This window comes from Mycobacterium sp. 852002-30065_SCH5024008 (assembly GCF_001665645.1).
Lineage (GTDB): Bacteria > Actinomycetota > Actinomycetes > Mycobacteriales > Mycobacteriaceae > Mycobacterium > Mycobacterium paraffinicum.
In genome coordinates this window covers 56,720-172,062 of record NZ_LZSZ01000015.1, presented here as the reverse complement: position 1 = coordinate 172,062, position 115,343 = coordinate 56,720, and the positions used below count along the sequence as shown (strand labels likewise).

Sequence of the window (115,343 nt, the reverse complement as noted above, 5' to 3'; positions counted from 1 at the left end):
TTCCCATCTTGCCCACGAACTGTCGCGCAACCCACTGGACGGCTACGTCGTGGTCGGTGTCTGCATTCCCGGCTACGGGAGACCGCGGGGCAATACCCTCACCCTCAGCGGCCGCGCGGCACCGATTCTCGGTGACGTCACCGACGCGGTGGCCGCGATTCAGCGCTGCGGCGCGGACACCGTGGCGGTCACCCAGACGGATCACTTTGGGATGCACGGGATCCGAGAGCTGATGTGGCAGTTGGAGACGATGGACGTCGACGTCGTGGTGTCGCCCGGGGTGATGGACGTGGCGGAGACGCGGTTGACCCTTCGGCCCACCGCCGGTATGCCGTTGCTGCACGTCAAGAAGCCGCAATACGAAGGTACGCAACGCTTTCAGAAGCAGGCCTTCGACTTCGTGTTCTCGTTGGCGGCCCTCATCGCGGCGGCGCCCATTCTCACCGCGGCCGCCGTCGCCATCAAGCTCACCAGCAAGGGGCCGGTGTTCTACCCGTCCGAACGGATCGGCATCGATGGAAAGCCGTTCACGATGCTCAAGTTCCGGACGATGACCGTCGGTGCCGACACCCAGATCGAGCACATGCTGACGCTGAACGAAAGCGCCGGCGGCGTGCTCTTCAAGATGCGCGAAGACCCACGAGTGACGCCGGTCGGCAGGATATTGCGCAGGTTCAGCATCGACGAGCTGCCGCAGTTCATCAACGTGCTCACGGGGGACATGAGCGTCGTCGGGCCGCGACCACCGTTGCGGCGAGAGGTCGAGAACTACGACGGCGATGTCCGGCGCAGGCTGCTGGTGAAGCCGGGCGTCAGCGGACTGTGGCAGGTGAGCGGCCGGTCTGAGCTTTCGTGGGAAGAGTCGGTGCGGTTGGACCTGTCGTATGTCGACAACTGGTCGATGTCGGGCGATCTCATGATCATCGCCAAGACGATCAAGGCCGTTCTCACCAGTCACGGCGCATACTAGGGAGTCATGACTGAGCCGACGACGCCTGGTGCGGTCGTCCCGTCGGTGCCGCTCTCGCGGATGGCTCACGCGTTCTCGATTCAACTGATCTGCCGGGCACTGGGAATGGTGGCCTCGGTGGCCTCGGTCGCGATGACCGCGCGCTACCTGGGTCCGGGGCGCTACGGCCAGCTGTCCATCGCGGTCGCGTTCGTAGGGATGTGGAACAGCTTTGCCGATCTCGGTGTCGCCACCGTGATCGTCCGGCGCGTGACCTCCGGCCGCGGCGACCTGGAACGCCTGGTGCGCGTCAACAGTGGGCTGGCCCTGATCTACTGCGTCCCGCTCGCGGCGTTGGCGGCCGGGTCGGGATTGCTCGTCTATCACGACTTCGACGTGCGGGTCATGCTTGTGGTGCTGTCCGGGGGCCTGCTGCTGCAGACCATGACCACCCGCTTCGAGCCGGTGTTTCTGGCCACCGTCCGGTTCTCCGCGGTGGCCATCTCCGACGTCACGGCCCGCGCGGCCACCCTGGCCATGGTCGCCGTCCTGGTGTCCACGCGCTCGAGCGTCATCTGGTTCGCGGTGGCGCAGCTGATCCCGCCGGCGGTGCAGCTGGTGATCCAGGGCGCCGCGGCGATGCGGCACATCTCGGTACGCCCCGTGTTCGCGCTCCGCGAGGCCGCCGACCTGTTGCGGGAAACCCTGCCCCTGATCGGATTCCTGGTCGTCGGGATCCTGTACACCCGCGCCGACGGTGTGATCCTGTCGTTGCTGAGCACCCACTCCGAGGTGGGCGTGTACGGGTTGGCCTTGACGGTCGCGTTCAACACCATCGTGGTGTCGCTGGTCTTCCTCAAGGCGACGCTGTCGACGGGCACCGAACTGTACGCGCGTGACGTGGCGGCGTTCGCCCGCTTTCTGCGCCGCAGCGTCGAGCTCATGTATTTCGTGGCGGTCCCCGTCGCCGTGGTCGGCGCGCTGTTGGCCGGGCCGTTGATCGCGTTCTTCGGCGACAAGGCGTTCGTCGCACGCGGAACGCCGACGCTGGCGCTGTTGTTCGTCGCGGCGGCGCTGCGGTTCGTCGGCGGCACCCTCGGCCAGGGTTTGGTCGCCAGCCATCACCAAAAAGTCCTGCTGTGGTTGACGGTCGCCACGCTCGCGGTCAACGTCGCGTTGAATCTGGCCCTCGACGGCCGGCTCGGCGCCATCGGTCCCGGTATCGCGCTGGTGTGTACCGAATTTTTCAACATGCTGTTCAGCAGCTGGTGGCTGCGCCGCCGGTGCGGTTACCGTACGCCGGTGATGTTCTTGGCGCGGGTCCTGTTACCCACGGGCGCGAGCGTCGCGGCGACACTGCTGCTTTCGGGCCAACATGTGGTCCTGACGCTGCTGGCCGCCGTTGCCGTCTACCTGGCAACCAGCGCGGCGGTCGGCCCGCTCACCTGGTCGAACCTGAGGTCGTTGCGCCAAGAAAGCCTGGCGTGAGCGGTTGGCGCGAATGAAATCGCCTCGGGTCCTTTGGCTTTCGCCTTGGACGCGACCGGCGGTGCGCGTGCAGTCCGAGGCGCTGATGCGGCACGGGGCGGACGTGCTGCTGGTGACCTCCGACCGGCACCCGGAGTCAGACGCCGCCCGCGACTACGAGTTGGTGCTCGAGCCGCGATTCCTTTCGGCGGCGACATGGCCCCCGGCCCTCAGGGCCTGGCGACGAGTGCGCGAATTCCGGCCGGACGTCGTTATCGCCGAGCAGGTCCGCGATCCACGCTGGATCGCGCTGGCCGGGCGGACGCCCCGCATCCAGGTGATCCACGACGATCGCCCCCACGACCCCGTGGAGGCGCTGCCGTCCTACGAACGTGCGGTGCTGGACCGCTGGGGCGCCCGCTCGGCGGCCACCGTCGCCTATTGCGACTATGTCGCCCGCGCGGTCGCGACGCGCCGCGACGTGGCGGGCACGCCGGTGCACGTGGTGCCGCTTGCCAGCGATCTCGACCTGGACCGGGTCCCGCCGTTCGTGGACGCCGGTGGGCGCCACGACTTTGTCATGTTCGGCCGGCTCAATCCGTACAAGAACGTCGACGTGGTGCTGCAGGCGTGGCGACGCCACGTCGAAGGCGGCGGCTGGCGCGGTGACGACCTGATATTGATCGGCGACGGTGCGCTGGACGCGGATACGCTGCCCGCACACACGCAGTGGCGTCGCGGCGGCTACCGCTACTGCGATGTCGTCACGACATTGGCCACCGCCAAGGGCTCGATCGCCCACTACCGGCGCGCCACGCAAAGCGGCGTGCAGGTGCTCTCGATGCAGTTGGGAGTCATGCCGATCGTGTCCACCGAGGGCGGGCCGCCCGAATACCAACCGCCGGACTGTCCCCCGATCGGCGTCGACGACGTTGCCGGCCTGGCCGCCGCTTTCGACACCCTGGCCGACCCGGCCACGGCGGCACGGCACGGGGCCACCGCGGCGCGCCACTACGAGCGCCAATGCGCCGTCGACCTTGTCGCGGATCGCTTCCTGGAGGTCATCGACGAGGTGATGGGGCATCGACGTTGACTGGACACCGGGCGGCGCGCGTATCGGACTGTACGGGCGCGAAAGGATAGAAACGTGAGCACGTATCTGGTCACCGGCGGTTGCGGATTCATCGGGTCATCGGTCGTCAACTCCTTGCTCGAACGAGGCGCAGAAGTCTTCGTCATGGACGACCTTTCACTCGGAAAAGACCGATGGCAGGGCGCGGTCCGCAAGCCGACGCTGATCGTGCAGGACATCCGCGACGCCGATGCCTGCGATCGGGTGTTCCGCGACATCAAGCCGCAGAACGTCATTCATCTGGCAGCGCAACACTTCGTCCCCTGGTGCGAGGAGCACATCTACGAGGCGTACGCCCTGAACGTCAACGGCACATTGAACGTGCTGGAGTCGTCGCGCCGGCACGGCGTCCAAGCATTCTTCTTCGCATCCACCGGCGACGTCTATCATCCGAACTTCTTGCCCCACAGGGAAGTTGATCCGACCGGGCCGGTGTATGTCTATGGCCACACCAAGTTCGTCGCCGAGCAGCTGTGCGTGCGCTATTTCGAATCCACGGGCTGCTTTCGCACGCTGGTGATCGGGCGGCTGTTCAACGCCGCGGGACCGCGCGAAACCAATCCGCACATGCTCGCCGACGTCACCCGCCAGATCGCGCAGGAGGGCAAGCGTGAAGTGGAAGTCGGAAACCTCTGGCCGCTGCGCGACTACGTGGATGTCGACTCGATGGGCACCGCGATCGTCGACACCGTCGCGCAGGTAGAAGGACTGGAGATACTCAACATCGGATCCGGCAAGGCGATCGAGGTTCGGGAGGCGCTGAGTATCCTCGCATCCGTCCTGCCCTTCCCCGTTGACTTCACGTCGGTGCCCGAGCGTCAGCGCCCCAACGATCGGCCGTTCCTGTGTCCCGATACGCAGCGGTTGCGCCGCACCATCGGCCGCGCGGCGGAGCCGTTCAGCGAGGACACGGCCCGCAAAATCTTCGCCGAGTACCCGGATATCGAGCTTCGGGACAGCCGCGGTGCCTGCTGATTCCGCGCGCCCGCTGCGGGTCGCCCTGGTGGGCGACTACCCCATCGACGAGGGCGCGGCCGTGCAAAACGGGGTGCAGTCGGTGACATACACGTTGGCGCATGCGCTGGCGGCCCGTTCCGACGTCGAGTGCCACGTCGTCAGTGCGATGAACGACGTGACCACGACCTACCGGCAGACCGGCGCACTGCACGTCCATTACGTCAAGCGCCTGAACCTGCCGCGATTGGTGACGCTGCGCAGCAACGACGTGCCGCGCCTGGCGGCGGTGATTCGTTCCATCAATCCCGATGTTGTGCACGGCCAGGGCCAGGATCGCCACGCGCTCGGCGCGTTGGCCAGCCGGGCGCCGACGATCATCACACCGCACGGCGTGCTCTTCATCGAAAGCCGCTTGCTGCAAAAGAACCGGTGGGACGTCCTGGGGGCGCTGAAGAAACGCGCTGTCGCCAACATGGAGCGGGAGGTGTTCCGGCGCGCCCGGGACATGATCGTCATCTCGCCGTATCTGGCGCAGGTTTACGGGCCGATGCTGACGGCGCGCTGCCGGTTCATCGAGAACCCGATCCAAGACGACTTCTTTCGCATACAGCGCGCACCAGAATCCGGCCGAGCGCTCTTCGTCGGGTCCCTCGTGCCGCGCAAGAGCGTGCACCATCTCGTGCGCGCGATCGGCGAGGTCGTCAATGATCGTGGCCGCGTTCATGACGAGCCGTGGTGGCCGCACCTGGAATTCAGGGTCGCCGGCCCCATCGCGGATCCGGGCAGCGAGCTCGAAGTCCGGCGGGCGATAGAAGAATGCGGCCTGAAAGGGCGGGTACGACTCCTTGGACCCATCAGTCACGAAGAACTGCTCGATGAATATGCGCGCGCGCAAGTCCTGTTGATGGGCTCGCGCGAAGAGACCACTCCGCAAGTTGTCGCACAAGCCATGGCGTGTGGGCTGCCGGTGATCGCGTCTCGCGTCGGCGGCATTCCGGACATGGTCGAGGACGGCCGCACCGCGCTCCTGTTTCCGTACGGCGACGTCGCGGCCTGCGCCGACCACATCCGCCGAATGCTTGACGACGACGCTTTCAGAGCACGGATCGAACACAGCGTACGCATCGAGGCGCAACAGCGATTCGACCCGAAATCCGTTGCCGACCGCACTGTTTGCGCCTACCGCGAAGTCATCGCCCAAGCCCGCCGGATCTGAAGTATTCGATCGTCAACTCGGCGCCCCGTCCGAACGGGATTAGCGGGCGCCAGTCGAGTCTCGACTCGGCGAGGGTGAGATCCGGCTTGCGTTTCTTCGGGTCGTCCTCGGGCAGGGCCTGGAAAACGATAGGAGACGACGAGCCCGTCATCTCCTTGATGGTGCGCGCGACCTCCAGGGCGGTCAGTTCATCCTGGCTACCGAGGTTGACCGGACCGGTGAACGACGGATCGCCGGTCGCCATTTTCACCAGCCCGTCGATCAAATCGTCGACATAGCAGAAGCACCGGGTTTGGCTGCCGTCGCCGAAGACGGTGATTGGTTCGCCGCGCAGGGCCTGGACGATGAACTGCGAGACGATCCGCCCGTCCTCGGGATCCATCCTGGGACCGTAGGTATTGAAGATGCGGACGACCTTGATCCGAGCGTCGAAGCGGCGCGCATATTCGAGCATCAGCGTTTCGGCGACCCGCTTGCCCTCGTCGTAACAGGCGCGCGGGCCGAAGCAGTTCACGTTGCCCCAATAGCTCTCGGTCTGCGGATGGAGGGTGGGATCGCCATAGACCTCGCTGGTGGAGGCCTGCAGCATGATCGCCCCCTTCTCGAGCGCCAGCTCGAGAAGAACTTTCGTACCGAGGTAGTTGGTGTCGAGGGTGAACACGGGGTCGCGCTGGAATGCGAACGGCGAACCCGGGCAGGCCATGTTGAAGACGAGGTCCAGCGGTCCCGCCACCGCAGCGGCGTCCAGCGGCCGCGTGACATCGTGTTCGAAGAAGCTGAACCCCGGGTCACCCTCGAGGTGGGTGAGGTTTTGGCGCCTGCCGGTGTAGAAGTTGTCCAGACCGACCACCTCGACGCCGTCGCGCCGAAGGCGATCGCAGAGGTGGGATCCGAGAAATCCGGCGGCGCCGGTGACGACGGCTCTCATCCACCCAGCCTAGTGGCGGCCCATGCCGTAGTACTCGAAACCCTCGGCGCGCAACCGCCTGGGGTCATAGATGTTTCGACCGTCGAAGACGACGTGGCCCCGCATGACCGACCTGACGCGCTGCCACGACGGCCGCTGGAACTGCTTCCACTCGGTAACCAGGACGAGCGCGTCGGCGCCCTCAACCGCCTCGTACATGTTCCCGGCGTATTCGATCGAGTCGCCCAGCGCCTCTTTGGCTCGCGCGCTGGCCTCCGGGTCGAATGCCCGCACCGTCGCGCCGAGCTCGAGCAGCCGCCGCACGATCACCAGCGAGGCCGCCTCGCGCATGTCGTCGGTCTGCGGCTTGAAGCTCAGGCCCCACACGCCAACCCGCAGGCCGGTCAGGTCGCCCGCGGGCCGTCCGTCCCCGAAGTGGGCGACGATTTTGGCGACCAGCGTTGCCTTCTGCTCCGTGTTGACCTGGTCGACGGCGCGCAGCACCCGCATGTCCACGCCCAGCCCGGCGGCGGTATGGATCAGGGCCTGAACGTCTTTCGGCAGACAGGACCCGCCGTAGCCGACTCCCGGGAACAGGAATTCGTAGCCGATCCGCCGGTCTGCCCCGATGGCCTCCCGCACCGCCCCGATATCGGCCCCGGCCTTCTCACAGAGGTTGGAGATCTCGTTGATGAACGAAATCTTGTTGGCCAGAAAGCAATTGGCCGCGTACTTGGCCATCTCGGCGCTCTTGATGTCCATGACGATCAGCGGGTGGAAGGTGCGCAGGTACGGCTCGTAGAGCTCCCGCATGATCTCCACCGCGCGTTTGGAGTCGCTGCCGAGTATCACCCGGTCCGGCTTCATGAAGTCGGTGACCGCGGTGCCCTCCTTGAGGAACTCGGGATTGGACACCACGTCGAACTCCTGCGAGGTCTTGGCGGCGATGATCTCGCGGACCTGGTCGGCGGTGCCCACGGGGACGGTCGACTTGTCGACGATGACCTTGTAGCGATCCAGGTATGTCCCGATGTCGCCGGCCGCCGCGTGCACGTGGGACAGGTCGGCCTCGCCGCCTTCGCTCGTCGGCGTCGCGACGGCGATGAAGACGACGTCGGCGTGTTCGATCGCCCGCCGCCGGTCGGTCGTGAAATCGATGGAGCCGTTCTCCCGGTTCCGGGCGATCAGCTCGGCGAGGCCGGGTTCGTAAATCGGAACCCCGCCGGCCAGAAGCTCGTCCACCTTCGCCTGGTCGATGTCGACACACACCACGTCGTTGCCGCTGTCGGCCAGGCAAGCGCCCGTGACGAGCCCGACGTACCCGCATCCGATGATCGAAATCTTCAAGACGACACCTTCGCTTCCCGACGATCGCCCAATAGTCCCGCAAGCGAGCGGTGCACGCGCACTTTTCATCTAGCTTCGTAGCCGATCCCGGTGTTTTATTTCCCCGATTCTCTAACCTCGACATCAACCCGAATCGGCAGCCGACCCAGGGCACGCCACCGGCTCGGGACAGCGGGAATCTTTGTCCAAATGGGTTTTTGGCGACAGCCCAGGTCCGATAGGGTGTTGTGCGTGCCTAAAGCGGATGCCGAGCGCGACCGGATGCCATTTGCGCCAACCCGCGGGCTCCTCCAAAACCTGGGTCATCGAGTCGGCGGCACGGCAAAAGCCAAAGTCCGCCTATCGCTGATGAAGGCCGGCCGTCGAGTGACGTCCAGCCGGCTGGCGAATCTGCGTTCCGTGCTCAGTTACCTCGAGCTCGGCCATTGGCTGGCGCACGATTTTTCCAATCCAACGGTAGACGTCGTCGCCGACCATTTTGCCTTGTTCGAGCGAGCGCTGGCCAAGGTCTGCGGGCGAAAGCCCCTGTACCTCGAATTCGGTGTGTTCGAGGGCCGCTCGATGCGGTGGTGGTCGCAGCACCTCCCGCATCCTGAAGCGAGGCTGATCGGTTTCGACAGCTTCGAAGGCCTGCCGCAGGACTGGCGGCCCGGCCTGGGAGCCGGCCACTTCGACGTCGGTGGCGAGCCGCCGAAGATCGACGATGCCCGCGTCTCGTTCGTCGTCGGCTGGTTCGACGACAGCCTCCCGAAGTTCGACGTCCCCGAACACGACCAGTTGATTATCAACGTCGACTGCGACGTGTACTCCAGCGCTGCCACGGTGCTGAGTTGGGCGGAGCCGTTTCTCAAGCCGGGTACGCTGATCTACTTCGATGAGTTCCCCGACCGCGATCATGAGATGCGGGCATTCAAGGAACTCATGGCCCGCTCGCCACGGGAGTTCCGCCCGCTGGCCACGGCGCGCGGTCATCACTGGCTGTTCGAGGTAGTCAAGTGACTCCACCCCGCGACGGCTCCCGTTTCGCTGTCCGCAAACACGATGGGCGATAAGCGAATTCAGCCCGTGAACGATCATCCGTCGGAAGCGCGAGGCCACACGCCTCGGCCGCCGGGAATCCCGGGCCGCGCCAATCGAGCACCGATGAGCCGCTCCGCGAGCCGCACACCGAGCGCTATCCCGAGCAGCGTCGGGTTGGCCTGGCTCGACGTCGGCAGGACCGAGGTGCTCGCGACGTACAGCCCGCGCACCCCGTGCACCTGAAGATCCGGGTTCACGACGCCGCCGTCGGCGGTCGCCGACATCCGAGTTGTGCCGGCCTGATGAAAGCCGGCGTAGCCCTGCATAAAATCGTGTACCAAGGCCTCGACGTCGTCGGCGAGCCACTCCACGTGTCCGACGCGGTGGCGGCGCAGGTGCTCGTCGATGAGATCGATTGCCTTGCGCACACTTTCGTAGTCGGCGTCGGAGAAATACATGTGGGTGCGTATCCTGCGCATGCCGAGGGCGTCGCGTTCGTCGGTCAGCTCGATGCGGCTGTCCCAGTGCGGAAGATGCTCGCCGTGGTAGTGCAGCACGTACCGATTGCCCGACCCCTCGACGAAGAAGCCCGGCGCCTTGCGGCCCCGGCGCAGGAATCGCGCGTAGGAGAACCGGACCGCGAATCGGATGGAACCGAACAGGTCTCGGATGATGTTACGCAGGTGCGCGGCGACGCGCGGCGGACCCGTGGTTTTGGTATGGGCCTCGCGGATGGCCGCCGCGAGCAGGAAGCGCCCCAGCGGGGAGATCAACGTCAGGTAGACACCTGACAGGATTCCGCTGCCATGTGCCGGATCGCTGATCGGCGGATTCACCATCCAGACAGCGGCATTCGGCATCCCGAGTTCGCGCTGCAGCTGTGGAGTGAACGTGAAACGGCGGCGGATGTAGACGCCCTCGCGGTCCCTCTCGTGTTCGTAGATGACGTCGTCGCTGGTGAAGTGCACACGGGCGACCCGGGCCTCGACGTGGGACATGTACCAACGCCCGAGGTGGCCGCCCGCGTTGCCCAGCCCGGCCGGATGATGACGATCCGACGCGAGCAGCAGGCGGGTGGCCTCCAGGCCGCCGGTGGCAAGGATGTAGTCCGCCGCAACGACTCTGCCCTCCAGTCCACTAAGCGTCTTGACGACGAGATGGTCGACGGCGTCACCGGCTTCGGTGGTCACCACCTCGGTGCACGTCAGGCCGGTCCACACCGTCAGGCCGGGGGTGTTGCGCAACTCGGCGCGGTATTCGCGCCCGAAACGCGTTGGCAACGACCAGCGTTCGAGATCGGTGGTGCGCACCTGTTCATCGGGCAGCCCCACGACCAAGTCCCGCTGCGCCAACTCCGGGATGTCCCGCGCATTGAATACCGCCTGCCCGCATCCCGCCCAGTCGCAGGCCCGCTGCAGGTAGGGCTCGACATCGTCGAACCCAATCGGCCAGGGCGAATGCGCGGTGATGGGCCGATTCTCGAAGTCGATGGCGTCGAACTTGACACATCGTCCGCCCCACAACGCCGAGGTTCCGCCCACCTGCCGGCGAACGGCCACCTCACTGCGTGAATGAAAGTAGTCGTCCTGGCGCGAGTCGAACATCGCCAGCTCCTGTGCCGCGCGGTCCGCACGCTCCAAACCACTTTCGATCAACGCCACCTCGACGCCCGCGGCCGCGAGTTCCAGCGCAATCGCGATGCCAATCGGGCCGGCCCCGACCACCACGACATCGGTTCGGATCGTCGTGTTGGGGGCGAACTGCGCCGGACCGCGGATCACACGGCGGGGCCCCGTCGAAACTGCTGGGCGAGAGCGAGAAAACGCGTCAGGAGCCCCGCGTCCGGCGGCGACGAGACGGATTCCGCCGCGTCGGCGACCCGCCGCGGGTCGGTGCTGCTGTAGAGAATCGCGCGACAACCAATGGCCGTGGCCGCCGACGCGAGGATCAGCCTCGGCAACACACCGGGGGCCAGCGGGTCCACCTGGAGGGATTCGCGCCACTGTTCTGACATCCGGGCGTCTGCCAGCAACGCCGCGGACAGCGTCGCGTAGGACCGGTTGAGTACCCCGAACGCGATGTCGGCGGGACGGGGCGGCGGATCAACCAGGTCGCCGCGGACCTGGCTGACGCCCTTGGGTGCGAATGCCGCGGCGAAGTCGGCCTCGAGACCCTCGTCTTGAGAGACGCCCCATGCGCGAATCTTGCCCTGCCGGTGCGCCCGTTCGAAGAACTCCCCGAGTTCATCGCTGGCGACGGTATCGAAAGGCCTTGGGCCGTGGACGAACAAGATGTCGACGTAGTCGACGCCCAGCGCCGCCAGGCTCTGGTCCAGGCTGCGGGTCGCGACCGCCGCGTCGTAGCGCCGGGGGGTCAGGTCCGGTTCCTGTTGTCGCTTGACCGCGCGCCGCAGCGCCGGGGCTTTGCGCAGCACCGCCCGCGCAGGCGCCTGGAAGCGGCCGAGACGCCGGGCCGCCCCGCCGACGTCGATGCCGAACTTGGTGGCCACCGTCACCGCGTCGCGATTCACGGTGCGCAGGAACACCCCCAGCTCGGACTCCGCCATGCCGAGGCCATACATCCGCGCGGTGTCGAAGTGCGTGATGCCGTGCTCAACCGCGCTGCCCAGCACGGCCATCCGCTCCTTGCGGAACGGCGCCTGCATCAAACCCCCGCACCCGAAACCGACCGCGCTGACCTTCAGCGCCGGCCCGCTGAGCTCAATCCGCTCCAACGCCGAGGCTCTCGTAGATCCGGCGGAGCTCGGCGCCGATGACTTCGGGGCTGCGCGTCGCAGCGATGTGCGCCTGCCCCTTGAGCCCGTCGCGCTCCGCCAGCTCCGGATCGCGAAGGTACCGCCCGATCGCCGCTGCCAATGCGGGCGGATCATCAACAGGGACAAGCATTTTCGGGTCGGGCACAATGCCCGGCGTGCCGGAGACGGGCGTCGATACGGCCGGGCGCGCGCCGGCCAGGGCCTCGGTCACGATCAGCGGCATCGCCTCGGCGCGCGACGGCAGCACCACCACCCGCGCGGACCGGATCAACTCGGGGATCGCGTCCGGATGTACCGCGGGTTCCACCGAGAAGCGCTCCAGCTGCGGAGGCGTGTAGTCGTCGATGGGCCCGACCACCCGGCACTGGCCTTCGATGCCCTCGTCGAGCAGCAGCTGCCATGCCGCGGCGAGCGTGTCGACCCCCTTGCGCAGGCCGATGGTCCCGGCGAAGAGCGCCACCGGCGGTGTCGTGCTAGCCCCGGGCGCGTCCCAGTCGATCGGCGCCGGGTTCACCGAGATGGTGCTCGGCACCCGCGGAGCCAGCTGCGCAACGGTGGCCCGCGCGTCCTCCGAGAACACGATCAGGTGGTCGGCGCGGCGCAGGGTGGCACCGATAAAGCGGCGGTGCCGAAGGGCTTCCCTGGCGACGTCGGCGCCCTGCAGCGTCGCGACAATCCGCAGGCCCCGCGCCTTGGCCAGCCGAATCAACGCCCCCTCGCGCAGCCACGCTCCGCCGTCCGCGATGTGGAAGTGCACGATGGTCGTGCGGGGTGCGCGGGCCAGCACGGCCGCCGCGCGCGCGGTCAGCACCAAGTTCTTCGCGTGGTGCCGGCCCTCCCACGTCGACAGGACGCGGATGTCGTCCGCGCCCATCTTGTGGTCACGGATGACTCGAATCACGGTCTGCGTTCCGCCGAAGCTGTAGACGCCCGGCCCGACGTGGATGACCGAGATCATCGCTGCCCGAAAGAGCGATCGCACATCGGTGCGTGGCGGGGGTGGTCGAAAAAACGGACAATCGGCATTCGGTCAGCTCCCACGGTGATTGGCCTCGGCGTCAAAGTACACGGGTCGGCCGCTCGGCGTGCCCACTTCAGTTGGCTCCCGCCGTCGTCAACGCGGGCGTGTCGCCGACGACCGCGCGGCTCGCGTCTCGCTCTCGGTCACGCAGGCCGGCGAACCCCATCGCCGCGCCCAGGGCGAGGCCCAAGGCGAGGGAATCCGACGGCATCTCCGGCAACGGCCACACCACGGATATCGCGAGGAGGCCGGCGGTGACCGCCACGCTGACCTTCGCCGGCGCGGTCCGGCACCGCACCGCCTTGACCAACGGTGTCAGCGCGAACAGGGCGAACACCGCCATGCCCACCGCCCCCGCTTTGGCCAGCCACCACAGGTAGAAGTTGTGGGAGTAGGCGGGGTAGAACTTCGCGGAAAACTCATCGTCGCCTTTCGGCGGCTGATAGGCGTAGCCCAGGCCGTGGCCGAATACGGGAGCCTGGCTGATCGAGCGGTTCAGCAAGGAGATTTCTCGCAGCCGCTCCAGCGCCGATTCGTCTACGGCGAGAGCGCTTGACGAAACCCCGCCGAGCACTCGCTCATTGAAGGCCGCGAGCTGGTCGGCGAGCCACGCACCGGCGTCCGAGCCCTGCAGCAGGAACAGCGATCCCGGCACTGTCACCGCAATGACCGTCGCGCAGATCACGCCAATGAAGGCGGTCCGGCGCACCGTCGACGCACTCAAGCTGATCAGGAAAGCGACACCCGCCGCCACGCCCATCGAGATGAGCGTGTTGCGGGAGAACGAGAGCAGCGAGATGACCAGCGCGGGCGGACCCAACGTCAGGAGGGTGGCGAGCCTGAGACGGCCCACGATCGCGGCGGCCACCAACGCACTGAGCGTGGCGGTGGCCGGCGATTGGGTGGTGAGGATGATGCGGACAGCCTGGTCGGCGCCGGTCGCCGCCCCCAGGCTTTCGGCCCTGCCCGCGAGCCGGATGGCATGCAGCGAACTCACGATTGCCATGCCCGCGGAAAACCACAGGATGACGGCCATCACGCGGATCGACCACTTGATGTAGTCGCCGTACACGACCAACATCGCCAGCACGAACCCCACCGCCATTTCGAGCATGCTCAGCGATTCCCGCAGCACGATCGTGGCGTCATGCCCATTCTCGAATCCGGCCACCGTGGAAATGACGACGACGAGCGTGAACAGGCCGGGCAACCAATAGTCGGAGAATCGCGGTTTCACGATCGGGATCAGATAACCGATCGCCAATATCGCCGCCACCAGGTACAGGTAGACGACCGCTGGACCGATGACCTTGCCGACGTGCAGACCCTGGGGCAGCGCCGCGAACGCACCGACCAAAGCGACCCAGACCATTGCCTCCGGCCTCACCCAGTAGACGACGAGGCAGAATGTGGCGCCGATCAGCATGATGCCCTCGGTCGTGAGTCGTACCGAGAGCACGCCGTAGACGAAACATCCAAACAGGAACAGCGCCAGCGAAGCTCCGCTCATGGCCAGGCGGTGGCGACTGCGCACGTAGAGCATCACGTCGACGGGCTGGCCTTCGCGCGGTAGGCCTGGGAGGCGGCCCGGCGGTGTAACGACAGCCGGGCGTCGGTCAGCACCGTACCGACGATCTGCGCGTTGGCCGAGCGCAGAGTCGCCACCGCGTCGTGGAGTTCGTCCACGGTGGTGCGGCCCGCCCGCACGACCAGGACCGTTGCCTGAACGGCGCCGGCGAGCAGACTGGCGTCGGCCGTCGCGAGCACCGGCGGCCCATCGACCACTATCCGGTCGAATCGTGACGAGAAGCTTTCCAGCACATCGTCGATCACTTCCGGCGGATATGCGCTGCAGGGCAGGGTCTCGCGGCGGGCGGCGCGCGACGCGAGGACGAACAGCCTCGGAAAGGGTGTCGGTTTCACCGCTTCCGCTGCGATCGCGGGGTTCGCCAGGGCGTTGCCCAGACCCTCTCCCGATTCCACCTTCAGGGAACCGGCGATCACGGGCCGGCGAGTGTCGCCCTCGACGACGAGTACATCCTCGCCGACTTCGGCGAATGCCCGCGCCAGGTTGAGGACGGTCGTGGTGGTTCCCTCGCCGCCGAAAGGTGCCGCCACCAGGACCCGCCGACCGTCGGGCCCCATCGCCCTGCGCAACCGGGTACGCAGATCGCGCACGGCGTCGTCGAATGTGACGTCGGTGCCGAAGCGCGGGGTGCCGCCGCGCCGCCGCGGCAATTCGCCCAGCGTCGGCAATCCCGATAGCTGTTCCAGCTTTTCGCGCGTGCGCACGGTGCGGTCGCTCGCCTCGCGGGTTAGCGCCACGGCTATGCCCAGAAGTAGGCCGGCGATGAGGCCCATGGCCATGTTGCGTACCGGGGCCGGGGTAACCGGTCGATCGGGTACCCGGGGCGGCTCCACCACCCGCGCCCTCGCCACCGGCACCTGCTTCCCCGTCGGCTCTTGCCCGCCGGGGGTTTCCCTGGGCTGGCCCGGGGGCGACGGGGCATCCGTGGCTTCGGGTCGGTTCCCGGAATTCGGAACGTCCGGACGCGAACCGACGCCCAGCGTGGGGATGATCGCAGCGAATTGGTCAGCCATCGCGCCCGCCAGCGCCGCCGCCCGCCGCGGGTCCGTGTCTTTGACCGTGATGGTGAACAGCTGCGATTTCGCGGTGTATTTCACCTGGCTTTGGCTCAGCAGGTCGTCGGCGCTCATCTGCAGTTGCAGCTGTTTGATCGCGCGATCCGCCACCGTCCGGCCGCCGGCGATCTGGGCGTACGACGAGAGCCGTTCCTGCGCCGTGAGCGTGCCGTTATACAGCTCGGTCAGGTCGGTGGCCCCGGAGAACGAGATGAGGACCGTGGTGGACGACTGGTAGTGCTTGGTCTGCAATGCGGTGATGGCCGCGGCACCGACCGTGCACGCCAGCACCGCGGCCAGTGCCAGCTTCCAGTGTGCGACGAGAATCCGGACAAAGGTACGGAAATCCATCGACCAACGGCCTTTCTGAAAGCTCTGGCACCGCGAAAGCATCCATCCGGTCGGCTATCCGGATGGGCAAAAATCATTGAACATTATTCCAGCATCGTCACGCAGCGTTTGCCCGAAAAGCGATGTTGAGACCTCTGCGCAGTCGAAGACCTCGCCGGACCGCCTCCGGTGTTCTTCACGGTCGGGGTCCGGCGGTCAACACATCGCGCGAGATGTTGACCGTGGCCAGTGGATAGCCGCCGGAACCGTCGCGCCCGTTGCGCGCCAACTGCATGGGCGGGTAGTCGACCACGTGCGATGCGTCTGGCTTGTGCTGTTGCCACTCCACCGACGCCCGCAGCGTGTAGTTGCCCGGCGCCAGGCCGGCCAGGTCGAGCCTCACGGACTCGGTTGACGACGCCGGCGCGGGTTCGTTGCCGGACTTGCCGCCGGTTTCAGCCTGGACCAGGGTCTTCAGGTTGACGGTGGTCGGCAGTGTGCGCACCACCGCTCCCTCGAAATTCACCAGTTGATAGCGCGGAGCCCATTTCTCGATTGCGGCGGCAGAACCGTAGTTGGTCCACGTCACGGCAATCGTCGTCACACCGTCGCGCACCGATTGCGGACCCGGCCGCGCTTCGACCGAATACCGATACCCCGCGGACACGTTGGCCTGTGCCCACAACAGGTACAGGGCAGGGTCCATCGCGGTCGCCGACTCCGCGTCCGCGAAGTCGCAACTCGATGTCATCGCGACGTGATACTTGATGACGTCGTGCAGGGCCTTCTGGTAGTAGGACTGCGGCGAGGTGCCGTCCGGCAACAGGCACCATTCGCTGATGACCGGCGCCGTGATCAGCCTCGCCTTCAATTCGGCGATGACCGGATCCTTCAACTGCACATAGTGCGAGCCTTCTAATTCGACCCAGCCGGGCAACGGCGCGATCACGCCAAGGCAATCGGCTCGCACACCCACCGGCGCGGACAGTTTCTTTGTGACGTCATCGGAGAGCAGTTCGCGCACGATTTCCGGATTCAGCAGCGTCGTCACCAATTGCGTCCGGCGAAATGCGTTGACATTCGCCGCCACCAGCTGCCTGATCGATGCGATGGTGATGCTCTGATCACGAAACTGGCTGTAGTAGCCCAGCTTCGCCATACTCTCCTCAGCCGACGGGCCGGGAGCGCCCAGCTTGTCGCGCAGGTACGCGATGTGGTTCTCGCTCCAATCCCCGTAGCCGGAGAACTCGAAAACGCTGAGCCGCTCGTCGCCGTCATACCGTCGTCCGAGCGCGGCGAGTAGCTGTCCGAAGGCGTCAAGGTACCGCGGGTCGTTCCACTTGGGCACCACCTGCGTCACGCCGGGGGTCCACCAATAGCGTTGCGGGCCCGCGTGGTCGGTGGCGGCCGACCGGATCCAGTCGGGAATCGCGATGTTCGTGTTGTTCGGAAACACGGTGTCACAACAGGAGTGGTAGGCGACCACGCGAAGAGTCATCCGCATGTTTCTGGCGGCCAACTTCGTCAGCGCGTCATCGATCACGCTGAAGTCGTACTTCTGGTCGTCAGAAGCATCCGTAGGCAGCGTACCGGGGTCCGTGGGCTGCAACTGCCGCCACGTGACGCGTAAGCTGGCGTCATCCGACGCGGGCCAGGCCGGGTACCGCCGCTGCGCCGAATTCGCTTGCGGGAACAAGGGTATCAAGAGGTCTTCGTACTGACCGCGGAGCGGATTCTGTACGTCCTGGACGGACAGCGGTATCGCGGGACTGGTGATCGCGGTCACCAGCTCGGGATCGCCACGGCCGGCACACCCGTTCAGTAAGAGAGCCACACAGACGGCGACGGGCAGTGCGGCCTTCTTCAACGTCCGCGCCGTGCCGACCAACACCTGCAAAGGCAACGTCGGCATTCTGCGCACCGACCTCACGCCCTCCCTCAGATCCAAGGACTGACACCTCTCCGGTCGCCGGCGCTCCCTACGTGAAGCGCACCAACGGGTGTTGGTAACGATGCAGCGCTGCCCCACATCATCCGTCAATCATGTACATCTTCCGACATATTCCGGCCAAGTTGACTGGCGGCCGGCGCGGGCGCGTCCCTTCATGGGCGTGCCGGCCACGGCACGCGACCGATATTGGAATGGGCGCGCCATCTACTAGGCTGGTGGCTCCGCGAATCGCTCAGGAGACCGCAAGATGCCTCTGGCTCGATCGGCCAAACGTTGGCTGGCGCCCGCGGTACAGACACTCGCGCCCCGTTTGTTCTGGCGGCGGAAGTACCGCATCTTGCAACACCTTGGGCAAACCCGGGCGGACGTGCAGCTGGCGGTTTCCTTATGCGATCCCAACCGGGTCTCGTTGGACATCGGCGCCGACGTCGGCCAGTTCTCGATCGCGATGCTCGCGTCGTCGCGATCGGTGATCGCATTCGAACCCCGGCCGGCTCAGGCTCGCGATCTGGTTGCGATGTTCGGCGCGGTCGGCGCCCCCGTGAAGGTGGAGGCGATCGCCCTGTCGGACACGGCCGGCGTGGGGACGATGCGAGTGGTCGAGTCCGAGCCGGGCCGCAGCACCATCGACGCCACCAATGCCCTCAGCGACGTCGACAGCAGCGGAATTCGCAGTGTCGACGTGCCGATCAAGCGGCTTGACGACCTGGGCTTGGACGACATCGGCATGATCAAGGTCGACGTCGAGGGCCATGAAGTCGCCGTGTTGCGCGGTGCCGCACAAACACTCGCGCGCAACCGGCCCGCGATCATGGTGGAAGCCGAGCAACGCCATTACCCCAACGCCGTCGCCGAGATCACGGCGTTGTTGCGCGAGTTCGGCTACTCCGGCTACTTCGACCTCGATGGCGTCCGGCGGCCGATCGACGAGTTCGACCCTGACGAGCACCAAGACCCGGCCAACGTCGGCGACCGCGACACCGACTGGGCGCCTCGCGGCGTCTACGTCAACAACTTCGTCTTCATTCCTCCGGGTGAGCGCTAGACCGAACGCCGGATGGGCCACCTCCTTGTGTGCGAAGGTCGCGGGCGTCGGCGATGCTAGATGGCGCTCGTCGGCAACACCTTGAGGTCGGCCAAAAATGGCATCGGCAGCCACCGCGCGGCCAGCAGCGCTTCCATCTCGTCGCCGGGGACGGGGCGCGACAGCAAAAAACCCTGCGCCCGGCGACACCCGTGCTGCATCAAAATCATTGCCGCGTCCGGTGTTTCAACTCCCTCGGCCACCACTTCCAGGCCGAACGCCTCGGCCAGCCCGATGATCGCGCGAACGATCGCCAGATCACCGGCGTTGTTGCCCAGATCGCGCACGAATCCGGTGTCGATCTTGAGCATGTCGACCGGCAGGGATTTCAGGTGCGACAACACCGCATAACCGGTGCCGAAGTCGTCGATGGCCAGCTGGACCCCGACTTCCTTGAGCTCCGCCAGGGTTTTTCGAGTGGTATCGATGTCGTGGACCACGGCGCGCTCGGTGATTTCCAGGCACACCGAGCCGGCTTCGATGCCGAACTCGTCTATGGTGTCGGCGACGCCGCGCACGAAGCCGCGGCTGATGAGCTGGATGGGCGACACGTTGATCCGCAGGACGGCCTCCCGGCCGACACCGTTGGCCTGCCAGCGACTGAACTCGGCGCATGCGTTGCGCAGCACCCAGCGGCCCAACTCCATCGCCAGGTTGGTCGATTCGGCGATCCCGATGAACGAATCCGGCAGCAGCAGCCCCCAAATCGGGTGCCGCCACCGCACCAGCGCCTCCGCGCCCACGATGGCGCCCGTCGACAGGTCGACCTCCGGCAGGTAGTGCAGCAGCAACGCCTCGCTGCCGATGTCGCCCTGCAGATGCAGCTCGATGTCGTTGCGGAACGCGCGTTTGAGGGACATGTCATCGGTGGACACCGCAATCTGGTTACCGCCACCGCGTTTCGCCGTCAGCACGGCCTCGTCGGCCCGGCGGAGCAGGTCGGTGCAGTTGTCCAGCCCCGGAACACCCACCGCGAGCCCGATGCTGACCGTCCGGCTGATCACGTGGCCGCCGATGGCTAGGCGCTCGCAGAGCATCGCCGAGAGGCGACGGGCGAACGACTCGGCGGCTTCCGGCGCCATCGGCTGGTCGGGCACGACGACGAACTCGTCCCCGCCCAGCCGGGCGATCGTGCTGTTGGGAGCGCAGATCCGGATGCGTTGCGCGAAGACCCGGATGAACCAGTCACCGGCGGTGTGGCCGAGGTAGTCGTTGATCGGCTTGAGCCGGTCGAGGTCGAGGTACAGCACCGCGATGGGCCCGGCGCGTCCCGCCGACAGCCGTTCGGTCAGGTGCGCGACCAGGGCACGACGGTTGTACAGGCCGGTCAGATCGTCGTGCTCGGCGAGATAGCGGAGCTTTTCTTCGGCCGCGATGCGCGCTTGCACCTGCGCGAACAGCGCGGCGACGGCCTCGAGCGTGTTGATCTCGTCTTGCTCCCACTTGCGGGCGCCGAACTTGACGAAGCCGAGCAAGCCGGTGGTGGTCTCACCCGAGACCAGCGGTGCGGCCGCCACCGAGGGCGAGGCGGCCACTTTGGCGCCGCCCAGCCGGCGCCGAACATAGCGTTTCGACTGCGCCGGCCGGATCACCACCGGTTTGCGGCCGTGCCCGCACTGCGCGAGGACCGACTCCGCGATGTCCAGCTGGGCGAAGGCCGTCGGATCCGGATCCGCGGCGTCCGTCCGGGGTGGCCACTCGGCGACCAGCGCCGAGGCCCGGGTCTGCGGGTCGAGGTGTCGCAAGAAGCTGGCGTCCACGTCGAACTGCTCGACGAGTTGCGCGAGCACCTTCTGGCTCACCAGGGTGGCCGTGGCTGCGGTGGCTTCCATCAGCTGCGTGGCGACGGAGGTGACGACCAGGTCCAGGCTGCGCGGCACGGTCTCCTCCGATACGGGCATGCATCCCAGCCGGGCGGGGGACGGTCTCGAGGCGGATCCCGTGTTTAGGCGGACCCGGGCAGGTCACGATCGGTTTCAGTCAGCAAAAACGTATCACGCAATACCCGCTTCATCCGGGCTAACGAGCAACTTGTGCGGCGCTGGTCGACGGTGACAAAGGCGGTCCTTGCGGGCCGCTGCGCGTCATTGACCGGCGGTGGAGGCGTCGCTCGCGATGTCCAGCGTGGCGATCGGATACAGGCCGGAACCGTCGCGGCCGTCGCGGGCCAGCGCCATCGGCGCGTAGTTCACCACGTGCGAGGCGCCCGGCTTGTGCTGCTGCCATTCCACGGACGCGCGCAGCGTGTAGTGCCCGGGCGCCAGGCCCGTCACGTCGACGCGCACCGACTCGGTCGACGACTCGGGAACCGCCTCCTCGCGTGACTGGCTGGAGTCGTCGTGCGACAGCGTCTTGAGATTGACCGTCGCCGGAATGGTGCGGACCACCGCTCCCGAGAAATCGACCAGCTTGTAACCGGGCGCCCATTGCTCGGTGGCCGCCGCCGAGCCGTAGTTGGTCCAGACGACCGAGATGGAAGCCACCTTGTCCCGGATGGACTGCGATCCCGGCTTGGCCTCCACCGAATACCGGTAACCGGCGGAGGTGTTCGCCTTGGCCCAGAGGAGATAGAGCTTGGGGTCCATCGCCGACGTCGCATCCCGGTCGGGGAAGTCGGCGCTCGCCGTCATCGAGACGTGATACCTGACGACGTCGTGCAGGGCCTTCTCGTAGTACGACCGCTGGTCGGTCCCGTTCGGCAACCGGCACCACTGGCTGATCACCAGCGCCGAGGTGAGCCGCTGCTTGATCGTGTTGACGGCGGCGTCGTTGAACCGCACGTAGTGCGAGTCGCTGGACTCGGCCCATTCCGGCAGGGGGGACTGCACCCCAAGACAATCCGCGCGGACGCCGACCGGTGCGGACAGTTTTTTGGTCACGTCGTCGGCGAACAACTCGCGGACGATCTCCGGATTCTCGGCGGTGACCACCAGTTGGGTGTGGGGGAACGCGCCGACGTTCGCCGCGACCAGTTGCCCGATGGACGCTTTGGTGATGCTCTGATCACGGAACTGGCTGTAATAGCCCAACTTCGGCATGCTCTCGTCCGGCGCCGGCCCGGGTGCACCGAGCGCGTCACGCACGTACGCGAGGCTGGTCTTGCCGAAATCACCGTATCCGGAGAACTCGAACACGCTGAGGCGCTCATCGCCGTCGTAGCGCCGCCCGAGCGCGGCGAGCAACTGCCCGAAACCGTTCAGGTAGCCGGCGTCGTTCCAATTCGGGACCACCTGTGCCACACGGGGTCCGGAACCGTTCGGCGTTGCGGGATAGCTGGTGGCCGCGGGGCGGATCCAGTCCGGAATCGCGATGTTGGTGTTGTCCGGATAGGAATCGTCGCAACAGGATTTGTACGCGTACACGCCAAGGGTCAGCCTCATGTTTCGGCTGCCGAGTTTCGCCAGCGTGTCGTCGATCACGCTGAAGTCGAACTTGCGGTCGTCGGGAGCGTCGGCGGGCAGCGTGCGCGGGTCGACCGGCTGCAACTGCCGCCACGAAACCCGCAAGCTGGCGTCATCCGAAGCGGGCCAGGCAGCGTACCGCTGCTGCGCGGAATTGCCTTGCGGGAAAAGCGGATTCAAGCCGTCTTCGTACTGGCCGCGCAGCGGGTTTGGGATTTCCTGAGCGGTGGGCGGAATGGCCGGACTGACCATCGCGGACAGTGGGCCTGGATCGCTTTTGCCACCGCATCCGCTCAGCACCATCGCCGTGCACACGACAGCGGCCAGCGCGCTCTTCCTCGTCTTCACGCTTGCTTCTCCCAACACACACCGGTGCCCACTGAAGTGGCCCCATACTGCCTGGGTTTTCCGGTGCGTGTATCCGACGCGGGGCAGGTCACGAATTGGCGTAGCGCAGCCTAACACGCACGGCCCGGGCCGCCCCGGGTCCGACGCAGTGCGGCCCTGCCCCGGAAGCGGCTCCCGTGAGACGCGTCACAATGTGGGCGGGCCTGTCACGCTCGGCCGGCCTGCGGTGTCTCGAGGGCATCAGGCCCGTGAGAACAGGAGACAGCAATGACCGAGGTGGCCGCCCAGAAAATTCATGTCGTCGTGGTCGGAGGCGGATACGCCGGAACACTGGCCGCGAACCATCTACGTCAACGTCCGGACATCGACATCACCCTGGTGAACTCCCGCCCCGTCTTCGTGGAGCGAATCCGCCTGCATCAGTTGGTCGCCGACACCGGCGCCGCGACCGCCGACTACGCCACGTTGCTGGGCGAGGGCATCCGATTGGTGGTCGACACCGTCGACCGCATCGAGGCCACCGCGCGGCGGGTCCTGCTGTCCTCGGGCGCCGAGCTCGACTACGACTACCTGATCTACGCTGTCGGCAGCACCGGCGCGACACCGGTGGCGGTGCCCGGATTCGCGGACTTCGCGTACGCGGTGGCCGACCTGGAAAGCGCGCAGCGGTTGCGCTATGCGCTCGTCGACCTGCCGCTGGCCGCGCCCGTCACGGTCGTCGGCGGCGGCCTGACCGGCATCGAAACCGCTGCCGAGCTGGCCGAACAGGGCCGCCAAGTGACCCTGGTGTGCGGCGCCGCGCTCGGGCCGTCGCTGAGCAAGCGGGGCCGGCGCTCGGTCGCCAAGCGCCTGCGCGGCTTCGGCGTCAACGTGCTGGAGTCCGCGGTGGTGACCGAGGTGCGCTGGGACGCGGTGGTGCTCGCCGACGGCGCTGTGCTGCCGAGCGCGGCGACCATCTGGACGGCCGGATTCGCCGTGCCGGACCTGGCCGCGCGCAGCGGGCTGAGCACGGACGCGGTGGGCCGGCTGCTCACCGACGAGACGCTGACCAGTGTGGACAATCCCTACGTCGTCGCGGCGGGGGACGCGGCCGCGCCGTCGGGACAGCCCCTGCGGATGAGTTGCCAGGCCGCCGGGCCGTTGGGCGCGCAAGCCGCCAACACCGTGCTCAGCCGCATCGCCGGAACCGCCCCGGCCCCGCTCAGCCAGGCGTTCGTCGGTCAGTGCATCAGCCTCGGCCGCACCTACGGCACGGTGCAGCTGTCGCGCACCGACGACACCCCGGTGAACATGGCGCTGGGCGGCCGGACCGGCGCGTCCATCAAAGAGGCCATCTGCAAGGGAACGCTATGGGCCATCCGGCGCGAGGCCGCCAGGCCCGGCTCCTACCTCTGGTTCAAGGGCGGCAAGAGGCCCGCGCAGGCACCGGCCGAGATCGCCCTGCGATGACGCGCCCACCGGCCGGCAGTGAGCACGCGGAAAGGTTCACCGTGCTGCGGCCGCTGCTGTTCACCATCGCCTACGAGATGCTGGGCTCGGCCACCGAAGCCGACGACGTGCTGCAGGACAGCTATCTGCGGTGGGCGGCGGTCGACCTGTCGACGGTGCGCGACACCAAGTCGTATCTGGCCCAGCTGGTGACCCGCCAGGCGCTCAACGCGCTGCGCGCCGACGCGCGTCGCCGCGAGGACTACGTGGGTCCGTGGCTGCCCGAGCCGCTGCTGCTCGACGAGCAGGATCCCTCCACCGATGTCGTTCTGGCGGAATCGATTTCGATGGCGATGCTGGTTCTGCTGGAGACGCTGAGCCCCGACGAGCGGGCGGTGTTCGTATTGCGCGAGGTGTTCGGCTTCGACTACGGCGAGATCGCCGAGGCGGTGGGCAAGCCGGCGCCGACGGTTCGGCAGGTGGCGCACCGGGCGCGTGAGCACGTACGGGCGCGGCGGAAGAGGTTCGACGCGACGGACCCGCAACGCAACGAGCAGATCACCGCCCAGTTCCTCGCGACGGCCGCCAGCGGCGACGTGGAGACGCTGATGACGATGCTCGCGCCCGACGCCACCTGGACGGCGGACAGCGGCGGCAAGGTGTCCGCGGCGCGCCGGCCGGTGGTGGGCGCCGATCGGGTGGCCCGGGCCATCGTCGGCCTGATCCGCAAGGCGACGGAGCTCGCGGAGTTCCGCGTCGACATGGTGACGTGCAACAGCGCGCCGGCCGTGCTGCTCTACCTCGGCGATCACCTCGAAGGGGTGATCACGCTGGAAATCGCCGACGACAAGATCACCAACTTCTACGTGACGCGCAACCCGGACAAGCTGGTGGCGCTGGCGACCGCCCGTGACGTCAGCCGCGGCTAGGTGACCGCACTTCTGTCAAGCTAGGGCGGTGCGTATCGACCGGCTCGGCGACCTTGGCGCCGCACCCCAGGTGCTGCGCGCCGTGGGCGACGCCACGGCACGCCTCGGGCTGCCGCCGCCGGCCGCGCTGACCGGCGACTGGTTCGGCGCGCTGGCGGTGATCGCCCCGAGCGTGCCGGCGCAGCCGGTCGATCCCGGCGCCGCCTTCGCGGTCCAGCTCGACTCGCAAACGGTCGACTCGCAAGCGGTGGGCGGCGGCTGGATCGGCTACCTCTCCTATCCCGATCCCGGCGCCGACGGCGGGCCGAACCGGATCCCCGAAGCCGCGGGCGGTTGGACCGACTGCGTCCTGCGCCGCGACCGGGACGGGCGGTGGTGGTACGAAAGCCTGTCCGGCGCGCCGATGCCGGACTGGCTGGCGGCCGCGCTGGCGACGGCGCCGCCGCCGGAGCGCGACTGCCGGATCGACTGGGGGCCCGCCGATCGGGCGGCTCACCGCGACGGGGTGCTGAACTGCCTGGAGGCCATCCGCGCCGGCGAGGTCTACCAGGCGTGCGTGTGCACGCACTTCACCGGTACGGTCTCGGGCGCCCCGCTGGACTTCTTCGCCGACGGCATCGCCCGCACCTCCCCGGCGCGGGCGGCGTATCTCGCCGGGCCGTGGGGCGCGGTCGCGTCGCTGTCCCCGGAGCTCTTCCTGCGGCGGCGCGGCACGCTCGTGACGTCCAGCCCGATCAAAGGAACCCTGCCCCTGGACGCCTGGCCGTCGGCGCTGCGGGCGTCGGCGAAAGAGGTGGCCGAAAACATCATGATCGTGGACCTGGTGCGCAACGACCTCGGCCGGGTGGCGCTCGTCGGCACCGTGACCGTGCCCGAGTTGTTGGTGGTCCGGCGCGCCCCCGGCGTGTGGCACCTGGTGTCCACCGTGTCGGCGCGGGTTCCCGTCGAACTGCCGACATCGGCGCTGCTCGACGCCGCCTTCCCGCCGGCCTCGGTCACCGGGACACCCAAACACCGGGCCCGTCAACTGCTCTCGCAATGGGAGCCGCATCGCCGCGGAATATATTGCGGCACAATTGGTTTGGCATCCCCCGTGGCCGGATGCGAGCTGAACGTCGCCATCCGTACGGTCGAGTTCGACCCCGCGGGTGGCGCCGTGCTCGGCGTCGGCGGGGGAATCACCGCCGACTCCGATCCCGACGCCGAATGGGCCGAATGCCTGCACAAGGCGTCCCCCATTGTCGGGCAGCCGCGCATCGCCGCCGCGTTCTCGGCCGGCTGACCCTCACGCGCGGCGCGACTGCAGGACCGCGTCGTAGAGCTGGCGCGAGCGCACGCCCGGATTCGCGTCGGCCACCTCACCGCAGGCGTCCTTGACGCGCGCGCCGTCGGCGACCAGCTCCTCCACCTGTGCCACCAGCGACGGCAGGTCGGCGCGTGGGGTGGCGCCGGCCAGCACGACGGTGATCTCGCCAAGCACCCCGTCGTCCGCCCACGCCGCCAGCTCGTCGAGCGATCCGCGCACCACCTCCTCGTGCACCTTGGTCAGTTCCCGGCAGATCGCCGCCCGACGGTCACCGCCGAGTCGGTCGACGGCGTCGCGCAGACACGCGGCCAAGCGGCGCGGCGATTCGAAGAACACGCAGGTGCGCCGCTCGTCGGCCAGCGAGTCCAGCCAGGTCCGCCGCGCGGCCTTCTTGCGCGGGGTGAAACCCTCGAAACAGAACTTCTCCGCCGGCAGGCCGGACAGCGCCAGCGCGGTCATCACCGCCGACGGGCCCGGGAGACAGGTCAGCGGAAGGTCGGCCTCCACGCACGCCGCGACCAGCCGGAAGCCGGGGTCGCTGATCAGCGGCATCCCGGCATCGCTGACCACCAGCACCGTCGCGCCCGCCTTGAGGGCGGCGATCAGCGAGTCCACCCGGGCCGCCTCGACCCGATCGAACAGGCTGATCACCCGGCCGGAAATGACGACGTCCAGCGCTTTCGCCAGCGTGCGCACCCGGCGGGTGTCCTCGGCCGCCACCACGTCCGCGCGGGCCAGGGCGTCGATCAGGCGGGGCGAGGCGTCCGACGGCTGGCCCAACGGGGTCGCGCCCAGCAACAGGCGGCCAGTGGTCATGACGGACAGCCTACGATCGACACCGATGTCCGCCCCGCCCCGCGAAGCGTCCTTGAACGTAGAAGATGCCGGCCCGGAGCGTGTCGTGCCCGTCGTCAGCCCGGGTCCGATGGTTCCGGTGGCCGACTTCGGGCCCACCGATCAAATCCGCGGCTGGGTCGTCACGGGCGTGATCGCCGTACTGGCGGCGATCACCCGATTCCTCAATCTGGGTTCGCCGACCGATGCCGGCACACCCGTCTTCGACGAGAAGCATTACGCGCCGCAGGCCTGGCAGGCGCTGCACAACCACGGGGTGGAGGACAACCCCGGGTTCGGCTTGGTGGTCCATCCGCCGGTGGGCAAGCAGCTGATCGCGATCGGCGAGGCGATCTTCGGGTACAACGGCGTCGGCTGGCGGTTCACCGGCGCTCTGCTCGGTGTGGTGCTGGTGGTTTTGGTGATGCGGACCGTCCGGCGGATCAGCCGCTCGACGCTGGTCGGCGCCATCGCCGGCGTGCTGGTGATCTGCGACGGCGTCAGCTTCGTTGCCGCGCGGACCGCGCTGCTCGACGGCATCCTCACCTTCTTCGTGGTCGCGGCGTTCGGCGCGCTGATCGTCGACCGGGATCAGGTGCGCCAGCGCATGCACGTCGCGCTGTTTGAGGGGCGCGCCGCCGAGACGGTGTGGGGCCCGCGGCTGGGGGTGCGCTGGTGGCGCTTCCTGGCGGGCGTCCTGCTCGGATTGGCTTGCGGGACAAAGTGGTCCGGGCTGTATTTCGTGGTGTTCTTCGGTGCGATGTCGTTGGCGTTCGACGTGGCGGCGCGGCGCCAGTACCAGGTGCCCAACCCGTGGCGGGGCGTTTTGCGGCGTGACCTGATCCCCACCGCGTACGCGCTCGCGCTCGTCCCGCTCGCGGTGTACCTGGCCAGTTACGCGCCGTGGTTCGCGTCCGAGACGGCGATCGATCGACACGAGGTGGGCCAGTCGATCGGCCCCCACTCGGTGGTGCCGCTGCCCGACGCCATCCGCTCGCTATGGCACTACACCGACAAGGCTTTCGATTTCCACAAGAGCCTGACGAACGCCGCCGGGAACTACCACCCGTGGGAGTCCAAGCCGTGGAGCTGGCCGATGTCGTTGCGGCCGGTGCTGTACGCGATCGATCAGCAGAACGTCTTCGGGTGCGGCGCGCAGTCGTGCGTCAAGGCCGAGATGCTGGTGGGCACTCCGGCCATGTGGTGGTTGGCGGTGCCTGTTCTCCTATATGCGGCCTGGCGCACCTTCGTCCGGCGCGACTGGCGTTACGCCGTTGTGCTGACCGGGTATTGCGCCGGGTGGCTGCCCTGGTTCGCCGACATCGACCGCCAGATGTACTTCTTCTACGCGGCGACGATGGCGCCGTTCCTGGTGATGGGGATCGCCCTGATTTGTGGCGACATCCTCTACCAGCCGGGCCGCGCCCGCGGGCTCAGCTCGGAACGACGCACGCTCGGGCTGATCGCCGTGTGCTGCTACGTGGCGTTGGTGGTGACCAACTTCGCCTGGCTCTTCCCGGTGCTCACCGGCCTGCCGATTTCGCAACAGACCTGGGACATGGAGATCTGGCTGCCCAGCTGGCGCTAGTGTGTGCGCGGCAATCTCGACGTTAAAGCGGGTCGCGGGCGACCGGGCAGGACATGCAGCGGGGGCCGCCGCGGCCGGTGCCCAACTCGGACCCCGCGATGGTCAGCACCTCGATGCCCGCGTCCTGCAGGCGGGCATTGGTCTGCGCGTTGCGCTCGTAGGCGACGACGACGCCGGGCGCCAACGCCAACGTGTTGTTGCCGTCGTCCCACTGCTCCCGTTCGGCGATGACGGGGTCCAACCCCGTGTCGATGACGCGCAGCTTGTCGATCTCCATCGCCTTGGCGGCGGCCTCCAGAAACGGCACCTCGTCGCTGATGGCAACGCCGTCCGGCGTGCGCTCGATCGTGAACGCCGAAAGCGTGTCGACGACGTTGGCGTACATCACCACGGTGTCGGTGTCGACCATCGTGCACACCGTGTCCAGGTGCATCTGCGCGCGCCGCTGGGCGATCGGCACCGCCAGCACCTTGTGCGCGAGGTCGTCGTCAAAAAGGCTGCGGGCCAACGCTTCCGCGCCCGCCGGGGTGGTGCGCTCGCCCACGCCGACCGCGACCACACCGGGGGCGAGCAGCAGCACGTCACCCCCCTCGACCGGAGCGGTGCGCGACTCGTAGGCGCGCCGCACCCCGGTGAACCGCGGGTGATGGGCGTAGATGAGATCGGTCAACGACGCCTCGCGCACCCGGGCGCGCAGCGCCAGCGTGGGGATGACCACCCGGGGGCCGATCCAAATCGACGAGTCACGGGTGAACACCAGGTTGGGCAGTGGCTCGATGACGAAGTCGGCCCCGTGGTGCATGCGCAGCACCAACGACACGTCGGTGCGGATGTCCGATGGCAATTCGTTGAACGTCATGCCGGCCATCAGCACCTGGGCCAGCCTGCCCGCGTCCAGTCCCCGCAGGTACGCCGAAAGAGATTGCGCCAGCGGCACCCCGAGCCGGCGCGCGTCGACCGCGGCGGCGACGCCCTGCATCCGCGCGGCCCCGCTGTGGGTCAGCGCCTCGGCCAGCAGGTCCGACAACAGCAGCACCTGCACGCCGCGGGAACCCAGCAGCTCGGCGAACTTGTCGTGTTCGTCTTGCGCGCGGGCGACCCAGGGCAACCCGTCGAAGAGCAACTGGTCCATGTTGCGCGGATTGAGCCGCCGCAGCTCGCCGCCGGGGCGGTGCAGGATGACGATCCGCAGCGTGCCCACCTCGGAATTGGTGCCCAGCTCAACCACACCCACAGTGAAAACGGTAGCCGCTCACGCCGCCGTCCCCCCCTTCATCGAACGGATGTGCGATAGACTCGGCGTCGTGGAGATGGCGGTACAAGGCTCCCTGTTCCAGCACACCGAGCGCAGAGAACTCGGTGACGGCGCCTTTATCGAGATCCGCGCGGGCTGGCTCACCGATGCCGACGACCTGCTCGAAGGCCTGCTATCGGCCGTGCCCTGGCGAGAGGAACGCCGCCAGATGTATGACCGGGTGGTCGACGTGCCGCGGCTGGTCAGCTTTCACGACCTCACCGTCGACGAGCCGCCCCATCCGCTGCTGGCCCGGCTGCGGCGCCGGCTCAACGACATCTACGCGGGCGAGCTCGGCGAGCCCTTCACCACGGTCGGGTTGTGCTGCTACCGCGACGGCTCCGACAGCGTCGCCTGGCACGGCGACACCATCGGCCGCAGCAGCTCCGAGGACACCATGGTCGCGATCATCAGCCTGGGCGCCACCCGTACCTTCGCCATGCGCCGGCGCGCACGTCCTGCTAAGGGCCCGTCGTTGCGGCTGCCGCAGGCGCACGGGGATCTGCTGGTGATGGGCGGATCGTGTCAACGCACCTGGGAGCACGCCGTGCCCAAGACGTCGGCGCCGGTGGGCCCGCGCGTCAGCATCCAGTTCCGACCCCGCGGCGTGCGCTAGGTCAATTGCGCGATTCCTTGTTCGCGCCGTTCCGGCGCTCACCGTCATCGCGCTAGGTCCAATTGCGCGATTCCTTGTTCGCGCCGTTCCGGCGCTCACCGTCATCGCGCTAGCTGCGGACCGCCTTCACCGCGCTGACGAGCAGATCGCGGGCGCGTTGCGTGTCGACCGGGGCGACCGGCTGCCCGGGGATGACCAGCGGATTGGCGGTGACGATCACCTGGTAATCGCCGAATTGGGCGGAGTAGTCGTAGAGCTCGCCCGTGCGGGGGCCACCCGCGACCAGCGCCTGCAGGACGCGGTGCACCCCCAGCGTGTGGGTTCCGTCGATCTGCGGCGCATCGACCACCTCGAGGCCGCCCCGCAGTTGCGGACCGGAAAACGCCACCTTGGCGCAGTCCTTACCGGGGTCGTTGAAGGGCAAGGCTTTTGAGGTCTCCACGGCGATGACCACGAACCGGTTGCCCTTGCCCTCGGCAGAGATCGCGGCCATGTTGCCCTGCAGGCCCGGCGGTATTTCCGGCCCCGCCGCCGCTTTCGCGCAATTGGCGGGGTCGAACGTCAGCCCGTCGGGGAGCTTGCGGCCGGACAACACCTTGGGATCGATCCCCCGTTCACCGATGTCGGTGACCTTGTAGTCGGGCCCGAAGCTCGACTTGACCTCGGAGACCTTCTTGATGTCGACCTTGGCCGAGGTGGCCCCCGATGAGCAGCCGGCGAGCACACCCACCACCGCGACTGTGAACGCCAGCTTGAACACCGTGGCCAATCTACCCAAGGCCGATGCGTCAGCTGCGCAACGTGGACACCGTTTTGACGAGCAGATCGGCGGCGAACTGCGGCGGCAGTGCGGCCACCACCGAACCCGGGTCGGTGGTCAATGTGGTGAACGCGTAGAAGTTGCCCAGGTAGGCGGTGAATGTGTATGTGCGCGAATCGATCTCGGTGCCCGACTCGACGGCCGACCTGACGTCGGCCACCATCCCGACGGTTTGGGCGCCATCGATGTGCGGGGCGTCGACGAGGTGCACGCTTGCCGTGGTGCGCCCGGCGGTCATCGTCCACTGGCCACACGCTGCGACGACCTCGCCGGGCAGGTCAACCGGCACCGGCAAAGCCACCACCACCGCGTCGACGATGCCGCCGCTGCCCGAACCGGACACGCCCTGCGCCGACTGGTCGCGTCCGTTCCCGGGGTCGGCAAGGGTCCCGCACTGGGGCGGCCTCGCCTTGCTATCCGACGTGTCGGGCCCCAGGCTCCAGATCACTCCCGGGGAGGCTCCGCTGGGAATGCCCGTGGTCGCCTCGTAACCGGGCGGCAGGTCGCGAACCACCCGTTTGATGTTGGCGGGGTTGACCGCCGTCGGCGGCGGCGCCTTGGCGGGCGCCCGCGACGGTGTGGGCGCCGGAGCGTGAGCGCACGCCGCCACCAGCAGCACGATCGCGGAAGTTGTCACCGGGCCAAACCGGAACGGCCGCATGCCCGTTGATAGCGCAACGAGCGGGCTCAGCCGACCACCTCGATCATCTGGCGGGCGACGTGCTCGATCTTTGCAGCCACGTCATGCCGAAACCCGTGGTCGCGCCGCTCGGGCACGTCGATGACGGTGGTGATGACGCCGACGTCTTCGCGCTGCCAGACCGCTCCGTAGTGGTCCATGATTGTGCGCATCGGCAGATTGTCGGAAAGCATTCGCGCGGAGAACTTTTCGACCCCGGCGACCCGGGCCGCGATGGACAGCGCGTTGATCAGGAACGTGCCGATCCCACGTCCCTGGTAGGCGTCGGCGACGGTGAAGGCGATCTCGGCGACGCTGCGGTCACCTTCGTCGCGCACGAATCGCGCGTCGGCCACCGGGTCCTTCCCGTCGATCACCACCCAGACGAAGTGGTCGACGTAGTCGACCTCCGAGAGGTAGTGCATCAACGCCGGTGTGGGAAGGCGCGGCGTCATGAAGCGCCGGTACAGCGTCTCGCTGGAGAATTCGATGTGTCCGTGCACGGTCCGCTCGCTGTCACCGGGCAGGACCGGTCGCAGCATCAGATGCGTACCGTCGCGGACCCGGACCGGGATCGGCGTGATGAACGCGGCGAGACGCTGGCGCACCGTGCGCAGCAGACGCTCCATGACCCCGGGTATGTGGACCATGCGGGCGAAGGCGTCGTTGTCGCCGATCCATCCGGTCAGCGGCCCGGCGGTGGTGACCGTCGCGGTCCGCGGGATGTGGCGAAGCAGGGCGATCTCACCGATGAGCATGCCCGGGAACGCGTGTTCGACGATGACCACGGCGTCGTCGCCGACGTGGGTGATCTCGACGATGCCCGACGAGATGAGCAAAAAGGAGACCGCTTCTTCGCCCTGCTGCATCAGCACCTGGCCGGCCGTGGCGCGCAGCGGTTGCAGCGAGGCGGCCAACGGCACCAGATCGGAGGCGGGACATCCCTCGAAGATGTCCATCGTCGCCAGCTCGTCCGCTCGCGCCCCGGTCAAGGCCACTGCGATAGCCCGCCGATCCCACCGTCGCGCCGTGGGTCTGCGCATCGCGGTGACCGCTGTGCCATGACCTGCCCGCCTGCGTTGCCGTCGTCTACCGCGCCAGGCCCGACAATCCCGGCCGCGGTCGGATGTTGCCCAGGTTATGGGCTGGGTTCCGGCCGCGGCAAGGATGCGCGGGCGGACGCTTCGCCAGGGTGATGCCGCGGGGCATGATGTTCGGGTGAGCGCGGGCCCGGACAAGATCGAGGTCGGCGGTCTCTGGTTCGACGCCCTGACCGAAGAACAGGTCGTCGACGTCGTGCGCGAAGCGTGGGCGGCCGGCCGCGGCGGCTCGATCGTCCCGGTGAACGTCGATGTGGCCCGGGCGGCCGCACGCGGCCCCGAGCTGGCCGAACTGATAGCCCGGGCATCCCTCGTCGTCGCCGACGGGATGCCGCTGGTGTGGGCGGCGCGCGCCAAGGGCGACTGGCTGCCCGAGCGGGTCGCCGGCTCGTCGTTGATCTTTCCGTTGAGTGCCGCGGCGGCCGCCGACGGGAAGTCGGTGTACCTCCTGGGCGGCGCCGAAGGGGTGCCGGAGCGGGCGGCCGGGGCGCTCGTGGCGCGGTCCGCCGACCTTCGCATCGCCGGCACCCTGTCGCCGCCGTTCGGCTTCGACGACACGGAGGACGGGGCGCGGCGGGCGGTCGCCGCCGTCGCGGCCAGCGCACCCGATCTGGTCTTCGTGGGTTTGGGCTTCCCCAGGCAGGAACGCCTCATCGAGCTGGTGCGCCAAGAGCTCCCCCATGCCTGGTGCCTCGCCTGCGGCGGCGGCATCGCGATGACCGCCGGGGTCGTCCGCCGGGCCTCCCCCGTGCTGCAACGGCTCGGATTCGAGTGGGTGCACCGGCTGGCGCACGAGCCGCGCCGCCTTGCCCGCCGGTACCTGCGGGACGATCTACCGTTCGCGCTGGCGTTGGTGATTCGCTCTGCGGCCCAACGGTTCAGGCGAGACTAGATTCCTTGGCGCTCAAGATGAGTCGCACGGCGGCGGCGAGGTCATCGACCACCACGTCGGCGCCCGCCGCCTCTTCGTCACCGGCGCGGAGCAGGACGGTCGCCGTGCCGGCCGCTCGGCCCGCCTCCACATCGCTCTCGCTGTCGCCGATCATCACCGCCTCGGCCAGGGCGAAACCATGCTCGTGTGCCGCGCGCACCAACATGCCCGCACCCGGCTTGCGGCAGTCGCAGCTGGCCGCGGCGTGCGGGCAGTGGTACGCGGCGTCGAGGCGGGCACCTTCGGCCGCCAGGAGTTGTTCCAGGCGGTCGTGGACGGCGGCGAAACGCGCCGCGTCCGCGGCCGGCTCCGATAGCCAACGCTGATTGGTCACCAGGATGGTGCGCAGACCGGCCGCGTTCAGGGCGGCCACCGCCCGGGCGGCGCCCGGCAACAACATCAGCTCTTCAGGGGACCGGATGTACTCCCCGTCGGCGGCCTTGACGTTGATGGTCCCGTCCCGATCCAGGAAGACAGTGCTCACTTTCCGCAGATCGGGCATCAGTCGCGACGGTCTCAGCAGGGCCGGGGAAACAACGCCGCTTCGACCATCTCGCAGATCGAGTGGCCCAGGTGCAGGCAGGCCTCCTGGACCCGTCCGGTGTTGTCGCTCGGTACCCGGATGCAGAACTCGGCCACATCGGCCACCTTTCCCCCGCGCGCACCGGTGAGCGCCACCGTCGTCATCCCGGCATCGGCGGCCGCCTCGAGCGCGCGAACGACATTCGGTGAGTTGCCCGACGTGGTGAGGCCGACCACGACATCCCCCGCGCGGCCGGCGGCGAGCACCTGGCGGGCAAACACGTCGTCGTAGGAGTAGTCGTTGCCGATCGCCGTCATCGCCGCCGTGGCGTCCGGCAGGCTGAACGCGGCCAGACCGGGACGGTCAAAAGCGAAGCGCCCCATCAACTCTGCGGCCAGATGTCCCGCGTCTTGGGCGGACCCGCCGTTGCCGAAGAAGATCACCTTTCCGCCGGCTCGCAACGACTCGATCATCAGCCTTGCGATCTCGACGGTCTGCTCGGCGATGGCGCCCGACAGCATCTGCTGCTTGACCGCGATGGTGTCGGCCAGCCGCTCCTGGACCACCTCGACGCTTGGCGTGACGACATCCGAGCGGCTCATGCCTGCCATGTGGTCAATCCCTTGCTCTCGAAAGCGAATTCGGTGATGGTGGCCCCGGCCGACTCAAGGCTTTCGATCAGGCGGTGCTTTTTCGCGAAGTCGCAGAACAGCAGGATGTAACCGCCCCCGCCCGCCCCGGTGATCTTGCCGCCGAGGGCACCGTTGCGCAGGGCCAGGTCGTAGAGCTCGTCGATGCGCGCATTGGTGATGTACGGGGACATGCGCTTCTTCTGGGTCCAGGCCTCGCCCAGTAGGGCCCCGAAATCGTTCAGCTTGTTCGTCAGCAGGGCGGCCTTCATGGCAACGGCCAGCTCCTTCTGTGCCCGGAGCCCGGCCAGGGTGTCGTCGGCGCCGGTGGTGGCGCGCCTGGTTTGGTCCTCGATCACCCGGGCGGAGTCCCGCGTGATGCCCGTAAAGCACAGCAGCAGGCTCAGTTCGAGCTCGAACGCGGTCTCCTCGCGGATGCGCAGCGGGTTGACGATCACCCGGTCGGTGAACTCGATGAAGTTGAATCCCCCGAACGTCGCCGCGTACAGGTCCTGCATGCCACCCGTGATGCCCAGGTCCTCACGCTCGATGGCACAGGCCAGCTGCGCGGTCTCGTATTCGCCCATCGGCACGCCGTAGTGCTCGGCGAGCAGGCCGGTCAGCGCGACCATCATCGTCGACGACGAGCCCAAACCCGATCCCGGCGGAGCGCTCGAACGCAGCACCAGGTCGTAGCCCTCCGTGCCCTCCCTGCCGAACCTGCGCACCGCGGCCTTGATCAGATCCAGGCTGCCGTCGTAGAGGATCTCGCTGTCGAGCGTCATCTCGTGGGTGGTCTTGAAGTCCACCGACTCGATCGTGACCCGCCGATCGGTGCGCGGGGACAGCGATCCCTGCGCGTACCGATCGATGGTCGCGGAAAGGACGCAGCCGCCTTCGGTGGTCGGGAATGGCGGTACGTCCGTGCCGCCCCCCGCGAATGAAATCCGCAGCGGGGCGCGTGCGCGGATTCGGGGCCGGGGCAGGTGATTCACTGTCGACGTACTCCGCTCAGCCGGCCGACGCGCGTCCCGCGATCGTCAGCGAAAGGTGCGCCACGTCCTAACCCCGTCCGTTGCCTGCGCGAGGCCCCAATGCATCGCCTCTCACGAAGAGCCCTAGCGTAACAGCCGGATCGGCAGAAAAATCGGGATTCACCTGCGGATTATGCCAACCCGTCCAAGCCTTCACGAAAGCGATGAAATGAGCCAGGATGCAATCGAATTGACCCGTGGTCTGCTCACCGAGGCCGCGGTACCGCGGTACGGTTTCCTCGACGTATTGGGCGAATCGACGAGTTCCCCGGCCCCGACGTTCGCGCAGCGCGCCATGAACAGCCCCCTCGTCGCGACGGTCTACGAGCGGCTGTGGCGCCCAGCCGCGTTCTATGCGGCCAGCGGCGTCACCACCGGCGCCGAGCAGCGGCGCGCGGCCACGGCGTTGCGGCTGTCGACCGCGGGACGATTGCTCGACGTCGCCTGCGGCCCAGGCAATTTCACCGGATCGCTGGCGGAACAGCTACCGGATGGCGGCCTCGCCGTCGGTTTCGACATCTCCGAGCCGATGCTGACGCGCGCCGTCCTGGACAACAGCACCCCGCGCACCTGCTATGTCCGCGGAGACGCCCGCGCGTTGCCGTTCGCCGACGCGACATTCGACGCGGTCTGCTGCTTCGGGGCCCTGTACCTGATGCCCGAGCCGTTCCGGGTGGCCCGCGAAATGGTGCGGGTGCTCAAGCCCGGGGGCCGCATCGCGGTCCTCACCAGCTACGTCCCGGACCTGCCGCCGGTCCGGCATGCGATGACCGCCGGCGCCCGCGTCATCGGGCTCACCATGTTCGACCGGCACGCCTTCGTCGACCTGTTCTGCACGGCCGGGCTGGTCGATGTCGAGCAACAGACCCAGCGGGCGCTGCAGTTCGTCGCCGCCGCAAAGCCGGGCTGACGGGACTAGGAGGCCACCTTGCACACGCCGAGGACCCGGACGACGGGGGTGCCCGCCGCGCATTCCAGCACCCAGGGGTCGCCGCCGTCGATGGGCTCCGACGTCAGGGTGAACAGCACCGGCTGCCCGCTGCGCTGCGTCATCTGCGTGCATTCGACCCGGAACAGGCGAAAATCACCACCCTGATCGATTGCGAGCGAGAACCCTGGCCGCACCGACTCAACCGGCACCTTTTGCAGGTAGTAGTCAACGTTCATCCGTCGACCGTAGGACCGGTATTCCGGCGCGCCGGGGGCCGCCACGCGCCTCTTAAGCAATGTTCAGGCAAATTTTGGGACCGTATTAATCTTCGCCGCGCGCATGCGCACCGGGCTGCAGGACGAACTGGGCGATGACGGCCGCCATCTCGTCGATCGCGCGGCGGGGTATGACTTCGTAACCATGCGTGCTCAGCGTGGGCACGCACAGCAGGCCCGCGCGCGGTGTCAGCCCGTTGGCCTTCGAGTGCGACGCGTCGGATTCGAACGCGCCCAGCACGGCGGCCTGGGGCGACAGACCCAGCTCGGTGGCGATGCTCATCAGCCGGTCGGCGACGTCTTTGTCGTAGACGCACAAGGCGTCGCTGTAGCCGACGATCGGGCCGCCGGTGACGGTGGTGCCGTACTCCTGCTCGGTGGGGCCCACCTCCAGCGCGAGGGTGAGGGTGCCGGGCAGCGACCCGCTGGCGTAGGTGCCGCCCACGCCGCCGATCTCCTCGTTGGTGGTGAACACGAGGTAGACGTCGTCGACGGGCCGCTGGCCGCGTTCGCGCAGCTGGGCGGCCGCGCGCAGCAGGGCGGTCACCGCGGCCCGGTCATCGAGGAAGTAGCAGCCCAGGTAGCCGCCGAACTCGACCAGCGTCCTCTTGCTGCGATCGACGCACACCCGGGTACCCGGGCGCACGCCGGCGACTTCGAGCTCGTCGGTGCTCAGGCCGGTGAAGACGTAGACGTGATCCCAGTCCAGGGCCTTGTCGCCCTGGTCGGGCTTGGTCTGCCAGATCCGCTGGCTCTCCTGCGTGGTGTGCTCAGAACCGAGCGTGAGCACCGCGGTCAGCGTCTCGTGCTGGCCGAGCACGGCGACCGGCCCGAGGCCGAAGTTGCCGGGATACATCGTGCCCAGCTGGGTCAGGTGCAGCGTGCCGTCCGATTCCACCCGCTTGACCAGCATGGACAGTTCGTCCATGTGCGCCATGATCCGCGTCGCCACGCCGGGTTCGGCCGCCGAGGACACCCGGTGCCGGTGCGCGCGCCCAACGCCGTCGGCGGGAGGGTCGGCGGCGATGTACCCGATCAAATTGCCGGCATCGTCGGTCCACATGTCGTCGACGGCGGGTCGCAGTTCGCGGGCACACACGGCGCGTACGCCGGCCTCCTGGCCGCACGGCCCGTAGGCCCACAGAAGTTCTTGCAGCAGGCCGTCGGGGGCGTTGTCCTCGCGCGTCGCCATTCGGTCCTTTCGGGTTCGCGGCTCGTCCGAAAGGATCAGTACCCGCGTCAAGTGGTGTGCAACCGCGGGCCCGCTCGGCGCGCCGGTTACGCGTACGCGAGTTCCAGTCGTTCGAGGCGGCGCACCAGCAGACTGGGGAGCCACCTTCCGACGGCGGCGGCCGTGACGTTCGAGGTCCGCTCGAGGAGGTGGCCCAGCACAATGGTCGCCTCCAACCGGGCGAGTGCGGCTCCGACGCAGAAGTGGATTCCCTTCCCAAAGCTGATGTGGCCCTTCCCCGCAGGCCGGTCGAGTCGAAACTCTGCAGGGTTGTCGAAGTGCGAGGGGTCCCTATTGGCGGCTCCCCACAACAGAATCAGCCGCGAACCCGCCGGCAGTTCGGCGCCGCATAGTTCGGTGTCGTTGACGACGTGCCGGTAGTGCCCACGGAAGGGCGGTTCATAGCGCAGCACCTCTTCCAGGAACGCCCCGAGCGCATCCGGCCGATCGCGCAGCTGCCGCTGGATATCCGGCCGAGTCGCCAAAACCCACGCGGCAGAACCGATCAGGGAAGCCGTGGACTCACCGCCCGCACTGAACACGGTGATCATCATGGCGAGCGCCGCTAAGTCGTCCAAATCGCCGGAAGCGCAGGCGGTAGCGAGATCACCCAGCAGATTGTCTTGTCGGTTGCCTGCCGCGTCCTGGAACCGTTCGATGATGTAGCCGCTGAGTTCCATCACCGCGATGCCCGCGGCGTCCATTTGATCTTGGGTGACCAGCCCTTCGACCACTTGGGTCGCGGAGTAACCCCAGTGGATGAGCTTGTCGATGTCCGCGTCGGGAACGCCGATGATCCTGCCAACGATCATCATGGGCAGCCGATTCGCCATTGCGCTCATCCATTCGATGCGTCCGTCTCGCTCCCGGGCTTCCCAGATCCGGGCTGCCGTCTCGGCGATGAATGGTTCGAAGGCGCGGATGCGCTTCGCCGCGAGTTGTGGCAGCAACGCCTTCCGATGCACGGAGTGGACCGGCTCGTCAGCGGTGGCCAATGCTTGGGTGGGTCCGCCGAGTTCGCCCATCGGGAAAGCTGCGACTGCTCCTCCGGGCTGATACATCATCGTCGCGGTCAGGTTCGACGAGAAGTCGGCGCAGCGTGTGACCGCCTCGCTCACACCAGCCCAACTGCTCACCGCATAGAAGTCCGAAGCTCCGATGCGATGGACATGTCCGGCCTGATGCATCCGGTCGTAGAGCGGATACGGGTTCTGGATGAACTCGTCGTCGAATAGCGCCAGGCCAAGACCACCGTCTCTCGATGTCATTCCTCAACGCTGAGCGGCGAAGACCTGCGGAGTCAATCGAAGTCAACGAAGTTGCAATCCCCGACACCCGCCTGCTGACCGCGTCGTCTCACCAGGGCGACATGACCTGCGGAGATGGTGAAAGATCTCGCCAAGATCGTCTCAACTCTGAGAAGATATACGTCTAACGACTCAAGGGGGTGGAGGCCGTGGCCCGAGACGACTGGGTCGTTGGTGGCGATCGCCGGACCGCGGCGGCGGAACGTATCTACGCCGCGGCAACCGACCTCGTGCTTCGCGAGGGGCTCGATGCTTTCGACATCGACGCCCTGGCGACGCGGGTCCACTGCTCGAGAGCCACCATCTACCGGTACGCGGGCGGCAAGACCCAGATACGAGACGCGGTGCTGATCCGCCTGTCAGCGGGGATCGTCGACACCGTTCGCCGTGCCGTCGAGGGGCTGAGTGGCCCCGAACGCGTCATCACCGCTGTCGCCGTCGCACTCGAAGAGATCAGGTCAAATCCACTGCGGCGACTGATGCTTAGCTCCGGCATCTCCCCGGACTTGGGCGAGTTGCATTCCTCAGTGGTGCTCAGTCATCTTGCCGCCGAACTCACGGGAATCACTGACGACCCGGAGGCGGCACAGTGGATCGTGCGCGTGGTGCTGTCCCTGGCCTACTGGCCACTCGCGAGCAGTCGCGTCGAACGAAAAGTGCTGCAGCGGTTTCTTGCTCCCGGCTTTACCGAAGGGTGAATCAGCCGGCCGCTAATGCGGTTGGTCCAGGCTCTTCGATCGCCCCTCGATTCGTTGACGGCCGTCATTGACGAGCGTCAGCGACTTGGCGTACCGTGCAGCGATGGAGTCACGGGCCCCCACCGAAGCCGCAACATCGGCGCGGGGCGTCCGGGAGGCTCGACGACTCGAAACCCGGGCACGCTTGTTCGACGCGGCGCTGGCTGAGATTGCCCAGCGCGGGCTGGCCGCTGCCGACGTGAGCGCCATCGCCGCCGCGGCGGGCGTGGTGCGGGGAACGTTCTACTTCCACTTCCCGACGAAGGAGCACGTTCTCGCCGAGTTGGAGCGCAGCGAGGAAACGCGGATCATCAGCGAACTTGGCGCCGCCAACGGGGACCTGTCGCCGATCCTCTCGCAACTCGTCACCCACGTCCTCGATGCCGAAAAACGTTTGGGTGCAGCAGTTTTCCGCGACATGCTCGGCCTGCATTTCTCGTCGTCCCGGCCGGTCGAAGACGAGTTCGCGCAACACCCGCTCGCACGGTTTCTGGTGGGCCTCATCAGCCGGGCGCAATCCGCGGGGCAAGTCTCGGCCGAGGTGGACGCCGCGGAACTCGGGACGTTCTTTCTCACCGGACTCTTCGCCCTGCTGGCCACCGGGACACACGATCCTGCGCAGTTAAGCCGTTACGTGACAACGATTGTCAAAGGAATGGAGAAACGATGAACGGCATCGAAGGATACCGAGATTTTCTGGCCCGCCGTGACGGCGAAGCCGACCTGCTCAACAGGCGGTTGGCCAATCGCGAGCATTTCTTCAACGAACTCGAGGCCAACCCCGTCCGGTCAGCCCATCCCGCCGACCGAGACACCTTCCTTCGCAACCTGCGCCGGCGGCGACCGGAAGCCGGGCTGGATCCGAAGATGCTGTTCCTGCTGGCAACGGCCAAACTGAACCAGGCTGAGAGGTTCGGCGTCGGACTCGGCGAAACCTACGGGCGCAACAGCGATCAGAACCTGCCGCCCGAGAACGTCTACCTCGAACTCGAAGAGCACTACCACACGCGGCTGCTCGCGTACGCGCTCGACATCTTCGATCTGACCTTTCAAGTCGTTCCCCCGCCATTCGTGATGCGCCAGTTCGTGAAGACCGGCGTGTTCCTCCCCGAACGGCTGAGCTTTGCCTTCGTCGGAGCCGCTGAGATGGCGGGCTGCATCATGTTCGACGAGCTACGCCGCGCCGGCATCAAGCTATTCGCGGACGAACCGGAGGTCGCCGAGCGAATAGAACTGCTGTACAGCGAGATCCTGACGGACGAGATCGGACACGTCGGCTACTGCGCGTCACGCTGCACCATCGCGGAGCGGGCGATCATGCGGCGCCTCTATCCACTCATTGGACGAATGTTCGCTCGCCAGACCGCCGAGATCAGCCTCCTGATCGACCCGAAGGCGTTGCACGCCCGGCTCGACCGCCCCTTCAACGTCGACGAACTGACCGCCGACCTGGACAACGAAACGTATCTCGTCGCCCACCCGTGACGGGTTGAGTGCTTGAACACGGGATCCCAATTCGGGGAGTAACGTCATCAGCCTGTCCGGGGAACGAATGGCGAACTTTCTGGCGGTGCGATGCAGCTGGTCTGGCTCAACGTTGCCGATCTGATCGGCCAGGCCGGCGGTGACCCGTGGGCGATCAACCGGAGTCTGCAGGCCGGGAACCCGTTCGAGATTTCTCAATTGGCGGACGCCTTCCACCAGGCCGGCGTGTGCACCGCCGAGGCGGACCATGCGTTCGAGCAAGCCCGTAACCGATTCGACGCGGCCTGGAACCATCAGAACGGCGACTACCCGATCAACGACTCGGCCGAGGTGCAGCGGACGGTCAAATCGCTTGGGGCGCAATCCCTGAAGCTGCCCAAGATCGGGGTCGACCTGGAGAACATCGCGGCCGCCCTGGCCGAGGCTCAGAAGGCCGGCGCCGCCCAAATCGCCGCGCTGGAACGGCAGTTACAGCTGCTCGACAAGCTCATCGGCGCGGCGATGAAGGATCTGGAGGACCCCAAACTCGACCCGAGCAGTCGTTCCCAGCTGGAGTCGTTGATCAAAGACGTCCGCGCCGACGCCGCCGACGAGACCAGGGATGCTCTGCACCAGCTGCAGTCGATCCGCGACGGCTACTCCAACACGCTGCAGAGGTCACTGGGCGCCCTGCACGGCGACGGATACGACCAGTCGGGTATCCAGGCGGTCGAGGGTCCGCTGTCGCCGGTACCGGACCTGCCGGATGACCCCAAGCAATTTGCGGACGTCTGGAACACTCTTACGCCGGCGCAGAAAGACCGGGAGTACCAACGGAACCCATTGATCGGAAATCACAGTGGGATGCCCGCGGTGGACCGGGATCATTACAACCGGCTCGACCTGGCCGACGAACTGGGCCGCGCTCAGGCGGCCGCTGCACGGGCCGACGCGCTGAAGGCCCAGCATCCCGATTGGGCGGCAGGCAAGAACATTCCGCCGCCGAACGAGCCGGGGGCGATCTTCGACGACCGCCTCGCCTACGAGGCGTGGCAACGCCAATACGATGCCGCCCGGGACGGGGCCAAGTACCTGCCCGACCTGCAAGCCGTCGACAGAGCCGTCAAAGCGAGCCCCGATCGCAAGCTCATGCTGTTCGACACCAAAACCGGTAAGCAGGCCCGCGCCGCGATCGCGGTCGGAGACCCCGACACGGCCACCCACGTATCGGTCACCGCGCCCGGCTTGAACACCACCGTTCACGGCGCCATCGGGGGCATGGTGTCCGAGGCGACCGACGCGAGAAAGGAAGCGCTCCGCCAATTGAGCCTGACCCCTGGGCACGAACACGACACCGTCTCGGCCGTCGCGTGGATCGGTTATGACCCACCGCAGGTGGCGGGCTTCGACGACATCGGCAGATCGCTCGCCGGCGGGTGGGACGTCAGCCACGACGCCGTCGCCAGAGCCGGTGCCCATGACCTGGCCGGCTTCTACGACGGGATCCAGGCCGCCCACCACGGCGGCCCCGCCGACCTCACGGCGATAGGACACTCCTACGGCTCACTGACCACCGGCCTTGCCCTGCAAGAGCCCGGCGATCACGGGGTGTCGCGGGCGTTGTTCTACGGCTCCCCCGGCATCGAAGCCTCCACACCGCAACAACTCCACCTGCAGCCCGGGGGTGTGTTCACCATGGAAACGCCCGACGACCCGATCCAGTGGACGTACGACGGCCCCGCCATCGCCCACGACGTCGCCCCGTTCCTGCCTCCGCCCTTCCGAGACCTCGCTACAAGTGTCCTGGGCGCGGCGGACGCCTCCGGCGCCGGCCACTTCGGCCCGAACCCGGCGACCAACCCCAACTTCACCCACCTGGCCACCGGTTCCGCCACCGTGCCTGACGGCCACGGCGGCACCCTCACCCTTCAAGACGCGCACGGCCACAGCGACTACCCCCGCTTCCCCGACGGCGGCGGGCTCAGAACGACCAACTACAACATCGCGGCCGTCCTCGCCGGACTCGGAGATAAGGCGGTTCCCACGAAGTGAGCAATAACCAGACCAGCCCCCGCAACCTGCAACGCCACGGCATTTCGTGCATCGCCATGGCCGCAATCGCACTAGCCGCAGGAGGATGCCACGTGAACCACCCCTATGCGCCTACCCCACCCAACGACGCGACCAAGGCCCTCCAGGTGCTCAAGTCCCTGCCCTCGTTCGAGGACACCCAAACCCAGGTGCAGGCCGCGATGAACGAGATCACCGCCGCCGCAAGCAAATTGATCCCCTCAATCACGTGGGAGACACCGCACGAGGGCTCGGGCGACAACTGCGAGCGACCGTACGAGCAAACCGACGGCAAGCGGTACTTCCTCCCCGACGCCGTTGCCCCCAACGTGCCAGTCTCCGAGCAACAGTGGGCGACGATCCAAGAGACCGCCAAACAGGCGGCCGCCAAGCTCGACGCCACCGAGCTGCAGGTGATGCAGAACAGCCCCGGAAACCACGATGTGGGGTTCTACGGCCCCACCGGGATCTTCATCAAAGTCGGCTACCGGGGAAACCTCGTCGTCGCCGGCTACACCGGCTGCCGGCTCCCCCGCGACAAGAAATAGTTCGGATCGTCGCCGAGCGGGCACTGCGGACGGTGCGGGCAATCCTGTTCGTCCGGGTACAGACAGAAGGCGCTGGCCGTTCCAGGCGGTCAGGAGGAAGGCCGAGTGGCACCCCCACCCCTATCGGAATGTTGCGTCGTGTCCGTGGATCGACAGCGACGTCATTCGTGGATGAAGGATTGCTGGGCCCAGCCATTGAGCAACGAAGCGGCGTAGCGCGAGTCCTTCGCGTGGCGGTTGCCCAGGATCGGTCAGAAGCGACTGAACTGTGCGTAAGGTCATTTCGGCGAGTTGTGTAAGCGCGGTGGAGTCGAAGCCGTGAAGCTTCCAATCGACATCGAGGCGATGGAAGGCCGACAAGCAGAAAGTGATTGCCGTATCGGAGGTGAGCGAGGTGGCAGCTTCGCCCCCTGGTGGTTTGGCGAGCAGGCTCTCCAGCTGCGGATCGCCTGTGAGTTTCTCGACTGCGAACGAAATGATCTCGACTACCGCAGGAACCGGGTCGTTGAGGCCACCGACATGGTCAAGAACTTGGTCGATGAACCCGTTGACCGAACGCATTGCGCTGGCGATGAGCAGCGCGTCGGCGTTCGGAAAGTACCGGTACACCGTCTGACGAGTGACTCCGAGCCTGCGGGCGACGTCGGCCAGGCGTAATGCCGAACCGTGCTCAGCGATCACCTCGTCTACCGCATTCAGAATGCGGGCGATTGCCTCCTCGTCCGAGGCGGGTGTGGCGCCCGCCCAGCCGCGACTACGCATCCGCCGTCACGAGCCTCTCGGCCTCGAACTCGATCTCAAGTGATGTGGGGCCTGTCATTCCCAGCAGAGACTTCCACGGGGCCGGCGCGATGCGATGGGGTGCGGTGAGACGTCGGGTGAGGATTGTGAGTGCCTCCGCCAATTCCCGACGTGCAAGGTTCGCCCCGAGGCAGTAGTGCGCACCTCCGCCGAAGGTCAGAATTGCGGGTGCCTCCTTGCGTGCGATGTCGAAGCGGTCAGCATCGTCGTAGATGGCTGGATCGCGGTTGGCTGCAAAGGTGTTCACCAGTACGAAGGTCCCCGCCGGGAACGTGTAACCGCCAAACTCGGCATCCTCGGTGGCGGCTCTCGGCGCGATACAGACCGCCGGTGAGTGGCGCATGCTCTCCTCGACCGCCTGCATCGCAAGCTCGGGCTGGTCGCCCAGTTTCGCCCATTGATCCGGATGCTCGCACAGCACCTGCACCGACGCGGCCAGTTGATGTCGCGTCGTGTCCGTTCCCGCCATCAAGAAGCCGGCCACCAGCATGCGCAGTTCGTCGAGATTCAGCCGGTCGCCGTCGCTTTCGGCTCGGATAAGCTCAGAAAGCAGATCATCGGTCAGATGGTTCCGGCGTGCGCCGACCATGTCATCGACGTAGGCGTCCAGTTCGCTCCATGACCGCATGATTGCGGATTCATCAAAAGTGGCGTCGGGCTGAAAGTTGAAGGCCTTGAAGATTTCGTCGGTCCATTGCGAGAACTGCTCCCAGTCCTGCTGCGGTGCTCCGATCAGCGCGCACATGATCGGGGTGGGGTAGGGCCGCGCGATGTCGGTCACGACGTCGCACCGACCGGCGTCTACCACTCGATCGATCAGCCCGTTCACCACCTCATGAATCGTGTCCTTGAGGCGTGACGTCGCGCGGGGAGTGAACGCCCTCGAAACCAGCTTGCGTAAGCGAGTGTGTGGCGGGCCTTCGAGACCAAGAAGGCTGCTCATCATCTTGTCGTATAACGGACCTGAGGTGACGCCCTGCGCTGCCAGCGTGATGCCGGGTGGCATGCGGAACCTGTTGTCGCGCAGGATATCTCGAGCCAGATCGTAGGACAGGATTTCCGGGCCGAGGGGCCCGATGGCGATGGGCGCACACGATTGCGCAGCTCGGACATGTTCGCGGATGTCATGCGGAGTGGCGGTGAGGTCGTAGCTGAACGTGGGGAGGCCAGCGTCGAAGACGCTGGGAGCGGCGCTGTTCACATTCATCGTTGTCTCAACTTCCGCGGAGGGCTGGGCATACATCGTGTGGACATTCTAGCCATAAGCGTATGACCTTTGCCCCTTACCCGTCAATCATCTCTCGCATTTACCCAGCTAGATTCATAATCCGCCCGCTGAGGTCATACGTTTTTGTAGTTGATGTCGGCAGGCGGCTCGCAGCAGCAGTCGCGAAGGACCGCGCCGCGTGGCCCGCCAGTAACCGCCTCATTCGCGTGTTCGGGGTCCGCAGTAAGACGGCTCTCCGCCCGCGATGGGCCAGTCGGGTTAGTCGGCGAGTACCCGGTAAATCGTGGCCCTGCTGACACCAAGAGTCGCCGCAATTGTGTTAGCGGACTCCCGGCGGCATGCATGCGTTGCGCGAGAGCCGTTTTCGAGGCGTCCAACGCCTTCGGGCGGCGTCCTGCGGAACTCAAACCGGCGAACGCGTGTGTTCCGTCCCGCTGTCCGGAAGTGTCAGGCGGCGGACGACAGGTTCCCAACCATCACTCCGCACGATCTACGCCACACGGCAGCCAGCCTCGCGGTACGTGAGCGGGCCAACGTGAAAGCCGTGCAACGGATGCTCGGCCACGGGGAAGGCATCAATGACTCTCGACACTTATGCGACCTGTTCGATGAGGACCTGGATGAAGTTGCGGACCGTCTCGATGCGGCTATCCAAGCTGCTGCGGACGCTCTGCGGACGGCGGAAGTCCCCCGCGGGCAGCAAGCGCCTGACCTGCTCAAACTTTGTGGAGCTAAGGGATTCGAACCCCTGACCTACTCGATGCGAACGAGTGCGGATCGGCCCACCTGGGCGTTTGATTGTGGAAAGCTCAGTTGATTGTGCGACATCACCGCAGGTCAGCACCGTTGGCTACGCTGGTCGCCGGAAGTCGCCGGAAACCTAGACGGCAATTAATCCTCCCCCAGCGTTCCCCCGGCCCGGCCCCTGACCAAGGCCAGCAAACATCCTGAATCAGGTTTGCTAGCGAGCTGCGAAGGTGGAGGACGGCCAGCCGGTCACCGTCGAGCTGCGCCACGTCCAGTGGGTCGCGGGAGGCTGTGGGATATCCCGCACCCTTCCGCCGTGGGCAACCGACCCCTACCCTGCACCCCGGCGCCGTGGGTGACGGTCGGCAGCGACGACTCAATCCGCCGTGCCGACCGTCTACTGGTGATTCCGTTTTAGCTCGTTGTTGATCTCGCTGAGCAGATCGAACAACCGTGAATCCTCCGCGTTGGCATCGCGTCTCGGTGTCTCCGCAGCCTGTATCGCATTGTTGATCTTCCTGGTCAGCTCCGAAATCCGTTCCCGCACAGACTCTAACGTGTTTCAGGCATCCACAGCAGGTCTAGATCATCGACGGCGGGGATGAGCGTGCCGCCCCCAAACACCTTGATTGCGTACCGCTCGAAAGGGTCGAGTTCCCGCGAGAGCTTCAACACCACCACATAGCGAGTCGGGTCCGCCTCGTTGATCTAGCGCCACTTCTGCATGCTCTGCGGTGTCAGGTCCAAACGTAGGATCTTGACCTCTTCGTCATCATCGGGCATCGACGGCCTCCCCCTGGTGATTGGTCTAGGTGGATCAGACAGGCAACCGTAAACCCCCATGCCGACGACGGTGGGCTAGGCGGCTGGCCGGTGTGTCGGCGCGCCAATTGCTTGGCGCTGTGGTGGCCGCTCAGATCGACCCTGAGCGACGAACGGCGGCAACCGCGGGTGGTTGCGCCGCCCAGAGTGTCCACGGCGATCGAGCAGGCCGTGGACACTTCCATCCTCACCCGGTTTTCCTGGTGAAGTCCGTTGCCGAGCAGCCGTATTCGCGCAGCCGTGAGGGCCGAAACCTGTTGTAGCACAGAGGAGTAGGCGTAAGCAAAGGTGGAAACCCCGCGTGCTTCCGGCGTGGCCAGCAAACGGGCAGGTGTCACATTTGTTACATCTGAGCGGAGAGCAGCCGAAACATGTTCTGGCACAGGGGCTTAGGCGATAATCGCAGGGTTTTCCCGGTGATTTCCGTGCAGCTACCTCTCTTCGCCCGAAGTGCAGCAAACGGTTGCTGGTGAGGTTGGTGATATATTACCGCAGGTCAGCGACTTGCTTCACGGCCACTCAGGTGGCGTCGGCTCAGCCCAGTTCTCCGATCCGACCCACATCCTGTATTGGGTGCATCGTCAGAGCGAGTGCCTTATCGACGAAGGCGTTGAGGAACGTGACCCGATCTACGACGACCTGCACATCGTTGAACAGTCGCTGAAACTCCTCGTCATCGCCAACCGCGTCGATCTGCTCCGCCGTGCCCCGAATCAGAATGAAGCCCCGCAGGTCTCTGTCGTTTGATGGAAGAACGGCTACGTCAAAGCGATCGATCCGGCGTTCTTCCTGAAGACTCCCCAAGTAGTGCATCGACTTGTTGAAGAGTTCGAGGGCGCGTTTCTCGCGCCCGTCCAGCATGCTCCCCCAGCCTATGAACAACGCAGCCTCAGCCATGGCCTTTCCCCCTTTCGCTGTGAAAAACCGACATGTTCCGCAATTCCACTGGGCTGAATCAGGAAAGTCCGGTAACGAATCCAGGCTGCACCCCCCGCGATCCACCGGATAGGGCCGTTCGTCCCCCAGAGGGCGCACGGGCACTGTAACGAAAGAGTCACGTCCTGAGACCCGCCTTGACCTGCGGCGATACCGCGTAAGTCTACCGTTGGGTTGTTAGCTCGGCTAGCTAGTGGGGGTTGACCCCCTCTTCGCCCGACGACGTTTGCCGCGCAGCCGTAACAGCCGAAACCTGTTGCAGCACCACGGATTAGGCGTAAGCAAGGCGGAAATTCCCCGTCCTTCCGTCGCAACCAGCAAACGATAAGCTCGGATCCTGCAGATCCAGCGAATAGGCATCTGAGCAGCTCTGATACGGCTTCGTTGCACATCGTGCATGTCCATCAGCAAAGTCACCTGATGCAACATGCATCACCTGGTGCAGGGCACCGCCCGCCAGCACGCCGGGCACCAGGGACGCCGGGACGGCGGTGATCATCGGCCAGCATCGCATTCAGCGGGTGCCTCCACCATCTGCCGGGCATCCCCAAACGGCCTGCCCCGCCTGCCGGTCCGCACCGGCAACAAATCCTCGATCAACGCCCACTGAGCATCCGAAAGCAACTGAAAACGCGACATCCCTTAAGCCTCAGGCACAACACCCGAAACCTTTGTCAGGCACGCGCTATGTCCCAGATGCAGTGGACGCCGTCGATAGTTAACTCCCCCACAGCCCGTGCTTTTGCATTCGCCATGGCGTCATCGGCGTTGCCAGCGATTCCCCAGTGATAGTCTTCGGCGTCCTCCACCAACGCCAAGCACGGCGTACCGGAGGCAATGACGTGACAGTTTGGCCCGCCCGTGTTTCTGCAGTTGGCTAAGGCCTGACCTTCCGCGGCGCCCTGGCTTGCTGGACCCCAGCTCCAGTGGGTGTGATCTTCACGATCGGAGGCCGCAACGGCCACCCATCCCGGATCGGAATGAGCCACCGGGGCGGCAACCATGGCTACGCCCGCTAATAGTGCACCGACGCCTGCGTTCAATTTGTTGTTCATCGATACCCCCTTGAGCGGATACCGTGAGCCTCCTGTCACAGCGACCTATCACGTAGGGTCCTTCGCCACCAACACGAGGAGCCTATGGTCACTGAGCCGATAACCGTCGACCGCTGCTGGGATGAGGCTCGGCCCTGCCTTGTCACGGTGTTCGCCACCTCGGATGACCGGAAGGCTCGGGTGGGGGATTGTCCTCGCGCTAACCCGCCATGACGACGCCGCTAAGACCATACGCGATGAACACGGGCGCAGTGTGTCGTCCACGAGGCGGCTGCGGCGGCGTCGGCCTGGGCCTCGGCCTGGGGGTTGCGCGGGATGCTCGGAAACGCGTTGGGAGCTGAAACATTCACGACCGCTATATATTCCGCCACCGCCGCATCGGCGTTGATCGTCGGCCACTCTTTCTGGAAACTCTGTAACGCGTTACATGGACTACCCGCAGAAATGCCCCACCGACGCACTGGACGCGATCAAACCGGGCCGGTGTCGAGGACCGCTGGTACAAGACGGTCAAGGATGCTGCAGGCAAGGCCGAGAAAGTGCTCAGCGCTGAGCATGGCCGTGGATTGCGTTGGCGGGCACGCGATGTGGACGGCGACGGTCAGCAGCATTCGAAAGCGTTCGACCGCCAAGGCGATGCGCGGTCGTGGCTGGACAACGAGGTCACCCCGAAGTTGGCCGCCGGAACGTACGTCTCACCGGAGGCCGGTCAGGTCACGGTCGGCGCGGTGTACGAGTCCTGGTCGAAAGCACAGAGCCACATCAGCGCGAAAACTGCGGCGACCCGTAAATCGGCCTGGGGCAGTCGTGTTGAGCCGCAGTGGGGCAAGGTGGCGGTGGCCGACGTGCGGACGGCGGCGGTGCGGGCCTGGGTGGCGAAGATGAAAGCCGATGGCCTGGGTGTGCCCGGTATTGAGAATGCGTTCGGGCTGTTGCGCCAGGTACTCGGCGCCGCCGTCGAGGACAACCGGCTGGCCCGTAACCCGTGTGAGGGGGGGGTGAAGCTGCCGAAGCGTGTGCACGCTGATCGCGGCTATCTGTCTCACGCTGAGGTGGCGGCGCTGGCCGACGCGGTGGATCGTAACGGCGAGGTCGTAAAGTTCTTGTCCTACACTGGGTTACGGTGGGGTGAGATGGCAGCGCTGCGGGTGTGCGATTTCGACATGCTGCGGCGCCGGGTGAACGTGAGCCGTTCGGTCACCGAAGCTGCCGGGGCTGGCCTGGTCTGGTCGACACCGAAAACCTGGGAGCGCCGGTCGGTGCCGTTCCCGGCTGCGCTGGCTGATGAGTTGTCGGCGTGCATGGTGGGCAAGTCCCGCACTGATCTGGTGTTCACCGATCTGCGCGACGGGGTGCTGCGCAATAGCAACTGGCGGGCGCGGGTGTTCGCGCCAGCGGTGTTGGCATGCCAAAAAGCCGATGAGAATTTCCCGTCGATCACTCCGCACGATCTGCGGCATACGGCAGCATCGCTGGCGGTGTCGGCGGGCGCCCATGTGAAAGCGCTGCAGCGGATGCTCGGGCATGCCAAGGCGTCGATGACACTCGACACCTACGCCGACTTGTTCGATGACGACCTCGACAGCGTTGGTGCGAGCCTGGACGCGGCCACTGCGAAAGCGTCGAAAGCGGCGGTCTCGGGTGAATCTCCTGCTCCCCCAGCGCTCCCCCAGGCGGTCGAGGATCGCTGAATAGCTAACAGCGACAACAGGTTTGACCTGCGCGAATTCTGTGTGGAGCTAAGGGGATTCGAACCCCTGACCTACTCGATGCGAACGAGTCGCGCTACCAACTGCGCCATAGCCCCTGATCGCTAGCAGGCTACCAGTCGCGGCGCGAACCGCCGAACGGCCGGCACTACTCGCCGACGGCGCGCGGCAGGTCCCGGGGCCAACCGAAGTTCCGCATCGGCATCGCGTAGTCCAGGTGCTCGAAGATCGGGTCCTCGTCGTCGATTTCCAGGACCACCGCACCCGGGCGCCGCAGCCGCGACGGGACCACGTCGTAGTCGCGGTCGTAGGCGTTCTCCACGCCCATCCGCGCCCGCGCCATCCGCTGGATGCGGCGGCGACGCACCTTCTCCTCGATCCGGGTCTGGCGCCGCAGGTACGCCAGGTACAGCAGCGTCACGGCGGTGGCGGTGCCGCACGCCCACCAGGCGCTCGGCGAAATCTTGAACGCGGCGGTGGCCGTGCCCACCAGGACGACGGCCATCACCATCAGCACCCGCTTGCGGAAGGCGAACTTGCGGGCGCTGACCGCGGCCGCGGTCTGGGTGTCGAACCGGCGGCGGCGCGAGGCGTTCCGGGGGGCCGGCGCCGGCATTTCCTCGTCGTCGGATTCGGCCTCCGGCTCCAGACCCGAAGAGTCCTCGACGTATTCGTAGCCGTCGTCGTCCTCCTCGCCGCTGTGGGCGACCACGTCGGTGTCGGAATCCTCGTCGTCCTCGCCGGCCTCGGCCTCCTCCTCGACCGCCACGCCCACCGGGAGCGCCTGCGAGTCCTCGACGACGTCGACGTCGAGATAGTCGGGCTCGGTGAGCTCGGGAGCCGCGACCTTCATCACCACCGGGCGCAACTGGCGCAGCTCGTCGGTGTCGTGTTCGTCTCCGTGCTCTTCGTCCTCATCCTCGGCGAGGTCGCGGTCCTCGTCGAGCTCGGTTTCGGCCGACTCTTCCGGCGGCTTCCAGTCGGGGTCGCTGCGGTGACCGGCGGCCGGAGCGCTGCGTTTGATCAGGCGCGAGTTCCCGCCACCGTTGAGGACCCGGGTCGCCAGGGCCACGTCGCTGGTGCGCCGCACGGCGTCGCGTTTGCTGACCAACATCGGCACCAAGACGAACAGCCAGAGCACTACGAGCGAAATCCACAACAGTGACTGCGGAATGCTTGGCATGACGACCTGCTCTCTTCGGTTCCGATCCCCGCCGGGCCCACCGGGGCCAGCGCGGCCGGGTCTTTAGTGACCAGGACAATTACACACCTGTAATTTCCCTCTCACAAGCACCACAAGTCACTCGTGTCGCGGTAGCCACATAGCGGCCCGCCACTCGGGGCGGTCAGGCCCAGCTGGCGTGCCCGCCCCGGACCAGGGTCGAGGCCACCGATCCGGACACCTCTTCGGCCGTGATGGCCATCAGCAGATGGTCCCGCCACGCCTTGTCCACCTCGAGGTAGCGCTGCAACAGCCCCTCCTGGCGGAACCCGACTTTCGCCAATACGGCCCGGCTGGCGGCGTTTTCGGGCCGCACCGTGGCCTCCACGCGGTGCAGCATCACCGGGCCGAAGCAATGGTCCAGGCCCAGCGCCAGCGCCGCCGTGGCCACCCCGCCCCCGGTCGCCGACCGCGGCACCCAGTAGCCGATCCACGCCGACCGCAGCGCCCCGTGGGTGACGTTGCCGATGGTCAGCTGGCCACAGAACTGCCCGTTGAGCTCGATGACGTAGGGCAACATGCGGCCCGCACGGGCCTCGGCCCGCAGGCCGGAGCACAGCGCCGGCCACGCGGCGACCGTGTGCCGGGTCGTCCAATCGCCCTCCGCGCTGGGCTCCCACGGCTCGAGGTGCGCGCGGTCGGTCAACCGGATGCGGCTCCACTGGGCGCCGTCGCGCATCCGCACCGCCCGCAACCGGACCACCCCCGCCGGGACGCGCAACGGCCCGACGTCCAGCGGCCAACCCGGATGACGGGCGTTAGTACGCAACAGGTTCACGAGCGCGCGGAGTCGTTGCACTTAACCGCGCTGAGCCAAGAAGGCGACGTCGACGATCTCGCCGGTGCGGATTTGTTCGGCGCCGCTGGGCACCACCACGAGGCAGTTCGCTTCGGCGAGGGTGGCCAGCAGGTGCGAGGACGCCCCCGGGGCCCCGCCCAGCGCCTGCACCAGATATTCACCGGTCTCCTGGTCGCGCATCAGCTGGCCGCGCAGGTAGCCCTTGCGCCCGGCAACCGACGTGATCGGCGACAAAGTGCGGGCTTGCACGATCCGGCGCATCGGCTGGCGCTTGCCCAGGGAGAGCCGGATCAGCGGCCGCACCATCACCTCGAAGACCACCAGGGCGCTGACCGGGTTGGCGGGCAGCAGGAAGGTCGGGACACCGTCGCGGCCCAGCTGCCCGAATCCCTGGACGGACCCGGGATGCATCGCGACGCGGACGACTTCCATCTCCCCGAGCTCGGAGAGGACCGACCGCACCGGCTCGGCCGCCGCGCCCCCGACGCCACCGGCGATCACCACCACCTCGGCCCGGTTGATCTGGCCCTCGATGACTTCGCGGAATTCGCCGGGGTCGCCGCTGACGATGCCGATGCGGTTGACCTCCGCGCCGGCATCGCGGGCTGCCGCCGCCAACGCGTAGGAATTGACGTCGTACACCTGGCCATTGCCGGGGGTGCGCGAGATGTCGACCAGTTCGCCGCCGACGGCCACCACCGTCACCCGCGGCCGCGGATGCACCAGCACCCGTTCGCGCCCGACCGCCGCCAGCAGGCCGACCTGGGCCGCGCCGATGACCGTGCCGGCGCGCACCGCGACGTCACCGGGCTGCACATCGTCCCCGGTGCGGCGCACGTACGCGCCGGATGGCGCCCCGCGCAGGATCCGCACCCGCGAGCTGCCACCATCGGTCCAGCGCAACGGGATGACGGCGTCGGCCAGCGTGGGTAGCGGGGCCCCGGTGTGCACGCGGGCGGCCTGGCGGGGCTGCAGGCGGCTGGGCGTGCGCGCACCGGCCTCGACGGTTCCCATCACGGGCAGGACCAGGCCCTCGCGCCGGTCTTCGTCGAGCTCCGCATCGCCGGGCGGCTCACCCAGACTGTCCGCGCCCACTTCGCCGATGCCCAGCACGTCGACGCTGCGCACCGCGTAACCGTCGATCGCGGCCTGATCGAACCCGGGCATGGGGCGCTCGGTGACTACTTCCTCGGCGCACATCAGCCCCTGCGCCTCGGCGATGGCCACCCGGATCGGCCGCGGAGCCACCGCGGCGGCCGTTATCCGGGCCTGCTGCTCCTCCACAGAACGCACAGCGCGCCTCTCTGCCCTAGACGGGCGCCGTCTTGGGGCGGGCGCATCGGCCGGCTACTTCTCGGCCAGGCCTAACCGCGCCACCAACCATCGCCGCAAATCCGGGCCGTAGTCGTCACGATCCAATGCAAAGTCAACCGCAGCCTTGAGGTAGCCGCCGGGATTTCCCAAGTCGTGTCGGGATCCGTGATGCACGACGACATGCACGGGGTGGCCCTCCGAAATGAGCAGGGCGATCGCATCGGTCAGCTGCACTTCGCCGCCCACCCCACGGTCGACGCGGCGCAACGCGTCGAAGACGGCGCGGTCGAGCACGTAGCGGCCCGCCGCGGCCAACATCGACGGGGCGTCCTCGCGCTTGGGCTTCTCGACCATGCCGTTGACCTTCAGCACGTCGGGGTTGTCGTCGCCGGGCACTGGCTCGACATCGAAAACACCGTAGGCGCTGATCTCCTCGGGCGTCACCTCGATGGCGCACAACACCGTGCCGCCGTGGTCCGCCCGCACCTTCGCCATCGTCTCCAGCACGCCGGTCGGCAGCACCAGGTCGTCGGGCAGCAGCACCATCACGGCGTCGTCGTCGGACGTCAGCGCGGGCTCCACGCAGCTGATGGCGTGCCCCAGGCCCAGCGGCTCGGCCTGCACCACGGACTCGACCTTGATCAGCTGCGGCGCGCGACGCACCTTGTCAAGCATCGCCTTCTTGCCGCGGGCCTCCAGCGTGCCCTCGAGGACCAGGTCCTCGACGAAGTGCGCGACGACGCCGTCCTTGCCCGCGGAGGTGATGATCACCAGGCGGTCGGCGCCCGCCTCAGCCGCCTCGGCGGCGACCAGCTCGATGCCCGGGGTATCGACGACCGGCAGCAGCTCCTTGGGAACCGTTTTCGTCGCGGGCAGGAAGCGGGTACCAAGACCGGCAGCGGGCACGATCGCCGTGTGTGGGACCACCACTTTTGGGCTTGACATTGTTCACACGATAACCCGAACACGGTTTGCCGAGTCGATGTGGCGCGGCCGAACACCCGGCTGCAATGGTTGAGGCATGGCGACCACCGGCAAGGCCGTGTTGCGGGGACAGTTGCAGGCGGCCCGGCGCCGCGTTGCCGACGCCGTTCGGGCCGACGAGGCGCGCATGTTGTGCGAGCGACTGGAGGCCGCGGAAAACTTCGTGAGCAGCGGCAGCACGGTCTGCGCATACGTGCCGGTCGGCGCCGAGCCCGGCTCGATCGACATGGTGGACGTGTTGCGGCGGCTGGCCGGGCGGGTGCTGCTGCCGGTTGCGCGCACCACCGCCGACAACGCGCCGCTGCCGTTGCGCTGGGGCGAATACCGGCCCGGCACGTTGACATCGGCGCGGTGGGGATTGCTGGAGCCTCCGGAGCCGTGGCTGCCGGCATCGGCGATCGCGGAGGCGACCCTGATCCTGGTGCCGTCGCTGGCCGTCGACCGCTCCGGGGTGCGGTTAGGCCGGGGTCGTGGTTTCTACGACCGCTCCCTGCCCGGCCGCGACCCCCACGCCCGGCTGATCGCGCTCGTCCGCGACGCGGAGTTGGTGGACGAGTTGCCTACCGACCCGCACGACATACCGATGACCGATGCGCTCACGCCGCGGGTAGGACTAATACCACTCAATCTGGGGTAACAGATCGGGAATGAGCGGCGTCACGTGGCGGTTCTAGCACTTGAGACGCTAGAGTGCTAACAGACTTTGCAATCATCCGGAGGTTTTTGTGCCGACTTACAGCTATCAGTGCACCGAGTGCGACGATCGCTTCGACATCGTGCAGGCCTTCACCGACGATGCGCTGACCACCTGCAAGAGCTGCTCCGGGCGGCTGCGTAAGCGCTTCAACTCCGTGGGCGTGGTGTTCAAGGGCAGCGGCTTCTACCGCACCGACAGCCGCGACTCCGGCAAGAAGTCCACGAGTTCTACCAACGGGTCGTCGTCGAGCGACTCCGGGTCGACCTCGGGATCCGCTGACAAGTCCGGATCGAGCGAGAAATCCGGCTCGGGCGAGAAGTCGAGCAGCGCCTCCACGGCGTCCGCCGCCACCGCCTCGAGCTAACGGGTTATCCACAAACGCATTTGCCGCCGGCATGCGCCGTGACCGCGTTGCGCTTACGTTCGCGGCGTGGGCGAATCATCGCTGAATCCAAGCCTGTTCGGCCGCCTCTTGATGCTGCGTCCGGATTGGACCAAGACCGTGCTGGCGCGGCGTGTCGCCGCCGGCGGGCTCGTCGTGCTGGCCGCCCTGGCGGCGTTGCGCTCCGACCCGGCCGGTGACTATGCCGAGGTGGTGGTGGCCGATCACGACCTGCGGCCGGGCGCCGCGCTGACCCCCGCCGACGTTCGCCTCGAAAAACGTTTGGCCTCAACCGTTCCCGATGGGTCACTGGCCGACGTCAGCGCCGTGGCCGGTTCGACGCTGGCCGGCCCGGCGAGGCGCGGCGAGGTGCTCACCGATGTTCGGCTATTGGGTAGCCGGCTGGCCGAAGCCGCGATCGCGTCGAAGGCGGGGCCCGGCGCCCGCATCGTGCCGCTGCGACTGGCGGACGGCGCCCTGATCGACCTCGTCCGCGTCGGCGACGTCGTCGACGTGCTGGCCGCACCGACAACCGGCTCACCGGAGACTCCCCAGGCCGCTCCGAAGGTGGTGGCCACCGACGCCGTCGTGGTGCTCGTGTCGGCCAAGCCAAAGGTCCAGGGCGCGGACGGTGACCGCGTAGTGTTAGTTGCGCTGCCGGCCCGCGTGGCGAACACGGTGGCGGGCTCGGCGCTGGGTCAGGCGGTGACTCTCACCCTGCACTGAGTGCCTCGCCGCCGTCGGCCACGCACCCGACAGCAAACTCTGTCCAATCCCAGGAAGGACATCTCAATGTTCAAAGGGTTCAAGGAGTTTCTCTCGCGGGGCAACATCGTCGACCTGGCCGTCGCGGTGGTCATCGGTACTGCCTTCACCGCACTGGTCACGAAGTTCACCGATAGCATCATCGCGCCGCTGATCAACCGGATCGGCGTCAAACAGCAATCCAACGTCGGCGCCTTGAAGATCAGCATCGGCGGCGGCCAGACCATCGACCTGAACATCTTGCTGTCGGCCGCGATCAACTTCGTGCTCATCGCCGCGGTCGTTTACTTCTTTGTCGTGCTGCCGTACAACACGCTGCGTAAGCGCGGTGAGGTCGAGCAGGCGGACGACGCCCAGGTCGTTCTGCTCACCGAAATCCGGGACCTGCTCGCCCAGACCAACGGAGATTCGTCGGGCAAGCACGGCGGCACGACCACAACGCCCCCACCCGAGCACGGCCCGCGCGCCGACGCCGAGTCACAGACCTAAGCGGTCAGATCTCCAGGCTCGACAGCTGCCCGATGATTTGAGCGGCCAGCGGGTTCAGCGTCGCCATTCCGTCGCGCACCGCGTACCGGGAACCGGCCAGGTTCACCACCAACGTGCTTCCGGACACCCCGGCCAGGCCGCGTGACAGTCCGGCGTCGATGATCCCCGCGGACAGCCCCGAGCCCCGAACGGCTTCGGCAATGCCGAGGATTTCCCGGTCCAGGATTTCGCGGGTGGCCTCCGGGGTGACGTCGCGCGGCGTGACACCCGTACCGCCGACGGAGACCACCAGGTCCACGCCGCCAATCACCGCGGTGTTGAGCGCGTTGCGAATCTCGACCTCGTCCGCCGCGACCGCAACCACACCGTCGACGACGAATCCGGCCTCGGTCAGCAGTTCGGTTACCAGCGGCCCGCTGTGGTCCTCGTCCCCGTGGGCGGTGCGATCGTCGACCACCACGACCAGGGCCCGGCCGACTACCAACTCGGCACCCGTTTCCATGGGTGCCACGGTATAACCGAGCTCCGACAATCCCGCCGCCGAGGGTTCTTCGACTCGCATTACTGATCCGCCTTCCCCAGGGTCACCGGCACGGTACGGCTGCCACCAGCGGGATCCTGGAAGGTCAGCGAGATCTTGTCGCCGGGCGCCTTGGACCGCACGGCCGCGACCAGGGCGTCAGCGCTGCTGATCGGACGATCGTCGACCTTGGTGACGACCACATTCTTGGGCACGCCGGCGCTCGAGGCCGCACCCCCCGGCACTACGTCGACGACCTTGGCGCCCGGGGAGCCCTTGTCGTTCGTCACCTGCACGCCGAGCGAGGCGTGGGACGCCTTGCCGCTGCTGATCAGCTCGTCGGCGATGCGCTTGGCCTGATCGACCGGGATCGCGAAGCCGAGCCCGATCGAACCGCTCTGGGCATCCGGCGAGTCGGCACCCAGGGTGGCGATGGCCGAGTTCACGCCCACCAGCTGGCCGTTCATGTTGACCAGCGCGCCGCCGGAGTTACCCGGGTTGATGGCGGCGTCGGTCTGGATCGCGTCGAGCACGGTGTTCTGGTTGCCCGACTCACCCGTGGTGGACACCGGCCGATTCAGCGCACTGACGATCCCGGTGGTCACCGTGCCCGACAGACCCAGCGGCGACCCGATGGCCACCACCGGTTGGCCGACGCGGAGGTCCGATGAGGAGCCCAGGGAGATCGGGGTGAGGCCGGAGACGCCCTGCACGCGGATCACGGCAATGTCGCTGGTGGGATCGGCGCCCAGGACCGTGAAGGGTGCGGTGCGGCCGTCGGCGAAGGTCACCGTGGTCTTGGGGGTCGGACCACCGGGTCCGCCACCGGGGCCTCCGGGCGGACCGCCGGGGGGAGCCGCGGGGCCCTTCGGCGGCCCCGCGGCCGCCGCGACCACGTGGTTGTTGGTCAGGATCAGCCCGTCGGCGGAAAGGATGATGCCGGAGCCCTCTTCGGACTGGCGGCCCAGATCCGTCTCCAGCATGACGACGCTGGGCACCACCTTGGAGGCGACCTGTTCGACGCTGCCCGGCGGCATGTTCGCCGCCGGGACGGTGGGCGCGCCGATGACGCTGCGCCCATTGCCGCTGGTGGTGTGCGTGCCCAACTCGACAGCCGTCGCCGCGGCCCCGCCGATGCCCGCCGACACCACCGCGATGGCCAATGCGCCTACGGTCAACAGTCCTGCGCGGGACCGCTTTTGGGGGCCCGGCGGCAGCATCGGCGGCAGCATGCCGGGAATCGGTCCGGTCCCGGTGGCCCCGGGCAGGGGGCCTGCCCCGGTTCCCCCCGGCGTCCGGCCCGGACCGGTGCCGTTGTACGGGTCGTAGGGCTGCCGGAATTGGTGGGTCTGCGATTGATGCCGCCAATCGAATGGCTGGCTATACGGCTGCTGATGCCCCTGGCCGTAAGCAGAGGTCCCCGGGTGGGTCGGGGTGGGCGCAGGCTGATTCGGCGCGGGACGATATCCCGGCTGCTGCGGCGGTGGCGAATACCTCGGGTCATTCGTCATGTCGCTAGGTCGCACTTCCTCTATCTCAGTATCGGCTCGTCGGCTCGACTGGGTTCTTCAACAGTAGCTGCAGACCTACCTTGCCCGCGCGGACTGAGAGTCCACTGAGATAACGTTCGCGGGTTCCCGAGAGTTCGACTGGGCGCCGGCCGCGGGGACCGTGGCGTCGGTGCCGGACTCTTCCTCGGAATTACCCGCGGCAGGTGTCGGATACCGCGACGGGGGCATCCGCCGACCGGGCAGCAGCACATAAAACGAGGTTCCCGGCGGCTGTCCGCCGGGCACGGTGTCCTCGACACGAAGCAATCCACCGTGATTCAGCACGACCTTTTTAACGATCGCCAGACCAAGCCCCGAGCCGGGCATGGCGCGTGCGGTCGTTGAACGGTAGAACCGCTCGAACACCAGCCGGCGTTCGTGCGGCGGAATGCCGGGCCCGTGGTCGGACACCACCAACTCTGCGTGCGACGCGTCGAGTTGTCGCATGGTGATGCCGACACGCCCGCCCGGGGGGCTCCACTTGGCCGCGTTGTCCAAGAGGTTGAGCACCGCGCGTGACAGCCCCGCGGCGTCGCCGTACATCTGCCAGGGCGTGATGTCGACGTTGAAGTGAATGTCGTTGCGGCGCCGCCTGACTCGCTCCAGGCTGCGATCGACCACCTCGGACATGTCGACCGGTTCGTGCACCACCTGACCGGCATCGTCCCGAGTGAGGTCCACCAGATCGCCCACCAGCGTGGACAATTCCTCGATCTGCGCCAGCACGTCGGCGCGGAGCTCGACCATCTCCTGGTCGGGCAGCCGCGGCGCCCCGGGTTCCATCGATGCCATCAGCAGCTCGACGTTGGTGCGCAGCGACGTCAGCGGGGTGCGCAATTCGTGTCCGGCGTCGGTGACCAGCCGCGCCTGCCGCTCGCGGGACTCGGCCAGCGCCCGCAGCATCAAGTTGAATGCCTCGGTGAGCCTGGCTAATTCGTCGCTACCGAACACCGGAATGGGCCGCAGGTCGTCGGTGCGCGCCACCCGTTCGGCCGCTTCGGTGAGGCGGGCCACCGGACGTAGCCCCGCCCTGGTGACCATGCCGCCCGCCACCGCGGCGACCGCGACGCCGACGCCGCCGACGATCAACAGCACCCAGCGCAGCTTGGTCATCACCGCCTCGGTGGGTTTGAGGCTCTTGGAGATCAGCAGCGAACAACCGTTGGGCAGGTGGATGGCAAGGACGCGCTGATCCGAGGCGGTGCGGCGGGACATGAACAGATCACCGCGGATCACCGCCTTTTCCGGCGCGCCGACCGGCAGCGTCTGGCCCGGCTGCTGCGCCGTGTAGATCGAGTGACCCGGATTCACCAGCATCGCGTTGACGTCCGAATAGGCGGTGCCTTCGATGGCCTTTCCGGGGTCGGCGGCCAGTGAACCGCTCGCGATCAACAGCTGCGCACGGCTTTGCAGCTGGTTGTCGATATCGCTGTACAGCGCAGCCGAAATCACCGCATACACGGCGAATGCCATCAGCACCACGACCATCGCCACCATCGACATCGCCAGCAGCATGACGCGCCACCGCAGCGACAACGAGCTGGTGGCACGCAGCGGTACGCGTTGGGGTCGTTGGTACCGGATCATCGTTGCAGGTGAGTCGTCACGGCGGCGTCTCCCGAAGGACGTAGCCCACGCCGCGCACCGTGTGGATCAGTCGTGGCTCGCCGTCGGCCTCGGTCTTGCGGCGGAGATAGCCGACGTAGACCTCCAGCGCGTTGCCGGAGGTGGGGAAGTCGAATCCCCACACCTCCTCGAGGATCCGGCTGCGGGTGAGCACGCGGCGCGGATTGGCGATCAACATTTCGAGCAAGGCGAATTCGGTACGCGTCAGGCTGATTTGGCGCTGCCCACGAGTCACTTCCCGGGTCACCGGGTCCAGCGTCAGGTCGGAGAACTGCATGGCCACCGATTCGGCGTCATCGTCATCCGGCTTGGTGCGGCGCAGCAGCGCCCGCATCCGGGCCAACAGCTCCTCCAGGGCGAACGGCTTCGGCAGGTAGTCATCCGCGCCTGCGTCCAACCCGGCGACCCGCTCGGAGACCGAATCGCGGGCGGTGAGCACCAGGATCGGCAGGTCGTCGCCGGTGCTGCGCAGCTGACGGCACACCTCGAGGCCGTCCAGCCGCGGCATCATCACATCGAGCACGAGCGCGTCGGGGCGGTCGCTGGCGATCATGTCGAGCGCCTCCAGCCCGTCATGGGCCAACTCGACCGAGTAGCCATTGAAGGAAAGCGACCGACGCAGCGACTCACGCACTGCGCGATCGTCGTCGACGACCAGTATCCGCACGGGCCTAGTGTCGTCCCGACGCCTGAGAGCGGGCTGAGAGGCGCGCCGGGTGTTTGCCGAGATTAACTAACGCCGGTCCAGGTCGATCAGACCGAGACGGGCGGCCTTGAGCAGCCGGCGGGGCACCTTGTGCTTCTGGCCTGCGACCGTCACGCCGACGAGCTCCGTCTTGGTGGCCTTCCACTGCGCGCGACGGCTTCGGGTGTTCGCGCGCGACATCCTGCGCTTGGGTACGGCCATGGTCGGGCCTAACTCCTCGTGTCGGGGGCTTGTCGCGCGGCGTGGCCCATGGGGCCGAACGTGCGACGATTGCTATCAGGATAGTCGGTGGCCTGCTGCTCACCAAAACGACGCCCACCGGCGCCGAGATTGCCGTGACGGCCGTGATCTCGGTGTGTCGGCGACCACGGCGGCAATCTCGCCGCCGGGGCCGAGTGGGCGTCCTTGACGTGACACCGGCGCGACCCGCTAACCTACCGGTTGGTTGGTTGGTTTGCGCTCACCGGTGAAACGCAGATTGGAGGACTGCATGGCCTCTGCTCCTGGCCCCGACGCTGTCCGGATCGCGAACTGCTCCGGGTTCTACGGCGACCGGCTATCGGCGATGCGCGAGATGCTCACCGGCGGTGACGTGGACTATCTCACCGGCGACTACCTGGCCGAACTGACCATGCTGATCCTGGGCCGCGACCGCATGAAGCATCCCGAGCGCGGCTACGCCAAGACGTTCCTGACCCAACTCGAGGACTGCCTGGGCGAGGCCCGTGACCGGGGCGTCCGCATCGTCGCCAACGCCGGCGGCCTCAACCCGGCCGGGCTGGCGGACGCGATACGCGCCCTGGCCGAGCGCCTCGGCATCCCGGCGAGGGTCGCCCACGTCGAAGGCGACGACCTGCTGGCGCGCGCCGCGGACCTCGGGCTGGGCACGCCCCTGACCGCGAACGCCTACCTGGGCGCCTGGGGCATCGTCGACTGCCTGGGTGAGGGTGCCGAAGTGGTCGTCACCGGACGGGTGACCGACGCCTCGGTGATCGTCGGGGCCGCCGCCGCGCACTTCGGCTGGGGCCGCACCGACTACGACCGGCTCGCCGGCGCCGTGGTCGCCGGCCACGTCATCGAGTGCGGCGTGCAGGCCACCGGCGGCAACTACTCCTTCTTTACGGAGGTGCCCGACCTGACCCACGCCGGCTTCCCGCTGGCCGAGGTCCACGCCGACGGCTCGTCGGTGATCACCAAGCACCCCGGCACCGGCGGGCTGGTCAGCGTCGACACCGTCACCGCGCAGCTGCTCTACGAGATCACCGGCGCGCGCTACGCCAACCCCGACGTCACCGCCCGGATGGACACCGTGGAGCTGTCCGCCGAAGGCCCCGACCGGGTGCGCATCAGCGGCGTGCTCGGCGAACCGCCGCCGCCCACCTACAAGGTGTCGCTGAACAGCATCGGCGGATTCCGCAACTCCATGACCTTCGTGCTGACCGGCCTGGACATCGAGGCCAAGGCCGACCTGGTGCGCCGGCAGCTCGAGGCCGCGCTGACCGTCAAGCCCGCCGAGCTGCAGTGGTCGCTCGCCCGCACCGACCACACCGACGCCGACACCGAGGAAGCCGCCAGCGCGCTCCTGCACTGCGTGGTCCGCGACCCCGATCCCGCGAACGTCGGGCGCCAGTTCTCCTCGGCCGCCGTCGAATTGGCGCTCGCCAGCTATCCCGGTTTTCACGTGACCGCCCCACCCGGCGACGGCCAGGTCTACGGCGTGTTCACCGCCGGCTACGTCGACGCCAACGAGGTGCCGCACGTCGCGGTGCACGCCGACGGCACCCGCACCGACATCCCCTGCGCCACCGAGACTTTGGAGTTGGCACCCGCCGATGCCCCGGCGTTGCCCGAGCCGCTTGCCGCCGGGCCGGTGCGCAGGGCGCCGCTGGGCCGCATCGCCGGGGCCCGCAGCGGCGACAAGGGCGGCTCGGCCAACGTCGGGGTCTGGGTCCGCACCGACGACCAGTGGCGCTGGCTGGCCAACACGCTGACCGTCGAGCTGCTCAAGGAGCTGCTGCCCGAAGCGGCGGAGTTCGAGGTCACCCGCCACGTGTTGCCGAACCTGCGCGCGGTCAACTTCGTCATCGACGGCATTCTGGGCCAGGGCGTTGCGTATCAGGCCCGTTTCGATCCGCAGGCCAAGGGGCTGGGTGAATGGCTGCGCGGCCGGCATGTCGACATTCCCGAAAGGCTGCTATGAATCTGTGGACGACGCCGGAGCGCGAACAGTTGCGAAAGACGGTGCGCTCCTTCACCGAACGCGAGATCCTGCCGCACGCCGACGAGTGGGAGCGTATCGGCGAGTTGCCGCGCGACTTGCACCGGCGCGCCGGGGCGGCCGGCCTGCTGGGCGCGGGCTTCCCCGAGGCGGTCGGCGGCGGCGGTGGTGACGGCGCGGACGCGGTGATCATCTGCGAAGAGGTGCATCAGGCCGGCGCTCCGGGTGGAGTCTTCGCCTCGTTGTTCACCTGCGGCATCGCGGTGCCGCACATGATCGCCTCCGGCGATCAGCGGCTGATCGAGGAGTTCGTGCGGCCGACGTTGGCGGGCGACAAGATCGGCGCGCTCGCCATCACCGAGCCCGGCGGCGGCTCGGACGTCGGGCACCTACGAACCTCGGCGGTGCTCGACGGGGACCATTATGTCGTCAACGGGGCCAAGACCTACATCACCTCGGGCGTCCGCGCCGACTATGTCGTCACCGCGGTGCGCACCGGCGGCGCCGGCGCGGCCGGTGTTTCGTTGCTTGTGATCGAGAAGGGCACACCGGGTTTCGAGGTGAGCCGCAAGCTGGCCAAGATGGGGTGGCGGTCCTCGGACACCGCCGAGCTGTCCTTCGTCGACGCGCGGGTGCCGGCGGCCAACCTGGTCGGCGTCGAGAACAGCGGATTTCTGCAGATCGCGCAGGCGTTCGTCGCCGAGCGCATCGGCCTTGCCGCACAGGCCTATTCGAGCGCACAGCGGTGCCTGGACCTGACGCTGCAGTGGTGCCGCGACCGGGAGACCTTCGGCCGCCCACTGATCTCGCGGCAATCGGTGCAGAACACGCTGGCCGAGATGGCCCGGCGCATCGACGTCGCCCGGGTCTACTCTCACCACGTGGTCGAGCGTCAGCTGGCCGGCGAGACCAACCTGATCGCCGAGGTGTGTTTTGCCAAGAACACCGCCGTCGAGGCCGGCGAATGGGTGGCCAACCAGGCCGTCCAGCTGTTCGGCGGCATGGGCTACATGGCCGAATCCGAAGTCGAACGCCAGTACCGGGACATGCGGATCCTGGGCATCGGCGGCGGGACGACCGAAATCCTGACCGCACTTGCAGCCAAGACGCTGGGATTCCAGTCATGACGACACTGCAGTCCACGCTCGATCCCAAGTCCCCCGCCTACGCCGACGCGTCGTCGACGGCAACCTCCAGGCTCGAGGAGATCGACGCCGAACTCGCCAAAGCGCTTGCGGGCGGCGGCCCCAAGTACGTCGAGCGCCACCACGCCCGCGGCAAGCTGACCGCGCGGGAACGCATCGAGCTGCTCGTCGACCCCGACTCCCCGTTCCTGGAGCTCAGTCCGCTAGCCGCGTGGGGCAGCGCGTTCACAGTCGGCGCCAGCACGGTCACCGGGATCGGCGTGGTGTCCGGTGTGGAATGCCTGATCGTCGCCAACGACCCGACGGTCAAGGGCGGCACCAGCAACCCGTGGACCCTGAAAAAGATACTGCGGGCCAACCAGATCGCATTCGAGAACCGGCTGCCCGTCATTTCGCTGGTGGAATCCGGCGGGGCGGACCTGCCCACCCAGAAAGAAATCTTCATTCCCGGCGGGCAGATGTTCCGGGACCTGACCCGTCTGTCGGCGGCCGGGATCCCTACCATCGCCCTGGTTTTCGGCAACTCCACCGCCGGTGGCGCCTACATTCCGGGCATGTCCGATCACGTCGTGATGATCAAGGAACGTTCGAAGGTGTTCCTCGCCGGTCCCCCGCTGGTGAAGATGGCCACCGGCGAAGAATCCGACGACGAGTCGCTGGGCGGTGCCGAAATGCACGCCCGCATCTCGGGTTTGGCTGACTACTTCGCCGCCGACGAGCTCGACGCGATCCGCATCGGCCGCCGCATCGTGGCCCGGCTGAACTGGGTCAAGCAGGGTCCGGCACCGGGGCCTGTGACCGCGCCGCTGTTCGACGCCGAGGAGCTCATCGGCATCGTGCCCGCGGACCTGCGCGTCCCGTTCGACCCGCGCGAGGTGATCGCCCGCATCGTGGATGGCTCGGAATTCGATGAATTCAAGGCCATGTACGGCTCGTCGCTGGTGACGGGATGGGCGCGGCTGCACGGCTACCCGTTGGGCATCCTGGCCAACGCGCGCGGGGTCCTGTTCAGCGAGGAGTCGCAAAAGGCCACCCAGTTCATTCAGCTGGCCAACCGCTCGAACACTCCTTTGTTGTTCCTGCACAACACCACCGGCTACATGGTGGGCAAGGACTACGAAGAAGGCGGGATGATCAAGCACGGATCGATGATGATCAACGCCGTCTCCAACTCGAGAGTCCCGCACATCTCGCTGTTGATCGGCGCCTCCTATGGTGCCGGCCATTACGGCATGTGCGGCCGGGCGTATGACCCGCGGTTCCTGTTCGCGTGGCCCAGCGCCAAATCGGCGGTGATGGGTGGCGCGCAGCTTGCGGGCGTCTTGTCCATCGTGGCCCGCGCCGCCGCCGAGGCCCGCGGCCAGCAGGTCGACGAGGAAGCAGACGCCGCGATGCGCGCGGCGGTCGAAGGGCAGATCGAGGCCGAGTCACTGCCGCTGGTGTTGTCCGGAATGCTTTACGACGACGGCGTGATCGACCCGCGCGACACCCGCACGGTGCTGGGAATGTGTTTGTCCGCCATTGCCAATGGCCCGATCGAGGGGACGTCGAACTTCGGCGTCTTCCGGATGTGAGTCCCATGGTCACTCGAGTGCTGGTCGCCAACCGAGGCGAGATCGCCCGGCGGGTGTTCGCCACCTGCCGGCGACTGGGCCTGGGCACGGTCGCCGTCTACACCGACCCCGACGCCGCCTCGCCGCACGTGGCCGAGGCCGACGCGCAGGTGCGGTTGCTCAAGACCAACGACTATCTGAACGCCGAGGCGATCATCGCCGCGGCCCGCGCGGCGGGTGCCGACGCGGTGCATCCCGGCTACGGGTTCCTCTCCGAGAACGCCGATTTCGCCGCCGCCGTGCAGGGTGCTGGCCTGACGTGGGTCGGGCCGCCGGTGGACGGGGTTCGGGCGATGGGTTCCAAGATCGAGGCCAAGAAACTGATGGCCGCCGCCGGGGTTCCGGTGCTCGACGAACTCGACCCCGACGCGGTCACCGAGGCGCAGCTGCCCGTCCTGGTCAAGGCCTCCGCGGGCGGCGGCGGCCGCGGGATGCGGGTGGTCCGCGAATTGCCCTCTCTCGCTGGCGAAGTCGAGGCGGCCCGGCGCGAGGCGCAGTCGGCGTTCGGTGACCCGACCGTCTTCTGCGAGCGCTACCTGCCGACCGGGCATCACATCGAGGTTCAGGTCATGGCCGACACCCACGGCACCGTCTGGGCCGTCGGGGAACGGGAATGCTCGATTCAGCGCCGGCATCAGAAGGTCATCGAGGAGGCCCCCTCGCCGCTGGTGGAGCGCACCCCGGGCATGCGGGCCAAGCTGTTCGAAGCGGCGCGGCTGGCGGCGAGCGCGATCGGTTACACCGGCGCCGGGACGGTGGAGTTCCTCGCCGACGACGACGGAGAGTTCTACTTCCTGGAGATGAACACCAGGCTGCAGGTCGAGCATCCGGTGACCGAGGAGACCACCGGGCTCGACCTCGTCGAACTGCAGCTCATGATCGCCGAGGGCGGCCGGCTCGATGCCGAACCCCCCGCCGCCCAGGGGCATTCGATCGAGGCCCGGCTCTACGCCGAGGACCCGGCACGCGGCTGGCAACCCCAGGCCGGCGTGATGCACAGGATCGACGTACCGGCGGTTCGGACCGAGTTCGCCTCACTCGGCCACCGGCCCGGAATCCGCCTCGATTCGGGCATCCTCGACGGTTTCACGGTGTCGATCCACTACGACCCGATGCTGGCCAAGGTCATCTCCTACGCCCCGACCCGCCGGCAGGCGGCGCTGGTGCTCGCCGACGCGCTGGCCCGCGCCGGCCTGCATGGCGTGCGCACCAACCGTGAGCTGCTGGTCAACGTGCTGCGGCACCCCGCATTCCTCGAGGGTGCCACCGACACAGCGTTTTTCGACACGCACGGCCTGGACAAGTTGTCGGCGCCGCTGGCCGACGCCGCGGTCGTCCGGCTGTCCGCGATCGCCGCCGCGCTGGCCGAGGCCGCCCATAATCGCGCGGCGGCGGGCGTCCTCGGAGCCGTCCCCAGCGGCTGGCGAAACCTGACGTCCGGCTATCAGGTCAAGACCTATCGCGACGACAGTGACACCGAGCAAAACGTCGAATACCGGTTCACCAGAACCGGATTGACACTGCCGAATGACGCGGCGGTGCAGCTGGTTTCCGCCGCGGCGGATCGGGTCACCCTCGCGGACGACGGGGTGGCGCACACCTTCGCGGTCGCGCGATACGGTGACGACGTTTACGTCGACTCGGCGCGCGGCCCCGTTCACCTGGTCGCGCTGCCGCGGTTCCCGGAGCCGGGTTCGACCGTCGAAAAGGGTTCCCTGGTAGCGCCCATGCCCGGCAACGTCATCCGCCTCGCCGCAGCGGTCGGCGACACCGTCACCGCCGGGCAGCCACTGATCTGGCTGGAGGCGATGAAGATGGAACACACCATCACCGCACCCTCCGACGGAGTGCTCGCCGAGCTCAACGTCGATACCGGTCAGCAAGTCGAGGTGGGCGCCGTCCTGGCAAGGGTGGAAGCGCCCCAAGCAGAAGGAGATTCGTAAATGACCGACACCAGCTTCATCGAGAGCGAGGAGCGGCAGGCCCTGCGTAAGTCGGTCGCCGCATGGGCCGCCAACTACGGCAGCGAGTACTACCTCAAGAAGGCGCGCGCGCACGAGCACACCGACGAATTGTGGTCGGAGGCGGGCAAGCTCGGCTTCCTCGGGGTGAACCTGCCCGAGGAATACGGCGGTGGCGGCGCCGGCATGTACGAGCTGTCACTGGTGATGGAGGAAATGGCGGCGGCGGGCAGCGCGTTGCTGCTGATGGTCGTGTCGCCGGCGATCAACGGCACCATCATCAGCAAGTTCGGCACCGAAGAACAGAAGAAGCGCTGGATTCCCGGCATCGCCGACGGAACCCTGACCATGGCCTTCGCGATCACCGAGCCGGACGCCGGCTCCAATTCGCACAAGATCACCACCACCGCCCGGCGCGATGGCGGCGACTGGATCCTCAAGGGCCAGAAGGTGTACATCTCCGGTATCGACCAGGCGCAGGCGGTCCTGGTGGTCGGCCGCACCGAGGAGGCCAAGACCGGCAAGCTGCGGCCGGCGCTGTTTGTAGTGCCCACCGATGCCCCCGGATTCTCGTATACGCCAATCGAAATGGAGCTGATCAGCCCCGAGCGGCAGTTCCAGGTCTTCCTCGACGACGTCCGGCTGCCGGCCGACGCGCTGGTCGGTTCCGAGGACGCGGCGATCGCGCAGCTCTTCGCCGGCCTGAACCCCGAGCGAATCATGGGCGCCGCCAGCTCGGTCGGAATGGGACGGTTCGTCCTCGACAGGGCCGCCGACTACGTCAAGACCCGCCAGGTTTGGGGCACGCCGATCGGTGCGCACCAAGGGCTTTCACACCCGTTGGCCCAGTGCCACATCGAGGTGCAGCTGGCCAAGTTGATGATGCAGAAGGCCGCCGCCCTCTACGACAGCGGCGATGACGCGGGCGCGGCCGAGGCCGCCAACATGGCCAAATACGCTGCGGCCGAGGCGGCTACCCGTTCGGTCGACCAGGCGGTGCAGTCGATGGGCGGCAACGGGTTGACCAAGGAGTACGGTGTCGCCGCCATGCTCGCCTCGGCCCGGCTCGGGCGGATCGCCCCGGTGAGCCGCGAAATGGTGCTCAACTTCGTGGCGCAGACGTCGCTGGGCCTGCCCCGAAGCTACTGATGGAAACGCTGGTCGAATACGCAGGGCCCGCCGATACCGGCGGCGCGTTCGCGCGGCTGACGCTGAACTCGCCCCACAACCGCAACGCGCTCTCGACCGCGCTGGTCACCCAACTGCACCACGGCCTGCGCGAGGCGCAGGCGGATCCGGCGGTGCGAGCGGTGGTGCTCGGTCACACCGGCGGCACATTCTGCGCCGGTGCCGATTTGAGCGAGGCCGCCGGGGGCGACCCCTTCGACATGGCGGTGGCGCGCGCCCGGGAGATGAGCACGCTGCTGCGGGCCATCGTCTCCTCGCCGCTGCCGGTGATCGCCGCCATCGACGGACACGTGCGCGCGGGCGGGTTCGGCTTGGTCGGTGCCTGCGACATCGCCGTCGCGGGCCCCCGCAGCACCTTCGCCCTGACCGAGGCCCGGATCGGCGTCGCACCGGCGATCATCTCGCTGACGCTGCTGCCGAAACTGTCGCCGCGGGCGGCGGCGCGCTACTACCTGACCGGCGAGACATTCGACGCCGGCATAGCAGCGGACATCGGGCTGATCACGATGGCGGCCGAGGACGTCGACGCCGCGGTGGCGAAGCTGCTCGCCGATGTGGGCCGCGGTTCGCCCCAGGGGCTGGCGGCGTCCAAGGCGCTGACCACGGCGGCGGTGCTGGAAGGGTTCGACCGCGACGCCGAGCGGCTCGCCGAGGAATCGGCCCGGCTATTCGTCTCCGACGAAGCCCGCGAGGGCATGATGGCGTTTCTGCAAAAGCGCGCCCCGAGCTGGACGAGTTAGCCAGGTGTCAAACAAACGCCGCCGGTCGAACCGGCCGGCGCGGGGCAAGGTTGCAGTTTGACCAATCCTCTTGCGGCAATAGCCGGACGTCGTAGGCTCGTGGGTGATGAGCAACTCTGCGCAACGCGATGCGAAGGACACGCGCGACGAATCGTCGCGCGCTGCCGACACTGATCGCATCCAGCTCGCACAGTTGCTGGCGTACGCGGCCGAGCAGGGGCGGCTGCAGATGAAGGACTACGAAGACCGGTTGACCAGGGCCTATGCGGCGACCACGTACGAGGAGCTGGACCAGCTCCGGGCCGATCTGCCCGGTTCGCCGATCAACCCGCGGCGGGGCGGCAAGCCCAACCCGGCGCCGTCCACTCTGCTGCTGGCCCTGTTGAGCGGCTTCGAGCGGCGGGGCCGGTGGAACGTGCCCAAGAAGCTGACCACCTTCGCGTTGTGGGGCAACGGCGTGGTGGATCTGCGCTACGCCGACTTCACCTCGACCGAGGTCGACATCCATGCGATGTCGATCATGGGGGCGACAAAGATTTTGCTGCCGCCCGAAGTCAACGTCGAGATTCACGGCCGCGGCGTCATGGGCAACTTCGACCGCAGCGTCCTCGGCCAGGGCACCCCCGGCGCACCGAAGGTGAACATCCGCGGCTTCTCCCTGTGGGGTGCCGTCGGCATCATTCGCAAGGCCCGCAGGCCTCGCGGCTAGCGTCAGCCGGGCACGTAGTCGAACTTATCGGGGTTGGGCCCGGTCCTACCCGCTTCACCCTTGTCCAGGGCTGAGATCGCGTCCATGTCGGAATCATCCAACTCGAAGTCGAAGAGCTGGAAGTTCTCTTTGACCCGTTCCGGGGTCACCGACTTGGGGAAGACGATGTCGCCGCGCTGAATGTGCCAGCGCAGCACCACCTGCGCCGCCGATTTGCCCCGCGCCCGGGCGATGCGGTTGATCACCGGATCGTCGAGCACCTTGCCCTGCGCGATCGGTGCCCACGCCTCGGTGGCGATGCCATGCTCGCGCCCATACGCGCGGACCTCTTTGTTCCCGAAGTACGGGTGAAGCTCGATCTGGTTGACCGACGGCACGGTGTCGGTTTCGGTGGCGAGCCGCTCCAGGTGTGCGACTTGGAAATTCGAGACGCCGATGCTGCGGGCGCGCCCGTCGCGGGCGAACTCTTCGAACACCTTCCAGGTCGAGACGAAGTCGCCGTCGTAGAGGGTGGGCAGCGGCCAGTGGATGAGGAACAGGTCGACGTAGTCGGAGTCCAGCGCCTTCAGCGTTCGGTCGAAGGCGCGGCGCGCGTCGTCGGGTTTGTGAAAGCCATTGTTGAGCTTGCTGGTGACGAACACGTCGCCGCGGTCGAGACCGGCGTCGCGGATACCTTGCCCGACTTCCTTTTCGTTGCCGTACATCTCGGCGGTGTCGATGTGCCGGTAGCCGATGTCGAGCGCCGTCTTGACCGCCGCAGCGGTCTCGTCGGGCTTGATCTGAAACACGCCGAAGCCCAGCTGCGGAATGCGGACACCATCATTGAGTTCGATCGTTGGAACCTTGCTCATGCATCTCCTCCTTCTCGCTCCGAGTACCCGGTCGAGTGAGCAGCTATCCGTTGGGGGCTAGCGGCGGCGGGACCGGAGGTAATCGCCCACCACGGCCGCGCCCAGGCCGTCGAGATCGGGCACCACGACACGCCCCTCGACGCGCCGGGCGACCTGGTCGATGAACCGGGCCAGCCCGGGGTCGCTGCCCAGCCGGAAGATGGTGATCTGCGCGCCGAGGCGGGCCATTTCGTCGAACCCGCGCACGGTGTGGGCGATGGTCCGCGGGTGCGGGGGGTAGTCGAAGAAGACGGTCGAGCCGTCGCCGTCGAAGTCCTCCAGGTGTGCGGTGGGCTCACCATCGGTCACCACCAGCACGACGGGCTGCGCGTTGGGATGCCGCCGTAGGTGACGGCCGGCCAGCGCCAGGGCGTGATGCAGGTTGGTGCCCTGCTCATAGACGCCCTCGAGACCGGTGAGCTCGGCCGCGGTCACCGTCCGGGCGTAGCGGCCAAACGCGATGATTTGCAAGGCATCCGAGCGAAACCGGGTGCACACGAGATGGTTGAGGGCCAGCGCCGTCTGCTTCATCGGCAGCCAACGGTTCTCCATCACCATGGAGAACGAGGTGTCGACCAGCAGCGCCACCGCCGCCTGCGTGCGCGTCTCGGTCTCGGAGACCTCGACGTCGTCGACGGTGATCTTCAGCTGTCCGACGGCGCCGTCCGGCGTGGCCGTTCCCGCCTGCCGCAGTACGGCATTGGTCAGCGTACGGGAAATGTTCCACGGCTCGGTGTCGCCGAACTGCCACGGCCGGGTGGCGCCGGTGAGTTCGCCGGCCGCTCCCGCGCGCCGATGGTCGCGCTCCCCGCGCCGGCCGGAAAGCTGTTGCGCCACATCGCGTAGCGCCGTCTCGCCGAGCCTGCGCATCGCCTTCGGCGAGAGGCGCCACTGTCCGTCGGAACCCCTGTCCAGGAATCCCTGATTGACTAGTGCGCGCTCCAATTCGGCGAGCGTGCGGGCGTCGACGGCGGCCTGGTCGCCGAGTTGGCGTGCCAGCGCGTCGAGATCGACGTCGTCCATCGTGGCGCCCGGATAGCTTTGCGAGAGCTGCTCGGCCAGCTGCTCGAGCTCGGCGATGTCGGCCAGCGCCTGGGTGCCCTCGCCCATCCCGAAGGGGTTGTCGCCGGAGAACTGTTCGGACCCGGTCCAGTCCTCCCCCGGCCGGGCGGCCTGCAGATGCGCGTCCAGCCGGTTCAGCGCCTGCATCAGCGAGGGTGACCCGAATGCCTGCTGCGCCAAGGCATCCAACTCAGCACGCTGGTCCGGGCTCAGGCTGTTGCGGAAGCGTTGCGCGGCGGCGGCGCGCTTGGCCAGGGAGTCCAACAGCTCGTCGACATTGCGCGGGTTCTCCGGGAAGAACTCGCCGTGCTTGTCCATGAATTCTTCAAAGTCCTGCTGGCTGTCCTCACCGCGGGCATGCTTGTCCAGCAGCTCGTTGAGGTCGTTCAGCATTTCGTTGACGCGCTGGCGGTCCTCGTCGGTGGCGCCCTGGAGCGCCTCCTTCATGCCGGCGAACCGCTGATCCAGCATCTCGCGGCCGAGGAGATCCTTGATCTGGTCGTACTTCTCGCGGGCCTCGTTGCTGCGCCAGTTGTAGTCGGAGAGCTCCTGAACGGCCTTGGCCGGCGACGCCGGTAGGGCGTCGAGCTGCAGTTCGCCGAATCGGGCGTCGTCGTCGAGTGCGCGGGCCAGTTCTTTGCGTTCGGCGAGCACGGCCTCGTCGAGCAGCTTCTTGATCTCCTGCAGAGTGCCGTCTAAATTGTTGCGGCGCAACAGTTCCCGTCGGCGCCGGTTCGCCTCGGCCGCCAACCGGTCGGCGCCGGGCATGTCCTTGGTGCCGCGGCGCAGCAACTCGGACAGCGCGCGTCGCGGCGACGTGCCGGCCATTACGTCCTGCCCGATCTGCTCGAGGGCCTCGCGCAGATCCACCGGCGGGGCCAGCGGGTCCGGCCCGCCGGTGTACGCCGAGTATCGCGACGAGTGGCCTCTAGCCATAGACGGTTTGGCCCTCCCCGGATACCTTGTCGATCCGCTTGGCCAGGTACAAGGCCTCCAGCGCGAGTTCGAGCGCCGCGGCGCGCTCTCCCTCCGACTGGGCGTTGACCTTGGCGGCGATCTTCTCCACCACCGGCAGGGCCGGAACCGCGGCCAGCACGTCCTTGGCCGACACCCGCTCACCCGTCGTGACCGCCGAGCCGCCCTCGACCGCCGACACCAAAGATCCGACGTCGATGCCGCCGAGCACCCGCGATGCGGTGTCGGCCGTCGCGCGGCGCAGCAGGTGTTCGAGCACGGCCTGCTCGCGGCCTTCCTCGCCGGACTCGAATTCCAGCTTGCCGCGCAGGACGTCGATCACCGTGCCCAGGTCGACCACCCGGGCCACCGGATCGGTCTCCCCCAGCATCGCGCCGCGGTGCCGGGCGGCGGCCGCGACAGTTTCGGCCGCGGCGATCGCGAACCGCGCCGACACCCCGGAGCGTTGGTCGACGGAGTTGGACTCCCGCAGGTACCGGGCGAACCGGGCGATCACCTGCATCAGGTAGTCGGGCACCTGCGCGGACAGGTGCGCCTCCTGCACGATCACGCCCACCTCCGCCTCGAGTTCCAGCGGGTAGTGGGTGCGGATCTCCGCACCGAACCGGTCTTTGAGCGGGGTGATGATGCGGCCGCGGTTGGTGTAGTCCTCGGGGTTGGCGCTGGCGACCACCAATACGTCCAGCGGCAGGCGCAGCGTGTAGCCACGGACCTGAATGTCGCGCTCCTCCATCACGTTGAGCATCGACACCTGGATGCGCTCGGCGAGGTCGGGAAGCTCGTTGACCGCGACGACGCCGCGGTGTGCGCGGGGGATCAGGCCGTAGGCGATGGTTTCCGGGTCCCCGAGGCTGCGGCCCTCCGCAACCTTGATCGGGTCGATGTCACCGACGAGGTCCGCGACGCTGGTGTCGGGGGTTGCCAGCTTCTCGGTGTAGCGCTCGCTGCGGTGCTTCCACTCGATCGGCAGGTCGTCGCCCAGGGTGGCGGCCTTGCGGATCGACTCCGGCGTGATCGGCGAATAGGGATGCTCGCCCAGTTCCGCCCCCGCGATCACCGGCGTCCACTCGTCAAGCAGCCCGGTCAGCGCGCGCAGGAGCCGGGTCTTGCCCTGACCACGTTCGCCGAGCAGGACGAAGTCGTGCCCGGCGATGAGCGCCCGCTCCAGTTGGGGTAGGACGGTGTCCTCAAAACCCAGGATTCCCGGCCAGACCTCATCGCCCTCCGCCAACGCGGTCAGCAGGTTTTCGCGGATTTCCTGTTTGACTCCCCGTTCACGATGGCCGGCGGCACGCAGTTCGCCGACGGTGCGGGGCAGATTGCTGGGTGATGGCACCACTCCACGCTACGCGGTGGGTAATGGCCCCACGCGCTGAGCGTTCAGTGAGCGAAGTGGCGGGCCCCGGTGAGGTACAACGTGACGCCGGCGCTGGCCGCCGCCGCGGTCACCTCGTCGTCACGCACCGACCCACCGGGGTGCACGATCGCTTTCACCCCGGCGGCGGTCAGCGTCTCGAGTCCGTCGGGGAACGGAAAGAACGCGTCCGATGCGGCCACGGCGCCGCCGACAGCTCTGACTCGATCGCCGCCGCGCTCGACGGCCAGCCGGGCGGCGTCCACCCGGTTCACCTGTCCCATGCCGACGCCGATGGTCGCGCCGCCGCCGGCGATCACGATGGCGTTCGACTTGACCGCCCGGCACGCCCGCCACGCGAAGACCAGGTCGGTCAGCGTGGCGGGATCGGCGGGTGATCCCGTCGCCAGAGTCCAATTCGCCGGGTTGTCACCGTGCGCGTCGAGCTCGTCACGTTGCTGCACCAGCAGCCCACCGCTGATCGGCCGCAGCTCGGTGCCGCCGGTCAGCGGTTCGGATGCCACCAGCACCCGGATGTTCTTCTTGCGCGTCAAGGCTGCCAAAGCCTCCGGCGCGTACGCGGGCGCGATGATGACCTCGGTGAAGATGGTGCTCACATACTCGGCCATCTCGACGCTGACTTCGGTGTTGGCCGCGATGACGCCGCCGAAGGCGCTCAGCGGATCGCATTCGTGGGCCTTGCGGTGCGCGTCGGCCACCGATTCCGACGAGATGGCGATCCCACATGGGTTGGCGTGCTTGATGATTGCGACGCAGATCTGTTCGTGGTCGAAGGCGGCCCGCCAGGCCGCATCCGCGTCGGTGAAGTTGTTGTACGACATCTCTTTTCCGTGCAGCTGCTCGGCTTGCGCCAGTCCCGGCCAGGCGGCGGGGTCGCTGTAGAGCGCCGCCTGCTGGTGCGGGTTCTCGCCGTAGCGCAGCATCGTCGAGCGGCTCCAGCTGCGCCCCAGCCACTTGGGGAACGCCGTCGGCGGGTGCTCGGGTGCCAGCGTCGACTCCATCCAGCCCGCCACGGCGATGTCGTATTCGGCGGTGTGCTGAAACGCCAGCGCCGCCAGCTTTTTGCGCTCGGCGAGGGTGAAGCCGCCGTGCCGCACGGCGGCGAGCACGCCGTCATAGCCGCGCGGGTCGGTGATCACCGCCACGCTGGGATGGTTTTTCGCGGCCGCGCGGACCATCGACGGCCCACCGATGTCGATCTGCTCGACGCATTCGTCGATGCTGGCGCCGGAGTCGACGGTCTCGCTGAACGGGTACAGGTTGACCACGACGAGTTCGAACGCCGCAACGCCAAGTTTCTCGAGCGCCGCGGCGTGCTCGGGTTTGCGGAGATCGGCGAGCAGGCCGGCATGCACCCGCGGGTGCAGCGTCTTGACCCGCCCGTCGAGCACCTCGGGGAAGCCGGTCAGCTCCTCGACCCGCGTGACCGGAATCCCTTTTTCGGCAATGGTCTTCGCCGTCGACCCGGTCGAGACGATCTCGACGCCCGCGTCCGCCAACCCCGTGGCGAGTTCGACGAGCCCGGTCTTGTCGTAGACGCTGATCAACGCGCGCCGGATCGGCCTTTTCGCCGTCTCCGGCCATTCGTCGGTGCTCATCGCTTGGTCGCCTTTCGTCCGATCGTCGCTGTTCTTCCGACCAGGGTCAGGCCGCCGGTCGCGATCTCGGCCACCACGTCCACCAGGAGCTTCCGTTCGGTGACCTTGATGCGTTCATGCAGGGCGTCTTCGGTGTCGCCGTCGAGCACCGGCACGGATTGCTGTGCCAGGATCGGCCCGGTGTCCGTCCCGGCGTCCACCAGGTGCACCGTACAACCTGTGACCTTGACGCCGTAGGCCAGCGCATCGGCCACGCCGTGCGCGCCGGGAAACGCCGGCAACAAAGCCGGATGGGTATTGATGATCCGGCCGTAGAATCGCGAGAGGAACTGGGGCCCAAGTATTTTCATGAAGCCCGCCGACACCACCAGATCGGGCGAGTGCGCGGCGGTGGCTTCGGTGACGGCCGCATCCCAGGCGGCGCGGTCGGGGTGATCGCCCAGCCGGGCGGTGAACGTCGGCAGCGATGCCCTTGCGGCGATCTCGGTGGCCAGGCACTCGCGATCGGCGCCGACCGCGACCACGCGGGCGGGGTAGTCGGCGACGGCAGCGTCGAGCAGGGAGCTCAGCAGCGATCCGGTGCCCGATGCGAGTACCACCACCCGCGCCGGCGCGCTCGGGGGCACATGGAGCGGTTCGGCCACAAGCAGAGAGCCTAGTGGGAGCTACTCGTCGGGCTCGCGGTCGGTCGCGGTCGGCTGCGCTTCGTCGGGGGGCGGCGCGTTGTCGTCGCCCACCGCCTCGTCGTCGTCGCTGACCAGCGCGTCGGGCGCGGCGAACTCGTCGGGATCGGCGAGATCCGGCGGCTGTTCGTCGTCCGCCTCGTCGAAGGCTCCGGCAAAGTCCGCCGGTTCTTCGGCCGCGGCGGGCGCGGGCTTGGGTCGCCGGGGCTGGGCCCGGACGCCGCCGCTCATCACCAGGGTGATCCCGCCGACGACCGAGAACCAGAAGAACACGCCGATGAGCAGGGCGCCCTGGTCGACGCCGACATCACCGAAGTTTCCCAGCCGGCCGCTGCCACCGTATGCGAGCAGGGACATCGCCAACGCCCCCGCGACGGAGGCGACGAGAAGCTTGGCCGTCGCCGGGATCAGCGGGAGCGCCCGCCGAGCGCACTGCTGCCCGACCGCCACCCCGGACGACGCGCCGATGATGAGCAGGGCGACCCACGCCGGCCCGAGCGGCGGGTGGGGGGCGGCGGCCAGGATCGGCAGCGCCGGAATGTCGCCGCCGAAGACGGTGAACGAACTGAACGTCGCGAAGCCGAGGTGGGCGCTGGATCCGACCGCCATCGCCGAGGTGCCGACGATGACGTTGGGCGCGTACAACATTGACAGCACCGTGAGGCTGAACTGTCCGAATATCGAATCGGTGATCCCGTAGAGGTCTTGCATCGTCGCCCAATGCACCACCAGCGACGCCGCGGTGACCAAGCCGGAAAGTCCGAGCAACGCCAGGACACCGGCCGACGCGGCGCGCAGGGCATCGCCGAGCCAAAACGGCAGGGACGACGCCGCCAACGCCCTTCTCCCCACCCGGGACCACACACCGATCGCGGCGCCGAGGGCATGCACGACGAGCACGCTGGTGAAGGCGCGCAGGGCGCTGGGCGTCTGCAGCTCGGTGATCACCGACGACGCGTCGTGGATGACGGCCAGGGCGATCGCCGCGATCAGCAAGGGACCGCCCAGCGCCGACGCGACCACCCAGCGGACGACCAACCACGAGGAATACGGAGAGATCGCCCGCGCCGTGCTGCGCGCGGTCGCCCAGATCATGAGCAGCACCGGCAGCAGCGGCATCACGCCCAGTTCGCGGCCGCCGATCGAGATCGGCACCTGGTGCACGCCCAGCCACATGCTGGCGATCGCGCCCAGCGCGCCGGTCATGTCGCTGTTGGCGATCAACAACTGCAGCAGCGTGACCGCGGCGATGATGACCAAGGCCACCACTGCCGGGCCGAACGCGACCCGGACGAGGTCACGCGCCTGGCGAGCGCCCGCTGGCCGGTTGTCCGCGCCTTCCGACACCCTTTTCACTCTGCGGCGTACGTCCCGACTAGGCGCGAGGGCGCACGGTTAGGAGGGCGCTGGACCAGACGGCGACGAGGGCGGCTGCTGCTCCTGCCCGTACGGCTGCTGCCCCCCGCCCTGGTTGGAGTAGTTGGGCGCCGAACCCTCGGAGCCCGAGCCGGCCGCGGGCGGCGGGCTGAAGCTGGGGAAGCCGGTGGGCGGCGTGGACGGTCCTTGTTGCGCGGTCGCTTGGGGCCCGGACTGCGGCTGGGCACCGAAACCGCCGGTCGGAACCCCGCTTTGGGTCGGGGCCTGGCTGGCGGGATAACCGCCGTACTGCGACCCGTATCCGGGGTGCTGCGGCTGCTGCTGGCCAGGCTGACCGTAGTAGGGCTGCTGGCCGTACTGCCCGTACTGGCCGTATTGGCCGTATTGGGCGTAGGGGTCGTACTTGGGCCGCGGCGCCGGCGCCGTGATGACGCCCGCCTCCAGCAGGACGACCACGACAGCGGCGATCGCCTGGAGCACGCTGCACGCCACCAGGGGCCACATCGCCCAGCCGATCGCGACGCCGGCCGGCAGGTTGATCGTCTCGGTGACGGCCAGCAGCGCACCGAGGACCGCGATGACCGCGACGACTCCGGCGTAGCTCTTGGCCTTGGGCAGCAGGCTCAGCCCCGCGAGCAGCGTGGCCAGCACCGCGACGATGACCGCTGTACCAGCGTCACCCGCCCGGCCGCCGACGCCCGGGCCGAGCTCGGAGCCGATGGTGAACGTCGGCCCGAAGTTCAGCAGATACACCGCCAGGCCGAGCACGACCACCGCGATGTTCAGGTAGAGCGGAAGCTTCGTCGTGCCGTCGTCGTCCTTGGTGAACGACGGCGTGGCGCCTGAGTAGGAGCCCCCGGGTGATGCGGGCTGATATCCGGGGCTACCGGGCGAGTAGGTCATGGCTCCTCCTGTTGCTTCCAGTGCCTTGAAGTGCCTTTGCGGGCGCCACAGTTGCGTCGCGACGCTGTGCTTGCGGGCGCGCCGTTCCATAAACGCCGTGCCCGGCGGTTGCGTTGCGACGCGATCGATCAACCACGCTAGCGCACTTCGGAACGCCGGTGCCGTGGCCACCGGCTTGGGCGCCGATCCGTGCCGCCACGACGGCGGCTTGCTCAGCGCAGGTAGAACACGTTCTAATTCTCTCCATGGATTACGGGCTTGTGCTTTTTACCAGCGACCGTGGCATCTCTCCGGCGTCGGCCGCGAAGCTTGCCGACGAACACGGCTTCACGACCTTTTACGTGCCGGAACACACCCACATCCCGATCAAGCGCGAGGCGGCGCACCCGACGACGGGCGACGCGTCGCTGCCCGACGACCGCTACATGCGGACGCTAGACCCATGGGTAAGCCTGGGCGCGGCGTGCGCCGTCACGTCACGGGTGCGGCTGTCCACCGCGGTGGCGTTGCCCGTCGAACACGACCCGATCACGCTGGCGAAAAGCATTGCCACCCTCGACCATTTGTCCGGCGGACGCGTCAGCCTCGGCGTCGGGTTCGGGTGGAACACCGACGAGCTCGCCGATCACGGCGTACCGCCCGCGAGGCGCCGCACCATGCTGCGCGAATACATCGAAGCCATGCGGGAGCTGTGGACCAAGGAGGAAGCGGCCTACGACGGCGAGTTCGTCAAGTTCGGGCCGAGCTGGGCGTGGCCCAAGCCCGTGCAGCCGCACATTCCCGTGCTGGTCGGGGCTGCCGGTAACGAGAAGAACTTCAAGTGGATCGCCCGCAGCGCCGACGGCTGGATCACCACCCCGCGCGACTTCGACATCGACGAGCCGGTGAAGTTGCTGCAGGACACCTGGGCGGCCGCCGGCCGCGACGGCGCCCCGCAGATCGTCGCGCTCGACTTCAAGCCGATTCCCGAGAAGCTCGCCAAATGGGCCGAGCTCGGGGTGACCGAGGTGCTGTTCGGGCTTCCCGACCGCCCCGAGGACGAGATCGCCGCCTACGTCGAGCGGCTGGCGGGCAAGCTGGCCGCCCTCGTCTGAGACCCCTTCGTACGGCGAGACGTAAACCACGGCGGCCGTCCGCGGCGTGTCGTGTTCGTGGTTTCAGTGTCGCGGAAGGACCCGAAGCTCAGGCCAGCGTGCAGCGGTTGCCGTAGTCGAAGGAGCGCACCCGCACCGAGTGCCCGAGTGGGTCGCCGTCGATCAGCAGCGCGATCAAGTCGTCGTCCTCGGTGGTGGACAGGAACCGGCTGCCGTCATCGAGCCGGCCGACGATGATCCCGGTCGGGCGGCCATCGTCGCGCCGCACCGTGTAGGTCTCGACGGTGCCGACGCCGTCGGCCTGCTCGGTCACCGACAAGGTCGGCCAGTCGGCGACCTGAGCCTGCGCCTGCGCGCTGCGGTCGGGCTTCCACTCCGTCGGGGTGGTGGAGTACACACCGACCGAATACTTGCTCAGGATGCCACCGTTGGCGCCCACCAGTCCGAATTCCCCTGGTGCCCTTCGCATTTGCGCGACGGTCTCGGCGACGGCATGCATCGAATAGTTGTTGCCCGCGCCGCCGAAGAACGGCAGCCCGCCGGTCAGGGTCAGGCCGCGCGGATCGTCGGGCGCGATGCCCATGCCGTCGCAGATGTTGAACACCGGCACCGGAAAGCAGCTGTACAGATCGAAGGCGGCGACGTCGTCGATGCCGATGCCGGCCATCGCCAGCGCCTCACGCACCGCCAGCACGTGCGACGGCGCATGCCCGAGATCGGGCCGCTCGAGCAGCGCCTGTTCCTCGATATCAGCGTGGCCGTGCAGGTACACCCAGTTCTCCTCGGGCACCCCGAGGCGACGCGCCGCGTCGACCGACATCAGCAGCGCGGCCGCACCCTGGTTCACCTGGTCGCGGGCGACCATCAGCCGCGGGTACGGCTCCGCGATCATCCGGTTGCGGTCGGTCACAGTGATCAGTTCGTCGACCGTGCGCTCCACCGGCGCGGCGGCGAACGGATTGCTGGCGGCGATCTTGGTGAACGGCGCGAACAGCTCGCCCATCCGCCGCCGGTATTCCGCCGGGCCCAGGCCGGTCCCGGCCCGCCGGGCGTTTTCCAGCAGCGCGTACTGGATCGGCGCGCTGGTCAGCCCGTGCATGACGGTGTAGCGCGAGACGAGCTTCTCGATGCCCTGGCCCCGGTCTTCCAAGTCCCCGTCGACCGTCTCGGTGAAGTCGGGCTTGGCTTCGGCTTTCGCGAAGTAGCGCAGCGTCGAGGTGGCATCCGAACCGAACACCATCGCGACCCGGGAGCGGCCCGCCGCGATCTCCGCCGCCAGCTCGCTGATCAGGCGCTGCGGCCCCTGGCCGCCGACGATCTCGAGGATCGCGCGAGCGGGCGCCGCACCGATGCGGTTGGCCACGGATCGCGGGTAGTTGTTCGACCGTCCCAGCGGGGCGTTGATGACACCGGAGATCTCGAACTGCCGGACGCCGGCCACGGTGTCGATGGCCGACGCGGCGTCCTCGACGCCGCAGTCGCCGACGGCGGCCCGGGCCGCAGCGGCGGCCAGCTCGACCGGCGACATCCCGCGGTAGTTCGGGTCGTCGATGCGTTCGGCGGCCTGCCCCACACCGACGACGACGGGGGTGTTCGGGTCGAGATTCATAGACCAACTATCTACCGCAGGTCCGTCTCCCGGCCTATCGGGGGTCGCCATGGCGGTTCGATGGTGGCGACCCGCTTCACCCGGCTATGCCGCGCTCGCGATCGCCACGACCGCTACAGGCTCTGCAGGATCTCCCTGGCCAGCGCCGCGGTCTCCGACGGCGTCTTGCCCACCTTGACGCCGGCCGCCTCCAAGGCCTCCTTCTTGGCGGCCGCGGTGCCCGACGAGCCGGACACGATCGCGCCCGCGTGGCCCATCGTCTTGCCTTCCGGCGCAGTGAATCCCGCGACGTAGCCGACAACCGGCTTGGAGACGTTGGCCTTGATGTAGTCGGCCGCGCGCTCCTCGGCGTCGCCACCGATCTCACCGATCATCACGATGACCTTGGTGTCGGGGTCCTTCTCGAAGGCCTCGATGGCGTCGATGTGGGTGGTGCCGATGACCGGGTCCCCGCCGATGCCGATCGAGGTTGAGAAGCCGAAATCGCGCAGCTCGTACATCATTTGGTAGGTCAGGGTGCCGGACTTGGAGACCAGCCCGACGGGCCCGGGGCCGCTGATGTTGGCGGGCGTGATGCCCGCCAGCGCCTCGCCCGGCGTGATGATGCCGGGGCAGTTCGGCCCGATGATGCGCGTCTTGTGACCCTTGTCCAGGTTGTAGGCCCACGCGTACGCGGTGTCCTGCACCGGAATTCCCTCGGTGATGACCACCAGCAGCGGGATCTCGGCGTCGATGGCCTCGATGATCGCGTCCTTGGCGAATTTCGGCGGCACGAAGACGACGGACACGTTGGCGCCGGTCTCCTTGATCGCTTCCGCGACCGTGCCGAACACCGGGAGTTCGACGTCCTTGCCGACGGGGTCGACGTGCGAGACGGTGGTGCCCGCCTTGCGGGCGTTCACCCCGCCCACTACCTGAGTGCCGGCTTTGAGCATGAGTGCGGTGTGCTTGGTGCCTTCGCCGCCGGTGATGCCCTGGACGATGACCTTGGAGTCCTTGTTCAGGAAGATCGACATTGCTTGGCTCCCTTACTTGTTCGCCAGCTCGGCGGCTTTGTCGGCGCCGGCGTCCATGGTCTCGGCCTGGATCACCAGCGGGTGGTTGGCTTGGGCGAGGATGCGGCGACCCTCGTCGACGTTGTTGCCGTCGAGGCGGACGACGAGCGGCTTGTTGGCCTCGTCACCGAGCATGTTCAGCGCCGTCACGATTCCGTTGGCGACGGCGTCGCACGAGGTGATGCCCCCGAACACGTTCACGAAGACGCTCTTGACCTGCTCGTCGGTCAGAATGACGTCCAGCCCCGCGGCCATGACTTCGGCCGATGCGCCACCGCCGATGTCCAGGAAGTTAGCCGGCTTGACGCCGTTGTGCTTTTCGCCCGCGTACGCGACGACGTCGAGCGTGGACATCACCAGGCCCGCGCCGTTACCGATGATGCCGACCTGGCCGTCCAGCTTCACGTAGTTGAGGTCGTGCTCTTTGGCCTTGAGCTCAAGCGGGTCGGTCGAGGCACGGTCTTCGAATTCCGCGTGCTCGGGGTGGCGGAAGTCGGCATTCGCATCGAGCGTGATTTTGCCGTCCAGCGCCAGGATTTGGTCTTTCGGGTCGCGCACCAGCGGGTTGACCTCGACCAGCGTGGCGTCCTCGGCGACGAAGAGCTCCCACAGCTTGTTGATGGTCACCGCGGCCGCGTCGAGCACCTCGGCCGGCAAGTGGCCCTGCTCGGCGATGGAACGCGCGGTCTCCAAGTCGACCCCGTCGACGGCGTCCACCGCAACCTTGGCCAGCCGCTCGGGCTTGGTGGCGGCGACCTCCTCGATTTCCATGCCGCCCTCGACCGAGCACATGGCCAGGTAGGTCCGATTGGCCCGATCGAGCAGGAAGGAGATGTAGTACTCCTCGGCGATGTCGCTTGCTTCGGCGACCAGCAGCTTCTTGACGACGTGACCCTTGATGTCGAGGCCGAGGATGTTCTTGGCGTGTTCGTAAGCGTCCTCGGGCGTCGCCGCGTACTTGACGCCACCAGCTTTGCCGCGCCCGCCGACCTTCACCTGCGCCTTGACCATCACCGGACGGCCGATTTCGGTGGCGATCTCCCGAGCGCCCTCGGCGGTGTCGGTCACCCGCCCCGGCGTAGTCGGTACGTTGTGCTTGGCGAACAATTCTTTTGCTTGATACTCGAAAAGGTCCATGGTCTCTCTGTCTTCGCTCGACTCAACTACTAGGCCTCTTGGTGGGCGGTGCCGCGTTCGGCAACTCGCACGGACGAACTGTATCGACCCTCCTACCGGCCTTTACCGGCGCGTCCGGCGATGTGGCACAGCTCACGACATCGCGGCGTACCCCGTTCGTGACCCAAATCACAATTTCAATCGGATTGCGCGACGAGGTTGCCAGCTCCGCACGTCAGCGGATACCGTCCTAGGGTCCAGATAACGGTATGGTCACGATACGAGGACATTTCAGCTTGCCCCAGCATCGTTTGGCTCCTTCTACTGCTGAAACAGCAGGTGTGGTGCGGGTTGGTCGCGCGGCCGGCGGCCGAGGGATTGAGCCCCATCGCAACGAGGTCACCGAGATCCTCCCGCTCGACGGCTTCGACTTCGATGATCTGGATTGGCGCGAAGAGGTCAGGGATCTCGGCGACCTCGACTACAGCAACGACTCGACCTTCGACAACGAAGCACAGGTCTTGCTGGCCCCCGAACTCGACGACCTGAACGAGGCCGACGACCCGGCCCCGCTGTGGCTGGCCGCCCCGGTCACCGAGGTGCTGCCGCGGGTGATCGTCAGGTCCGCCGCCGAGCCCCACATCGGTCGCGCGCACGACGTCGTCGGTGTGGCACGACGCGGCGGGCAGCATCGCAAGGAACCGACCAGCGCGGCCCGGGGCCGCCTGCTGATCTCGGCGATGGCGGCCGGCGCGGCCGCCGCGGCGGCCCACACCGCCACCAGCCATGCCGACACCCCCAAGACCGAGGCCGTGCTGACCGCGAACGCGTCGGCGCTCACCGGCGGATCGGGCAACAGCAACACCATCCGCGGCCCCCAGGTGGTCGCGCTCGAGCCGGCGGCGACCGCCGCCCTGCACAACCAGGAGCTCGCCAAGGGCGTCGCCTACGCCAACGATCGCGCTCAGCGTGAGGCGCGATTGCAGCAGCCGCTCTATGTGATGCCGACGAAGGGCATCTTCACCTCGAATTTCGGTTACCGCTGGGGCGTGCTGCACGCCGGCATCGACCTGGCCAACTCGATCGGCACACCGATCTACGCGGTGTCCGACGGCGTCGTCATCGACTCCGGGCCGGCCGCCGGTTACGGGGCGTTGGTCAAGCTCCGCCACGCCGACGGCACGGTCACGCTCTACGGCCACGTCAACACGACGCTGGTCAGCGTCGGCCAGCGCGTGATGGCCGGGGACCAGATCGCCACCATGGGCAACCGCGGCAATTCCACCGGCCCGCACCTGCATTTCGAGGTGCTCCAGGGCGGCACCGAACGGATCGACCCCGTCCCGTGGCTGGCTAAGCGGGGTCTTATGGTCGGTAACTACGCTGGTTGAGGTGACCGCGCCGAATCAACCACCTCCCGGTCCGCAGCCGCCCGAGTCCACGTCGCCGTCGGACTCCAAGACGCGGATCATCCGCCGCGCACCGACCGGGCCGATCCCGATAACACCGGAATCCCCGACCAGCCTCATCCCCCCGCAGCCACCGCCGTACCAGGGCGCCGCTCACGCGGGACGCCAAGCCACTTCGGGTGAGCCGAGTGACCGGACGGCCGTCGCCGCGTGCGCCGTCAGCATCATCAGCGGGTGGGCCACGTCGGTGGTGGCAACCGATCTGATCGCCGGCTGGTGGCGAACCGATCGTCTGTTCTGCATCGCCGTCGCGTTTCTGACCCTGGTGTTCGCCACGACCACCGTTTCCGGCGTGATCATGTTGCTGCAGCACCGGCCTTTTGGGCGTTATCTCATCGTGGCCGGTGCCGTGGTCGCTGTGCTGACCTACCTGGGGGTGTTCATCGCCGGTGCCCGCGTCGCGTGGATAGTGCACCTGCTGCCGCTGCTCCCGATCGCCAGCGTGGTGCTGGCGATGCACCCGCGAACCAGACGCTGGCTGGAAGCCTGACCCGCGCCGAAGCGGGTGCCGCCCCGGCGCCCGACCATTAGGCGACTTTCGAATCCGATACCACCAGCGATATCAAAATCCCGAGTCGCCTAATGGTCCGCAGACGCAATGCGGTTAGAGCTTGCTGATCGGGGCGTGGTTGTGCATCAGCTTCACCCGCCCGGCGCTGCCGAAGTCGATGAGAGACATGGCCGATTCGCCGACGCCGGACACCTCTTCGACGCGGCCAAGCCCGTACTTGTCGTGAGTCACCCGGTCGCCGGGCTCGAGCACCAGCAACGGGCGCTTGCCGGCACCCGAGCGGGTCGGGGCCGCGCGTGGCGCACCGAACCAGCCGGCGCCGCTCACCGGCGCGCTGAACGACGGCGCCGGCGCGGTGCGCCGCCACTCGATGAGTTCCTGCGGAACCTCCCGCAGGAAGCGCGATTCCGGGTTCAGCGTGGGCTGCCCCCAGGAGGACCGGACGATGGCCCTGCTCAGATACAGCCGCTGACGGGCGCGGGTGATGCCGACGTAGGCCAGCCGCCGCTCCTCGGACAGTTCGGTCGGGTCGTCCAGCGCCCGCATGTGCGGGAACATGCCGTCCTCCCAGCCGGTGACGAACACCACCGGAAATTCCAGTCCCTTCGCGGTGTGCAGCGTCATCAAAGTGACCATGCCGGCGTCGTTCTCGGGGATCTCATCGCTGTCGGAAACCAGCGAGACGCGCTCCAGGAATTCCGCGAGCACGCCGGTGTCCGGGACGTCTTCGTCGTCGGGGGTCTGTAACGACTCGCCCAGCGCGGCCGCGTTGGCCCGGTCAGTGCTGAATTCGTGTGCCACACTGACGAGTTCGTTGAGGTTGTCCAAGCGGGCCAGATCTTGCGGATCGGTGGAGGATTCCAGTTCCCGCCGGTATCCGGTACGTTCGAGCACCGACTCGACCAGATCGCCGAGATCCTCGTCGAGGCGGCCCCTTAGCTCGTCGAGCAGCTCGACGAATCCGGTGATCGCCTTCTCCGCGCGCGAATTGAGCATCGGCACTTTGCCTTCGGCCGCGGCCACCAGCGCGTCGGCGAAACTCGCGCCGGTGTTCTCCGCGTACACCGCCACGCACGCCTCGGCCCGATCCCCGATGCCCCGGCGCGGGGTGTTGAGGATGCGCCGCATGCTGACCGCGTCACCGGGGTTGTCCAGCACCCGCAGATAGGCGACGATGTCGCGAATCTCTTTGCGCTCGTAAAACCGCACTCCCCCAACGACTTTGTAGGGAATGCCGGCGCGGATGAACACCTCTTCGAACGACCGCGACGAGTTGTTGGTGCGATAGAACACGGCCACGTCGTTGTAGGTGATCTCGCCCCGGTCGGCGAGCGCATCGATCTCCTCGGCCACGAACCTGGCCTCGTCGTGCTCGTTGTCCGCGACGTAGCCGACGATCAATTCGCCGGCGCCGGCATCGGTCCACAGCCGTTTGTCCCGGCGCCCGGAGTTGCGGGCGATCACGGAGTTGGCCGCCGACAAGATGTTCTGCGTGGACCGGTAATTCTGTTCCAGCAGAATGGTTATCGCGTCCGGATAGTCGCGCTCGAAGTCCTCGATGTTGCGGATGGTGGCGCCGCGGAACGCATAGATCGACTGATCGGCGTCACCCACCACGCACAATTCCGCCGGCGGCACATCGTCGGGCGATCCCGTCGCGTCGTGACCGACCAGTTCCCGCACCAGCACGTACTGCGCATGGTTGGTGTCCTGATACTCGTCGACCAGGACATGGCGGAACCGCCGCCGGTAGTGCTGGGCGATCTGCGGAAAGGCCCGTAGCACCGCGACGGTCTCGCCGATCAGGTCGTCGAAGTCCAGCGCGTTGGCCGCGCGCAGCCGCCGCTGGTATTCGCCGTACACGGACGCCACGGTGCGCGTCAGGTCGTCGGAGTCGTCCGTCAGTTTCGCCACCGCCTCAGCGGGGTCGATCAGCTCGTTCTTCAGGTTGGAGATGGCGTTGGCCAGCAGCCGGGGCGAGTAGCGCTTGATGTCGAGCCCCATGTCGCGACCGATCATCTGCAGCAGGCGGCGGGAATCGTCGGCGTCGTAGATCGAGAAGTTGGAATTGAGGCCTTCGATCAACGACGCCTGGTTGCGCAGGATCCGCACACACGTCGAGTGAAAGGTGGACACCCACATGGCGCGGGCCCGGTTGCCGACCAGCCGCACCACCCGTTCGCGCATCTCGGCCGCGGCCTTGTTGGTGAAGGTGATGGCCAGGATCTGGCCGACCCCCGCGCCGCGCGCCGCGATCAGATAGGCGATGCGGCGCGTCAACACGGCGGTCTTGCCGGAGCCGGCCCCTGCCACGATCAGCAGCGGCGAGCCCTCGTGCACCACCGCCTGGCGCTGTTGCGGGTTGAGGCCTTCGAGCAACTGATCTGCTTCGGAGGCCAGGTTGGCATCGGTTGCGTACACACTCATGTTGGTCCAAACTTACCGCCGCCCACCGACGCAACGCGCCCAGGCGTGACAACAGGCTAGTGGCCCGACCGCCCTCCGCCCGGCAAAAACGGGGCGGCGAAAGGCGTGTTTCGCAGACAAATGTGCCCAGATTTCAAATGGCGACTAATTAGACTCGAGTAAAAAAGCCGCGCATAATCGCGGCCCGAGTTTGCGCCGCCGTCAATCTCGCACAATCTCCTATAACACCGAATTTCGCGCCCTGTTAATGGATTCCGTACCCGGCAAGCAGGCCCGGGGTTGGCGGTCACCGCAACCGAACACCGGCAAGTCTCACGCGGACGTCGACCGGGTAATGGCCAGCTCACGAACGCCTTTTTGCGCGAGAGCCGATTTTAGTGGCACACTCGTTTGGTGCTCAACGCGCAGCGCCGTCGGCGGCCTTGCACCCCGAACTGCCGCCGATTTTTCTACGGGTACCGGTTAGCGGTCCCCGTGCTCTAGCTGCTTTCGTCAGAGCCCCGTGGTCCGCTTCCGGAGACCGGGGCTCGTCTCTTTTGTGAGGCCCGAAACCGGATGAGACCACAACCCCCACATCCCGAGAATGCGGAGTCAGCAGAGATGAAGGTTGAGACGGTGGAAACCCCACAGACGGCCGCCGAAGAGTTGAGTATCGACGACTTGCGTCACGAGATCGACCGGTTGGACGCCGAGATCCTGGCCGCGGTGAAGCGCCGCACCGAGGTCTCTCAGGCGATCGGCAAGGTCCGGATGGCATCCGGCGGCACGCGGCTCGTGCACAGCCGCGAAATGAAGGTGATCGAGCGCTACAGCGAGCTCGGTCCCGACGGCAAGGACCTGGCGATCCTCCTACTGAGGTTGGGCAGGGGCCGGCTCGGTCACTGACCCGTCACACCTGGCTGGGTCGCGGCGCATCCGCCCGCCCCGACGGTGACGGCCCGTCCCCCGCCCCGCTACGCGGCGCTTGCGACCGTCACTAGCCCAACGGTGACGGCCCGCCGCGCCCCGCTACGCCGCGCTTGCGACCGTCACTAGGGTCGAACTATGACCTCCGTGCAAAGCCTCCCCGACATCACCGCCACCCCAGCGTGGGACGCCCTGCGCAGGCATCACGAACAAGTCGGCGCGACCCATCTGCGCCAGTTCTTCGACGAGGATCCCGACCGCGGCCGCGAACTCACCGTATCGGTCGGCGACCTCTACATCGACTACAGCAAACACCGCGTCACGCGAGAGACGCTGCGGCTGCTGGTCGATCTGGCGCGCACGGCTAACCTCGAAGAGCGCCGCGACCAGATGTTCGCCGGCGCGCACATCAACGTCTCCGAGGACCGGGCGGTATTGCACACCGCGCTGCGACTGCCCCGGGACGCCGAACTGATCGTCGACGGCCACAACGTCGTCGAGGACGTGCACGCCGTGCTCGATCGGATGGGCGCCTTCACCGACCGGTTACGCAGTGGTGAATGGACCGGGGCCACCGGGAAAAGAATCAGCACGGTGGTCAACATCGGCATCGGCGGATCGGATCTGGGGCCGGTGATGGTCTATCAGGCGCTGCGCCACTACGCCGACGCCGGGATTTCCGCACGCTTCGTCTCCAACGTCGACCCGGCCGACCTCATCGCCACGCTGGCCGACTTGGACCCCGCCACAACGCTTTTCATCGTCGCCTCCAAGACGTTCTCCACGCTGGAAACCCTGACCAACGCGACCGCCGCGCGCCGCTGGCTGACCGACGCGCTCGGCGACGCCGCGGTCTCCAAGCATTTCGTGGCGGTCTCCACCAACAAGCGCCTGGTCGACGACTTCGGCATCAACACCGACAACATGTTCGGCTTCTGGGACTGGGTCGGGGGACGGTATTCCGTCGATTCGGCGATCGGCCTCTCGGTGATGGCCGCGATCGGCAAGGAGGCCTTCGCCGATTTTCTGTCCGGATTCCACATCGTGGACCGGCATTTCAAGACTGCCCCGCTGGAGTCCAACGCGCCGGCGCTGCTCGGGCTGATCGGGCTGTGGTACTCCAACTTCATGGGTGCCCAGTCGCGCGCGGTGCTGCCCTACTCCAACGACCTGGCGCGATTCGCGGCCTATCTACAACAGCTGACGATGGAATCGAATGGTAAGTCGACGCGCGCCGACGGCACTCCGGTCACCACCGACACCGGCGAAATCTTTTGGGGCGAGCCGGGAACCAACGGCCAGCATGCCTTCTACCAATTGCTGCATCAGGGCACCCGGCTGGTGCCGGCCGACTTCATCGGCTTCAGCCAGCCTCTGGACGACCTGCCCACCGTCGAGGGCACCGGCAGCATGCACGACTTGCTGATGAGCAACTTCTTCGCCCAGACCCAAGTGTTGGCGTTCGGTAAGACCGCCGAGGAGATTGCCGCCGAAGGCACGCCGGCCGACATCGTGCCGCACAAGGTGATGCCCGGCAACCGGCCGTCGACCTCGATCCTGGCCGACCGGCTAACGCCGTCAGTGCTGGGCCAGTTGATCGCGCTCTACGAGCATCAGGTCTTCACCGAGGGCGTCATCTGGGGCATCGACTCGTTCGACCAGTGGGGCGTGGAGCTGGGCAAGACGCAGGCGAAAGCGCTGCTCCCCGTGATCACGTCCGACGGCTCGCCGGCTCCGCAGTCCGACAGCTCGACCGACGCGCTGGTGCGCCGCTACCGGACCGAACGCGGGCGCACCAGCTAGTAGCCCTCAGCCGGTCCGGCTCGTGACGTCCGACCCGAGTCGGCGCACGAAGGTGCGCAAGCGTTCCACGGTCGCGGTCTGCGGCTCACTGAGGTGCAGCTGCAGCAGTTCGCGTCCGGCGGCGTGCAGGATCCGCGCGGTGTACTCGGGGTCGTGCACTCCGGGATTGGTGCGCAGCAGTTCGCTGACGAAGAACTCCAACACGACGGCCTGCGATTGAGCCAGCCGCGCATACAACTCCGGGGGAGCGCCCTGCGGCGGAAACAGGAACAGCCGCCACGTTGCCGGGTGGGCGTCGACCGCGGACAGCACGCCGTCGAAGGCAACCACAAGCGACTGGTCCTCGGAGACGGCATCCAAGCCGGAGACCGCCTCGGCGAACTGGGCGCCGGCGCGGGCCGCCTCACGGTCGATCAGCGCGACGAACAGTCCCGCCGGGTCGCCGAACAGCTGATAGATCAACGACCGATTGATGCCGGCCGCCTCGGCGATGCGATTGGGTGTGGCCGCGTGGAACCCCTCGGCGTCGACGATCGCGTGCGTGACGTCGAGGATCTGCTCGCGCCGACCTTCGGCGGTCATGCGCCGCTTAGGGCTGCCCGCACTCATGCTTGACAGCATAACTAACAACTTGTGAGTATTTACTCACGAACTGTTAGTTAATGGGAGGCAGCGATGGTCACGTACTACCCCGAACTCGCCGAGCGAGTCCGCAGCCAGCGCGCATTGCAGCCCGACCTGTATGGAGACTTCGACTTCGACCGGCAGCCGGATCGTCTGGCCACGGAGCCCGGCGTCGACTCGGCCCTGCCCGCCTGGATCGCCGACCGCGCACCGATCCTGGAAGACGACCGCGTGGTCGAGTTGATGAGCACGGCCACCCTGCTCGGCGACGTCGTCGCCGATCCCTATGCGGCACTGATGGCTTCGCGCAGCGTCGTCCAGCTGATCGACATGCTCAAGACGGCCTGCCGGGAGGGCGTCGAGGCGGTGCCCGACGCGCCCCCGGAGCTGGTTTCGTTCATCGCCGCCATGGAGGCCACCCCGGAGTGGATCGACTTCGACCTGGTCCGTGAGGGCGCCCGCCAAGAGCGGATCCCCGCAGCGCTGCTGGCCCCCTTCATCACGCGAGGGGCCTTCATCGCGACCTTCACCAACACCTACGCCGCGCTGCCGATGGCGCTCACCGGCGCACTCTCGGGCAAGCGGGCCGCCCGGCGAGTAAACGAGACCGCGAGTTTCTTCGCCGTCACCACCCTGCCCGGTGCGCTGGACCGTTTCGGCCCCGGTTTCGAGGCGGCCGCTATGGTCCGGCTGATGCACTCGATGGTCCGCTACAACGCCCTCAAGAAATCCGACAAGTGGGATGCCGCCGTGTACGGCATGCCCGTGCCGCAGGTCGACCAGATGCCGGCCGGAATGATCGGCCAGTACCTGCTGGCCCGCAAGGCGCGCCAACAGGGCCGGACCGAGTTCACCGCCGAAGAGCGCGCCGTCGTCGAATTCGCCAGGTATCGCTGCTTTTTGCTCGGCCTGCCGGAAGAGCTGTTGCCGGCCGAACCGGCCGACATCATCCACGTCATGCACGCGCGCTCGGCACTGCTGCGCGACGGATTCGACAGCATCTGCCAAGAACTCGTCCGCGGCACGATGGCGGCCTATTTGCGCCCCGACACCACGCTGTTCGACCGTTGCGCTGAAGCCGTCGAAAAGAGTTTCAGCAAGCTCACTTTCGTTCGCACCTTCTGCAATGGGAATCGCGACATCGCCGAGGCCATGGGCGTCTCGATGGGGCCGACGGACCTCATCCGGGTCGCCCTCACCGCGCCCTTCATCATCGGGCGTTTCACCGCGGTAAGCCACGCCAGCCGCATCCCCGTGCTTCGGGACCTCACCGACGCCTACGTCATCGGGCTCCTCAAGCTACGGCTGGCGACCTACGGCAAGCCCGAATTCACCAGCGACGCAGCGCATTACACGCCGGTGCCGCACTGACTCAGGCGAACCACTTGGTGAGCGGGGGCGGGAGCACCCGCATCACCTGCACCAGCGGCGCCCACGGCCACCACGGCACCGCCGCCCGGCCGGGCTCACGTTCCATGGCGGCGACGAGCGCGTTGACGCCGGTCTCGTTGTCCACCATCAACATCGTGCTGTTCGACTTGGCCGTCATCTCCGACTCGATGTAGCCGGGTTCGATGACCGAAACCTTGATGGGGCCCTTGGCGTATTCGGCGCGCAGGGATTCACCCAGCGAACTCAACCCGGCCTTGCTTGCGGCGTAGGCGGCCTTGACACCCGGCACGCCCTTGTTGCCGAGCACCGACGAGATGAGCACCAGATGGCCGGAACCGGTGTTGTTGAACATCTCCAGCGCCGTCTCGATCTGCACCAGCGCGGCCACCAGGTTGGTCTCGAGGGTCGCCTTGTTGGCCCATACCTTGCCCGAGCCGAGCTTCGCGCCCTTGCCGATGCCGGCGTTGACGACGACGCGGTCGATGCCGCCGAGCTCGTCGCTGAGTTCGCCGAAGACCTTCGGCACCTGCTCGTGGTCGTTGACGTCCAGCGCCGCCACAGCGATCTTGATGCCCGGGTACTGTTGCGACAGTTCGGCTTTCAGCTCGTCCAGCCGGTCGGTGCGCCGCGCGCACAACGCCAGGTCGCGGCCCTTGGCGGCGAACGCTCGCGCCATGCCGGCGCCCAGGCCGGAACTGGCACCCGTGATGAGGATCTTCTGACGAGTCATCCGGGCAGCATATCGACAGGTGTCAAGTCGCGGGCCGCCGCCTACTTGAGCAGCCGTGACATCCGCCGGTCGGCGAGCACTTTGCCGCCGGTCTGGCACGTCGGACAGTATTGAAAAGACTTGTCCGCGAAGGAAACTTCACGCACGGTGTCCCCGCACACCGGGCAGGGCATGCCGGTGCGGGCATGCACCCGTAGGCCGGAGCGCTTCTCGCCTTTGAGCGTGGCCGCCCCCTGGCCCACGGACCGGCTCACCGCGTCGCGCAGGACGGACACCATCGCGTCGTGCAGCGTGGTGAGCTGCTCATCGGTCAGCTTGCCCGCGGTGGCGAACGGCGAGATCTTCGCGACGTGCAGGATTTCGTCGCTGTACGCGTTGCCGATGCCGGCGATCACCTTCTGATCGGTGATGACCGTCTTGATCCGCCCGGTGTTGCCGGCCAACAGCCCGGCAAGATCGTCGACGCTGAGCTCCAGCGCGTCGGGGCCGAGGGCGGCGATGCCGGGCACCGACTGCGGATCGTCGACGAGCCACACGGCCAGCCGCTTCTGGGTGCCGGCCTCGGTCAGGTCGAAGCCGGGTGCCTCGCCGGGCGTGCCCAGGTGCACGCGCAGCGCGATCGGGCCCTTGCCGGGCCGAAGTGGCGCCGCCGCCAGCTTGTCGGACCACCGCAACCAGCCCGCCCGCGACAGGTGAGTGATCAAGTACAGCTCTCCAGCCTGCAACCCCAGGTACTTGCCCCACCGGTGAGCCCCCGTCACGGGTTGGCCGTGCAGCACGCTGAGTGGCGGGTCGAAGGTTTTCAGGACGGAGAGCGCGCCGACGTCGACGCGGCCGATCGTCAGGCCGACGGCATGGCGGCGCAGATGGTCGGCCAGGGCTTCGACCTCGGGCAGTTCGGGCACGCCCTTCAGTCTGCCGGTCTGAGTAAATAGGTGTCCATGATCCAGCCGTGCCGCGCACGCGCCTCGGCCCGCAGCGCCCCGATGCGCGTGGCGACCTCTCCGACGGTGCCCGCCACCAGCAGCTCGTCGCCGGTGCCCAGGTAGGCGCCCCACCAGATGCGGGTGTCGGGCGGGCACACCTGAAAGGAGCACTCGGCGTCGAGCATCACGACCGCCGATCCGTCCAGGCCGTGCGCGCGCAACTTCCTGCCGGTGGTGATCAGGACCGGTTCCCCGACGTCGTTGAGCGGGATGCGGTGTCGAGCCGTCAGCGCCTGGACCGCGGTGATGCCGGGGATGACGTCGAACGTGAACTCGAGCTCGGCCGCATCGGTCTTGATGGCCTCCAGGATGCGCAGCGTGCTGTCGTACAGCGATGGGTCGCCCCAGGCCAGGAAGGCGCCGACGCCGTCGCGGCCCAACTCGGCGGCGATCGCCGCCGCCCAGACCCGCGCCCGTGCCGCATGCCAGTCCGAGACGGCGTCGCGGTAGCCGGAGTCGGCCGACCGTTTGGGGTCGGGCAGCTCGACGAAGCGGTAGCCCGACTCGCGGATGAACCGGGCGCAGATCTCGCGCCGCAGCGCCACCAGGTCGCTTTTCGCCTCGCCTTTGTCCATCGCGAAGAACACCTGGGTGTCGTTGAGCGCCTCGATCGCCTGAACCGTCACGTAGTCAGGGTCGCCGGCGCCGATGCCGATGACGTGGATATGCCGGCCCAAGAAACCCTCCTCGTTGCTTGCATCAGATTGCCGAATCGAAACCGCAAGGGCCTAGTCGGGACCAAAAGTACCCAGTACCATTGGTACCGTCTGAAGCACCCAATGAAGGGACGCCAGCACCATGACTTCCGCGGTGAAACCAGGTGGGCCGAGTCGTGAAGAGTTCTCGGAGCGGCTACTCAGGGGCTCGGTGAAAAAGTCCTACGAACCGATCGTCGACATCGACTGGGACGCCCCGCTGGATCCGGACAAGTTCTTTCTGCCGCCGCGGCTGGTGTCGCTGTACGGCACCCCGATGTGGGACGAGATGACCCGCGAGCAGCAGATCGAGCTGTCCCGCCAGGAGTTGGTCAACACGCTCTCGGCGGGCATCTGGTTCGAGAACATGCTCAATCAATCACTGCTGCGGACGATCCTGCACGAGGACCCCACGAGCCGGTCGACCCATTACAAGCTCACCGAACTGGGCGACGAGACCCGCCACATGGTCATGTTCGGCAAGGCCATCGAGCGCATCGGCGCAAAGCCGGTGCGGCCCAGGCTGTTTCACCGGATGATCATTAACGCGCTTCCGCTGGCGTTTCAGCGCGGCTCGATGCTGTGGGTGGCCGCGCTGATCGGCGAGGAAATCTTCGACTCATTGCAGCGGCAGATGATGGACGACCCGGAATTGCAGCCGATCATCCAGCGGCTCATGCGCATTCACGTCACCGAGGAAGCGCGCCACATCCAGTTCGCCCGCGACGGCGCCCGCAAACGCGTGGCCGAAATGCCCCGGATGAACCGCTGGTTCATGGCCAACATCAACGGGCTGGGCGGGTACTTCTTCAACTACTTGTTCAGCAACCCGATCCCGTATGCGCGCACGGGCCTGGACCCGAAGCGGGCGCGACGAATCGCACGGACCAGCCCGCATCGCCGTGAGACGCAGGTCGCCGGTTTCGCCCCGCTGGCGGCGTTCCTGTCCGAGGTGGGTCTGCTGGGTCCCATCGCCCGCCGCGGCTGGAAGCGCAGCAGATTTCTGTGACGCGGCCGCGCGGCCTTCGCGAGCCCCGCCATCCCGTAGCCATCTTGGGTGCGCACGCCGGCGCAAGCGCGGCATTGTCGGGGGCCGGCGTCACCGACTATGTGGTCCTGGACGGGCCGGCGTCGGCGGTCCAGGCAAGGTTCGACGACGTCACGGATTGCTGGCTGCTGACGACGGCCGCGGGCGGGGATGTGCGGGCGCGTGCCGTCATCGCCGCCGATGGGGCGTCCTTCGTTCCCTGGCTGCCGAACATCGCGGGCCGCGACCACTTCCTGGGCGCGTCGTTTCACGCGGCTGCCTGGGACCCCGACTTCGATCCGTCCGGTAAGCGCATCGCGGTGGTCGGCACCGACACCGCCGCCGGTCACCACCTCGGCCGGCTGATCGAGGCGGCGGCGTCCGTCACCGTCTTCGCCCACTCGCCCCGCCGGGTGGTCACCGAACTCCCACTGTGGCCAACCCGGGCCACGCGCTGGCTGCGTCACCGCATCCGGCCAACCGCCGCGCGCCCTCGCGTCAAGCTGGCCGGGTCGGCGATCGAGGCGGTGACCGCATCGAGCATCCGCACCAGCGATGGCGCCGAGCACCGCGTCGACGCCATCGTCTACGGCACCGGCTTCTCCATCCCCGAAGAGCCGGCCGATCGCACGCTGATCGGTGCCCGCGGGATGACCATCCGGCAGGCCTGGCACGACGGCATGGAGCCCTTCTACGGCGTGGCGGTTCGCGGCTTCCCCAACTACTTCTTCATCACCGGGCCCGACACCGACGCGCAGGAACGCTACATCGCCGACTGCCTGCGGCTGATGGAGCGCACGGGCAGCACCCGCATCGAGGTGCGCGCCAGCAGCCTGGGGGTGTTCAACGAACGGGCCCAGCTCACACCCGACCAGGCTCCTCCGGTGGCATCCGCGTTCGACCTGTCGGCCGCCGCGCCCGAGCGTGGCGACACCTATGACGGTGCGGCGACGCTGGAAATCGGCGGCGCCAGCCATCCGGTGCGGGTCCGGCTCACCGGCCACCTCGACCCGATCGACGGCCGCTACCACTGGCAGGGAACGGTATTCGGTTCGCCATCGCGGCCGCTGCCGGACGAGGCGCTCAGGCAAGCGCGGACCGCGACGTTGACCGTGGGCCGGCGCAGCGCCGCCGCGCGCATCGTCGAACAGACGCCGTGGGGGACGCACTCGGTCGCCGGAGTGGGCGCCCCGCCGTACGCCCCCAACTGATCGACGGTTTTCCGCTGCTCATCGCGCGATTTTTCGACACAATGCCGCGTTTGGGGGTCCGCGGTAGGTGGTAAACCCGGGGGATGCGCGTGCAGCGCAGCGAATCGAACAATGTGTTCGGCGCGGTAGAGGCGGGGGCCTCGAACGGGTGGGGACGAGCACGCGCCTCACTCATGCCGGGCCGCCGATGGCGTGTGCCCCGGCCGCGGCCCCGGTGGGCTGCGATTTCTGGCGGCGTCCAACCCGGTCGACCCGAATTAGACTTTTGCCGCCGAGGGCGGATACTCAAGCAGTTGGCCCGGCAGAAATTCGAGGAGCAGCGATGAAACCGGACGACAAGACCCAGCTGAAAAGCCGGATTGCGACGTCGCCTCCGTTTCGGACACCCCCGGGAACCCGTGCGCCTCGACTTCCTGGGCCCGCGAAGGCGAAGGGGTTGCGGTGGTGAGCTCGGTAGCTGAGTCCCCCAGCTCGCTGGCCGTCGCGACGCGGACGGATCAATCGGTGGCGATCTTGACCGTCGACGGCGTGCTCGACACCACCAACTCCTCGGCGCTCCGCGACCACATCCTGCAGGCCACACTGGGCGAGCCCGCGGCCGTCATCGTCAACATCTCCGCGCTCAAGGTGCTCGCCGAATTGGCGTGGTCGACCTTCATCGGCGCGCACTGGCAGGTTCGCGGCAACCCCAACGTTCCAATCGTGCTGGTATGCGCGCACCGCGGGACACGCGAGGCGATCACCCGCAGCGGCGTCGCCTACTTCATGCCGGTCTACTCGACCGAGAAGGCCGCGATGAAGGCGCTCGGTCAGCAGAGCCGGCGCGCCGTGCGCCGCGCCGACGCCCAGCTGCCCGCCGACCTGACCAGCCTGCGCGAATCGCGTCGCCTGGTCCGCGAATGGCTCACCGCCTGGTCGCAATCAACACTCATCCCGGTCGCGTTGGTGGTGGTCAACGTGTTCGTCGAGAACGTGCTGGAACACACCGCGAGCTTCCCCGCAATGCGGATCGAGAGCCATGGCGCGACGGCCACGATCGCGGTGTCCGACAGCAGCCGCGCCGCGGCCGTGCGGCTGCCGTCGCCGACGAACGGCATCGACGTGTCCGGCCTGGCGATCGTCGACGCGTTGTCACGCGCGTGGGGCAGCACGCCCACCGCGGCCGGCAAGACGGTGTGGGCGGTCATCGGGCCCGAAAACCAGCTCTGACGCCTTATTGTGCTGGGAACCCGGGCACGGGTAGAACTAGAACACGTTCTAATCTCGTGTGACGACCCGTTTCAGGAAGGCAGATGACGTGCGGTTCACCTACGCGGAGGCGATGACCGACTACAGGTATTACATCCCGCTGGCCCAGGCGGCCGAGGCGGCCGGGTACCACGCCATGACGATCGCCGACAGCATCGCCTACCCCTTCGAATCCGACTCGAAGTACCCGTACACCCCCGACGGTGATCGCGAGTTCCTGGACGGCAAGGAGTTCATCGAAACCTTCGTGCTGACAGCGGCATTGGGGGCGGTGACGACGAAGCTGCACTTCAACTTCTTCGTCCTCAAGCTGCCCATCCGGCCGCCGGCGCTGGTGGCCAAGCAGATCGGTTCGTTGGCCGCGCTGACCAACAACCGGGTGGGCTTCGGTGTCGGCACCAGCCCATGGCCGGAGGACTACGAACTGCTGGGTGTCCCGTTCGCCAAGCGCGGCAAGCGCATGGACGAATGCATCGAAATCATTCAGGGGCTTACCAGCGGCGATTACTTCGAATTCCACGGCGAGTTCTACGACATCCCGAAGACCAAGATGACGCCGGCTCCCACCGAGCCGATCCCGGTCCTGATCGGCGGGCATGCGGACGCCGCGTTGCGCCGCGCGGCCCGGCTGGACGGCTGGATGCACGGCGGCGGTGACCCGGAAGAACTCGACGGGCTCATTGCCAAGCTCAAGCGGTATCGCGAAGATGCCGGCAAGACCGGGCCGTTCCAGATCCACGTCATCTCGGCCGACGCGTACACCGTGGACGGCATCAAACGGCTCGAAGACAAGGGCGTCACCGACGCCATCGTCGGATTCCGCATTCCCTACATCAAGGGCAAGGACACCGAGCCGCTGGAGAACAAGATCCGCAACCTCGAGATGTTCGCCGAGAACGTCATCGCGAAGGTCTAGCCAACGTCACAGCGGATCCCACTTCGGAGCCCGCTTCTCCCGGTGCGCCTTGGCCGCCTCGGCCGGGTTGTTGGTGAAACCGCTGAGGATCTGGGTGCGGTTCTCGATCTCGATGGCATGCCGCAAGCTGGGCGCGTCCAGTGCCGCGTTGAGCCCGATCTTGGTCTGCCAGACGCCGTAGGCGTTGTTCTCGGCGATCGACCGGGCCACCTTCAGCGCGGCCGTCATCAGCTCGTCGGGGGCCACCACCTCGTGCACCAGCTTGATGCGGTAGGCCTCGGCCGCGTCGATGATGCGGCCGGTCAGCATGAGTTCGCGCGCCACTCCCGCGCCGACGATCTTCGGCAGCAGATAGCTGGTGCCCATGTCCATCGACGAGAAGCCCGCCTTGATGAACGCCGAGGAGAATCGGGCCTGGTCGGAAGCGACACGGATGTCGGAGACCAGTGCGAACGCCAGCCCTCCCCCGACGGCCACGCCGTTGACGGCGGCGATCACCGGGATGGGCAGCTCATAGATCCGGGTGAACAGCTCGGCCAGGCGGACCTGGGAGTCGTAGTTGACCTTGAACGGCGGGGTCCACGGCCTGGGCGTGGTCCACGGTTCTCCGGTGCCGCTCAAGTCGGCCCCGGCGCAGAATCCGCGGCCGGCGCCGGTCAGGATCGCGGCCCTGAAGTCGCCGCCGGCGAGGACGTCCAAAGCACGCTCCACGCCGTCGATCAGCGATCCGTCGATGGCGTTCAGGCGCTCCGGGCGATTCAAGACGATGCGGGCGATGTCGCCTTCGAGGGTTTCCAATTCCACTGCGGGCATACGAGAAACCGTAAGCGACGCGATATTCACCGGCGGGGCATACCGTGGTTTGGCCGCCACACCGAAGGAGAAACCATGGCACGAACCGAAGGTGACAGCTGGGACTTGGCCAACAGCGTGGGAGCGACGGCAACCATGGTCGCCGCCGCCAGGGCCGCCGCGAGCAAGCGTCCGCAGCCGGTCGTCACCGACGACTTCGCCGAGCCGCTGGTGCGTGCCGTGGGATTGGACGTTTTCACCAGGCTCGCCAGCGGCGAACTGGATTCCGACGAGCTCGGGCAGAGCGTCGGATTTCATCGGATGGTCGACACGTTCGCCGCCCGCGCCCGGTACTTCGATGATTATTTCGCAGCGGCCGGCCAAGCGGGGCTGCTGCAGGTGGTGATCGTGGCTTCGGGACTGGATTCCCGCGCATACCGGCTGCGCTGGCCGATCGGCACGACGGTGTACGAGATCGATCAGCCCGAGGTGATCGCGTTCAAGGCGGCGACGATGTCCGAGATCGGGGCGGCCCCCACCGCCAGGCTTCGCGAGGTGGGGATCGATCTGCGCGAGGACTGGCCGGCGGCGCTGCAGGAGCAGGGCTTCGATTCGGCCCATCCCACGGCCTGGCTCGCCGAAGGCGTGCTCATCGGGTGGCTCCCGCCGGAGGCCGAGATTCGGCTGCTGGACTCCATCATCCCGCTGTCCGCCGAGGGCAGCCGGTTCGCCGCCGACTACGGCACCGTGACCGGCACCTCGCCGGCGGCCCAGGAACAAGCGCGGCTGATGACCGAGGGCTGGCGACGGTGGGGGCTCGAGATGGACCTGACCAGCTTGACGTATCCGGGCGAGCACACCGACGTCGCGGCGCATCTGCACGAGAATGGTTGGGAAATAACCGAATCCAGGCTCACCGATCTGTTCACCGCCGCCGGGTTGCCGGAGTTGGGGCCGGCGGCCGAGCAGGTCCCGGCGACCACGATCAAATTCGTCCGGGCCGTGCGGCTCTAGCCCCGCTTGGCCAGCCACTCGGCCTGCATCACCAGCAGGGCCATGACCTCCAGCTGCGGGGTATCGGGGTCCAGTTCGCGGTAGCGCTGGTAAACGTTGACGACCACGCGCTCCGCGTCCAGCCAGGTCGCATACTCACCGAGGTCGATGGTGTCGGCCCCTTCGGACCACGACAGCCCGCGGCGGTAGGCGGCCTCAGCTTGTTCGGAGACGTGCGCGAGATATCCACGGACCGCACGGATTCCGTCCGGGTCGCTGACGGGGCCATGGCCGGGCACCACTGTCGGCGCGTCGAGCGCGATCATCGCGTCGCACGCGGCGATCCAGTTGGCGATCGGGCCGGCCCACACAATCGGGGTACAGCCGATGAACAGCAGGTCGCCACCGAAGAGGACCCCCGCGTCGGGTACGTGGACCACCGAATCCGCGGCGGTATGCGCGGGCCCCAGGTTCAGCAGGTCGATGCGCCGCCCACCCACCTCGATGGTCAGCTCACGGTCGAACGTCTGATCCGCGTTGCGCACCGTGATTCCGCTGAAGTCGAAGTGTCCGAAGCGGTCTCGCGTGTAAGGGGTGGCAACCGGCCCGAGGTTCGCGGTCTGCGCCATCGCCAGCATCTCGGGCGCCATCCCGTGCGCGATCTCGTCGGCGGTACCCTGTGCGGCGATGATCCGCACCGAGGCGTCGAGCAGTTGGTTGCCGTGGGTGTGGTCCCCGTTCGAGTGGGTGATCACCGTGTCGGTGATGGGCGCCGACGAGGTGATATCCCGCATCGCGGTGAGCATTTCGCGCGTCAGCGCCAGGTCGAACAGGGTGTCGACGAGCAGGGACGCCCCCTCGCCGGCGACCAGCCCGGCGTTGCTCCACCCGTAGCCGCCGTCCGGCAGCGTCCACGCCCACACCCGGTCGGCGACCTCGTGCAGGCCGCGGGTGTAGGGCACCTTCGCGGGTGCCCGGTTCACCCGCCGCGGGGCGGGCGCCGCGTCCGGGTTGGCCCGGGCCGCCAGGGGGTGCGGTGCGCCGCTGGCGCGCACGATTTGCCGGGTCTCGCCGAGCCCCTGGACCTGGAGCGTGACGACGTCGCCCTCGTGCAGCCAGCCGGGGAACGAGTCCAGCGCCGTCGGGTTCAGGTGCTCGACCAGCGTGCAGGTCGGCACGGTGCCGGAGCCGATGACGTCGCCGGGGACGAGCGTCACGCCGCGCGACGCGTAGGAGATGACTTCGCCGAAGGTCCAATCCATTTGGGCGGTCGATCCCGACCCGATCACGGCGTCGTTGACCAGAGCGGTCACCCGCAGGTCGAGCCTGCCGTCCCGCCGGTAGGGCTCGAGCTCGTCGGGCGTCACCAAGTACGGGCCCAGCGTGACGGCGCTGTCTTTGCCTTTGCCCTGCCCAATGCCGAGTTGGCTTTCCATTTGTTGGAGGTCACGCGCGGACCAGTCGTTGAAGATGGTGTAGCCGATGATGGCGCGTTCGGCTTCCTCGACCGAGAGGTCCCGCCCACCGGTTCCGATGACCGCGGCGATCTCCAATTCGAAGTCCTGCCAAGCACTCCCGGGCGCGGTGGGGGCGTCGTCGTAGGGTCCCAGAACCGTTGCCGGACAGGCGAAGTAGAACGCCGGTATCCGGTACCAGGTGTCAGCGAGCGTTCGCCCGGCGCCGAGCGCGGCCTGGCAGTTGCGCATGTGGTCGAGAAAACACAACGAGTCGCGGATGGACGGCGGCCGTGGGATCGGGGCCAAGAGCCGCACCGTCCCCGCTGGCACGCCCGCCGCCGGCGCGCGCAGCGCCTCCTCGCCGGCAGCACGCAACCCTTCGGCGCCACGGCCGATCAGGCCGAGCAGCGTCACGCCGGCGGGCATCGCGTGGATGGCGTCACCGGAGAGCACCCCGGTGCGTTCACCGTTGGCATCCAGGTAGGTCACCCATTTCATTCGCGCACCACCTCACTCGGTTCCTTGTCCGGCCGCAGTCCGCGCCAGCTCGATTGGCGTAACCGGTCATCGGGGGTCCACTCGCTGTAGCGCACCTCCCCCACCAGCACCGGCTCGACGTAGGTCACGCCCCTGGCCTCGCTGCGGGGAAGCGGTGGGGTGAAGGGGGATTGGTCGGTGTGCAGCGGCGCCAGGGTCTTCTTCAGGTTCGCCAGGTCACGTTCGGTGAACCCGGTGCCGACCCGCCCGGCGAAATGCAGGCCGTTGTCGGTGGGAATGCCCATCAGCAGCGAGCCGATGCCGCTGCTGCGGCCGCCCTCTCCCGCCTTCCAGCCGCCGATGACGACTTCCTGGGTGTTCCAATGCTTGTCCTTGATCCAGGACGCCGAGCGTCGCCCCGGCTGATAGGTGGAGTCGCGCTTCTTGGCGACCACGCCCTCCCACCCGTGCTTGCCCGAGTGCTCCAGCGCCTGTTTCCCATCGCCCGGCAACAGCTCGGGGACGATGAGGTCACTGCCACTCGCGAGAGTTTCCAACAACTTTCGGCGGTCCTGGTAGCGGGCCCTCAGCAGCGAACGACCGTCGAGATACAGCACATCGAACGCCCAGAATTCCACTCGGCTGCCGCGGCCGCGGTTCTGCATCGCGTGAAAGCTCGGCACCCCGGCGGCGTCCAAGACGACGGCCTCCCCGTCGAGCACCACGTGATGATCGGCGAGATCTGCTGCGAGCGAACCTAATTGGGGATATTCGTTGGTAACCTCGCGGCCGCGCCGCGACCTTACCCGCAGGGCGCCGTGGTCGATTTCGACCAGCAGCCGGTAGCCGTCCCATTTGCCTTCGAAGGCCCACTGGCCCGCCTTGCACGCCGACACCGAGCCATGGGTGGCGAGCATGGGCGCTATTCCGTCGAAGTCGAAGACCTTCTGGTCTTTCATCCGGTGCGCCAGCCACTGGTCACCGTTGGTCTGGATCAGCGCATAGCGGCCGGAAACCTTGCTGCCATGCAGATTGACGATGACCTCGTCGTCGAGAAATTTCTCCGCCTCATAAGTCCCGGAGTCCCAGATGATCACCTTCCCGGCCCCGTACTCCCCCTTGGGGATGTTGCCCTCGAAGCTGCCGTACTCCAGGGGATGATCCTCGGTGTGCACCGCCAGGTGGTTCACCGAGGTGGTTTCGGGCAGGTTCTTCGGCACCGCCCACGACACCAGCACGCCGTCTTTCTCCAGCCGGAAGTCGTAGTGCAGCCGGCGGGCATGGTGTTCCTGGATGACGAAGGAATTGCCTTGGCCCGTGGTCGGTTTCGTCCGGGGAACCGGCTCCGGAGTTTTCGACGCGTCCCGCATGCTGCGGTACTTGGTCAACCGGTCCGGGACGGCGACGTCGTTGTCCAGCGCCGCCAGCAGATCGCCGTCACGCGCCACCCGGTCCAGCACCTCGTCGTAGCGCAATTGACTCAGCGCCGCCGGGGCGGCGAGTTCCTCCCAGGTGCGCGGCGCCGCGACCGTGGGATGTTCGCGCCCGCGCAACGAATACGGCGCGATGGTCGTCTTCGCCCCGTTGTTCTGGCTCCAGTCCAGGAACACCTTCCCCGCGCGCAGGCTCCGGGTCATGGTCGACGTGACCAGCTTGGGCATCGACTTTTCCAGTTGCTGGGCAACCCGTTTCGCCAACACCGTCGCCCCCTTGCTGCTCACCGGCTCCGCCAGCGGCGCGTAGAGGTGCAGGCCTTTGCTGCCGCTGGTGAGCGGAAACAGGGTCAGCCCGATTCCGCCAATGAGATCGCGCACGGCATGGGCCACCTCGGCGAGCTGGGCCATGGTCACGCCTTCACCGGGATCGAGGTCGAACACCAATCGGGTTGCGGGACCGGGCTTGAGCTCTTCCGCTTTGCTTCGGGTCCACTCGGCGACGAACCGCCATTGCGGCACGTGCACTTCCAGCGCTGCTTGTTGCGCGATCCAGGCCAGTCCTTCGGGGCTGTCGATGATCGGATACGTCGTGGTTCCGGACCGGTGCGTGACGCTCGCGCGCGGCAGCCAGTCCGGCGCCGACGAAGCCAGTTGCTTCTCGAAGAACGAATCCTGTTCGACGCCATTGGGCCAGCGTTTGCGGGTGGCCGGGCGCCCCGCGATGTGCGGGATCATTACCTCGGCGATCCGGGTGTAGTAGTCGAAGACGTCCCGCTTGGTGGTGCCGGTGGCGGGGTAGAGCACCTTGTCGGCGTTGGTGAGCTTCACCCGCGGTGCCATGGTGTCAACTTACGCGTTTGAGCAGCGATCATGGCTTCCCACCACGGATTATGTCTCAAACGTAAATTTATGTGACATCGATTACGAAGGCGTTAGACCCGCGGGCACCCCGGGCACGGAGTACCGATGCGCATATTGTCCCGGCGTCCAGAAGGCGGCGTCCCCCTCAGCAATGCCACCCTGCAACTGCACTCCCAGAGAATCGCAATACCCACTTACGAGAGGTCGGCCCTGCAACGCGGTGTCGTGCACATCGGCGCGGGCAACTTCCACCGCGCACATCAGGCCGTTTACTTCGACGACCTTGCCCGCTCAGGCATTTCGCATCGTTGGGGTGTTACCGGCGTCAGCCTGCACTCCCCCGGCGCCAAAGACCTGCTGTCGGCACAGGACGGGCTTTACACCGTCGTGCAGCGCGGCCATGACGGCCAGACCGCCCGCGTGGTCGGATCGATCGGCTCCGTCCATTACGCACCGAATGACGGCGCCGCGGTCCGTGCCGCCCTGGCCGATCCCCAAACCCGAATCGTCAGCCTGACCATCACGGACAACGGATACTTCCTGGATCCGGTCACCGACGAGTTCGACGTGAACCACCCCGACGTGCGCGCCGACCTGGTCGCGTCCGATGGCTACGCCACCGCGTGGGGATATCTGGCCGAAGCTCTCGATCGGCGCCGCCGCGCGGGCTTCGCGCCGTTCACCGTGCTCTGCTGCGACAACATTCCAGGCGACACCCGGCCGGCGAGAACCGCGCTGGTGTCGTTCGCCGCATGCAAGGATCCGGGGCTTGCCCGCTGGATCGAAAAGCATGTCGCGTTCCCGTCGACCATGGTCGATCGCATCACCCCGCAAACCTCGAACTCGGAGCGCAAATTCGTCGAGCAGACGTTCGGCGTGGCCGACAGGTGTCCGGTCGTGACCGAGCCGTATCGCCAATGGGTGATCGAGGATTCGTTCAGCAACGGACGGCCGCCGCTCGAGGAGGTCGGTGCCGAGTTCGTTGCCGATGTCAGCGACCACAAGCTGATCAAGACACGTCTTCTCAACGGAACCCATATCGCGCTCGCGTGCCTGGCGACGCTGGCCGGTTACCAGCGCACCGACGAAGCGATGCGGGACCGCGTCCTTTTCGATTACGTCGAGAGGCTGCTGCGCGACGAAATTCAACCGCTGCTGCCCGCGGTCCCCGGGATGAACACCCCCGAATACCGGGCCACCTTGCTCGATCGGCTCGGCAATCCCCGTATGAGCGACCAATTGTCGCGGCTGGCCCGGCGGGGAACGAGCAAAATCACCTCGTTTGTGCTGCCCTCCCTGCAGGAGGCGATCGCGCAGGGTCGACCGCACACGCTGCTGATGTTGGCCGTTGCCGGATGGGCCAGGTATATGCGCGGCCACGACCTCCAGGGCCGCAAGCTCCGCCTCGACGACTCGCAGGCGATACCGGTGGCTAAGTTGGCCAACATGGCGGGCAACAATCCTGATCCGCTGCTGCGGCATGCGATGTTCGCCGAGCTGCGCGCGGTTCCCGGCTTTGCGGAGCGCCTCGGCGAGATGATCGCGCAAATCGACACGCGCGGCGTGGTGCCCACGCTGCGTGACGCGATGCGCAACGACGAGCGAGAGTTGGTGGCACGATGACCGATGAGCTGACCTTTGTGCGCACGTTCGACCCGGCGCCGATCACGACTTTGCTGTGTGACGCCGATGACAACCTGTTCGCTTCGGAGAGGCCGGCGTTCGAAGCGTCGACCGAGGTGATGAATCGCTTCCTGGCCAGGTTCGGGGTGACCGCTCCGCTCGACTCGGAGGAGTTGCGTAAGCGGGCCGTCGGGAAGAACTTCCGCGCAATGGCTCTGGGCCTGGCGGTCCAATCCCAACTGCCGCTCGACCCAGCGCTGGCCGACGGCCTTCCCGCAGCGGTGGTCGCCTCAGACGGTGACCTGGCGAAGGGCAACGCGTTGTCCGCCGACGAACTCGAGCAGTGGGTGCTCGAAGAGCGCGAACGGGTGACCGCTCATCTCGCTGTCACGCTGACCCCCGACCCGCAGGTACTGGAACCGCTGCGAGACCTCGCGCCGCACTACGCGCTGGCGGCCGTCAGCTCCAGCGCCACCAAGCGTCTGCGTGCCTGCTTCGCCGCCACCGGCATCGACTCGCTGATACCGGAGGCCGTGACTTTCAGTGCGGAGGACTCACTTGCGGTGCCGACAAGCAAACCCGACCCGGCGGTGTATCTGCATTCCGGCGAGGTCATGGGCGTCGCAGCGGAACAAGGGCTGGCCATCGAAGACTCCGTGGCCGGCGTGAGTTCCGCGGTCGCGGCCGGCTTCGCCACCGTCGGCAACCTGATGTTCGTGTTACCTGACGAACGGGATTGCCGCCGAGCGGAATTGATCGATGCCGGCGCAGTCGCAATAACCGATTCGTGGCGTGCGCTTGCCGATGTCCTGCTGTTGTCGGCTGTGCCGACCGGAGGTTCCCCCCTCGCGTAGGGCATCGACTGGTCCGCGACTGGGCTTCGGCCCGCGGCCGTCATACCGTCGAGAGGTGCTGCGAGCCCGGTAACGATCCGGGCTGTGGCCCGGTGAGGAGTTGGCCAATGGTGGCTAGCGCGATCAACCTGAACAATGCGTCGCTTTCCGAACTGCCGATCGAGGCGCCGAACTATGACCGCGGCAGCGTGACCGTCGGTATTGCGCATATCGGTGCCGGTCATTTTCACCGCGCGCATCAGGCTGCGTACCTCAACCTGCTGATGCAGCAGGGCCTGGCACACGACTGGGGCATCTGCGGCGTCGGGGTGATGCCCGCCGACTGGACCATGCGCGACGTCCTCAACGGTCAGGACGGGCTGTACACGTTGATCTTGGAGAATCCCAACGGCAGCCGGGATGCCCAGGTCATCGGGTCGATCGTTGACTACCGCTACGCCCCGGACGATCCGGAATCAGCGTTAGAGGTGCTCGCCGCGGCATCCACCCGGATGATCTCGCTGACCATCACCGAGGGCGGGTACCGCGATCCCGATGGGCCGGCGTTCGCGTTGATCACCGAGGCGCTCGCCAGGCGGCGCGATCGAGGAGTCTCCGCGCCGACCGTGGTCTCCTGCGACAACATCGAGAACAACGGTGAAGTCGCCAGGCGTACCGTGCTGGCCAGTGCCGAACGCAGAGATCCCGCGTTGGCCGAGTGGGTGGCGGAACACGCCCGGTTCCCTAGTTCGATGGTTGACCGCATCACTCCGGCAACGACTTTGGAGATGGCCGCGGAAGTACGGCGCGACTTCGGCGTCGACGACCGGTGGCCGGTGGTTGCCGAACCCTTCACCGCCTGGGTGATCGAAGACGACTTCGCCGATGGTCGGCCGCCGCTGGAACAAGCGGGGGTGCTGATGGTCGACGACGTGCGCCCGTACGAGCTGATGAAGCTGCGGCTGCTCAACGCGGGGCATCAGTGCCTGGCCTACTTCGCCCATCTGTGCGGCTTCCAGTTCGTCCACGAGGCGGCACGCGATCCCCTATTCGCCGAATTCTTGCTCTCTTACTTCGACACCGAGGCCATCCCCACCCTGCCGCCGGTGCCGGGAATCGATTTGCACGAATACGGCCGCACGCTGGTCGAGCGGTTCGCCAACCCGGCCGTGCGCGACACCGTCGCGCGCCTCTGCGCCTACTCGTCGGACCGCATCCCGAAATGGCTGTTTCCCGTCATCTGCGACAACCTGGCCACCGACGGGCCGGTTCGCCTGGCGGCCGCGGCGGCGGCCAGCTGGGCGCGCTACGCCGAGGGCACCGACGAATGGGGTAAGCCGTACGAGGTGGTGGACCAGCTCGCGGATTCGCTCATCCCGATCGCCCGGTCGCAACACCAGAATCCCACCGCGTTCATTGAGGTGACCGCCGTGTTCTGCGATCTGGCCCACCAACCGCGGTTTGTCGAGGCGTATTGCTGGGCGCTGGATTCGTTGCACAGCAAGGGAGCTCGGGCGACGCTGGAGGCTTTGGTGCGATGACCCGCGGGCTGGTGATCGGCGAGTCACTGATCGACATCGTCGACGGCGACGAGCACGTCGGTGGCAGTCCGCTCAACGTCGCCGTCGGACTCGCCCGGCTGAGCCGCGACGTCGACTTCCTGACCCACATCGCCGACGACCCCTATGGCCGGCGCATCGTCGACTACGTGAAAACTGCTGGCGCACAGCTTGTCCCGGGCAGCATTTCGGCTATCCGAACACCGACCGCGGTAGCGACTCTCGCCGAGGACGGGTCGGCGGACTACGTGTTCGATCTGGACTGGCGACTCTCCGGCACCCCAGAAGTTCGGCCACCGCTGTTCGTCCACACCGGATCCATCGCCGCCGTGCGGGTGCCGGGCTGCCTGGCGGTCGCGGCGCTGATCGAGACCTACCGCGTCTCGGCTACGGTCACCTTCGACCCGAACGTGCGGCCGTCGCTGATCGACGACCCGGCCGTGGCGCGCGCCCGCATCGCACGTCTGGTGGAGCTCAGCGACGTCGTCAAGGTCAGCGACGAGGACCTGCGCTGGATCGACCCCGATCACGAACCGGAGCAGACCGCTCGAAGCTGGCTGGCGTCGGGACCGGCGATCGTGGCGGTGACGATGGGCGCCCGCGGCTCGCTGGCCGTGTGCTCGGCCGGCGAGGCACGCGCGGCCGCCAGGCCCGTCCGGGTGGTGGACACCGTCGGCGCCGGTGACGCCTTCGCAGTGGGCCTGCTCGATGCGCTCTGGGGGATGAACTTATTGGGCGCCGACCGCCGGGCCGCCCTGCGCAACATCCCGATCAGTGTCCTCGCGGAAGCGCTCGAGGCGGCCAGCCTTTCGTCGTCCGTGACCGTGGGCCGCGACGGAGCGGACCTCCCCTATCGCGCCGACCTGCGGGCCCGGGCAAACCGGCCGTAGCTTCTCGGCAGGCTTCGATGCGGTCACGAGCTGCGGCGCAACGGCCCCGCGTCCTGTTAGCCGGCGAACAGTATGGGCATACTGACTTACATGCGCTCCATCTGGAAGGGCTCGATCGCGTTCGGGCTGGTCAACGTCCCGGTCAAGGTGTACAGCGCCACCCAGGACCACGACATCAAGTTCCATCAGGTGCACGCCAAGGACAACGGCCGCATCCGATACCAACGCGTGTGCGAGGTGGACGGCGAGGTCGTCGAATACCGCGACATCGCCCGGGCGTTCGAATCCGACGACGGGCAGATGGTCATCATCACCGACGACGACATCTCCACCCTGCCCGAAGAGCGCAGCCGCGAGATCGAGGTGCTGGAGTTCGTTCCCGCCGAAGAGGTCGACCCCATGCTGTTCGACCGTAGCTACTTCCTGGAGCCGGATTCCAAGTCGTCGAAATCCTATGTGCTGCTGGCAAAGACGCTCGCCGAGACCGATCGGATGGCGATCGTGCACTTTACGCTGCGCAACAAGACGCGGCTGGCAGCCTTGCGGGTCAAGGACTTCGGCAAGCGCGACGTGATGATGGTGCACACCCTGCTGTGGCCCGACGAAATCCGCGACCCCGACTTTCCGGTGCTGGACAAGGAAGTCGAGATCAAGCCGGCGGAGCTCAAGATGGCCGGTCAGGTGGTGGAGGCGATGGCCGAAGACTTCAATCCGGACCGCTACCACGACACCTACCAGGAGCAGCTGCAGGAGCTCATCGACGCGAAACTCGAAGGCGGCGAAGCCTTTACCACCGAGGAGCAACCGAAGGAACTCGACGAGACCGAGGACGTCTCCGACCTGTTGGCCAAGCTGGAAGCCAGCGTGAAGGCGCGCTCCGGTAACGGGAAGGCTCCCGCGAAGAAGGCCCCGGCCAAGAAAACGGCCGCCAAGAAGACCACCGCGAAGAAGTCACCGGCGAAGAAGGCGCCGGCCAAGAAGGCCGCGTCGAAATCCTGACGCGGAACCGCCGCGTGGTCAGCGCCGGCGGGTCGCCAGGAACCGGGTCGCCGCCGCGATCAGGTTGATCACGGCGACGATGATGATCAGGCTCAGCGCCGCACCCCAGATGCGCAGGAAACCGGCGTGTTCGGGATTGGTGAGTTCGGTGTAGATCAGCAGCGGGAGCGAGGCCATGTTGCCGTGGAAGATGTCGACGTTGATCGACCGGCTGTAGCCGACCAGCACCAGCACCGGGGCGGTTTCGCCGATGACCCGCGCGACGGACAGCAAGACGCCGGAGACGATGCCGGGCATCGCGATCGGGAACACGATCCGCATGATGGTCTTCCACTTGGGAACCCCGAGCGCGTAGCTGGCTTCGCGCAGATCGTCGGGCACCAGCCTGAGCATCTCCTCGGCGGACCGCACCACCACCGGCAGCATCAACAAGACCAGCGCCAGCGACACGGCGAACGAGCTCTGCTGGAATCCCAGGGTGGCGATCCAGAGGCTGAAGATAAACAGCGCCGCCACGATGGAGGGCACCCCGGCGAGCACGTCGACCATGAACGTCGTCAGTCGCACCAGCCGCCCGGAGCCGTATTCCACCAGGAAGACGGCGGTCATCAGCCCCAGCGGTACGGACAACAGGGCGGCGACGCCGGCCTGCACGACGGTTCCGTACAGCGCGTGATAGATGCCGCCGGCAAACTGCTCCGGCAAAATCCCGTGCAGCGAGTGGGTCCACCAACCCGTTCGGGTGACCGCGTACCAACCCCGGGCCACCACGACCGACAGCACCCAGACCAGCGGCACCAGCGCGATGAGGAACGAGGCGACGAAGAACACGGTGGCCGCGCTGTTCGTGAGCCGGCGCCGGATGCTGACGGGCCGGAACGCCTGGGTTTTGACCGGCCGGTCGAACACGCTGGCCGTCATCCGTTGACCTTCCCGCCGGCGATGGCACGCGCGAGCGCGTTGACGACGAACGTCAAGACGAACAACGCGAA

102 protein-coding genes, 2 tRNA genes and 3 pseudogenes (2 of these 107 running past the window's edge) are annotated in these 115,343 nt (G+C 67.4%); 48 read left to right on the top strand and 59 right to left on the bottom strand.

Going from position 1 to position 115,343, the window contains the following annotated elements; translation table 11 throughout:
* The 5 genes in view from A5781_RS02075 to A5781_RS02055 are tightly spaced (at most 54 nt apart) and all read left to right on the top strand, a layout consistent with a single transcriptional unit that may run on beyond the window.
* Positions 1-970, top strand: the 3' portion of a protein-coding gene (locus tag A5781_RS02075; protein ID WP_369817666.1) for a sugar transferase. The gene continues 533 nt to the left of window position 1, outside the view; 970 of the gene's 1,503 nt are visible here — the last part of the coding sequence; the start codon falls outside the window, past its left edge; the stop codon is at positions 968-970.
* A 6-nt stretch (positions 971-976) separates the two neighbouring features.
* Positions 977-2,437, top strand: a complete 1,461-nt coding sequence (locus A5781_RS02070; protein ID WP_067200385.1) for an oligosaccharide flippase family protein — start codon at positions 977-979, stop codon at positions 2,435-2,437.
* A gap of 13 nt (positions 2,438-2,450) precedes the next feature.
* Positions 2,451-3,509, top strand: a complete 1,059-nt coding sequence (locus tag A5781_RS02065) for a glycosyltransferase family 4 protein (protein WP_067200383.1) — start codon at positions 2,451-2,453, stop codon at positions 3,507-3,509.
* Between the two features lie 54 nt (positions 3,510-3,563).
* Positions 3,564-4,523, top strand: a complete 960-nt coding sequence (locus tag A5781_RS02060; RefSeq protein WP_067200379.1) for an NAD(P)-dependent oxidoreductase — start codon at positions 3,564-3,566, stop codon at positions 4,521-4,523.
* A complete protein-coding gene (locus A5781_RS02055) occupies positions 4,513-5,721 on the top strand; it encodes a glycosyltransferase family 4 protein (RefSeq protein WP_067200375.1) in 1,209 nt (402 codons plus the stop codon). Before A5781_RS02060 ends, A5781_RS02055 begins: the two co-directional genes overlap by 11 nt.
* Here A5781_RS02055 and A5781_RS02050 read toward each other — a convergent pair.
* A complete protein-coding gene (locus A5781_RS02050; RefSeq protein ID WP_067200371.1) occupies positions 5,696-6,649 on the bottom strand; it encodes a UDP-glucuronic acid decarboxylase family protein in 954 nt (317 codons plus the stop codon). The genes A5781_RS02055 and A5781_RS02050 overlap by 26 nt on opposite strands.
* 9 nt (positions 6,650-6,658) lie before the next feature.
* Positions 6,659-7,975 (bottom strand): UDP-glucose/GDP-mannose dehydrogenase family protein, encoded by a 1,317-nt coding sequence (locus A5781_RS02045; RefSeq protein ID WP_067200368.1) that lies wholly within the window; start codon positions 7,973-7,975, stop codon positions 6,659-6,661.
* Between the two features lie 231 nt (positions 7,976-8,206).
* Here A5781_RS02045 and A5781_RS02040 point away from each other — a divergent pair, with 231 nt between their 5' ends.
* The gene (locus tag A5781_RS02040; protein WP_197503649.1) at positions 8,207-8,974 is read left to right on the top strand and encodes a class I SAM-dependent methyltransferase; all 768 of its coding nucleotides are present in this window, start codon (positions 8,207-8,209) and stop codon (positions 8,972-8,974) included.
* 74 nt (positions 8,975-9,048) lie between these two features.
* Here A5781_RS02040 and A5781_RS02035 read toward each other — a convergent pair whose 3' ends face one another.
* The 6 genes from A5781_RS02035 to A5781_RS02010 all read right to left on the bottom strand — a co-directional run bounded on the left by A5781_RS02035 (position 9,049) and on the right by A5781_RS02010 (position 17,677).
* The gene (locus A5781_RS02035) at positions 9,049-10,776 is read right to left on the bottom strand and encodes a GMC oxidoreductase (RefSeq protein ID WP_067200362.1); all 1,728 of its coding nucleotides are present in this window, start codon (positions 10,774-10,776) and stop codon (positions 9,049-9,051) included.
* Positions 10,773-11,699 (bottom strand): aldo/keto reductase, encoded by a 927-nt coding sequence (locus A5781_RS02030; RefSeq protein ID WP_067200503.1) that lies wholly within the window; start codon positions 11,697-11,699, stop codon positions 10,773-10,775. Before A5781_RS02030 ends, A5781_RS02035 begins: the two co-directional genes overlap by 4 nt.
* Before the next feature lie 16 nt (positions 11,700-11,715).
* On the bottom strand, positions 11,716-12,729 hold the full coding sequence (locus A5781_RS02025) for a glycosyltransferase family 4 protein (protein ID WP_067200359.1): 1,014 nt from the start codon (positions 12,727-12,729) through the stop codon (positions 11,716-11,718).
* A 136-nt stretch (positions 12,730-12,865) separates the two neighbouring features.
* Positions 12,866-14,335 (bottom strand): O-antigen ligase, encoded by a 1,470-nt coding sequence (locus A5781_RS02020; protein ID WP_067200354.1) that lies wholly within the window; start codon positions 14,333-14,335, stop codon positions 12,866-12,868.
* Entirely contained in the window at positions 14,335-15,786 is a 1,452-nt protein-coding gene (locus A5781_RS02015) for a polysaccharide biosynthesis tyrosine autokinase (RefSeq protein WP_067200351.1), read from the bottom strand. The genes A5781_RS02020 and A5781_RS02015 overlap by 1 nt, the downstream gene beginning before the upstream one ends.
* A gap of 175 nt (positions 15,787-15,961) precedes the next feature.
* Complete coding sequence (locus A5781_RS02010) at positions 15,962-17,677, bottom strand: hypothetical protein (RefSeq protein ID WP_231990556.1); 1,716 nt, start codon at positions 17,675-17,677, stop codon at positions 15,962-15,964.
* Positions 17,678-17,963: 286 nt separating this feature from the next.
* On the opposite strand from A5781_RS02010, the gene A5781_RS02005 reads away from it, so the two are divergent.
* The gene (locus tag A5781_RS02005) at positions 17,964-18,761 is read left to right on the top strand and encodes an FkbM family methyltransferase (RefSeq protein WP_067200348.1); all 798 of its coding nucleotides are present in this window, start codon (positions 17,964-17,966) and stop codon (positions 18,759-18,761) included.
* 56 nt (positions 18,762-18,817) lie between these two features.
* Here the strand turns inward: A5781_RS02005 and A5781_RS02000 are convergent, their stop codons facing one another.
* Together A5781_RS02000 and A5781_RS01995 are read right to left on the bottom strand one after the other, a co-directional pair.
* Entirely contained in the window at positions 18,818-20,680 is a 1,863-nt protein-coding gene (locus tag A5781_RS02000; RefSeq protein ID WP_067200496.1) for a bifunctional diguanylate cyclase/phosphodiesterase, read from the bottom strand.
* 204 nt (positions 20,681-20,884) lie between these two features.
* On the bottom strand, positions 20,885-22,504 hold the full coding sequence (locus A5781_RS01995) for a hypothetical protein (protein WP_231990561.1): 1,620 nt from the start codon (positions 22,502-22,504) through the stop codon (positions 20,885-20,887).
* Between the two features lie 312 nt (positions 22,505-22,816).
* Between A5781_RS01995 and A5781_RS01990 the strand changes: the two genes are divergently transcribed.
* From A5781_RS01990 to A5781_RS01980, 3 genes are read left to right on the top strand one after another with little or no spacing between them, the layout of a single operon-like run.
* Positions 22,817-23,998 carry an NAD(P)/FAD-dependent oxidoreductase gene (locus A5781_RS01990; protein ID WP_067200345.1) on the top strand — a complete coding sequence of 394 codons (1,182 nt, stop codon included), beginning with the start codon at positions 22,817-22,819 and terminating at the stop codon, positions 23,996-23,998.
* Positions 23,995-24,906 (top strand): RNA polymerase sigma-70 factor, encoded by a 912-nt coding sequence (locus tag A5781_RS01985; protein ID WP_067200341.1) that lies wholly within the window; start codon positions 23,995-23,997, stop codon positions 24,904-24,906. Before A5781_RS01990 ends, A5781_RS01985 begins: the two co-directional genes overlap by 4 nt.
* Before the next feature lie 28 nt (positions 24,907-24,934).
* Positions 24,935-26,188 carry an aminodeoxychorismate synthase component I gene (locus tag A5781_RS01980; protein WP_067200339.1) on the top strand — a complete coding sequence of 418 codons (1,254 nt, stop codon included), beginning with the start codon at positions 24,935-24,937 and terminating at the stop codon, positions 26,186-26,188.
* Positions 26,189-26,191: 3 nt separating this feature from the next.
* On the opposite strand, the gene rsmI is transcribed toward A5781_RS01980, so the two are convergent.
* Complete coding sequence (rsmI, locus tag A5781_RS01975) at positions 26,192-27,028, bottom strand: 16S rRNA (cytidine(1402)-2'-O)-methyltransferase (RefSeq protein WP_067200336.1); 837 nt, start codon at positions 27,026-27,028, stop codon at positions 26,192-26,194.
* A gap of 25 nt (positions 27,029-27,053) precedes the next feature.
* Here rsmI and A5781_RS01970 point away from each other — a divergent pair, with 25 nt between their 5' ends.
* Positions 27,054-28,634: a dolichyl-phosphate-mannose--protein mannosyltransferase gene (locus A5781_RS01970; RefSeq protein ID WP_067200332.1), complete on the top strand. Its 1,581-nt coding sequence runs from the start codon at positions 27,054-27,056 to the stop codon at positions 28,632-28,634.
* Between the two features lie 22 nt (positions 28,635-28,656).
* On the opposite strand, the gene arcA is transcribed toward A5781_RS01970, so the two are convergent.
* Positions 28,657-29,868 carry an arginine deiminase gene (gene arcA / locus A5781_RS01965; protein WP_067200329.1) on the bottom strand — a complete coding sequence of 404 codons (1,212 nt, stop codon included), beginning with the start codon at positions 29,866-29,868 and terminating at the stop codon, positions 28,657-28,659.
* 70 nt (positions 29,869-29,938) lie between these two features.
* On the opposite strand from arcA, the gene A5781_RS01960 reads away from it, so the two are divergent.
* Positions 29,939-30,544 (top strand): alpha-ketoglutarate-dependent dioxygenase AlkB, encoded by a 606-nt coding sequence (locus A5781_RS01960; protein ID WP_197503648.1) that lies wholly within the window; start codon positions 29,939-29,941, stop codon positions 30,542-30,544.
* Between the two features lie 109 nt (positions 30,545-30,653).
* Here the strand turns inward: A5781_RS01960 and A5781_RS01955 are convergent, their stop codons facing one another.
* The 3 genes from A5781_RS01955 to A5781_RS01945 are packed head-to-tail and all read right to left on the bottom strand — an operon-like array spanning position 30,654 to position 33,086.
* Complete coding sequence (locus A5781_RS01955; RefSeq protein ID WP_369817664.1) at positions 30,654-31,313, bottom strand: DUF5642 family protein; 660 nt, start codon at positions 31,311-31,313, stop codon at positions 30,654-30,656.
* A 19-nt stretch (positions 31,314-31,332) separates the two neighbouring features.
* A complete protein-coding gene (locus A5781_RS01950; protein WP_067200323.1) occupies positions 31,333-32,025 on the bottom strand; it encodes a DUF5642 family protein in 693 nt (230 codons plus the stop codon).
* Between the two features lie 26 nt (positions 32,026-32,051).
* A complete protein-coding gene (locus A5781_RS01945) occupies positions 32,052-33,086 on the bottom strand; it encodes a GNAT family N-acetyltransferase (RefSeq protein ID WP_067200320.1) in 1,035 nt (344 codons plus the stop codon).
* A gap of 175 nt (positions 33,087-33,261) precedes the next feature.
* Here A5781_RS01945 and A5781_RS01940 point away from each other — a divergent pair, with 175 nt between their 5' ends.
* Positions 33,262-34,035 carry a WecB/TagA/CpsF family glycosyltransferase gene (locus tag A5781_RS01940; protein WP_067200317.1) on the top strand — a complete coding sequence of 258 codons (774 nt, stop codon included), beginning with the start codon at positions 33,262-33,264 and terminating at the stop codon, positions 34,033-34,035.
* On the opposite strand, the gene A5781_RS01935 is transcribed toward A5781_RS01940, so the two are convergent.
* Genes A5781_RS01935 through A5781_RS01925 form a run of 3 tightly spaced genes read right to left on the bottom strand, consistent with a single transcriptional unit; the run spans position 34,022 to position 36,212 of the window.
* Positions 34,022-34,576 (bottom strand): HAD-IIIA family hydrolase, encoded by a 555-nt coding sequence (locus tag A5781_RS01935; RefSeq protein WP_067200314.1) that lies wholly within the window; start codon positions 34,574-34,576, stop codon positions 34,022-34,024. The two genes, A5781_RS01940 and A5781_RS01935, sit on opposite strands and share 14 nt — an antisense overlap.
* A 14-nt stretch (positions 34,577-34,590) precedes the next feature.
* Complete coding sequence (locus tag A5781_RS01930; protein ID WP_197503647.1) at positions 34,591-35,208, bottom strand: SIS domain-containing protein; 618 nt, start codon at positions 35,206-35,208, stop codon at positions 34,591-34,593.
* Entirely contained in the window at positions 35,196-36,212 is a 1,017-nt protein-coding gene (locus tag A5781_RS01925) for a GHMP kinase (protein ID WP_067200486.1), read from the bottom strand. The genes A5781_RS01930 and A5781_RS01925 overlap by 13 nt, the downstream gene beginning before the upstream one ends.
* Positions 36,213-36,429: 217 nt before the next feature.
* Between A5781_RS01925 and A5781_RS01920 the strand changes: the two genes are divergently transcribed.
* Entirely contained in the window at positions 36,430-37,170 is a 741-nt protein-coding gene (locus A5781_RS01920) for a class I SAM-dependent methyltransferase (RefSeq protein ID WP_067200307.1), read from the top strand.
* Positions 37,171-37,175: 5 nt separating this feature from the next.
* On the opposite strand, the gene A5781_RS01915 is transcribed toward A5781_RS01920, so the two are convergent.
* The 3 genes from A5781_RS01915 to A5781_RS01905 form a co-directional block, all read right to left on the bottom strand.
* Positions 37,176-37,427: a hypothetical protein gene (locus A5781_RS01915; protein ID WP_067200303.1), complete on the bottom strand. Its 252-nt coding sequence runs from the start codon at positions 37,425-37,427 to the stop codon at positions 37,176-37,178.
* An 85-nt stretch (positions 37,428-37,512) separates the two neighbouring features.
* On the bottom strand, positions 37,513-38,658 hold the full coding sequence (locus A5781_RS01910) for a M42 family metallopeptidase (protein WP_067200300.1): 1,146 nt from the start codon (positions 38,656-38,658) through the stop codon (positions 37,513-37,515).
* Positions 38,659-38,744: 86 nt separating this feature from the next.
* Entirely contained in the window at positions 38,745-39,965 is a 1,221-nt protein-coding gene (locus tag A5781_RS01905; protein ID WP_067200295.1) for a cytochrome P450, read from the bottom strand.
* A gap of 188 nt (positions 39,966-40,153) precedes the next feature.
* Here A5781_RS01905 and A5781_RS01900 point away from each other — a divergent pair, with 188 nt between their 5' ends.
* From A5781_RS01900 to A5781_RS01880, 5 genes are all read left to right on the top strand, one after another.
* Complete coding sequence (locus A5781_RS01900) at positions 40,154-40,702, top strand: TetR/AcrR family transcriptional regulator (protein WP_067200483.1); 549 nt, start codon at positions 40,154-40,156, stop codon at positions 40,700-40,702.
* 103 nt (positions 40,703-40,805) lie between these two features.
* Positions 40,806-41,411 (top strand): TetR/AcrR family transcriptional regulator, encoded by a 606-nt coding sequence (locus tag A5781_RS01895; protein WP_067200292.1) that lies wholly within the window; start codon positions 40,806-40,808, stop codon positions 41,409-41,411.
* A complete protein-coding gene (locus tag A5781_RS01890) occupies positions 41,408-42,226 on the top strand; it encodes a hypothetical protein (protein WP_067200289.1) in 819 nt (272 codons plus the stop codon). The genes A5781_RS01895 and A5781_RS01890 overlap by 4 nt, the downstream gene beginning before the upstream one ends.
* A gap of 90 nt (positions 42,227-42,316) precedes the next feature.
* Complete coding sequence (locus A5781_RS01885) at positions 42,317-44,257, top strand: alpha/beta hydrolase (RefSeq protein ID WP_067200286.1); 1,941 nt, start codon at positions 42,317-42,319, stop codon at positions 44,255-44,257.
* Positions 44,258-44,349: 92 nt separating this feature from the next.
* Complete coding sequence (locus A5781_RS01880; protein ID WP_067200283.1) at positions 44,350-44,823, top strand: LppA family lipoprotein; 474 nt, start codon at positions 44,350-44,352, stop codon at positions 44,821-44,823.
* 120 nt (positions 44,824-44,943) lie between these two features.
* On the opposite strand, the gene A5781_RS01875 is transcribed toward A5781_RS01880, so the two are convergent.
* The 3 genes and pseudogenes from A5781_RS01875 to A5781_RS26500 all read right to left on the bottom strand — a co-directional run.
* Positions 44,944-45,585 carry a TetR/AcrR family transcriptional regulator gene (locus A5781_RS01875; RefSeq protein WP_067200279.1) on the bottom strand — a complete coding sequence of 214 codons (642 nt, stop codon included), beginning with the start codon at positions 45,583-45,585 and terminating at the stop codon, positions 44,944-44,946.
* Positions 45,578-46,831 (bottom strand): cytochrome P450, encoded by a 1,254-nt coding sequence (locus tag A5781_RS01870; protein ID WP_067200276.1) that lies wholly within the window; start codon positions 46,829-46,831, stop codon positions 45,578-45,580. The genes A5781_RS01875 and A5781_RS01870 overlap by 8 nt, the downstream gene beginning before the upstream one ends.
* 279 nt (positions 46,832-47,110) lie before the next feature.
* Positions 47,111-47,241: pseudogene (locus A5781_RS26500) on the bottom strand (helix-turn-helix domain-containing protein); the annotation flags it as partial.
* Between the two features lie 5 nt (positions 47,242-47,246).
* Between A5781_RS26500 and A5781_RS26495 the strand changes: the two are divergent.
* Positions 47,247-47,405, top strand: a pseudogene (locus A5781_RS26495) (site-specific integrase); the annotation flags it as partial.
* 172 nt (positions 47,406-47,577) lie between these two features.
* Here the strand turns inward: A5781_RS26495 and A5781_RS25395 are convergent.
* From A5781_RS25395 to A5781_RS24720, 4 genes are all read right to left on the bottom strand, one after another.
* Positions 47,578-47,665, bottom strand: a tRNA-Ala gene (locus A5781_RS25395).
* Positions 47,666-48,955: 1,290 nt separating this feature from the next.
* Positions 48,956-49,318 carry a hypothetical protein gene (locus tag A5781_RS01865; RefSeq protein WP_067200272.1) on the bottom strand — a complete coding sequence of 121 codons (363 nt, stop codon included), beginning with the start codon at positions 49,316-49,318 and terminating at the stop codon, positions 48,956-48,958.
* 310 nt (positions 49,319-49,628) lie between these two features.
* Positions 49,629-49,856 (bottom strand): hypothetical protein, encoded by a 228-nt coding sequence (locus A5781_RS25390; protein ID WP_156624295.1) that lies wholly within the window; start codon positions 49,854-49,856, stop codon positions 49,629-49,631.
* 175 nt (positions 49,857-50,031) lie between these two features.
* On the bottom strand, positions 50,032-50,412 hold the full coding sequence (locus tag A5781_RS24720; RefSeq protein WP_082939178.1) for a DUF4189 domain-containing protein: 381 nt from the start codon (positions 50,410-50,412) through the stop codon (positions 50,032-50,034).
* A gap of 587 nt (positions 50,413-50,999) precedes the next feature.
* On the opposite strand from A5781_RS24720, the gene A5781_RS01860 reads away from it, so the two are divergent.
* Positions 51,000-52,103: a site-specific integrase gene (locus A5781_RS01860; RefSeq protein ID WP_231990555.1), complete on the top strand. Its 1,104-nt coding sequence runs from the start codon at positions 51,000-51,002 to the stop codon at positions 52,101-52,103.
* Positions 52,104-52,146: 43 nt separating this feature from the next.
* On the opposite strand, the gene A5781_RS01855 is transcribed toward A5781_RS01860, so the two are convergent.
* The 5 genes from A5781_RS01855 to A5781_RS01835 form a co-directional block, all read right to left on the bottom strand.
* Positions 52,147-52,219, bottom strand: a tRNA-Ala gene (locus A5781_RS01855).
* Between the two features lie 50 nt (positions 52,220-52,269).
* Complete coding sequence (glpR, locus tag A5781_RS01850) at positions 52,270-53,304, bottom strand: gephyrin-like molybdotransferase receptor GlpR (protein ID WP_067200266.1); 1,035 nt, start codon at positions 53,302-53,304, stop codon at positions 52,270-52,272.
* A gap of 163 nt (positions 53,305-53,467) precedes the next feature.
* Positions 53,468-54,121, bottom strand: a complete 654-nt coding sequence (locus A5781_RS01845) for a GNAT family N-acetyltransferase (RefSeq protein WP_197503653.1) — start codon at positions 54,119-54,121, stop codon at positions 53,468-53,470.
* Positions 54,122-54,142: 21 nt separating this feature from the next.
* The gene (gene glp, locus A5781_RS01840) at positions 54,143-55,435 is read right to left on the bottom strand and encodes a gephyrin-like molybdotransferase Glp (RefSeq protein WP_067200263.1); all 1,293 of its coding nucleotides are present in this window, start codon (positions 55,433-55,435) and stop codon (positions 54,143-54,145) included.
* A 54-nt stretch (positions 55,436-55,489) separates the two neighbouring features.
* On the bottom strand, positions 55,490-56,401 hold the full coding sequence (locus tag A5781_RS01835; RefSeq protein ID WP_067200261.1) for a UTP--glucose-1-phosphate uridylyltransferase: 912 nt from the start codon (positions 56,399-56,401) through the stop codon (positions 55,490-55,492).
* 76 nt (positions 56,402-56,477) lie between these two features.
* Between A5781_RS01835 and A5781_RS01830 the strand changes: the two genes are divergently transcribed.
* The 4 genes from A5781_RS01830 (at position 56,478) to mscL (ending at position 58,773) form a co-directional block, all read left to right on the top strand.
* Complete coding sequence (locus tag A5781_RS01830; RefSeq protein WP_067200256.1) at positions 56,478-57,077, top strand: 5-formyltetrahydrofolate cyclo-ligase; 600 nt, start codon at positions 56,478-56,480, stop codon at positions 57,075-57,077.
* 88 nt (positions 57,078-57,165) lie between these two features.
* Complete coding sequence (locus A5781_RS01825; RefSeq protein ID WP_067200253.1) at positions 57,166-57,501, top strand: FmdB family zinc ribbon protein; 336 nt, start codon at positions 57,166-57,168, stop codon at positions 57,499-57,501.
* 66 nt (positions 57,502-57,567) lie between these two features.
* Positions 57,568-58,245 carry an SAF domain-containing protein gene (locus A5781_RS01820; RefSeq protein ID WP_067200250.1) on the top strand — a complete coding sequence of 226 codons (678 nt, stop codon included), beginning with the start codon at positions 57,568-57,570 and terminating at the stop codon, positions 58,243-58,245.
* 66 nt (positions 58,246-58,311) lie between these two features.
* Complete coding sequence (mscL, locus tag A5781_RS01815) at positions 58,312-58,773, top strand: large-conductance mechanosensitive channel protein MscL (protein WP_067200246.1); 462 nt, start codon at positions 58,312-58,314, stop codon at positions 58,771-58,773.
* A gap of 4 nt (positions 58,774-58,777) precedes the next feature.
* Here the strand turns inward: mscL and A5781_RS01810 are convergent, their stop codons facing one another.
* From A5781_RS01810 to rpmF, 5 genes are all read right to left on the bottom strand, one after another.
* The gene (locus A5781_RS01810; protein ID WP_067200243.1) at positions 58,778-59,335 is read right to left on the bottom strand and encodes a molybdenum cofactor biosynthesis protein B; all 558 of its coding nucleotides are present in this window, start codon (positions 59,333-59,335) and stop codon (positions 58,778-58,780) included.
* Positions 59,335-60,804 (bottom strand): S1C family serine protease, encoded by a 1,470-nt coding sequence (locus A5781_RS01805; protein ID WP_067200240.1) that lies wholly within the window; start codon positions 60,802-60,804, stop codon positions 59,335-59,337. The genes A5781_RS01810 and A5781_RS01805 overlap by 1 nt, the downstream gene beginning before the upstream one ends.
* 75 nt (positions 60,805-60,879) lie before the next feature.
* Complete coding sequence (locus A5781_RS01800; RefSeq protein WP_067200237.1) at positions 60,880-62,430, bottom strand: HAMP domain-containing sensor histidine kinase; 1,551 nt, start codon at positions 62,428-62,430, stop codon at positions 60,880-60,882.
* Between the two features lie 16 nt (positions 62,431-62,446).
* Complete coding sequence (gene mprA, locus A5781_RS01795) at positions 62,447-63,136, bottom strand: two-component system response regulator MprA (protein WP_067200233.1); 690 nt, start codon at positions 63,134-63,136, stop codon at positions 62,447-62,449.
* A 66-nt stretch (positions 63,137-63,202) separates the two neighbouring features.
* Positions 63,203-63,376 carry a 50S ribosomal protein L32 gene (gene rpmF, locus A5781_RS01790; protein WP_007168835.1) on the bottom strand — a complete coding sequence of 58 codons (174 nt, stop codon included), beginning with the start codon at positions 63,374-63,376 and terminating at the stop codon, positions 63,203-63,205.
* Between the two features lie 289 nt (positions 63,377-63,665).
* Here rpmF and A5781_RS01785 point away from each other — a divergent pair, with 289 nt between their 5' ends.
* From A5781_RS01785 to A5781_RS01755, 7 genes are all read left to right on the top strand, one after another.
* Entirely contained in the window at positions 63,666-65,375 is a 1,710-nt protein-coding gene (locus tag A5781_RS01785; protein ID WP_067200230.1) for an acyclic terpene utilization AtuA family protein, read from the top strand.
* Positions 65,372-66,520 (top strand): acyl-CoA dehydrogenase family protein, encoded by a 1,149-nt coding sequence (locus A5781_RS01780; RefSeq protein WP_067200227.1) that lies wholly within the window; start codon positions 65,372-65,374, stop codon positions 66,518-66,520. The genes A5781_RS01785 and A5781_RS01780 overlap by 4 nt, the downstream gene beginning before the upstream one ends.
* Entirely contained in the window at positions 66,517-68,112 is a 1,596-nt protein-coding gene (locus A5781_RS01775) for an acyl-CoA carboxylase subunit beta (RefSeq protein ID WP_067200223.1), read from the top strand. Before A5781_RS01780 ends, A5781_RS01775 begins: the two co-directional genes overlap by 4 nt.
* Positions 68,113-68,117: 5 nt before the next feature.
* Positions 68,118-70,094 carry a biotin carboxylase N-terminal domain-containing protein gene (locus A5781_RS01770; protein ID WP_067200219.1) on the top strand — a complete coding sequence of 659 codons (1,977 nt, stop codon included), beginning with the start codon at positions 68,118-68,120 and terminating at the stop codon, positions 70,092-70,094.
* On the top strand, positions 70,095-71,261 hold the full coding sequence (locus A5781_RS01765; protein WP_067200216.1) for an acyl-CoA dehydrogenase family protein: 1,167 nt from the start codon (positions 70,095-70,097) through the stop codon (positions 71,259-71,261). It abuts the gene before it with no gap.
* Positions 71,261-72,040 (top strand): enoyl-CoA hydratase family protein, encoded by a 780-nt coding sequence (locus A5781_RS01760; RefSeq protein WP_067200212.1) that lies wholly within the window; start codon positions 71,261-71,263, stop codon positions 72,038-72,040. Before A5781_RS01765 ends, A5781_RS01760 begins: the two co-directional genes overlap by 1 nt.
* A 106-nt stretch (positions 72,041-72,146) precedes the next feature.
* Positions 72,147-72,749 (top strand): DUF1707 domain-containing protein, encoded by a 603-nt coding sequence (locus tag A5781_RS01755; RefSeq protein ID WP_067200208.1) that lies wholly within the window; start codon positions 72,147-72,149, stop codon positions 72,747-72,749.
* A 2-nt stretch (positions 72,750-72,751) separates the two neighbouring features.
* Here A5781_RS01755 and A5781_RS01750 read toward each other — a convergent pair whose 3' ends face one another.
* The 7 genes from A5781_RS01750 to A5781_RS01720 are packed head-to-tail and all read right to left on the bottom strand — an operon-like array spanning position 72,752 to position 81,612.
* Positions 72,752-73,600, bottom strand: a complete 849-nt coding sequence (locus tag A5781_RS01750; RefSeq protein WP_067200204.1) for an aldo/keto reductase — start codon at positions 73,598-73,600, stop codon at positions 72,752-72,754.
* A gap of 57 nt (positions 73,601-73,657) precedes the next feature.
* Positions 73,658-75,637, bottom strand: coding sequence for a VWA domain-containing protein (locus tag A5781_RS01745; RefSeq protein WP_067200200.1), 1,980 nt, complete (start codon positions 75,635-75,637; stop codon positions 73,658-73,660).
* A complete protein-coding gene (locus tag A5781_RS01740) occupies positions 75,630-77,015 on the bottom strand; it encodes an ATP-binding protein (RefSeq protein WP_067200196.1) in 1,386 nt (461 codons plus the stop codon). The genes A5781_RS01745 and A5781_RS01740 overlap by 8 nt, the downstream gene beginning before the upstream one ends.
* 41 nt (positions 77,016-77,056) lie before the next feature.
* Complete coding sequence (gene purH, locus A5781_RS01735) at positions 77,057-78,649, bottom strand: bifunctional phosphoribosylaminoimidazolecarboxamide formyltransferase/IMP cyclohydrolase (protein ID WP_067200193.1); 1,593 nt, start codon at positions 78,647-78,649, stop codon at positions 77,057-77,059.
* Positions 78,646-79,293 carry a phosphoribosylglycinamide formyltransferase gene (gene purN / locus A5781_RS01730; protein WP_067200190.1) on the bottom strand — a complete coding sequence of 216 codons (648 nt, stop codon included), beginning with the start codon at positions 79,291-79,293 and terminating at the stop codon, positions 78,646-78,648. Before purN ends, purH begins: the two co-directional genes overlap by 4 nt.
* A gap of 21 nt (positions 79,294-79,314) precedes the next feature.
* Positions 79,315-80,688 (bottom strand): DUF6350 family protein, encoded by a 1,374-nt coding sequence (locus A5781_RS01725; protein WP_082939176.1) that lies wholly within the window; start codon positions 80,686-80,688, stop codon positions 79,315-79,317.
* A 39-nt stretch (positions 80,689-80,727) separates the two neighbouring features.
* On the bottom strand, positions 80,728-81,612 hold the full coding sequence (locus A5781_RS01720) for a DUF5336 domain-containing protein (RefSeq protein ID WP_067200477.1): 885 nt from the start codon (positions 81,610-81,612) through the stop codon (positions 80,728-80,730).
* A gap of 245 nt (positions 81,613-81,857) precedes the next feature.
* Here A5781_RS01720 and A5781_RS01715 point away from each other — a divergent pair, with 245 nt between their 5' ends.
* Positions 81,858-82,706, top strand: a complete 849-nt coding sequence (locus A5781_RS01715; RefSeq protein WP_066957480.1) for an LLM class F420-dependent oxidoreductase — start codon at positions 81,858-81,860, stop codon at positions 82,704-82,706.
* 88 nt (positions 82,707-82,794) lie between these two features.
* Here the strand turns inward: A5781_RS01715 and A5781_RS01710 are convergent, their stop codons facing one another.
* The 3 genes from A5781_RS01710 to sucC form a co-directional block, all read right to left on the bottom strand.
* The gene (locus A5781_RS01710) at positions 82,795-84,315 is read right to left on the bottom strand and encodes an acetyl-CoA acetyltransferase (RefSeq protein WP_067200184.1); all 1,521 of its coding nucleotides are present in this window, start codon (positions 84,313-84,315) and stop codon (positions 82,795-82,797) included.
* A 113-nt stretch (positions 84,316-84,428) separates the two neighbouring features.
* The gene (sucD, locus tag A5781_RS01705; RefSeq protein WP_067200182.1) at positions 84,429-85,331 is read right to left on the bottom strand and encodes a succinate--CoA ligase subunit alpha; all 903 of its coding nucleotides are present in this window, start codon (positions 85,329-85,331) and stop codon (positions 84,429-84,431) included.
* Between the two features lie 12 nt (positions 85,332-85,343).
* Entirely contained in the window at positions 85,344-86,507 is a 1,164-nt protein-coding gene (gene sucC / locus A5781_RS01700) for an ADP-forming succinate--CoA ligase subunit beta (protein ID WP_067200178.1), read from the bottom strand.
* A gap of 323 nt (positions 86,508-86,830) precedes the next feature.
* On the opposite strand from sucC, the gene A5781_RS01695 reads away from it, so the two are divergent.
* The gene (locus A5781_RS01695; RefSeq protein ID WP_067200473.1) at positions 86,831-87,877 is read left to right on the top strand and encodes a M23 family metallopeptidase; all 1,047 of its coding nucleotides are present in this window, start codon (positions 86,831-86,833) and stop codon (positions 87,875-87,877) included.
* 1 nt (position 87,878) lies between these two features.
* On the top strand, positions 87,879-88,445 hold the full coding sequence (locus tag A5781_RS01690; protein WP_067200174.1) for a hypothetical protein: 567 nt from the start codon (positions 87,879-87,881) through the stop codon (positions 88,443-88,445).
* A 114-nt stretch (positions 88,446-88,559) separates the two neighbouring features.
* Here the strand turns inward: A5781_RS01690 and pcrA are convergent, their stop codons facing one another.
* On the bottom strand, positions 88,560-90,893 hold the full coding sequence (pcrA, locus tag A5781_RS01685; RefSeq protein WP_067200171.1) for a DNA helicase PcrA: 2,334 nt from the start codon (positions 90,891-90,893) through the stop codon (positions 88,560-88,562).
* A gap of 555 nt (positions 90,894-91,448) precedes the next feature.
* Here pcrA and A5781_RS01680 point away from each other — a divergent pair.
* Together A5781_RS01680 and pgi are read left to right on the top strand one after the other, a co-directional pair.
* Positions 91,449-91,778 carry a chorismate mutase gene (locus A5781_RS01680; protein WP_082939175.1) on the top strand — a complete coding sequence of 110 codons (330 nt, stop codon included), beginning with the start codon at positions 91,449-91,451 and terminating at the stop codon, positions 91,776-91,778.
* 159 nt (positions 91,779-91,937) lie between these two features.
* Positions 91,938-93,602, top strand: coding sequence for a glucose-6-phosphate isomerase (gene pgi / locus A5781_RS01675; protein WP_067200164.1), 1,665 nt, complete (start codon positions 91,938-91,940; stop codon positions 93,600-93,602).
* Positions 93,603-93,608: 6 nt separating this feature from the next.
* On the opposite strand, the gene A5781_RS01670 is transcribed toward pgi, so the two are convergent.
* Complete coding sequence (locus A5781_RS01670) at positions 93,609-94,184, bottom strand: TetR/AcrR family transcriptional regulator (protein ID WP_067200160.1); 576 nt, start codon at positions 94,182-94,184, stop codon at positions 93,609-93,611.
* A gap of 93 nt (positions 94,185-94,277) precedes the next feature.
* On the opposite strand from A5781_RS01670, the gene A5781_RS01665 reads away from it, so the two are divergent.
* The gene (locus A5781_RS01665) at positions 94,278-95,597 is read left to right on the top strand and encodes an oxygenase MpaB family protein (protein WP_067200156.1); all 1,320 of its coding nucleotides are present in this window, start codon (positions 94,278-94,280) and stop codon (positions 95,595-95,597) included.
* Position 95,598: 1 nt separating this feature from the next.
* Here the strand turns inward: A5781_RS01665 and A5781_RS01660 are convergent, their stop codons facing one another.
* The 4 genes and pseudogenes from A5781_RS01660 to cobF all read right to left on the bottom strand — a co-directional run bounded on the left by A5781_RS01660 (position 95,599) and on the right by cobF (position 98,011).
* Positions 95,599-96,348, bottom strand: coding sequence for an SDR family oxidoreductase (locus A5781_RS01660; protein ID WP_067200152.1), 750 nt, complete (start codon positions 96,346-96,348; stop codon positions 95,599-95,601).
* Between the two features lie 41 nt (positions 96,349-96,389).
* On the bottom strand, positions 96,390-96,857 hold the full coding sequence (locus A5781_RS26015; RefSeq protein WP_231990559.1) for a zinc finger domain-containing protein: 468 nt from the start codon (positions 96,855-96,857) through the stop codon (positions 96,390-96,392).
* Between the two features lie 153 nt (positions 96,858-97,010).
* A pseudogene (locus tag A5781_RS26010) lies at positions 97,011-97,253 on the bottom strand (DNA-formamidopyrimidine glycosylase family protein); the annotation flags it as partial.
* Positions 97,254-97,258: 5 nt separating this feature from the next.
* Complete coding sequence (cobF, locus tag A5781_RS01650; RefSeq protein ID WP_067200145.1) at positions 97,259-98,011, bottom strand: precorrin-6A synthase (deacetylating); 753 nt, start codon at positions 98,009-98,011, stop codon at positions 97,259-97,261.
* A gap of 121 nt (positions 98,012-98,132) precedes the next feature.
* Here cobF and A5781_RS01645 point away from each other — a divergent pair, with 121 nt between their 5' ends.
* The 4 genes from A5781_RS01645 to A5781_RS01630 all read left to right on the top strand — a co-directional run bounded on the left by A5781_RS01645 (position 98,133) and on the right by A5781_RS01630 (position 102,431).
* Entirely contained in the window at positions 98,133-99,038 is a 906-nt protein-coding gene (locus A5781_RS01645) for a diiron oxygenase (protein ID WP_067200142.1), read from the top strand.
* A 242-nt stretch (positions 99,039-99,280) separates the two neighbouring features.
* Positions 99,281-100,267: a DUF4873 domain-containing protein gene (locus tag A5781_RS01640; protein WP_231990558.1), complete on the top strand. Its 987-nt coding sequence runs from the start codon at positions 99,281-99,283 to the stop codon at positions 100,265-100,267.
* 444 nt (positions 100,268-100,711) lie between these two features.
* A complete protein-coding gene (locus A5781_RS01635; RefSeq protein WP_067200466.1) occupies positions 100,712-101,476 on the top strand; it encodes an STAS domain-containing protein in 765 nt (254 codons plus the stop codon).
* A gap of 88 nt (positions 101,477-101,564) precedes the next feature.
* A complete protein-coding gene (locus A5781_RS01630; RefSeq protein WP_067200139.1) occupies positions 101,565-102,431 on the top strand; it encodes an LLM class flavin-dependent oxidoreductase in 867 nt (288 codons plus the stop codon).
* 6 nt (positions 102,432-102,437) lie between these two features.
* Here A5781_RS01630 and A5781_RS01625 read toward each other — a convergent pair whose 3' ends face one another.
* Complete coding sequence (locus A5781_RS01625) at positions 102,438-103,235, bottom strand: enoyl-CoA hydratase/isomerase family protein (RefSeq protein WP_197503652.1); 798 nt, start codon at positions 103,233-103,235, stop codon at positions 102,438-102,440.
* A gap of 84 nt (positions 103,236-103,319) precedes the next feature.
* Here A5781_RS01625 and A5781_RS01620 point away from each other — a divergent pair, with 84 nt between their 5' ends.
* Positions 103,320-104,237, top strand: coding sequence for an SAM-dependent methyltransferase (locus tag A5781_RS01620; protein ID WP_067200133.1), 918 nt, complete (start codon positions 103,320-103,322; stop codon positions 104,235-104,237).
* Here the strand turns inward: A5781_RS01620 and A5781_RS01615 are convergent.
* Positions 104,234-106,171, bottom strand: a complete 1,938-nt coding sequence (locus A5781_RS01615; protein ID WP_067200129.1) for a fumarylacetoacetate hydrolase family protein — start codon at positions 106,169-106,171, stop codon at positions 104,234-104,236. The genes A5781_RS01620 and A5781_RS01615 overlap by 4 nt on opposite strands.
* Positions 106,168-108,426, bottom strand: coding sequence for an ATP-dependent DNA ligase (locus tag A5781_RS01610; RefSeq protein ID WP_067200126.1), 2,259 nt, complete (start codon positions 108,424-108,426; stop codon positions 106,168-106,170). Before A5781_RS01610 ends, A5781_RS01615 begins: the two co-directional genes overlap by 4 nt.
* A 126-nt stretch (positions 108,427-108,552) precedes the next feature.
* Between A5781_RS01610 and A5781_RS01605 the strand changes: the two genes are divergently transcribed.
* From A5781_RS01605 to A5781_RS01585, 5 genes are all read left to right on the top strand, one after another.
* Positions 108,553-110,070 (top strand): mannitol dehydrogenase family protein, encoded by a 1,518-nt coding sequence (locus A5781_RS01605; RefSeq protein ID WP_067200122.1) that lies wholly within the window; start codon positions 108,553-108,555, stop codon positions 110,068-110,070.
* On the top strand, positions 110,067-110,924 hold the full coding sequence (locus A5781_RS01600) for an HAD family phosphatase (RefSeq protein ID WP_067200118.1): 858 nt from the start codon (positions 110,067-110,069) through the stop codon (positions 110,922-110,924). Before A5781_RS01605 ends, A5781_RS01600 begins: the two co-directional genes overlap by 4 nt.
* Before the next feature lie 107 nt (positions 110,925-111,031).
* A complete protein-coding gene (locus A5781_RS01595) occupies positions 111,032-112,444 on the top strand; it encodes a mannitol dehydrogenase family protein (protein ID WP_067200114.1) in 1,413 nt (470 codons plus the stop codon).
* Positions 112,441-113,352: a carbohydrate kinase gene (locus tag A5781_RS01590; RefSeq protein ID WP_067200111.1), complete on the top strand. Its 912-nt coding sequence runs from the start codon at positions 112,441-112,443 to the stop codon at positions 113,350-113,352. The genes A5781_RS01595 and A5781_RS01590 overlap by 4 nt, the downstream gene beginning before the upstream one ends.
* A 90-nt stretch (positions 113,353-113,442) precedes the next feature.
* Positions 113,443-114,351, top strand: coding sequence for a Ku protein (locus tag A5781_RS01585; RefSeq protein WP_067200106.1), 909 nt, complete (start codon positions 113,443-113,445; stop codon positions 114,349-114,351).
* 18 nt (positions 114,352-114,369) lie between these two features.
* Here the strand turns inward: A5781_RS01585 and pstA are convergent, their stop codons facing one another.
* Together pstA and pstC are read right to left on the bottom strand one after the other, a co-directional pair.
* On the bottom strand, positions 114,370-115,272 hold the full coding sequence (pstA, locus tag A5781_RS01580; protein WP_067200102.1) for a phosphate ABC transporter permease PstA: 903 nt from the start codon (positions 115,270-115,272) through the stop codon (positions 114,370-114,372).
* On the bottom strand, positions 115,269-115,343 hold the 3' portion of the coding sequence (gene pstC, locus A5781_RS01575) for a phosphate ABC transporter permease subunit PstC (protein WP_067200099.1). It continues 924 nt past the right edge of the window; only the last 75 of its 999 coding nucleotides appear in the window; the start codon falls outside the window, past its right edge; the stop codon is at positions 115,269-115,271. The genes pstA and pstC overlap by 4 nt, the downstream gene beginning before the upstream one ends.

What these genes read in the sequence shown, in the direction of transcription:
- A5781_RS01835 (WP_067200261.1), bottom strand. Translation starts at nt 56,401, where the DNA reads ATGTCAAGCCCAAAAGTGGTGGTCCCACACACGGCGATCGTGCCCGCT.
- A5781_RS01785 (WP_067200230.1), top strand. Translation starts at nt 63,666, where the DNA reads ATGGCCTCTGCTCCTGGCCCCGACGCTGTCCGGATCGCGAACTGCTCC.
- mscL (WP_067200246.1), top strand. Translation starts at nt 58,312, where the DNA reads ATGTTCAAAGGGTTCAAGGAGTTTCTCTCGCGGGGCAACATCGTCGAC.
- A5781_RS01985 (WP_067200341.1), top strand. Translation starts at nt 23,995, where the DNA reads ATGACGCGCCCACCGGCCGGCAGTGAGCACGCGGAAAGGTTCACCGTG.
- A5781_RS01895 (WP_067200292.1), top strand. Translation starts at nt 40,806, where the DNA reads ATGGAGTCACGGGCCCCCACCGAAGCCGCAACATCGGCGCGGGGCGTC.
- A5781_RS01620 (WP_067200133.1), top strand. Translation starts at nt 103,320, where the DNA reads ATGGCACGAACCGAAGGTGACAGCTGGGACTTGGCCAACAGCGTGGGA.
- A5781_RS01755 (WP_067200208.1), top strand. Translation starts at nt 72,147, where the DNA reads ATGAGCAACTCTGCGCAACGCGATGCGAAGGACACGCGCGACGAATCG.
- A5781_RS01950 (WP_067200323.1), bottom strand. Translation starts at nt 32,025, where the DNA reads ATGCGGCCGTTCCGGTTTGGCCCGGTGACAACTTCCGCGATCGTGCTG.
- A5781_RS01800 (WP_067200237.1), bottom strand. Translation starts at nt 62,430, where the DNA reads ATGATCCGGTACCAACGACCCCAACGCGTACCGCTGCGTGCCACCAGC.
- A5781_RS01870 (WP_067200276.1), bottom strand. Translation starts at nt 46,831, where the DNA reads ATGAATGTGAACAGCGCCGCTCCCAGCGTCTTCGACGCTGGCCTCCCC.
- A5781_RS01920 (WP_067200307.1), top strand. Translation starts at nt 36,430, where the DNA reads ATGAGCCAGGATGCAATCGAATTGACCCGTGGTCTGCTCACCGAGGCC.
- pgi (WP_067200164.1), top strand. Translation starts at nt 91,938, where the DNA reads ATGACCTCCGTGCAAAGCCTCCCCGACATCACCGCCACCCCAGCGTGG.
- A5781_RS01745 (WP_067200200.1), bottom strand. Translation starts at nt 75,637, where the DNA reads ATGGCTAGAGGCCACTCGTCGCGATACTCGGCGTACACCGGCGGGCCG.
- A5781_RS01680 (WP_082939175.1), top strand. Translation starts at nt 91,449, where the DNA reads ATGAGACCACAACCCCCACATCCCGAGAATGCGGAGTCAGCAGAGATG.
- A5781_RS01750 (WP_067200204.1), bottom strand. Translation starts at nt 73,600, where the DNA reads ATGAGCAAGGTTCCAACGATCGAACTCAATGATGGTGTCCGCATTCCG.
- A5781_RS01945 (WP_067200320.1), bottom strand. Translation starts at nt 33,086, where the DNA reads ATGCGCAGACCCACGGCGCGACGGTGGGATCGGCGGGCTATCGCAGTG.
- A5781_RS25390 (WP_156624295.1), bottom strand. Translation starts at nt 49,856, where the DNA reads ATGATCACCGCCGTCCCGGCGTCCCTGGTGCCCGGCGTGCTGGCGGGC.
- rsmI (WP_067200336.1), bottom strand. Translation starts at nt 27,028, where the DNA reads ATGACCACTGGCCGCCTGTTGCTGGGCGCGACCCCGTTGGGCCAGCCG.
- pstA (WP_067200102.1), bottom strand. Translation starts at nt 115,272, where the DNA reads ATGACGGCCAGCGTGTTCGACCGGCCGGTCAAAACCCAGGCGTTCCGG.
- A5781_RS01610 (WP_067200126.1), bottom strand. Translation starts at nt 108,426, where the DNA reads ATGGCACCGCGGGTGAAGCTCACCAACGCCGACAAGGTGCTCTACCCC.
- A5781_RS01830 (WP_067200256.1), top strand. Translation starts at nt 56,478, where the DNA reads ATGGCGACCACCGGCAAGGCCGTGTTGCGGGGACAGTTGCAGGCGGCC.
- A5781_RS02070 (WP_067200385.1), top strand. Translation starts at nt 977, where the DNA reads ATGACTGAGCCGACGACGCCTGGTGCGGTCGTCCCGTCGGTGCCGCTC.
- A5781_RS01605 (WP_067200122.1), top strand. Translation starts at nt 108,553, where the DNA reads ATGCGCATATTGTCCCGGCGTCCAGAAGGCGGCGTCCCCCTCAGCAAT.
- sucD (WP_067200182.1), bottom strand. Translation starts at nt 85,331, where the DNA reads ATGTCGATCTTCCTGAACAAGGACTCCAAGGTCATCGTCCAGGGCATC.
- A5781_RS01930 (WP_197503647.1), bottom strand. Translation starts at nt 35,208, where the DNA reads ATGGCAGGCATGAGCCGCTCGGATGTCGTCACGCCAAGCGTCGAGGTG.
- A5781_RS01595 (WP_067200114.1), top strand. Translation starts at nt 111,032, where the DNA reads ATGGTGGCTAGCGCGATCAACCTGAACAATGCGTCGCTTTCCGAACTG.
- A5781_RS01765 (WP_067200216.1), top strand. Translation starts at nt 70,095, where the DNA reads ATGACCGACACCAGCTTCATCGAGAGCGAGGAGCGGCAGGCCCTGCGT.
- A5781_RS02005 (WP_067200348.1), top strand. Translation starts at nt 17,964, where the DNA reads ATGCCTCTGGCTCGATCGGCCAAACGTTGGCTGGCGCCCGCGGTACAG.
- sucC (WP_067200178.1), bottom strand. Translation starts at nt 86,507, where the DNA reads ATGGACCTTTTCGAGTATCAAGCAAAAGAATTGTTCGCCAAGCACAAC.
- rpmF (WP_007168835.1), bottom strand. Translation starts at nt 63,376, where the DNA reads ATGGCCGTACCCAAGCGCAGGATGTCGCGCGCGAACACCCGAAGCCGT.
- A5781_RS02065 (WP_067200383.1), top strand. Translation starts at nt 2,451, where the DNA reads ATGAAATCGCCTCGGGTCCTTTGGCTTTCGCCTTGGACGCGACCGGCG.
- A5781_RS01770 (WP_067200219.1), top strand. Translation starts at nt 68,118, where the DNA reads ATGGTCACTCGAGTGCTGGTCGCCAACCGAGGCGAGATCGCCCGGCGG.
- A5781_RS02010 (WP_231990556.1), bottom strand. Translation starts at nt 17,677, where the DNA reads ATGCCGACGTTGCCTTTGCAGGTGTTGGTCGGCACGGCGCGGACGTTG.
- A5781_RS01970 (WP_067200332.1), top strand. Translation starts at nt 27,054, where the DNA reads ATGTCCGCCCCGCCCCGCGAAGCGTCCTTGAACGTAGAAGATGCCGGC.
- A5781_RS01905 (WP_067200295.1), bottom strand. Translation starts at nt 39,965, where the DNA reads ATGACATCGAGAGACGGTGGTCTTGGCCTGGCGCTATTCGACGACGAG.
- A5781_RS02050 (WP_067200371.1), bottom strand. Translation starts at nt 6,649, where the DNA reads ATGAGAGCCGTCGTCACCGGCGCCGCCGGATTTCTCGGATCCCACCTC.
- A5781_RS02025 (WP_067200359.1), bottom strand. Translation starts at nt 12,729, where the DNA reads ATGATCTCGGTCATCCACGTCGGGCCGGGCGTCTACAGCTTCGGCGGA.
- A5781_RS01995 (WP_231990561.1), bottom strand. Translation starts at nt 22,504, where the DNA reads ATGGTGCTGAGCGGATGCGGTGGCAAAAGCGATCCAGGCCCACTGTCC.
- A5781_RS01910 (WP_067200300.1), bottom strand. Translation starts at nt 38,658, where the DNA reads ATGGCGACGCGCGAGGACAACGCCCCCGACGGCCTGCTGCAAGAACTT.
- A5781_RS01935 (WP_067200314.1), bottom strand. Translation starts at nt 34,576, where the DNA reads ATGCCCGATCTGCGGAAAGTGAGCACTGTCTTCCTGGATCGGGACGGG.
- A5781_RS01670 (WP_067200160.1), bottom strand. Translation starts at nt 94,184, where the DNA reads ATGACCGCCGAAGGTCGGCGCGAGCAGATCCTCGACGTCACGCACGCG.
- A5781_RS01885 (WP_067200286.1), top strand. Translation starts at nt 42,317, where the DNA reads ATGCAGCTGGTCTGGCTCAACGTTGCCGATCTGATCGGCCAGGCCGGC.
- A5781_RS01805 (WP_067200240.1), bottom strand. Translation starts at nt 60,804, where the DNA reads ATGACGAATGACCCGAGGTATTCGCCACCGCCGCAGCAGCCGGGATAT.
- A5781_RS01660 (WP_067200152.1), bottom strand. Translation starts at nt 96,348, where the DNA reads ATGACTCGTCAGAAGATCCTCATCACGGGTGCCAGTTCCGGCCTGGGC.
- purH (WP_067200193.1), bottom strand. Translation starts at nt 78,649, where the DNA reads ATGAGCACCGACGAATGGCCGGAGACGGCGAAAAGGCCGATCCGGCGC.
- A5781_RS01810 (WP_067200243.1), bottom strand. Translation starts at nt 59,335, where the DNA reads ATGCGAGTCGAAGAACCCTCGGCGGCGGGATTGTCGGAGCTCGGTTAT.
- A5781_RS01775 (WP_067200223.1), top strand. Translation starts at nt 66,517, where the DNA reads ATGACGACACTGCAGTCCACGCTCGATCCCAAGTCCCCCGCCTACGCC.
- A5781_RS01710 (WP_067200184.1), bottom strand. Translation starts at nt 84,315, where the DNA reads ATGAATCTCGACCCGAACACCCCCGTCGTCGTCGGTGTGGGGCAGGCC.
- A5781_RS02015 (WP_067200351.1), bottom strand. Translation starts at nt 15,786, where the DNA reads ATGGATTTCCGTACCTTTGTCCGGATTCTCGTCGCACACTGGAAGCTG.
- A5781_RS01915 (WP_067200303.1), bottom strand. Translation starts at nt 37,427, where the DNA reads ATGAACGTTGACTACTACCTGCAAAAGGTGCCGGTTGAGTCGGTGCGG.
- A5781_RS01590 (WP_067200111.1), top strand. Translation starts at nt 112,441, where the DNA reads ATGACCCGCGGGCTGGTGATCGGCGAGTCACTGATCGACATCGTCGAC.
- A5781_RS01875 (WP_067200279.1), bottom strand. Translation starts at nt 45,585, where the DNA reads ATGCGTAGTCGCGGCTGGGCGGGCGCCACACCCGCCTCGGACGAGGAG.
- A5781_RS01760 (WP_067200212.1), top strand. Translation starts at nt 71,261, where the DNA reads ATGGAAACGCTGGTCGAATACGCAGGGCCCGCCGATACCGGCGGCGCG.
- A5781_RS01990 (WP_067200345.1), top strand. Translation starts at nt 22,817, where the DNA reads ATGACCGAGGTGGCCGCCCAGAAAATTCATGTCGTCGTGGTCGGAGGC.
- glpR (WP_067200266.1), bottom strand. Translation starts at nt 53,304, where the DNA reads ATGCCAAGCATTCCGCAGTCACTGTTGTGGATTTCGCTCGTAGTGCTC.
- A5781_RS01585 (WP_067200106.1), top strand. Translation starts at nt 113,443, where the DNA reads ATGCGCTCCATCTGGAAGGGCTCGATCGCGTTCGGGCTGGTCAACGTC.
- A5781_RS01890 (WP_067200289.1), top strand. Translation starts at nt 41,408, where the DNA reads ATGAACGGCATCGAAGGATACCGAGATTTTCTGGCCCGCCGTGACGGC.
- A5781_RS01600 (WP_067200118.1), top strand. Translation starts at nt 110,067, where the DNA reads ATGACCGATGAGCTGACCTTTGTGCGCACGTTCGACCCGGCGCCGATC.
- A5781_RS01715 (WP_066957480.1), top strand. Translation starts at nt 81,858, where the DNA reads ATGGATTACGGGCTTGTGCTTTTTACCAGCGACCGTGGCATCTCTCCG.
- A5781_RS01665 (WP_067200156.1), top strand. Translation starts at nt 94,278, where the DNA reads ATGGTCACGTACTACCCCGAACTCGCCGAGCGAGTCCGCAGCCAGCGC.
- A5781_RS01780 (WP_067200227.1), top strand. Translation starts at nt 65,372, where the DNA reads ATGAATCTGTGGACGACGCCGGAGCGCGAACAGTTGCGAAAGACGGTG.
- A5781_RS01720 (WP_067200477.1), bottom strand. Translation starts at nt 81,612, where the DNA reads ATGACCTACTCGCCCGGTAGCCCCGGATATCAGCCCGCATCACCCGGG.
- A5781_RS01865 (WP_067200272.1), bottom strand. Translation starts at nt 49,318, where the DNA reads ATGGCTGAGGCTGCGTTGTTCATAGGCTGGGGGAGCATGCTGGACGGG.
- A5781_RS01615 (WP_067200129.1), bottom strand. Translation starts at nt 106,171, where the DNA reads ATGAAATGGGTGACCTACCTGGATGCCAACGGTGAACGCACCGGGGTG.
- pcrA (WP_067200171.1), bottom strand. Translation starts at nt 90,893, where the DNA reads ATGAGTGTGTACGCAACCGATGCCAACCTGGCCTCCGAAGCAGATCAG.
- A5781_RS01645 (WP_067200142.1), top strand. Translation starts at nt 98,133, where the DNA reads ATGACTTCCGCGGTGAAACCAGGTGGGCCGAGTCGTGAAGAGTTCTCG.
- A5781_RS24720 (WP_082939178.1), bottom strand. Translation starts at nt 50,412, where the DNA reads ATGAACAACAAATTGAACGCAGGCGTCGGTGCACTATTAGCGGGCGTA.
- A5781_RS02020 (WP_067200354.1), bottom strand. Translation starts at nt 14,335, where the DNA reads ATGCTCTACGTGCGCAGTCGCCACCGCCTGGCCATGAGCGGAGCTTCG.